Annotated in this window: 110 protein-coding genes and 4 pseudogenes (2 of these 114 only partly in view); 69 read left to right on the top strand and 45 right to left on the bottom strand. The window is 68.9% G+C overall.

Annotation, left to right across the window (positions count from 1 at the left end; all coding sequences use genetic code 11):
* Together IEY95_RS37640 and IEY95_RS37645 are read left to right on the top strand one after the other, a co-directional pair.
* Positions 1-20: the 3' portion of a YdcF family protein gene (locus IEY95_RS37640; protein WP_189190707.1), read on the top strand. The gene continues 670 nt to the left of window position 1, outside the view; only the last 20 of its 690 coding nucleotides appear in the window; its start codon lies off the left edge, out of view; its stop codon occupies positions 18-20.
* A gap of 130 nt (positions 21-150) precedes the next feature.
* Positions 151-705, top strand: coding sequence for a flavoprotein (locus IEY95_RS37645; RefSeq protein WP_189190708.1), 555 nt, complete (start codon positions 151-153; stop codon positions 703-705).
* On the opposite strand, the pseudogene IEY95_RS37650 reads toward IEY95_RS37645, so the two are convergent.
* Positions 706-1,194, bottom strand: a pseudogene (locus IEY95_RS37650) (mobilization protein); the annotation flags it as partial.
* A 124-nt stretch (positions 1,195-1,318) separates the two neighbouring features.
* A complete protein-coding gene (locus IEY95_RS37655; RefSeq protein ID WP_189190709.1) occupies positions 1,319-1,954 on the bottom strand; it encodes a hypothetical protein in 636 nt (211 codons plus the stop codon).
* Between the two features lie 409 nt (positions 1,955-2,363).
* On the opposite strand from IEY95_RS37655, the gene hemL reads away from it, so the two are divergent.
* The 8 genes from hemL to IEY95_RS37695 all read left to right on the top strand — a co-directional run bounded on the left by hemL (position 2,364) and on the right by IEY95_RS37695 (position 10,969).
* Complete coding sequence (gene hemL, locus IEY95_RS37660) at positions 2,364-3,680, top strand: glutamate-1-semialdehyde 2,1-aminomutase (RefSeq protein ID WP_189190710.1); 1,317 nt, start codon at positions 2,364-2,366, stop codon at positions 3,678-3,680.
* Positions 3,677-4,369: a histidine phosphatase family protein gene (locus IEY95_RS37665; protein WP_189190711.1), complete on the top strand. Its 693-nt coding sequence runs from the start codon at positions 3,677-3,679 to the stop codon at positions 4,367-4,369. Before hemL ends, IEY95_RS37665 begins: the two co-directional genes overlap by 4 nt.
* A gap of 211 nt (positions 4,370-4,580) precedes the next feature.
* Entirely contained in the window at positions 4,581-5,828 is a 1,248-nt protein-coding gene (locus IEY95_RS37670) for a polysaccharide deacetylase family protein (RefSeq protein WP_189190712.1), read from the top strand.
* A gap of 202 nt (positions 5,829-6,030) precedes the next feature.
* Positions 6,031-6,654: a TlpA family protein disulfide reductase gene (locus tag IEY95_RS37675; RefSeq protein ID WP_189190713.1), complete on the top strand. Its 624-nt coding sequence runs from the start codon at positions 6,031-6,033 to the stop codon at positions 6,652-6,654.
* A 21-nt stretch (positions 6,655-6,675) separates the two neighbouring features.
* Positions 6,676-7,437 carry a cytochrome c biogenesis CcdA family protein gene (locus IEY95_RS37680; protein WP_189190843.1) on the top strand — a complete coding sequence of 254 codons (762 nt, stop codon included), beginning with the start codon at positions 6,676-6,678 and terminating at the stop codon, positions 7,435-7,437.
* 3 nt (positions 7,438-7,440) lie between these two features.
* Positions 7,441-9,291 carry a cytochrome c biogenesis protein ResB gene (gene resB, locus IEY95_RS37685; protein ID WP_189190714.1) on the top strand — a complete coding sequence of 617 codons (1,851 nt, stop codon included), beginning with the start codon at positions 7,441-7,443 and terminating at the stop codon, positions 9,289-9,291.
* Entirely contained in the window at positions 9,288-10,382 is a 1,095-nt protein-coding gene (gene ccsB / locus IEY95_RS37690) for a c-type cytochrome biogenesis protein CcsB (protein ID WP_189190715.1), read from the top strand. Before resB ends, ccsB begins: the two co-directional genes overlap by 4 nt.
* Before the next feature lie 131 nt (positions 10,383-10,513).
* Entirely contained in the window at positions 10,514-10,969 is a 456-nt protein-coding gene (locus tag IEY95_RS37695; protein ID WP_189190716.1) for an SRPBCC domain-containing protein, read from the top strand.
* Positions 10,970-11,033: 64 nt separating this feature from the next.
* On the opposite strand, the gene IEY95_RS37700 is transcribed toward IEY95_RS37695, so the two are convergent.
* From IEY95_RS37700 to IEY95_RS37720, 5 genes are all read right to left on the bottom strand, one after another.
* The gene (locus IEY95_RS37700; protein WP_189190717.1) at positions 11,034-12,578 is read right to left on the bottom strand and encodes an ABC transporter substrate-binding protein; all 1,545 of its coding nucleotides are present in this window, start codon (positions 12,576-12,578) and stop codon (positions 11,034-11,036) included.
* A gap of 31 nt (positions 12,579-12,609) precedes the next feature.
* Positions 12,610-14,751 carry a hypothetical protein gene (locus IEY95_RS37705; protein WP_189190718.1) on the bottom strand — a complete coding sequence of 714 codons (2,142 nt, stop codon included), beginning with the start codon at positions 14,749-14,751 and terminating at the stop codon, positions 12,610-12,612.
* A gap of 128 nt (positions 14,752-14,879) precedes the next feature.
* Positions 14,880-15,863 carry an isopenicillin N synthase family dioxygenase gene (locus IEY95_RS37710; RefSeq protein ID WP_189190719.1) on the bottom strand — a complete coding sequence of 328 codons (984 nt, stop codon included), beginning with the start codon at positions 15,861-15,863 and terminating at the stop codon, positions 14,880-14,882.
* Positions 15,856-16,326 (bottom strand): nucleoside deaminase, encoded by a 471-nt coding sequence (locus tag IEY95_RS37715; protein WP_189190720.1) that lies wholly within the window; start codon positions 16,324-16,326, stop codon positions 15,856-15,858. Before IEY95_RS37715 ends, IEY95_RS37710 begins: the two co-directional genes overlap by 8 nt.
* A 183-nt stretch (positions 16,327-16,509) precedes the next feature.
* The gene (locus IEY95_RS37720; RefSeq protein WP_189190721.1) at positions 16,510-17,646 is read right to left on the bottom strand and encodes a glycoside hydrolase family 113 protein; all 1,137 of its coding nucleotides are present in this window, start codon (positions 17,644-17,646) and stop codon (positions 16,510-16,512) included.
* Between the two features lie 319 nt (positions 17,647-17,965).
* Here IEY95_RS37720 and IEY95_RS37725 point away from each other — a divergent pair, with 319 nt between their 5' ends.
* Positions 17,966-18,673 (top strand): hypothetical protein, encoded by a 708-nt coding sequence (locus IEY95_RS37725; protein WP_189190722.1) that lies wholly within the window; start codon positions 17,966-17,968, stop codon positions 18,671-18,673.
* 13 nt (positions 18,674-18,686) lie between these two features.
* Here the strand turns inward: IEY95_RS37725 and IEY95_RS37730 are convergent, their stop codons facing one another.
* Positions 18,687-19,661, bottom strand: a complete 975-nt coding sequence (locus IEY95_RS37730) for a quinone oxidoreductase family protein (RefSeq protein ID WP_189190723.1) — start codon at positions 19,659-19,661, stop codon at positions 18,687-18,689.
* 109 nt (positions 19,662-19,770) lie between these two features.
* Here IEY95_RS37730 and IEY95_RS37735 point away from each other — a divergent pair, with 109 nt between their 5' ends.
* Positions 19,771-20,097, top strand: a complete 327-nt coding sequence (locus IEY95_RS37735) for an ArsR/SmtB family transcription factor (RefSeq protein ID WP_229703616.1) — start codon at positions 19,771-19,773, stop codon at positions 20,095-20,097.
* 65 nt (positions 20,098-20,162) lie between these two features.
* Here the strand turns inward: IEY95_RS37735 and IEY95_RS50470 are convergent, their stop codons facing one another.
* Entirely contained in the window at positions 20,163-20,804 is a 642-nt protein-coding gene (locus IEY95_RS50470) for a DUF7848 domain-containing protein (protein ID WP_189190725.1), read from the bottom strand.
* A 110-nt stretch (positions 20,805-20,914) separates the two neighbouring features.
* Between IEY95_RS50470 and IEY95_RS37745 the strand changes: the two genes are divergently transcribed.
* Both IEY95_RS37745 and IEY95_RS49595 read left to right on the top strand, forming a co-directional pair.
* Positions 20,915-21,877: a helix-turn-helix domain-containing protein gene (locus IEY95_RS37745; RefSeq protein ID WP_189190844.1), complete on the top strand. Its 963-nt coding sequence runs from the start codon at positions 20,915-20,917 to the stop codon at positions 21,875-21,877.
* A complete protein-coding gene (locus IEY95_RS49595) occupies positions 21,825-21,938 on the top strand; it encodes a DUF397 domain-containing protein (protein ID WP_229703637.1) in 114 nt (37 codons plus the stop codon). Before IEY95_RS37745 ends, IEY95_RS49595 begins: the two co-directional genes overlap by 53 nt.
* Here the strand turns inward: IEY95_RS49595 and IEY95_RS37750 are convergent.
* A complete protein-coding gene (locus IEY95_RS37750; protein WP_189190726.1) occupies positions 21,919-22,521 on the bottom strand; it encodes a TetR/AcrR family transcriptional regulator in 603 nt (200 codons plus the stop codon). The two genes, IEY95_RS49595 and IEY95_RS37750, sit on opposite strands and share 20 nt — an antisense overlap.
* 173 nt (positions 22,522-22,694) lie before the next feature.
* Between IEY95_RS37750 and IEY95_RS37755 the strand changes: the two genes are divergently transcribed.
* Both IEY95_RS37755 and IEY95_RS37760 read left to right on the top strand, forming a co-directional pair.
* Positions 22,695-24,530, top strand: coding sequence for a serine/threonine-protein kinase (locus IEY95_RS37755; protein ID WP_229703617.1), 1,836 nt, complete (start codon positions 22,695-22,697; stop codon positions 24,528-24,530).
* Between the two features lie 155 nt (positions 24,531-24,685).
* On the top strand, positions 24,686-25,633 hold the full coding sequence (locus tag IEY95_RS37760) for a DMT family transporter (RefSeq protein WP_189190727.1): 948 nt from the start codon (positions 24,686-24,688) through the stop codon (positions 25,631-25,633).
* Here IEY95_RS37760 and IEY95_RS37765 read toward each other — a convergent pair.
* Both IEY95_RS37765 and IEY95_RS37770 read right to left on the bottom strand, forming a co-directional pair.
* Positions 25,530-26,417, bottom strand: coding sequence for a LysR family transcriptional regulator (locus IEY95_RS37765; protein ID WP_189190728.1), 888 nt, complete (start codon positions 26,415-26,417; stop codon positions 25,530-25,532). The genes IEY95_RS37760 and IEY95_RS37765 overlap by 104 nt on opposite strands.
* Positions 26,418-26,471: 54 nt before the next feature.
* Positions 26,472-26,864 (bottom strand): PLD nuclease N-terminal domain-containing protein, encoded by a 393-nt coding sequence (locus tag IEY95_RS37770; RefSeq protein ID WP_189190729.1) that lies wholly within the window; start codon positions 26,862-26,864, stop codon positions 26,472-26,474.
* Between the two features lie 88 nt (positions 26,865-26,952).
* Here IEY95_RS37770 and IEY95_RS37775 point away from each other — a divergent pair, with 88 nt between their 5' ends.
* The 8 genes from IEY95_RS37775 to IEY95_RS37810 all read left to right on the top strand — a co-directional run bounded on the left by IEY95_RS37775 (position 26,953) and on the right by IEY95_RS37810 (position 33,667).
* Complete coding sequence (locus IEY95_RS37775) at positions 26,953-28,404, top strand: menaquinone biosynthesis decarboxylase (RefSeq protein WP_189190730.1); 1,452 nt, start codon at positions 26,953-26,955, stop codon at positions 28,402-28,404.
* Positions 28,401-29,303 carry a menaquinone biosynthesis prenyltransferase MqnP gene (gene mqnP, locus IEY95_RS37780; protein ID WP_189190731.1) on the top strand — a complete coding sequence of 301 codons (903 nt, stop codon included), beginning with the start codon at positions 28,401-28,403 and terminating at the stop codon, positions 29,301-29,303. The genes IEY95_RS37775 and mqnP overlap by 4 nt, the downstream gene beginning before the upstream one ends.
* 31 nt (positions 29,304-29,334) lie before the next feature.
* Positions 29,335-30,024, top strand: coding sequence for a UbiX family flavin prenyltransferase (locus tag IEY95_RS37785; RefSeq protein WP_189190732.1), 690 nt, complete (start codon positions 29,335-29,337; stop codon positions 30,022-30,024).
* A 100-nt stretch (positions 30,025-30,124) separates the two neighbouring features.
* A complete protein-coding gene (locus IEY95_RS37790) occupies positions 30,125-30,580 on the top strand; it encodes an Lrp/AsnC family transcriptional regulator (RefSeq protein ID WP_189190733.1) in 456 nt (151 codons plus the stop codon).
* A gap of 141 nt (positions 30,581-30,721) precedes the next feature.
* Positions 30,722-31,885: an aminofutalosine synthase MqnE gene (gene mqnE, locus IEY95_RS37795; RefSeq protein ID WP_189190734.1), complete on the top strand. Its 1,164-nt coding sequence runs from the start codon at positions 30,722-30,724 to the stop codon at positions 31,883-31,885.
* Between the two features lie 59 nt (positions 31,886-31,944).
* Positions 31,945-32,502 (top strand): GNAT family N-acetyltransferase, encoded by a 558-nt coding sequence (locus IEY95_RS37800; protein WP_189190735.1) that lies wholly within the window; start codon positions 31,945-31,947, stop codon positions 32,500-32,502.
* A gap of 124 nt (positions 32,503-32,626) precedes the next feature.
* A complete protein-coding gene (locus tag IEY95_RS37805) occupies positions 32,627-32,929 on the top strand; it encodes a DUF4229 domain-containing protein (RefSeq protein ID WP_189190736.1) in 303 nt (100 codons plus the stop codon).
* Between the two features lie 78 nt (positions 32,930-33,007).
* Positions 33,008-33,667: a TetR/AcrR family transcriptional regulator gene (locus IEY95_RS37810; protein ID WP_189190737.1), complete on the top strand. Its 660-nt coding sequence runs from the start codon at positions 33,008-33,010 to the stop codon at positions 33,665-33,667.
* Positions 33,668-33,690: 23 nt separating this feature from the next.
* Here IEY95_RS37810 and IEY95_RS37815 read toward each other — a convergent pair whose 3' ends face one another.
* Together IEY95_RS37815 and IEY95_RS37820 are read right to left on the bottom strand one after the other, a co-directional pair.
* Positions 33,691-34,983: a DUF6716 putative glycosyltransferase gene (locus IEY95_RS37815; protein ID WP_189190738.1), complete on the bottom strand. Its 1,293-nt coding sequence runs from the start codon at positions 34,981-34,983 to the stop codon at positions 33,691-33,693.
* A 245-nt stretch (positions 34,984-35,228) separates the two neighbouring features.
* Positions 35,229-36,134, bottom strand: coding sequence for a MaoC/PaaZ C-terminal domain-containing protein (locus tag IEY95_RS37820; protein WP_189190739.1), 906 nt, complete (start codon positions 36,132-36,134; stop codon positions 35,229-35,231).
* A gap of 464 nt (positions 36,135-36,598) precedes the next feature.
* On the opposite strand from IEY95_RS37820, the gene IEY95_RS37825 reads away from it, so the two are divergent.
* Positions 36,599-38,584 carry an AMP-dependent synthetase/ligase gene (locus IEY95_RS37825; RefSeq protein WP_189190740.1) on the top strand — a complete coding sequence of 662 codons (1,986 nt, stop codon included), beginning with the start codon at positions 36,599-36,601 and terminating at the stop codon, positions 38,582-38,584.
* 51 nt (positions 38,585-38,635) lie between these two features.
* On the opposite strand, the gene IEY95_RS37830 is transcribed toward IEY95_RS37825, so the two are convergent.
* The 3 genes from IEY95_RS37830 to IEY95_RS37840 all read right to left on the bottom strand — a co-directional run bounded on the left by IEY95_RS37830 (position 38,636) and on the right by IEY95_RS37840 (position 40,298).
* On the bottom strand, positions 38,636-39,067 hold the full coding sequence (locus IEY95_RS37830; RefSeq protein WP_189190741.1) for a hypothetical protein: 432 nt from the start codon (positions 39,065-39,067) through the stop codon (positions 38,636-38,638).
* A 239-nt stretch (positions 39,068-39,306) separates the two neighbouring features.
* The gene (locus IEY95_RS37835) at positions 39,307-39,621 is read right to left on the bottom strand and encodes an AzlD domain-containing protein (RefSeq protein ID WP_189190742.1); all 315 of its coding nucleotides are present in this window, start codon (positions 39,619-39,621) and stop codon (positions 39,307-39,309) included.
* Positions 39,618-40,298, bottom strand: coding sequence for an AzlC family ABC transporter permease (locus IEY95_RS37840; RefSeq protein ID WP_189190743.1), 681 nt, complete (start codon positions 40,296-40,298; stop codon positions 39,618-39,620). The genes IEY95_RS37835 and IEY95_RS37840 overlap by 4 nt, the downstream gene beginning before the upstream one ends.
* A 68-nt stretch (positions 40,299-40,366) precedes the next feature.
* Here IEY95_RS37840 and IEY95_RS37845 point away from each other — a divergent pair, with 68 nt between their 5' ends.
* Positions 40,367-40,942 (top strand): helix-turn-helix domain-containing protein, encoded by a 576-nt coding sequence (locus tag IEY95_RS37845; protein WP_189190744.1) that lies wholly within the window; start codon positions 40,367-40,369, stop codon positions 40,940-40,942.
* Between the two features lie 96 nt (positions 40,943-41,038).
* On the opposite strand, the gene IEY95_RS37850 is transcribed toward IEY95_RS37845, so the two are convergent.
* Positions 41,039-41,242, bottom strand: coding sequence for a cold-shock protein (locus IEY95_RS37850; protein WP_010986243.1), 204 nt, complete (start codon positions 41,240-41,242; stop codon positions 41,039-41,041).
* Positions 41,243-41,574: 332 nt separating this feature from the next.
* Here IEY95_RS37850 and IEY95_RS37855 point away from each other — a divergent pair, with 332 nt between their 5' ends.
* Together IEY95_RS37855 and IEY95_RS37860 are read left to right on the top strand one after the other, a co-directional pair.
* Positions 41,575-42,423: a menaquinone biosynthetic enzyme MqnA/MqnD family protein gene (locus IEY95_RS37855; RefSeq protein ID WP_189190745.1), complete on the top strand. Its 849-nt coding sequence runs from the start codon at positions 41,575-41,577 to the stop codon at positions 42,421-42,423.
* Positions 42,424-42,530: 107 nt separating this feature from the next.
* The gene (locus tag IEY95_RS37860) at positions 42,531-44,318 is read left to right on the top strand and encodes a serine/threonine-protein kinase (RefSeq protein WP_189190846.1); all 1,788 of its coding nucleotides are present in this window, start codon (positions 42,531-42,533) and stop codon (positions 44,316-44,318) included.
* Here IEY95_RS37860 and IEY95_RS37865 read toward each other — a convergent pair.
* Positions 44,311-45,030: a hypothetical protein gene (locus tag IEY95_RS37865; RefSeq protein WP_189190746.1), complete on the bottom strand. Its 720-nt coding sequence runs from the start codon at positions 45,028-45,030 to the stop codon at positions 44,311-44,313. The two genes, IEY95_RS37860 and IEY95_RS37865, sit on opposite strands and share 8 nt — an antisense overlap.
* Positions 45,031-45,241: 211 nt before the next feature.
* On the opposite strand from IEY95_RS37865, the gene IEY95_RS37870 reads away from it, so the two are divergent.
* Positions 45,242-47,650 carry a serine/threonine-protein kinase gene (locus IEY95_RS37870; protein WP_189190747.1) on the top strand — a complete coding sequence of 803 codons (2,409 nt, stop codon included), beginning with the start codon at positions 45,242-45,244 and terminating at the stop codon, positions 47,648-47,650.
* A gap of 48 nt (positions 47,651-47,698) precedes the next feature.
* Here IEY95_RS37870 and IEY95_RS37875 read toward each other — a convergent pair whose 3' ends face one another.
* Positions 47,699-52,261 (bottom strand): FtsK/SpoIIIE domain-containing protein, encoded by a 4,563-nt coding sequence (locus tag IEY95_RS37875; protein WP_189190748.1) that lies wholly within the window; start codon positions 52,259-52,261, stop codon positions 47,699-47,701.
* Positions 52,262-52,583: 322 nt separating this feature from the next.
* Here IEY95_RS37875 and IEY95_RS37880 point away from each other — a divergent pair, with 322 nt between their 5' ends.
* The 3 genes from IEY95_RS37880 (at position 52,584) to IEY95_RS37890 (ending at position 54,072) form a co-directional block, all read left to right on the top strand.
* Positions 52,584-52,892: a WXG100 family type VII secretion target gene (locus tag IEY95_RS37880; protein WP_189190749.1), complete on the top strand. Its 309-nt coding sequence runs from the start codon at positions 52,584-52,586 to the stop codon at positions 52,890-52,892.
* Between the two features lie 332 nt (positions 52,893-53,224).
* Complete coding sequence (locus IEY95_RS49600) at positions 53,225-53,683, top strand: hypothetical protein (protein ID WP_229703618.1); 459 nt, start codon at positions 53,225-53,227, stop codon at positions 53,681-53,683.
* Entirely contained in the window at positions 53,680-54,072 is a 393-nt protein-coding gene (locus IEY95_RS37890) for a PIN domain-containing protein (protein ID WP_229703619.1), read from the top strand. The genes IEY95_RS49600 and IEY95_RS37890 overlap by 4 nt, the downstream gene beginning before the upstream one ends.
* A 28-nt stretch (positions 54,073-54,100) precedes the next feature.
* Here the strand turns inward: IEY95_RS37890 and IEY95_RS37895 are convergent, their stop codons facing one another.
* The 5 genes from IEY95_RS37895 to IEY95_RS37915 form a co-directional block, all read right to left on the bottom strand.
* On the bottom strand, positions 54,101-54,691 hold the full coding sequence (locus IEY95_RS37895; protein ID WP_189190750.1) for a hypothetical protein: 591 nt from the start codon (positions 54,689-54,691) through the stop codon (positions 54,101-54,103).
* Positions 54,688-55,191: a hypothetical protein gene (locus IEY95_RS37900; protein ID WP_229703620.1), complete on the bottom strand. Its 504-nt coding sequence runs from the start codon at positions 55,189-55,191 to the stop codon at positions 54,688-54,690. Before IEY95_RS37900 ends, IEY95_RS37895 begins: the two co-directional genes overlap by 4 nt.
* Before the next feature lie 121 nt (positions 55,192-55,312).
* Positions 55,313-55,696 carry a hypothetical protein gene (locus IEY95_RS37905; protein WP_189190751.1) on the bottom strand — a complete coding sequence of 128 codons (384 nt, stop codon included), beginning with the start codon at positions 55,694-55,696 and terminating at the stop codon, positions 55,313-55,315.
* Between the two features lie 54 nt (positions 55,697-55,750).
* Positions 55,751-57,109: an AAA family ATPase gene (locus tag IEY95_RS37910; RefSeq protein WP_229703621.1), complete on the bottom strand. Its 1,359-nt coding sequence runs from the start codon at positions 57,107-57,109 to the stop codon at positions 55,751-55,753.
* Positions 57,106-57,405 carry a WXG100 family type VII secretion target gene (locus IEY95_RS37915; RefSeq protein WP_189190752.1) on the bottom strand — a complete coding sequence of 100 codons (300 nt, stop codon included), beginning with the start codon at positions 57,403-57,405 and terminating at the stop codon, positions 57,106-57,108. Before IEY95_RS37915 ends, IEY95_RS37910 begins: the two co-directional genes overlap by 4 nt.
* An 859-nt stretch (positions 57,406-58,264) precedes the next feature.
* On the opposite strand from IEY95_RS37915, the gene IEY95_RS37920 reads away from it, so the two are divergent.
* Genes IEY95_RS37920 through IEY95_RS37940 form a run of 5 tightly spaced genes read left to right on the top strand, consistent with a single transcriptional unit; the run spans position 58,265 to position 62,098 of the window.
* A complete protein-coding gene (locus IEY95_RS37920) occupies positions 58,265-58,561 on the top strand; it encodes a hypothetical protein (RefSeq protein WP_189190753.1) in 297 nt (98 codons plus the stop codon).
* The gene (locus IEY95_RS37925; RefSeq protein WP_189190754.1) at positions 58,558-59,958 is read left to right on the top strand and encodes a hypothetical protein; all 1,401 of its coding nucleotides are present in this window, start codon (positions 58,558-58,560) and stop codon (positions 59,956-59,958) included. Before IEY95_RS37920 ends, IEY95_RS37925 begins: the two co-directional genes overlap by 4 nt.
* Before the next feature lie 59 nt (positions 59,959-60,017).
* Positions 60,018-60,839 (top strand): hypothetical protein, encoded by an 822-nt coding sequence (locus IEY95_RS37930; protein ID WP_189190755.1) that lies wholly within the window; start codon positions 60,018-60,020, stop codon positions 60,837-60,839.
* Positions 60,836-61,501, top strand: coding sequence for a hypothetical protein (locus IEY95_RS37935; protein WP_189190756.1), 666 nt, complete (start codon positions 60,836-60,838; stop codon positions 61,499-61,501). Before IEY95_RS37930 ends, IEY95_RS37935 begins: the two co-directional genes overlap by 4 nt.
* A gap of 6 nt (positions 61,502-61,507) precedes the next feature.
* Positions 61,508-62,098, top strand: a complete 591-nt coding sequence (locus IEY95_RS37940; protein WP_189190757.1) for a hypothetical protein — start codon at positions 61,508-61,510, stop codon at positions 62,096-62,098.
* A gap of 88 nt (positions 62,099-62,186) precedes the next feature.
* Here IEY95_RS37940 and IEY95_RS37945 read toward each other — a convergent pair whose 3' ends face one another.
* The 3 genes from IEY95_RS37945 to IEY95_RS37955 all read right to left on the bottom strand — a co-directional run bounded on the left by IEY95_RS37945 (position 62,187) and on the right by IEY95_RS37955 (position 66,180).
* Positions 62,187-63,437, bottom strand: a complete 1,251-nt coding sequence (locus tag IEY95_RS37945) for a PIN domain-containing protein (protein WP_229703638.1) — start codon at positions 63,435-63,437, stop codon at positions 62,187-62,189.
* A 163-nt stretch (positions 63,438-63,600) separates the two neighbouring features.
* Complete coding sequence (locus IEY95_RS37950) at positions 63,601-65,724, bottom strand: hypothetical protein (protein WP_189190758.1); 2,124 nt, start codon at positions 65,722-65,724, stop codon at positions 63,601-63,603.
* Positions 65,725-65,982: 258 nt separating this feature from the next.
* The gene (locus tag IEY95_RS37955) at positions 65,983-66,180 is read right to left on the bottom strand and encodes a hypothetical protein (protein WP_189190759.1); all 198 of its coding nucleotides are present in this window, start codon (positions 66,178-66,180) and stop codon (positions 65,983-65,985) included.
* A 114-nt stretch (positions 66,181-66,294) separates the two neighbouring features.
* Between IEY95_RS37955 and IEY95_RS37960 the strand changes: the two genes are divergently transcribed.
* The 16 genes from IEY95_RS37960 (at position 66,295) to IEY95_RS38035 (ending at position 81,552) form a co-directional block, all read left to right on the top strand.
* Positions 66,295-66,945 (top strand): hypothetical protein, encoded by a 651-nt coding sequence (locus IEY95_RS37960; protein WP_189190760.1) that lies wholly within the window; start codon positions 66,295-66,297, stop codon positions 66,943-66,945.
* Between the two features lie 94 nt (positions 66,946-67,039).
* Entirely contained in the window at positions 67,040-71,620 is a 4,581-nt protein-coding gene (locus tag IEY95_RS37965; RefSeq protein WP_189190761.1) for a DUF6531 domain-containing protein, read from the top strand.
* 23 nt (positions 71,621-71,643) lie between these two features.
* Positions 71,644-72,075: an SMI1/KNR4 family protein gene (locus IEY95_RS37970; protein ID WP_189190762.1), complete on the top strand. Its 432-nt coding sequence runs from the start codon at positions 71,644-71,646 to the stop codon at positions 72,073-72,075.
* 98 nt (positions 72,076-72,173) lie between these two features.
* Complete coding sequence (locus tag IEY95_RS37975) at positions 72,174-72,800, top strand: hypothetical protein (RefSeq protein ID WP_229703622.1); 627 nt, start codon at positions 72,174-72,176, stop codon at positions 72,798-72,800.
* A 22-nt stretch (positions 72,801-72,822) separates the two neighbouring features.
* Positions 72,823-73,398 (top strand): hypothetical protein, encoded by a 576-nt coding sequence (locus tag IEY95_RS37980; RefSeq protein WP_229703623.1) that lies wholly within the window; start codon positions 72,823-72,825, stop codon positions 73,396-73,398.
* A 146-nt stretch (positions 73,399-73,544) separates the two neighbouring features.
* Positions 73,545-73,772, top strand: a complete 228-nt coding sequence (locus IEY95_RS37985; protein WP_189190763.1) for a hypothetical protein — start codon at positions 73,545-73,547, stop codon at positions 73,770-73,772.
* A gap of 508 nt (positions 73,773-74,280) precedes the next feature.
* Complete coding sequence (locus IEY95_RS37990) at positions 74,281-75,000, top strand: hypothetical protein (RefSeq protein WP_189190764.1); 720 nt, start codon at positions 74,281-74,283, stop codon at positions 74,998-75,000.
* A gap of 20 nt (positions 75,001-75,020) precedes the next feature.
* A complete protein-coding gene (locus tag IEY95_RS37995) occupies positions 75,021-75,875 on the top strand; it encodes a hypothetical protein (RefSeq protein WP_189190765.1) in 855 nt (284 codons plus the stop codon).
* Positions 75,872-77,185, top strand: coding sequence for a TadA family conjugal transfer-associated ATPase (locus tag IEY95_RS38000; RefSeq protein WP_189190766.1), 1,314 nt, complete (start codon positions 75,872-75,874; stop codon positions 77,183-77,185). The genes IEY95_RS37995 and IEY95_RS38000 overlap by 4 nt, the downstream gene beginning before the upstream one ends.
* Before the next feature lie 7 nt (positions 77,186-77,192).
* Positions 77,193-78,173, top strand: a complete 981-nt coding sequence (locus IEY95_RS38005; RefSeq protein ID WP_189190767.1) for a type II secretion system F family protein — start codon at positions 77,193-77,195, stop codon at positions 78,171-78,173.
* On the top strand, positions 78,170-79,093 hold the full coding sequence (locus IEY95_RS38010) for a type II secretion system F family protein (RefSeq protein ID WP_189190768.1): 924 nt from the start codon (positions 78,170-78,172) through the stop codon (positions 79,091-79,093). Before IEY95_RS38005 ends, IEY95_RS38010 begins: the two co-directional genes overlap by 4 nt.
* Before the next feature lie 50 nt (positions 79,094-79,143).
* Complete coding sequence (locus IEY95_RS38015; protein WP_028805786.1) at positions 79,144-79,395, top strand: hypothetical protein; 252 nt, start codon at positions 79,144-79,146, stop codon at positions 79,393-79,395.
* Between the two features lie 107 nt (positions 79,396-79,502).
* Positions 79,503-79,883 (top strand): TadE family protein, encoded by a 381-nt coding sequence (locus IEY95_RS38020; RefSeq protein WP_229703639.1) that lies wholly within the window; start codon positions 79,503-79,505, stop codon positions 79,881-79,883.
* A complete protein-coding gene (locus tag IEY95_RS38025) occupies positions 79,883-80,338 on the top strand; it encodes a TadE/TadG family type IV pilus assembly protein (RefSeq protein WP_189190769.1) in 456 nt (151 codons plus the stop codon). The genes IEY95_RS38020 and IEY95_RS38025 overlap by 1 nt, the downstream gene beginning before the upstream one ends.
* An 8-nt stretch (positions 80,339-80,346) precedes the next feature.
* Complete coding sequence (locus IEY95_RS38030) at positions 80,347-80,820, top strand: TadE/TadG family type IV pilus assembly protein (protein ID WP_189190855.1); 474 nt, start codon at positions 80,347-80,349, stop codon at positions 80,818-80,820.
* Positions 80,821-80,823: 3 nt separating this feature from the next.
* A complete protein-coding gene (locus IEY95_RS38035; RefSeq protein ID WP_189190770.1) occupies positions 80,824-81,552 on the top strand; it encodes a hypothetical protein in 729 nt (242 codons plus the stop codon).
* Positions 81,553-81,566: 14 nt separating this feature from the next.
* On the opposite strand, the gene IEY95_RS38040 is transcribed toward IEY95_RS38035, so the two are convergent.
* The 6 genes from IEY95_RS38040 to IEY95_RS38065 all read right to left on the bottom strand — a co-directional run bounded on the left by IEY95_RS38040 (position 81,567) and on the right by IEY95_RS38065 (position 85,900).
* Positions 81,567-81,905: a hypothetical protein gene (locus IEY95_RS38040; protein WP_189190771.1), complete on the bottom strand. Its 339-nt coding sequence runs from the start codon at positions 81,903-81,905 to the stop codon at positions 81,567-81,569.
* Between the two features lie 26 nt (positions 81,906-81,931).
* Entirely contained in the window at positions 81,932-82,450 is a 519-nt protein-coding gene (locus IEY95_RS38045; RefSeq protein ID WP_373294632.1) for a hypothetical protein, read from the bottom strand.
* A 143-nt stretch (positions 82,451-82,593) separates the two neighbouring features.
* A complete protein-coding gene (locus IEY95_RS38050; protein WP_229703624.1) occupies positions 82,594-82,953 on the bottom strand; it encodes a toxin-antitoxin system YwqK family antitoxin in 360 nt (119 codons plus the stop codon).
* Positions 82,953-84,716, bottom strand: coding sequence for a putative T7SS-secreted protein (locus IEY95_RS38055; RefSeq protein ID WP_189190773.1), 1,764 nt, complete (start codon positions 84,714-84,716; stop codon positions 82,953-82,955). The genes IEY95_RS38050 and IEY95_RS38055 overlap by 1 nt, the downstream gene beginning before the upstream one ends.
* Before the next feature lie 120 nt (positions 84,717-84,836).
* Positions 84,837-85,040, bottom strand: coding sequence for a DUF397 domain-containing protein (locus tag IEY95_RS38060; protein ID WP_189190774.1), 204 nt, complete (start codon positions 85,038-85,040; stop codon positions 84,837-84,839).
* An 8-nt stretch (positions 85,041-85,048) separates the two neighbouring features.
* Positions 85,049-85,900, bottom strand: coding sequence for a helix-turn-helix domain-containing protein (locus IEY95_RS38065; RefSeq protein ID WP_189190775.1), 852 nt, complete (start codon positions 85,898-85,900; stop codon positions 85,049-85,051).
* Positions 85,901-86,137: 237 nt separating this feature from the next.
* Between IEY95_RS38065 and IEY95_RS38070 the strand changes: the two genes are divergently transcribed.
* Genes IEY95_RS38070 through IEY95_RS38080 form a run of 3 tightly spaced genes read left to right on the top strand, consistent with a single transcriptional unit; the run spans position 86,138 to position 87,749 of the window.
* Positions 86,138-86,557 (top strand): ATP-binding protein, encoded by a 420-nt coding sequence (locus IEY95_RS38070; protein ID WP_189190776.1) that lies wholly within the window; start codon positions 86,138-86,140, stop codon positions 86,555-86,557.
* Between the two features lie 33 nt (positions 86,558-86,590).
* On the top strand, positions 86,591-87,460 hold the full coding sequence (locus tag IEY95_RS38075; RefSeq protein ID WP_189190777.1) for a hypothetical protein: 870 nt from the start codon (positions 86,591-86,593) through the stop codon (positions 87,458-87,460).
* Between the two features lie 43 nt (positions 87,461-87,503).
* Entirely contained in the window at positions 87,504-87,749 is a 246-nt protein-coding gene (locus IEY95_RS38080; RefSeq protein WP_229703625.1) for a hypothetical protein, read from the top strand.
* A 216-nt stretch (positions 87,750-87,965) separates the two neighbouring features.
* Here the strand turns inward: IEY95_RS38080 and IEY95_RS38085 are convergent, their stop codons facing one another.
* Both IEY95_RS38085 and IEY95_RS38090 read right to left on the bottom strand, forming a co-directional pair.
* Positions 87,966-89,045 (bottom strand): hypothetical protein, encoded by a 1,080-nt coding sequence (locus tag IEY95_RS38085; protein ID WP_189190779.1) that lies wholly within the window; start codon positions 89,043-89,045, stop codon positions 87,966-87,968.
* Positions 89,045-89,674: a hypothetical protein gene (locus IEY95_RS38090; protein ID WP_229703626.1), complete on the bottom strand. Its 630-nt coding sequence runs from the start codon at positions 89,672-89,674 to the stop codon at positions 89,045-89,047. Before IEY95_RS38090 ends, IEY95_RS38085 begins: the two co-directional genes overlap by 1 nt.
* A 355-nt stretch (positions 89,675-90,029) precedes the next feature.
* Between IEY95_RS38090 and IEY95_RS38095 the strand changes: the two genes are divergently transcribed.
* From IEY95_RS38095 to IEY95_RS38110, 4 genes are all read left to right on the top strand, one after another.
* Complete coding sequence (locus tag IEY95_RS38095) at positions 90,030-93,026, top strand: BTAD domain-containing putative transcriptional regulator (protein WP_189190781.1); 2,997 nt, start codon at positions 90,030-90,032, stop codon at positions 93,024-93,026.
* Between the two features lie 198 nt (positions 93,027-93,224).
* The gene (locus IEY95_RS38100; RefSeq protein ID WP_189190782.1) at positions 93,225-94,064 is read left to right on the top strand and encodes a prepilin peptidase; all 840 of its coding nucleotides are present in this window, start codon (positions 93,225-93,227) and stop codon (positions 94,062-94,064) included.
* A gap of 148 nt (positions 94,065-94,212) precedes the next feature.
* Positions 94,213-95,412 (top strand): cyclic dehypoxanthinyl futalosine synthase, encoded by a 1,200-nt coding sequence (gene mqnC / locus IEY95_RS38105; protein WP_189190783.1) that lies wholly within the window; start codon positions 94,213-94,215, stop codon positions 95,410-95,412.
* Between the two features lie 172 nt (positions 95,413-95,584).
* Positions 95,585-96,226 (top strand): hypothetical protein, encoded by a 642-nt coding sequence (locus IEY95_RS38110; RefSeq protein WP_189190784.1) that lies wholly within the window; start codon positions 95,585-95,587, stop codon positions 96,224-96,226.
* Between the two features lie 8 nt (positions 96,227-96,234).
* Here the strand turns inward: IEY95_RS38110 and IEY95_RS38115 are convergent, their stop codons facing one another.
* Complete coding sequence (locus tag IEY95_RS38115) at positions 96,235-97,266, bottom strand: chitinase (protein ID WP_189190785.1); 1,032 nt, start codon at positions 97,264-97,266, stop codon at positions 96,235-96,237.
* 307 nt (positions 97,267-97,573) lie between these two features.
* Between IEY95_RS38115 and IEY95_RS38120 the strand changes: the two genes are divergently transcribed.
* The 3 genes from IEY95_RS38120 to IEY95_RS38130 are packed head-to-tail and all read left to right on the top strand — an operon-like array spanning position 97,574 to position 101,759.
* Complete coding sequence (locus IEY95_RS38120; RefSeq protein WP_189190786.1) at positions 97,574-98,011, top strand: hypothetical protein; 438 nt, start codon at positions 97,574-97,576, stop codon at positions 98,009-98,011.
* 19 nt (positions 98,012-98,030) lie between these two features.
* Positions 98,031-100,376, top strand: coding sequence for a bifunctional polysaccharide deacetylase/glycosyltransferase family 2 protein (locus tag IEY95_RS38125; protein WP_189190787.1), 2,346 nt, complete (start codon positions 98,031-98,033; stop codon positions 100,374-100,376).
* On the top strand, positions 100,377-101,759 hold the full coding sequence (locus IEY95_RS38130; RefSeq protein WP_189190788.1) for an acyltransferase family protein: 1,383 nt from the start codon (positions 100,377-100,379) through the stop codon (positions 101,757-101,759).
* Between the two features lie 455 nt (positions 101,760-102,214).
* On the opposite strand, the pseudogene IEY95_RS49605 reads toward IEY95_RS38130, so the two are convergent.
* Both IEY95_RS49605 and IEY95_RS51110 read right to left on the bottom strand, forming a co-directional pair.
* A pseudogene (locus tag IEY95_RS49605) lies at positions 102,215-102,454 on the bottom strand (IS110 family transposase); the annotation flags it as partial.
* A gap of 278 nt (positions 102,455-102,732) precedes the next feature.
* Positions 102,733-103,531, bottom strand: a pseudogene (locus tag IEY95_RS51110) (winged helix-turn-helix domain-containing protein); the annotation flags it as partial.
* 211 nt (positions 103,532-103,742) lie between these two features.
* On the opposite strand from IEY95_RS51110, the gene IEY95_RS38150 reads away from it, so the two are divergent.
* On the top strand, positions 103,743-103,940 hold the full coding sequence (locus tag IEY95_RS38150; RefSeq protein ID WP_189190790.1) for a hypothetical protein: 198 nt from the start codon (positions 103,743-103,745) through the stop codon (positions 103,938-103,940).
* A 249-nt stretch (positions 103,941-104,189) separates the two neighbouring features.
* Here IEY95_RS38150 and IEY95_RS49615 read toward each other — a convergent pair.
* A pseudogene (locus IEY95_RS49615) lies at positions 104,190-104,405 on the bottom strand (helix-turn-helix domain-containing protein); the annotation flags it as partial.
* A 284-nt stretch (positions 104,406-104,689) separates the two neighbouring features.
* Here IEY95_RS49615 and IEY95_RS38160 point away from each other — a divergent pair.
* The gene (locus tag IEY95_RS38160) at positions 104,690-105,271 is read left to right on the top strand and encodes a hypothetical protein (protein ID WP_189190791.1); all 582 of its coding nucleotides are present in this window, start codon (positions 104,690-104,692) and stop codon (positions 105,269-105,271) included.
* A gap of 10 nt (positions 105,272-105,281) precedes the next feature.
* Positions 105,282-105,623, top strand: a complete 342-nt coding sequence (locus IEY95_RS38165) for a DUF6233 domain-containing protein (RefSeq protein ID WP_189190792.1) — start codon at positions 105,282-105,284, stop codon at positions 105,621-105,623.
* On the opposite strand, the gene IEY95_RS38170 is transcribed toward IEY95_RS38165, so the two are convergent.
* Positions 105,620-106,006, bottom strand: a complete 387-nt coding sequence (locus IEY95_RS38170) for a Ku family protein (protein WP_229703629.1) — start codon at positions 106,004-106,006, stop codon at positions 105,620-105,622. The two genes, IEY95_RS38165 and IEY95_RS38170, sit on opposite strands and share 4 nt — an antisense overlap.
* 97 nt (positions 106,007-106,103) lie before the next feature.
* Here IEY95_RS38170 and IEY95_RS38175 point away from each other — a divergent pair, with 97 nt between their 5' ends.
* The gene (locus IEY95_RS38175; RefSeq protein WP_229703630.1) at positions 106,104-106,862 is read left to right on the top strand and encodes a tyrosine-type recombinase/integrase; all 759 of its coding nucleotides are present in this window, start codon (positions 106,104-106,106) and stop codon (positions 106,860-106,862) included.
* A 163-nt stretch (positions 106,863-107,025) separates the two neighbouring features.
* On the opposite strand, the gene IEY95_RS38180 is transcribed toward IEY95_RS38175, so the two are convergent.
* Positions 107,026-107,856, bottom strand: coding sequence for a tetratricopeptide repeat protein (locus IEY95_RS38180; protein ID WP_189190795.1), 831 nt, complete (start codon positions 107,854-107,856; stop codon positions 107,026-107,028).
* Between the two features lie 447 nt (positions 107,857-108,303).
* On the opposite strand from IEY95_RS38180, the gene IEY95_RS38185 reads away from it, so the two are divergent.
* Positions 108,304-108,999, top strand: a complete 696-nt coding sequence (locus IEY95_RS38185) for a demethylmenaquinone methyltransferase (RefSeq protein WP_189190796.1) — start codon at positions 108,304-108,306, stop codon at positions 108,997-108,999.
* Positions 109,000-109,035: 36 nt separating this feature from the next.
* Here IEY95_RS38185 and IEY95_RS38190 read toward each other — a convergent pair whose 3' ends face one another.
* Both IEY95_RS38190 and IEY95_RS38195 read right to left on the bottom strand, forming a co-directional pair.
* Positions 109,036-109,377 (bottom strand): PASTA domain-containing protein, encoded by a 342-nt coding sequence (locus IEY95_RS38190; RefSeq protein ID WP_189190797.1) that lies wholly within the window; start codon positions 109,375-109,377, stop codon positions 109,036-109,038.
* 75 nt (positions 109,378-109,452) lie between these two features.
* Complete coding sequence (locus IEY95_RS38195) at positions 109,453-109,959, bottom strand: GNAT family N-acetyltransferase (protein ID WP_189190798.1); 507 nt, start codon at positions 109,957-109,959, stop codon at positions 109,453-109,455.
* A 99-nt stretch (positions 109,960-110,058) separates the two neighbouring features.
* Here IEY95_RS38195 and IEY95_RS38200 point away from each other — a divergent pair, with 99 nt between their 5' ends.
* The gene (locus tag IEY95_RS38200; protein WP_189190799.1) at positions 110,059-111,354 is read left to right on the top strand and encodes a geranylgeranyl reductase family protein; all 1,296 of its coding nucleotides are present in this window, start codon (positions 110,059-110,061) and stop codon (positions 111,352-111,354) included.
* Between the two features lie 65 nt (positions 111,355-111,419).
* Here the strand turns inward: IEY95_RS38200 and def are convergent, their stop codons facing one another.
* Positions 111,420-111,713, bottom strand: partial view of a peptide deformylase gene (gene def / locus IEY95_RS38205; RefSeq protein WP_189190800.1) — the 3' end only. Its footprint extends 333 nt past the window's final position; only the last 294 of its 627 coding nucleotides appear in the window; the start codon falls outside the window, past its right edge; its stop codon occupies positions 111,420-111,422.

Here is a 111,713-nt window from a genome sequence, read left to right on the forward strand (position 1 = left end):
GCCGTCTCATCAGCACCTGAGCCGCGCCCCGCCTCGGGCCGCCGGGCGGGGTGTGGGACTGCCAGCACGGCGCCCGCCTTGCGCTCCTGGACGATCGAAAGCGAATCGACTGGCCGCCTAACGGGAAGCTCACCGCCTTGGAGTTCACGCGTGACCGAGCAGACTCTTTCGGGCAAGAAGCCTTTCCTCTACGTCGTCGTCTGCGCGGCCGGAGTTGCTGGCGACGTCGGCAGGCTGATCACCGCCGCGCAGGAGCGGAACTGGGACGTAGGCGTCGTTGCCACCCCGCAGGGGCTGGGCTTCCTCGACGCCGAGGCGATCGAGGCGCAGACCGGCTACCCGATCCGCTCTGCCTGGCGCACGCCCGGTGAGGCCCGCCCTCTGCCGCCCGCGGACGCCATCGCGGTCGCCCCGGCCACCTTCAACACGGTCAACAAATGGGCTGCCGGCATCTCCGACACCCTCGCCCTGGGCATCCTGTGCGAGGCATACGGCATGGGCATCCCCACCACTGTCCTGCCGTACTTGAACTCGGCCCAGGCCGCCCACCCCGCCTACCGTCGGAGTCTGGACCAGCTGCGCGAGATGGGCGTCCTGATCGGCTCGTACGAGCCCCACAAGCCCAAGGCCGGCGGAGGCGCCGACCGATTCCGATGGGAGGAGGCGCTGGAACTCCTCGCCCCGGCGTTGTCCGCGCGGACGTGATCAGCGCCTCTGCTGCCGCTTGGGCTCCGGTGAGAGCGGGGACACCGACACAGTCGGGCGTTGCGTGGCGTGGCGGGCGTTGGCTGCCTGTGCCTGCGGGCCGGGTGCCTGGCGCTGGCCGAGGCGGCGGATTCGCCAGATCAAGGCGCGGGCGGGGCTGCGGGGGTCGTCCAGCGGGCGTTGGCTGAGCGCCTGGTCGAGGAGGCTGGACGCGTTGTGGCCCGCGGCCTCCGCTTCGGCGAGCACGGTGGCCAGGGCATCCCAGGCTCGGTCGTTGAGGATGCGTTCGGCGTGCTGGGGAACCGCCTGCTGGACGTGGTGGGCATAGCGGCGCTTGGCCTGCGCCCCTGGTGTCCGGATGGCGAGGGCGGCTAGGACCGGTTCCGCGACCTGCGCGTATGCGGCTTGCAGGTGGATCAGGGCCTGCTCGGCTGTCGCCTGCTGTTGGGCGTGCTGGCGGGCGCGGCGCCAGTGCCTGGCGTAGGCGACGGGCGCATCAGTGCCCCCAGCGAAACCAATGTGCCCTCAATGTGCCCTGGCCGCCTGACGGCCCTCCTCCGCACATGACGAGGGCGGAGTCTGAAAAACCACCCAAAACCAACCAAACCCCAGGTCAGGGCCAAACCAAGCAATAAGGCTGATGCCCCGCCTCATGCAAACGATGGCTGAAATCCTGCCACTCGTGCAGCAGCTGGTAGACGTTGAAGGCGTCCCGGGGGCCGCCCCGGTCCGGCACGGTGGACCAGATGAAGGCGGCCGCGCCGACCGCTTCCTCGCCGATGCCGCGCAGGGGGTCCACGACGGTCATGGGGAGCTTGACCACCGCGTAGTCGGGGTGGAGGACGACCAGCTCCAGCGGGGGCACCTTGTGGAGGGGGACGCCCTCGATGCCGGTGAGGACCATCGCGGCCATCGTCTCCGGCTTGATCTTGGTGAACATGCCGTTCATGCCGAGCTCGTCGCCGCCGAGTTCCTCGGGGCGCATCGAGATCGGGACGCGGGCCGCCGTCGCTCCGTCCGGCGCGCCGAAGTATTTGTATGTCACCCCCACCCGGCCACCATTCCCGCTCCCCGCCCGCAGCCGGTCGACCGTGCGGTCGAGCCGCTCGGCGTCACCACTCTGCGATCCTTGTGTCTGTCCGGCCCGGGTCTCGGCCGCTTCCTCCGCCTCGCGCCGGTGCCTGCCACGCCGGGCACGCCGAGGACCGAGGTCATCGGTCCCCTCGCCCAGTCCGCCACCGCGATGCATATCTCCACCCGACTGCTTTTCTAAGGCGCGCGACCCCCGCCACGCAACCCGATCATCGTGACAGTGACCTCCCCCACGGCCGCACGCCGAAACGTGCGCTGAAACACCTGTCCGCAGGATCTTCGCGGGCTCTGAGCACCATGAATCATGTGAGCTGTCCGTACGAAGAACCAGTTTCGCAGATGGCCGGGGGGCCGCGCCCGGTTGTCGTACCGGGCAGCGGCCCACGGCGCCCCGCGATGGCCGGGATCTTCCGTATATGGAGCCGTACGTCGAGCGGCGATCCTACGTTCACCGCTTCCGTGCTCTTCCGGTCACGCCGCCCCGCTCTTCCGCTCACGGCCGCCCGGAGCCGCTGGCCTACCCTGAGGAGGTCACTAGCCCCCCGGAGTCGGAGACGTCGCAGGTCATGACAGAACTGCCTTATCCCTACGAAGCCCCAGCCTCGCAGTCGCTGTTCGACCGTGCGGCGGCCGTCACACCCGGCGGCGTGAACTCTCCCGTGCGCGCCTTCCGTGCCGTGGGCGGTACGCCCCGGTTCATGGTGTCCGGCACCGGTCCGTACCTGACCGACGCCGACGGCCGTGAGTACGTGGACCTCGTGTGCTCGTGGGGGCCGATGATCCTCGGGCACTCCCACCCCGAGGTCATCGCCGCCGTCCAGGAGGCCGTCTCCCGCGGTACGTCCTTCGGTACGCCCAGTGAGGGCGAGGTCGCGCTCGCCGAGGAGATCGTCGCGCGTGTCGAGCCCGTCGAGCAGGTCCGGCTCGTCTCCAGCGGCACCGAGGCGACCATGTCCGCCATCCGCCTCGCCCGCGGGTTCACCCAGCGGTCCAAGGTGATCAAGTTCGCCGGCTGCTATCACGGGCACGTGGACTCGCTGCTCGCCGCGGCGGGCAGCGGCTTGGCGACCTTCGCGCTGCCCGACACCCCCGGCGTCACCGGGGCCCAGGCCGGCGACACCATCGTCCTGCCCTACAACGATCTCGAAGCCGTGAACGCCGCCTTCCACGCGCACCCCGGCGAGATCGCCTGTGTGATCACCGAGGCCTCGCCCGGCAACATGGGTGTGGTGCCTCCCGCGCCCGGCTTCAACCAGGGCCTCAAGGACGCCTGTGCCAAGAACGGCGCCCTGTTCATCTCCGACGAGGTGATGACGGGCTTCCGCACCAGCAAGGCCGGTTGGTACGGGATCGATGGGGTACGTCCGGATCTCATGACCTTCGGCAAGGTCATGGGCGGCGGCTTCCCCGCCGCCGCCTTCGGTGGCCGCGAGGACGTCATGGCGCACCTCGCTCCCGCGGGGCCGGTGTACCAGGCGGGCACGCTGTCGGGTAACCCCGTCGCGACCGCCGCCGGGCTCGCCCAGCTGCGGCTGCTCGACGACGCCGCGTACGACAAGGTCGACGCGGTCTCGGAGCGGATCCGGACGCTGGTGACCGAGGCGCTCACGAAGGAAGGCGTGGCGCACCGGCTGCAGAGCGCCTCCAACATGTTCTCCGTGTTCTTCACCGGGCGTCAGGTGCGCGACTACGAGGACGCCAAGGGGCAGGAGTCCTTCCGGTACACCGCGTTCTTCCACGCGATGCTGGCGCAGGGCGTGTATCTGCCGCCGTCCTCCTTCGAGTCGTGGTTCGTGTCGACGGCCCACGACGAGCAGGCGGTTCAGCGGATCGCCGACGCCCTTCCGGCGGCGGCGCGGGCAGCGGCGGAGGCCACGGCATGAGTGAGCACATCAACAACAGCGACATCACCGTCGTCCACCTGATGCGGCACGGCGAGGTCGCCAACCCGGACGGGGTGCTGTACGGGCGGCTGCCCGGGTACCACCTGTCCGAGCTCGGGCGGCAGATGGCCGACCGGGTCGCCGAGCACCTCGCCTCGCGCGATGTCACGCATGTCGTCGCCTCGCCCCTGGAGCGGGCGCAGGAGACGGCCACCCCGATCGCCAAGGCGCACGGTCTGGACCTGGCGACCGACGGGCGGCTCATCGAGGCCGACAACGTCTTCCAGGGCAAGACGTTCGGGGTGGGGGACGGCGCGCTGCGGCGGCCGGAGAACTGGAAGCACCTCGTCAACCCGTTCAAGCCCTCCTGGGGCGAGCCGTACGTCGAGCAGGTCGTACGGATGATGGGGGCGCTGGATGCCGCCAAGGACGCCGCTCGCGGGCATGAAGCGGTGCTCGTCAGCCACCAGTTGCCGATCTGGATCGTGCGGTCCTTCGTGGAGAAGCGGCGGCTGTGGCACGACCCGCGCAAGCGGCAGTGCACGCTGGCGTCCCTGACGACCTTCACCTACCGGGGCGACAAGATCGTGTCCGTGGGTTACACCGAGCCCGCCCGCGATCTGGTGCCGGCCCATCTCCTCGCGGGCGCCAAGCCGGTGAAGGGGAAGGACAAGGCGTTCGGCGCGTAACGGCCGCGCGGGGGAACGGATGCGGGAGTGCGTACGTCTCTCCTAAGACGTACGCCCCGTCACAAAGCGTATGGGGTCGTGCTATATCAGCGTAACTTCGTAAAATCAGTTAAATATGCGTGAGTTTGACGGAACCTCCGTCTTCATCGCGCCCTCTCACTAGGTGCCGGCTGGGAGCCAGCTGAGAGGGCGCGATGAAATGGGGGACCGCATGCGGGACATCAGCCGGAGGGGAATGATCGGCCTCGGGGCAGGTGCCGCGGCCGCGCTGGGACTTGCCGCGTGCGGTACCGCACAGCTAGACGGCCCGAGCCGGGGCGGCGGTTCCCGGAGCGGGCGGCCCGGTGCCCCCAAGCACCCCGCACGTCCCATCGGTGACGGCTCCACCGCCTACACCGGCAAGCAGCCGAACCAGCCGAAGAGGCCCGAGCCGCTGGAGCCCGGCGAGACCCCTCCGCAGTTCGTGATCTTTTCCTGGGACGGGGCGGGAGAGGTCGGGACCGGCCTTTTCGACCGCTTTCTCCAACTCGCCAAAGACCACGACGCGCACATGACGTTCTTTCTCTCCGGGCTGTATCTGCTGCCCGAGTCGAAAAAGCGCATGTATGTGCCGCCCAATAACCCCCGGGGCGCCTCGGACATCGGCTATCTCACCGACGAGCACGTCAAGGCGACGCTGAAGCTGGTCCGCCGGGCCTGGCTCGAAGGCCATGAGATCGGCACGCACTTCAACGGCCACTTCTGCGCGGGATCCGGCACGGTCGCCAACTGGACGTCCGCGCAGTGGCGCAGCGAGATCGACCAGGCGAAGGCCTTCGTCAAGGAGTGGCGGACCAACACGGGGTGGACCGACCTGCCCGCGCTGCCCTTCGACTACGAGAAGGAACTCATAGGCGGCCGCACCCCGTGTCTGCTCGGGCAGAACAACCTGCTGCCCACCGCCAAGGAACTCGGCTGGCGCTACGACGCCTCCTCGCCCGGCGGCCGTCAGCGCTGGCCGCAGAAGAACCAGGGTCTGTGGGATCTGCCGCTGCAGGCGATGCCCTTCCCGGGGCACACCTTCGAGGTGCTCTCGATGGACTACAACATCCTCGCCAACCAGTCGATCAACTCGACCAAGGCGCCCTCCTACAACTACCCGGCCTGGCGCACCCAGGCGACGAATTCCTACATATCCGGGTTCAAGAGGGCGTACGAGACAAATCGTGCTCCCTTCTTCATCGGCAACCACTTCGAGGAGTGGAACGGCGGTATCTACATGGATGCCGTTGAAGAAGCGTTCAAGCACATCGCGCGCGAGAAGGAGAAGGGTGCGGACGTGCGCCTTGTCTCCTTCCGGCAGTTCGTGGACTGGCTGGACGTGCAGAAGCCCGAGGTGCTGACCAGGCTCCAGTCGCTGGACGTGGGACAGCAGCCGGCCGGCGGCTGGAAGTCCTACCTGGGTGGACAGGCCGCCTGAGATACCGGAGACGCTGGGTGGACAGGCCGCCTGAGATACCGGAGACGCTGGGTGGACAGGCCGCCTGAGATACCGGAGACGCTGAGTGGACAGGCCGCCTGAGACGCCGGAGACGCTGAGTGGACAGGCCGCCTGATATGCGGGTTTCCGCCCGCAAGGGGGGTGCGGAAGATCCCCGAAACGGGCATGCGAAACTTTTCACATGAGTGCCGCCTGCCGTGCCGACCAGCGCCCGAACCGCACCCGTAGCCGCGCCGCCCTGCTCACCGCCGGGGCCGCCGTCGCCGCGCTCGTCCTGACCGCGTGTGGTTCCGGGGGGACCTCCGGGGGAGCGGGCAACACCAACTTCGTCGCCGGCAAGGACGGTGTCGACACCGCCGCCAAGGGGGAGCGGGCGGCCATCCCAGACCTCTCCGGCAAGACCATCGACGGCAAGCAGCTCGACGTCCGCGACTACAAGGGCAAGGTCGTCGTCCTCAACGTCTGGGGATCCTGGTGCGGGCCCTGCCGCGCCGAGGCCAAGAACCTGGAGACGGTGTATCAGGACACCAAGGACCAGGGCGTGCAGTTCGTCGGCATCAACACCCGCGACACCAGCACCGGCCCGGCCGTGGCGTTCGAGAAGGAGTTCGGGGTCACCTACCCGAGTCTGTACGACCCGACGGGCAAGCTGATGCTCCGCTTCAAGAAGGGCACGCTGAACCCGCAGTTGATCCCTTCCACGCTCATCATCGACCGGGACGGGAAGGTGGCGGCCCGGACGCTGCAGGCGCTCGGCGAGGACAATCTGCGCAAGATGCTCGCCCCCGTGCTCGCGGAGAAGTGACCTGACGTGTCCCTTCTCGCCATGACCCTGGCCGAGGCCACCGGCAAGAACGAGACGGTCTACAGCGGCGCTCTGCTGATCGCCTTCCCGATCGCCGTGGTCGGTGGACTCGTCTCCTTCTTCTCGCCGTGCGTGCTGCCGCTGGTGCCCGGCTACCTCTCGTACGTCACGGGTGTCAGCGGCACCGATCTGGCGGAGGCCAGACGGGGGCGAATGGCGGCGGGCGCGGCCCTGTTCGTACTCGGCTTCACCATCGTGTTCGTATCCGGCGGAGCGCTCTTCGGGTACTTCGGCTCGACCCTGCACGAGCACCAGGCGATCCTGTCCAAGGTGCTCGGCGTGCTCATGATCCTCATGGGCGTGTTCTTCATGGGGGGCATGCCCTGGCTCACCCAGCGCGAATTCCGCTTCCACCAGCGGCCGTCGGCCGGTCTGGCGGGCGCTCCGCTGCTCGGCGCGCTCTTCGGGATCGGCTGGACCCCGTGCCTCGGCCCGACCCTCTCCTCCGTGCAGGGTCTCGCCATGAACGAGGCGAGCGCCGGCCGTGGGGCCATACTGACCGTCGCGTACTGCCTCGGTCTCGGCATCCCCTTCGTCCTCGCCGCGGTCGCCTTCCGCAAGGCGCTCGGCGCATTCGGCTGGGTCAAGCGCCACTACACCTGGGTGATGCGGATCGGCGGCGGCATGATGATCGCGACCGGTCTGCTGCTGCTCACCGGTGCGTGGGACAGCATCGTGCAGCAGATGCAAACCTGGTCCGACGGCTTCACGGTAGGGATCTGACCCATGAGCACCACTGACACCGGCAAGACGCCTGACACCGCGAAGGCGCCTGACACCGCGAAGGCGCCGGATCCCGCGGCCGCCAAGCGGCACGTCGGTGTGGCCGCCGACGGCGAACTCGGCGAAGCGGGATCCCAGCTGTCCACCGCACCGGTGGACACGGCGGTGCCCGGCTCCTTCGGCGGGGCGCGGGCACCCGGCGCCAAGGGATGGATCGCCTGGACCGGGCGTGAGGTCATCGGCTGGGCCCGCTGGTTCTGGCGGCAGCTGACGTCCATGCGGGTCGCGCTGATCCTCCTCTTCCTGCTGTCGCTCGGGGCCATTCCGGGGTCACTGATTCCGCAGTCCGGCACCGACGCCCAGAAGGTGGCGGACTTCAAGGACGCGCACAGCGTGCTGGGGGCGGTCTACGACAGGCTCGGGCTGTTCCACGTGTACAGCTCCGTGTGGTTCTCGGCGATCTACATCCTTCTCTTTGTCTCGCTCATCGGCTGCATCGTGCCGCGGACCTGGCAGTTCGTCGGGCAGCTGCGCAGCCGTCCGCCGGGCGCGCCGAAGCGGCTGACCCGGCTGCCCGCCTATGCGACCTGGCGCACCGAGGCCGAGCCGGAGCAGGTCCGCGAGGCCGCGCTCAAGGTGCTCAGGCAGCGGCGGTTCCGGGCCCATGTCGACGGGGACGCGGTCGCCGCCGAGAAGGGCTACCTCCGCGAGACCGGCAACCTGCTCTTCCACATCGCGCTGATCGTGATGCTCGTCGCCTTCGCCTGGGGCCAGCTCTTCAAGTCCGAGGGCAACAAGCTGATCGTCGAGGGTGGCGGCTTCTCCAACACGCTGTCGCAGTACGACGACTTCAAGTCGGGCAACCTCTTCAGCAACGACGACCTCACGCCGTTCAGCTTCAACCTCAAGAAGTTCACCGCCACCTACGAGCGGACCGGGCCCAACAAGGGCACTCCGCGCACCTTCCAGTCGGACATCACGTACAGCGTGGGCGCCTACGGCAAGGAGAAGAAGACCACCGTCAAGGTCAACGAGCCGCTGAAGATCGGCGACTCGAAGGTCTACCTCGTCAGCCACGGCTACGCGCCCGTCGTCACCGTCCGCGACGGCAAGGGCAACGTCGTCTTCCACGAGGCCGTGCCGATGCTGCCGCTCGACGCGAACGTCACCTCGCAGGGCGCGATCAAGGTCATGGACGGCTACAAGAACGGGCAGGGCCGCAGCGAGCAGCTCGGCTTCTCCGCCTTCTTCGTGCCGACCTTCGCGGGCGCCGGCAAGGGCACCATGTTCTCCCAGTTCCCCGCGCTCGACTTCCCCGTGCTCGCGCTGTCCGGCTTCCACGGCAGCCTGGGGGTCAACTCGGGCATTCCGCAGAACGTGTACCAACTCGACACCTCCCGGATGAAGCAGTTCAAGGATGCGAAGGGCGACATCCTCAAGAAGAGGCTGCTGCCCGGCGAGACCATGAAGCTGCCGAACGGCGCCGGCTCGATCACCTTCGAGAAGGACATCAAGGAGTGGGCCGGCTTCCAGGTCACCCAGCAGCCCGGCAGCGACTGGGCGCTGGCCGGAGCCTTCGCCGCGATCTTCGGGCTCGCCGGCTCGCTGTTCATCCAGCGTCGCCGTGTCTGGGTGCGGGCCACCACCGGCGCCGACGGTGTGACCGTCGTCGAGATGGCGGGCCTGGGCCGCAGCGAGTCCGCGAAGCTCCCCGAGGAGCTCGGCGACCTGGCCGCGCTCGTGCACGAACAGGCGCCCAGCGCACCCGACCCCGATCCGGACACCCCCGACCCCGATCCGGACACCCCCGACCGAAACGCCGTACCTTCCGCCGAAGGGGCTGAGAAGCAGTGACTCTCGCCACCGCAACCAACGAACACCTCGCCAATATCAGCAACACGCTGATCTACTCCGCGATGGCCGTCTACACCCTGGCCTTCTTCGCGTACATCGCCGAGTGGCTTTTCGGCAGTCGGAGCAAGGTGGCCCGCACGGCCGCCGCGCTCACCGAGAAGCCCGAGAAGCCCGAGAAGGCAAAGGCCGCGGCCCCTGCGGTCACCGTGAAGAAGGCGGGCGGCACCACGGTCCTGGAGCGGCCGAAGGTCGTCACCCGGTCCGCGATCGGCGCGCGTGACGTGCCCGACGGGCCCGGCGCGCACGGCGGGGACGAGCAGGGCGACCTCTACGGGCGTATCGCCGTGTCCCTCACCGTGCTCGCCTGGGGTGTCGAGGCGGCCGGTGTGATCTCGCGCGCTCTGTCGGTGCGGCGGGCGCCGTGGGGCAACATGTACGAGTTCAACATCACCTTCTCCACCGTGGCCGTCGGTGTGTTCCTCGTGCTCCTCGCGCTGAGGAAGAACGTCCGCTGGCTGGGCCTCCCCCTGGTCACCACGGTCCTCCTCGATCTCGGTCTCGCCGTCACTGTCTTGTACACCGCGAGCGACCAATTGGTTCCCGCGCTGCACTCGTACTGGCTGTACATCCACGTCTCGACCGCGATCATCTGTGGCGCCGTCTTCTACGTGGGCGCCGTCGGCACGCTGCTCTACCTCTTCAAGGACTCGTACGAGAACAAGCTCGCGAGCGGCGGTCAGCCGGGCCGTTTCGCGACCTCGGTCATGGAGCGGCTGCCCGCCTCGGCCTCGCTCGACAAGTTCTCCTACCGCGTGAACGCCGCCGTCTTCCCGCTGTGGACCTTCACGATCATCGCGGGTGCGATCTGGGCCGGCGACGCGTGGGGCCGCTACTGGGGCTGGGACCCCAAGGAGACCTGGGCCTTCATCACCTGGGTCGCCTACGCCTGCTATCTGCACGCCCGCGCGACGGCCGGCTGGAAGGGCCGCAAGGCGGCCTACATCGCCCTGATCGCCTTCGGCTGCTGGCTGTTCAACTACTACGGGGTCAACATCTTCGTGGGCGGCAAGCACTCCTACGCGGGCGTGTAGCCGCCGTATCCCTCTTCGGACCGAGGCCGGTTTCCTGTGACGTGAGTCATCGGAACCGGCCTTCGTCGTTAACGGGCAGGTCAGAGGCCCTAAGGGGTGCAGAACTCGCGCTCACGGGCCACGCTGGTGTCATGACCCAACCCACCCGGTCCATCGAACAGGGCGCCACGGAGATCCGGGGTGACGCGCAGGTCGTGCACTACCTGCTGCGGTTTCCCCAGCCTGTGGAGACGGTCTGGACGGCACTGGCCACCCCCGATGGCCTGCGGGGGTGGCTGACCGTCGCCGAGGTGTTCGAACCGCGGCTCGGCGGTGCGGTCACCCTGCGTGGACTGGGCCCCGGCCGCATCACCGCCTGGGACGTGGAGCGGGTCGCCGAGTACACGGTGGAGGGCCGGGGGCGGGTCCGGTTCCATCTGGAGCCGGGGGCAGCGGACGGCACCGGCACCACGGTCCGCTTCACCCACGAATTCGCCCACGAATTCGAGGGGGAGCGGGAGCAGCCCGACTGGCGCGCCCGCTTCGAGCGCTTGGTCACGGCCCTCGACGCCGGGACGACGGCAGGCACTCCCGACGCCAGCACCTAGGACGGCGGCAGGCACTCCCGGCGACCGCGCCTAGGACGGCGGCAGGCACTCCCGACGGCAGCACTTAGGACGGCGGCAGGCACTCCTGCGCCGGAGGCTTCCCCTCCGGCCAGGCGATCTTCACGAAGCGCGAGCGGCTGTCGGGGGTCAGTTCCACGATCGGTACGGCCTTGTCGTACGGATTGCCGTGGGCGTCCAGGCAGATCCACCCGCTCGCCCCGTTGACCCGCAGCTGCTTGCCCTTCACCTGCGGCCACTGGAGCCCCACGTCCGCGAGGGCCGGGATCTTCCCGGTCGGCGACGCCCCGCGGATGCCGTGCACGGCGAGTCGCATCGCGTCGTACGCGATGATCAGCTGGCCGTCGTCCAGGGCGACCTTGCCGACCGGGCCGACCGGCTCGCGCCCGGCGCTGTCCAGCAGCGCCTGGAGCACCCGCGCGTCGGCCGCGCTGCCGCCGGTCTTCGCGGTGTCGCTCACCCAGGCCTCCGGGTGGGCGAGAGCCGTGTAACGCACGGACAGCAGGGGGTCCTTGAGGGCGCGCGGATCGAGTTCCTTGTCGCCGGCCAGGTACGAGCCCTCGTCGCCGGTGAGCACCGTGAAGCGGCGGTCGACGCAGCCGCGTGCGCCCAACGCGTTGATGAACTGGCGTAGTTGGGTGTGCCGGCCGGCAAAGAGGATGGTGTCCGTGCTCTTCGGTGTGGTGCACAGAATGGTGGTGATCTGCGCGAAGACGTTGGCGGTACTGCCCTCCTTGCTGCGGTCGGCGGGCGGCGTGAACGGCTGGGCCTCGTAGCGGGAGCCCGTGAGCATCTTCTCGAAGGACTTCTGCAGGGTGCGTGTGTACGGGTCGCCCGTGCGGTCGTAGACCAGGAACGCGTTGGCGGCCGACACCTTGGCGAACGAGGCGAGGGCGCGGGCCTCGTCGGTGTTGGTGGGGGAGACGCGGGCGAGCCCGGGAAAGGGGTCCTTGCCGTTCTGGCCGTTGGCGAGGTCGTCGGCGGTGATCGAGCTCCCTATCACCGGGATGCCGCGCCGGGTCAGCTCCTTGACGGCCTTCTTGTTGTTGTCGGTGCTCAGACCGACCCCGGTCACCGCGCGCAGCCGGTCGGGTCCCTTCGTCATCCGCTCCAACCGGTCGACGGTCTGCTGCCAATGTGCGCCGGTGGCACCGGGGTTGGCCAGCACGAGGCGGATCTTCGGCTTCAGGCCGTTGGCGTCGTGGTTGGCCTGGTGCTGGGCCAGATAGGCGCCCTGGAGCTCGTGCAGCACATCGGCCAGGTTGTCGGCGTCGGTCGCGGTGAAGGGTTCGAGCAGCGCGACGGTGACGTAACTGCCGGGCTTCAGCCGGTGGTTCTCACGGTTGATCGCCTGGACCGTCTCGGCGAACTGGGGACGACCGAAGGCGTACGTCGTCCACGAGACGCCCACGCACTCGTCGCTGCCCTTCGGCTGGACGACTCCCGGGGCGCAGGAGCGGTCCTCCTTCGTGGCCGTCATGCCGCCCCAGATGCCGAGGGCCGCGAGGACGGCCGCGAGGCTCAGCGCGACATACCGGCGGAAACGTATCTCCCAGACGTCCTCGCGCAGCCATGTCCACACACGCGCCATCAGTGGCCCCCGTCCTCGCACAGCCGCGCCATCACTGGCCCCCGTTCCCGTTCCCGCTCGCGTTCTCGTCGTCGTCGCCCGGGATGCGGAAGGGCCGGCCGGCCAGGGCGTCCGACGGCCAGTCCCGCGAGGCCCGCCACAGCAGGGCGTTGCCCGCGGGCCGCAGATTCGACAACTGCTCCAGCTCGAAGCGCAGCCGCTCGGTCACCTGCGAGTCGGGCAGCACCAGCGGGTCGGTCAGCTGCCACACGGCGTGCAGCAGCCGGCGTACCCGCAGGTGCAGGACGGCGTCCACGCTGTCCGGCGGCTGCTGGGCCGCGTCCGTGTGCCCGAGCGCGACGGAGGCCCGGTGGTCGTGGCCGTCGAAGTCCCGGCCGTCCGGGTCGTGCGCGTGGTAGTAGGGGGCGGACGCGATGAAGACCAGGGACGACAGCCAGCCGCGGGTGTCGGTGCGCGGGAAGGTGTCGCGCAGGTGCGCGACCGCGAAGTCGGCTTTTCCCAGGGCGAGTTCGTGGTGCAGCCGATAGCGGGCGCTGTCCGGCGGGGCCACCCGGTCCTCGTCCGTGTAGTGGTCGATGAGGGTGCGGTGCACGGCTCGCCAGCGCTCGTGGTCCGCGTCGCCGTGGTGCAGCCGCAGCAGGAGCAGGGCGCGCAGGAACGGGTCGCCGACGAACTGCCCGTCGGCGGTCGCCCAGCCCTCCTCCGCCAGCCGCTCCTCCAGGTCGAGGACGCCCGACGCGCCGAAGTCGTCCGGGAGTTGCGCCTCCGCCAGTGCGCACGCCGAGTCGCGGTCGTGGGCCGCGGCGAGCACCGTCAGCTCGTCCAGGCGACCTCCGGGCACGAGCCGATCGAGGAGTTCCTGGTAGGCGGGACGGCCGCCGTGGTCCTCGTGGACGGCGACGTCCGAAGTGAGTAACTCGCCGAGGGATGCGGCCCCTTGGGGCAGGTTCTGCTTGGCCGACTCGGCGAGCAGGGTGATGCCGAGCGGACTGCCACCCGTCAACCGGTGGGTGGCGTGGGGGAGTTGTGACGGTACGGGGGGATCGCTGGAGCTCAGGGCCGGACCGTCGGAGGCGGTGTCCACGATGTGCAGCGTGTCGTCGGGCGTCAGCGGCGGCAGCGAGACGAGCAGTGCGCGCGAGGACGGCGAGGTGCCCGGTTCCCATCCGGCCTCCCGGGCGACCGCGGGGAGGGTGCGGCGCTCCGCGTTGCGCAGTGCCGCGTGGCCGTATCCGCGCAGGGCCGCGAAGAACACGACCTGGTCGGCGATGCCGTCGGCGCGGTCGCGCAGCACCGGCTCCAGGAGCCCGAGGCCGGCCCGTTCCTGCACGTTGTCGATCAGTACGACCGGGCGGCCCCGCCGGTGGGAGCGCTGCACGACACCCGCGTACGCGTCGTCGAGGTCGGCCAGCAGGGCCCGTACGAGATAGCGCTCGGCATGCCTGCGCGAGTCGCCGCCGGCCCTGAAGTGCCGGGACAGGAGGATCAGCGCGAGCTTGGGGCTGCCGCCCGCGTTCGGATAGTCCCGGTACCAGCCGGCGGCCCTGCGCAGCCGGCGGGGAGCGGGGCCGATGCCCTCGGCGAACGCCTCCAGGGTGGCTTCGATGATCGGCGCGATCACGGGGCCCGTGCCGCTCAGCGAGGCGACGAGCTTGGAGACGATCTTGCCCACCCAGCGGCCCGCGAACCCCGAGATCCATGAGCCGGTCTCGTTCAGCAGCAGGATCCGCTCCGCCTCCTGCCGGATGCGCGGCACGTCACGGTCGCTCCAGCCGCCCGCCGCGACCGCGAGCAGCCCGGCCGCCAGCCGTGGAAAACCGATCCGCCCGGCGCCCGTCACCGGCTCGGCGAGCTGCTCGGCGACGGTGGTGAGTGCCTGCCCCACCGGCGACCAGGCCTCCTCGGGGCGCTCGGCCGGTGGAGCGGCGAACTGCCGCTCCTCACCGTCGATCAGTGCGACGGGCGTGTGCCCGCGATAGGCGTCGCGCAGCTCACGCAGCAGGGCACTCTTCCCCAGCCCCCGCCCGCCCGCGAACACGACGAACGGCACCTCACTCGCATGCTCGTACGGCGTCGCGCGAAGCTGATACGGACGCAGACCGACAAGCCGTGACGCGAGCCCGGGCGGATCGGTGTCGAACAGCGCTCCCCGGCCGTGCAGCCCTCTGTGCACCGCATCTCCCCCTGGCGCGGTCCGGTCCGATGTGCTGCTGTGAGGTGTATCAACACCAGTGTAAAAAGGGGGACTTGGTTCGGGATAGGGCGCCTGGTGTCCGTTGGGTTACGAAAAGTTTCCGCCACTCATCCGACAGTGATCGAGTCCAGCTTCTCGCGTAGATAAACATGGGAGTCGACGGGCTCGTACGCGACGCGGCCCACGGGAGCGGGCACGGACTCCACGACGGTTCCCGGTGTGCACTCGCCGAAGTAGACGAGGGACATGAGCTCCTCGGCGGGGGCGTCGGCCGGGGGCGGCAGGACGCGGTGGCGGCCGGAGCGCCAGCGGTCGCCGGTCCAGCGGGCCATCAGGTCGCCGATGTTGATGGTGAAGGCTTCCGGGTCGTACGGCGCGTCCTCCCAGCCGCCCTCGTCCGTGTAGACCTGCAGGCCACCCTTGCCGGCCTGGCGGTCGAGGATCGTGACCGTGCCGAAGTCGGTGTGGGGGCCGATGCGGAACTGGCCCGGCTGGGGCTCGCCGATGACCTCCGTGCCCGGGTACCAGTTGATGTTGAAGCCGTACGTCGGGTGGTCCATGTGCCGGGTGAAGAAGTCCGGCTCCAGGCCGAGGGCCTCGCCCAGGAGGGCCAGGAGGTGGTTCTCCAGCTCGCCCATCCTTGTCAGGTACTCCTCGCAGAGCTTCTGGAGTTCCGGCGCCTCAGCGGGCCAGACGTTCGGTGCGTACCACTCCGCGTTGATCTCCGGGTCCTCGAAGGGCTCGTGGGTCGCGAAGGTGAGGGACTCCTTGAGGTCCGGTGGGGTCTCCGTACCCTCCGAGTAGGCGTTGGCCTCGGCGCCGGGGCCCAGCCAGCCGCGGCCGCCGACCCGGGCCGCGTACGGCTGCTTCGTCTCGGTGGGGAGGGTGAAGAAGGCGCGGGCCGCCTCGCGGATGCGGGTGCGCAGGGCCGCGTCCACGCCATGGCCGGTCACCAGGAGGAAGCCGGCCGTCCGGAGGGCTTCGTCGACCGTGCGGGCGATGTCCGCGCGGGCCCCGGGGTCTCCCGAGAGCCAGGGACGCAGGTCGATGGTCGGGATGCGGGGGCCGGTCGGGATCTTGGGCTCAGTCACCGATGTCCTCGTTCCACAGTGCCGGGTCGTTCTTGATGAAGTCGCGCATCAGGGACGTGCACTCGGGGTCGTCGAGAAGCACGATCTCCACACCGTGCTCGCCCAGCCAGTCGTGGCCGCCGTGGAAGGTCTCGGCCTCGCCGATCACGACCCGGGAGATGCCGAACTGGCGGACCAGACCGCTGCAGTACCAGCACGGCGAGAGGGTCGTCACCATCGTCGTACCGCGATACGTCCGTTGCCGTCCCGCGGCGCGGAAGGCGGCCGTCTCGGCGTGCATGGAGGGGTCGGCGTCCTGGACGCGGCGGTTGTGGCCGCGGCCGAGGAGGGTGCCGTCCGCGCCGTACAGCGCGGCCCCGATCGGGATGCCGCCCTCGGCGAGCCCGGCGCGGGCCTCCGCGAGGGCGGTGGCGAGCCATGCGCGCGCCTGTGCCTGATCGACTGGTTGATCGATGCGCTCCATGACTCCACTCTCCTGTGGCGGAATCATGAGGGCAACGTGCGGAAACGCATCGAGTCCCTGCTCGGCCTGGAGATCGCCGACCCCGACCTGCTCGGTGACCTGCTCACGGCCCTGTGCGCCCACCGGATCGTGCGCGGGGCGACGGCGGCGACGGGCGGGGGCCTGCGCACGGTGGCCCGACGGTCAGCGGCAGCGGGCCCGCGCGTACTGCCGGGCCAGTGCGTGGAAGGACTCCTTCGGCTCCCAGTGCCAGCCGGAGGCCGGGTCGCCGGGGCGGTCCTTGATGGCCTTGACGATGCTGTAGCTCGCCATGTCGAGGTCGTGGCGCGGGTCGTGGGGGAGGTGCGGGGCGTCCGCGGTGACGAAGGTGTACGCCATCGCCGAGTACAGTCCCATCGACTCGAACACCGAGAGCACGTCCGTCAGGTACGCGGCCTGGGTGCGCTCACTCCGCACCAGGCCGTCCTTGATCTCGGGCGGCTCCTTCGTGTAGTCGACGACGTCCCAGCCCATGCCGCCCCGCTCCGGCGCGCCCTTGAAGGTGCAGCAGCCGAACTCCATGATCGCGACCGGCTTGCCGAAGCGGCGGAACGAGGCGAGATCGCGTACGTAGTCCTCGCGGCGCCGGAAGTAGCCGTAGTAGTCGATGCCCACGAGGTCGAACAGCCCCCAGTCGACGTCCTCGTCCTGCGTGGCGGCGTACGTCAGCCGCCCGTGGAAGACGGACCGGCCGACCGCCGCCGCCTTGGCGGTGAACCGGCGCAGGCGGCGCGCCATCTGGACGGGATCGAAGTTGCCCTTGAGCAGGTTCTCGACGCGCTCCTGGATGTTGGCGCCGGGCACGATGCCGGGGACGTACAGCACGAACTCGCAGCCGACGCTGAGGTGCACGCCCGCGCCCTGCCGGCGCAGCCGCTCGGCGAACCGGCCCGTCTCGGCGAGATGGTCGAGGATCTCCCTCTCCGGCACGTCGCCCAGGGTCGGTTCGAGCCAGACGTTCAGCCCGCGCTCCGCCGCCTCGGCCGCCGTGGCGGTGAGCCGTTCGACGCCGTCGCCGGTGACCTTGACGGAGTCGGCGTGCAGGTCGTGCGCGATGGCGCGCAGGTCGGCGCGCATACGCCGGGCGCTCCACGCCGTGCCGGGCGTCTCCCCTTCGCCGACCTCGTAGACCACGCCGCGATGGGTCAGCCCTCGGGGCCGGCCACCCGTCGCCGCGGCCCGCCCGACGGGCAGCACCGCCGCACCCCCGACCGCCGCGGCCATCCCCAGGAACCGTGCCCGGCTGATTCCCCGCATCGCGTCTCCCAACGCCGTTGTCATGACCCCCAGTCTGGGAAGCGGCCAGGCCTTGCGCAGTCCGCCGATGGTCTACGCACGGGGGACGAAGGGATGACCCCGGGCGCGACTTAGGAGGCGGACGCCGGCGACTTACGAAGACGACGTCAGGCGGGCGTGCGGGGGACCCTCGTCCTCCGTGCCTGATCGGCCTCGGCTCGTACGCGCGCTGACGCCGGCCACCGTGTCGTAGGACGCCCGAGTGGCCTGCAGATGAGTGGTCACGGTCACGAACATAGCCCGGGGGGCTGACACCGCTGTCTAGAGTTGACGTAACCGCAGGCGGACGGGCGAGTGGGGGGACATGGCTTCGTCGACAGGTGACCCGCGCTCAGGTGGTCCTGTCGCGTGGTTCAGACGTCAGGAGCCCGCGATCAAGGCCGCGGTCATCGCGATGATCGGCACCCTGGGTGCTTCCGTGATCGCCGCCACGGTGGCCCTGACGATCGCCCTGCTCAACAGGCCGAGCACGGTCACGGCCACCCCCGAGGGCGAGGCCAAGCCGCCACCCGTCAGCTCATCCGCACCGGATACGACACCCCCCACCCACTCGTCGAGTACCCCCCGGCCCACCACCCCCGAGCCGTCCCGCTCGCACACGCAGAGCCCGCCGCCGAACCCGCTGCCCTCTCCCACGCCCACCTCGGCGGCGCCTCGCCCGCGCTCACGCTGGCAGGGCACGCTGACTCTGGACGGCACCGCCGGCGTCAGAGGCTGGTTCCTGGACGCGAAGCCGCCGAGCCCGGCACCGGCCGGCGATGTCGAAATCCGCGGCTCCGGCGAGATCTACGCGCCCTTCGGCCTCACCGCGTGGGACGGCGCCGCCCCGCCGGAGGCGCAGCAGTGCCTGGCCGCCCTCAACACCCACCTGGGTCAGCACCAGTTGGACGTCCAGCCCGGCGACATGGCCTGCTTCACCACGGAATACGGCCGAGTCGGCAACCTCAAGGTGATCTCCATTCCCGACGCCGATCACATCACCATCGAGGCGACGGTCTGGGAGAAGCAGTGACCCGTGGTGGGGTTCATCCGGCCACTCGCAGCAGCAGCTTCCCCGTGCTGCTCCGAGTCCCCATCAGCCGATGGGCCTCCTCCGCCTCCGCGAGGCCGAACTCCGCGGTCACCGGCAGGGATACGGTTCCGTCGACCACCGTCCGAAACGCGCGCTCGGCGATCTCGCGCAGTGCGGCAGGTGCCGTCTTGGCCAGGCCGAGGATGGAGAACCCGGCGACCGACAGACCCGTCGGGTAGAGCTCCGGCTGTCCCACGGTCCACGGCTCCGCCGAGCTCGCGTTGCCGAAGGAGACCAGGCGGCCGAAGGGGGCCAGCGAGGCGAGGCTGCCGCGCAGGGTCTCGCCGCCGACCGGGTCCAGGGCGAGGTCGACCCCGCGGCCGCCCGTCGCGACCCGTACCTCCTGCGCGAAGGAGCCGACGAAGACCTCGTCGTAGCCGTGGTCCAGCGCGTACTTCGCCTTGGCCTCGGCCGATACGACGCCGTACACCGCCCCGGCCCCCGCGGCCTTCGCCAGCTGCCCCAGCACGGTGCCGACGCCACCCGCCGCGCCCTGCACGAGGACCGTCTCGCCGGGCTGCAGCCGGCCCACGGTGTGCAGGAGGGCGTACGCCGTCGGCACGACGGTGGGGAGCGTGGCGCCAGTGCGCAGGTCCACGCCCTCCGGGAGCGGGAAGACGGTCACCGCGTCGGCCACCGTCACCTCCGCGTACGCGCCGCCCTCCGTCAGGGCGGCGACCTCCTGGCCGACCTCCAGCCCCTCGACGTCCGCTCCGACGGCCCGGATCCGGCCCGAGACCTCAAGTCCCGGACGAAAAGGAAGACTTGGGACGCGATAGCCCTCCGAGCGCGCCTTCAGGTCCGCGAAGTTCACGCCGACGTAGGCCACGTCGATGCTCACCTGCCCCGGGCCGGGCTCCGGAACCTCCGCCTCCACGACCCGCAGAACCTCGGGACCGCCGTACTCCTGGAACTCGACCGCGCGCATGGCACACCCTTCGTAGGTGCTCGACTGTTCAATGGAAAGCGAACACTCGGGAGTGTATGGTTTTCATCGAACACTCTGCAAGCGGACACGAGGACCCAGGGAGGCGGGCGTGGTGGAGCGCACCAGTCATCGGGCGGCACCCGAGCACACCCACCCCGACGACGTCCCCGTACAGACCGCGCTCGCCGCCCTCGCCGATCCCGTACGCATCACGCTCGTAAGGGAGTTGTCGGGTTGCCCCGCCTGGACGCGCAGCTGCGGCAGCTTCGATGTGCCGGTCGGCAAGGCGGCCCTCAGTCACCACTTCACGGTGCTGCGCGGTGCGGGTCTTGTGGAGCAGCGGGACGAAGGGCCCAAGCGGGTCAACCGCCTCCGCCGCGAGGAGTTCGACGCCCGCTTCCCGGGACTGCTCGCGCTTGTGCTCCGCGAGGACTGAGAACGAGGACTGAGGGCGAGGGCTGAGGGCGAGGGCTGGGGGCGAGGGCTGGGGGCGCTGAGCGGTCAGCGCGGGGGCTCCATCACCGCGTAGTCCGCGAAGTTGCGCCGGTAACGTGTGTGCCGGGTCTCCTGGGTGTGCCTGCGCTGCCACTCCTCGACCTCCGCCGGATCGTGCCGCGGACCTGACCCCGCGCCGCAGTCGGCCTCGTCCCCCGAGACGCAGCACGCCTCGTACTCCGGCTCCGCCGTCGCGTCCTGCACGATCGAGTACGGCACATACCGGAAGATCCGGCGGCGGGCCGGTGCGCCGGCGTGTTCCCGGCGCCGGTGCTGGCGCAGCAGCACGTTCGCGTCGGTCTCCGCGCTGCCGTCGAAGGCGGCGCGCGCCTCGTCGCGCCGGGCGGCGAGTTCCGCGCACGTCACGCAGCCGGGCACGGCGGCGGGCGGGCGGTCCGTGTCGTCCGGCCGGTGCGGCGTCAACGCCCCTTCCCGGGAGCGGGCGTTGGCGGCCTTCACCTCGGCACTCAGTCGTTCCTCCCGCGTCACCGCGCGGATCAGCGCCGGGTCGGCCTCCCACTCCCGGCCGCCGCCGACGGGGCGCAGCATCGCGTACGGGCCTGTGCTGTCCCGGTACTCGCCCACCTTGCGCGCCTGTGGGTCGTAGACGAGCGCTCCCGGTTCCCACCGCTCCGCCTGTTCGGCCATGTTCGCTCCGCACTGTTCCGTAACTCTGGGTGTGTCAAGCGTTGCGGAGGGGAACGGTCGGTATCAACGCCGGACGCGTGACAGTGGCTCACTGTCACAGAGGGGATGTCATGAGCCGACGTAATGCCGAAGGAGGGGCGGCCGCCAGTACCGCCGCCGTCTTCGGTGAGGTGCTGAAACACTTCCGCGAGGCGGCGCTCCTGACCCAGGAGGGCCTCGCCCGCGAGCTCCCGTGCGACCGCTCCCACGTGGCCCGCGTCGAGGCGGGCACGCGGGTGCCGCAGGACACGTTCGCAAAGAGGTGCGACGAACTGCTCGGTACGGGTGGGGTGTTGGCGCGGCTGTGGGGGCGGATCGACTGGTATCCGCAGGTGGAGCATCCGGACTGGTTCGACCGCAGGGCTCGGATGGACGCCGAGGCGGCTGCTGTGCGTGCGTATCAGACGCAGGTGATGCCGGGGTTGTTGCAGACAGCCGATTACGCGACCGCCCTGTTCGCTCGCCGACTCGCGAAATCCGATGACGTGGCAGAGCGGGTCAGGGCACGTCTGAGCCGGCAACAGCGCTTCTACGCCGATGGCGGCCCGTTCTACCTCGTGGTGCTGGATGAGATCTGTCTGCGCCACGTGGTGGGGAGCCCGACGGTCATGCGGAACCAGTGTGCGCGCCTGTTGCACGTCGGTCGACTCCCCAACATCCGTATCCAGATCGTCCCGTTGGACCGCCCTGACATCGACCGCCCCGACACCTCGCTGTCGCTGATCGAGCTGCCCGACGGGCACCGGTGGGTGTACTCGGAGTCGTTGGACCGTGGCCATTTCAACGACGATCCGGCCATCTTCGAGCGGCATAGCCGGACTTATGATGTGCTCCGGGCGGACGCTCTGTCGGCCCCCGAGTCCTCCGCTCTGATCAGCGACGTGATGGAGAGGTACGAGCGCCATGGACGGGCACGAGCTGAGCGCGGCTACCTGGATCAAGAGCAGCTACAGCGGAGCGAACGGCGGCGACTGCATCGAGATAGCCCCCGGTATCCCCGGCATCGTCCCCGTCCGAGACAGCAAGAACCCTGACGGGCCCGTGCTGTTGATCCCCCGCTCCGCCTGGTCGGCGTTCACCTCGGCTCTGCGCTGACCGAGCGCCAGATCCGGTCCGGCAGGACGCGCGCGGCCTCGTCGAGGTCGACGTCGTCGATGCCGGAGAGCCAGCGGCGGGCGACGGCGACGACGGGGCCCAGGACCAGGGACTCGATCAGGGCCGGGGGGAGCGGAGCGACCTCGCCGGACTCGATGTGCGTGGTCATCCACACGGCGAACGGGGACAGCCTGGCCTCCTGGGCGTCACGCAACTCCTTGCCCTGAGCCATGGCGGAGCGGTCGGCCATGGGCGAGTGCAGCAGCAGGGCCGCGTCCCGGTGCTCCCGGACGAAGGCCAGATACGCCCGCACTACGGCGCGGATGCCTGTGCGGGCGGTGCGGGAACCCTGCAGAGCCGTGACCATGTCGCCCAGCAGCCGGCTGAGCCAGCGCTGCGCGAGCGCGGCGAAGAGGCCGTCCAGGCTGCCGAAGTGGTGGTACAGGCTGCCGAGGCTGACGCCGCTCTCCTTGGTGATCGCGCTGACCGTGAAGCCCTGCTCGCCCGAGGCGGCGTACACGCGCAGAGCGGCATCCAGGAGCAGGTCGGCGGTCACCTCGCCGCGATGCTGCTTGGGGCTCATCGGCAGATGTCCTCGTACTGTGTGGTATCCGTTCATTTCTAGAGCAAGTTTCTAGAAACTGCTTCCAATTCTACTGGCCGCTGGATCAAACTTGCTCCTGTCGACGGCGCGTCCGCCCGTCTGTGGGGGGAATGGGCGGGCCGCCGCCGGTCTGTCACGATGGCAGCCGACGCATGACGAGCAACGCGGGAAAACGGGGCGACGTGTTAGATCTGGGCGGAAGCGGAGCCGAGCCTCTGGAGGCCGAGGATCCGCGGCGGATCGGTGCGATCCCGCTGGTGGGCCGGCTCGGGTCCGGCGGCATGGGGCGGGTGTACCTCGGCGTGCACGAGGGGCGGTACGCAGCCGTCAAGCAGGTACTGCCCTCCGTCGTCGCCGAGGACAAGGACTTCCTGCGGCGCTTCGGACATGAGCTGGACAACCTCTCGCGGCTGCCCGAGGAGGCCACCGCGCCGCTGCTCGCCAGTGACCGCGAGGCACGGCCACCGTGGTTCGCCACCGCGTACGTTCCCGGGCTCACCCTGAGAGAGGCCGTCGAACTGCACGGGCATCCGCTGCCCGCCGACGCGCTGTGGCTGCTGCTGCGGGAGGCGGCCTCGGGGCTGGCCGCGGTGCACGCGCTGGACATGGTGCACCGGGACCTCAAGCCGTCCAACGTCATGCTGACCCTCGACGGGCTCACCCTGATCGACTTCGGTGTCGCCCGTGCCGCGGAACAGAGCCAGCTGACCAGGACCGGCATCGTCGTGGGCACGCCCGCCTACATGTCGCCCGAACAGGCCTCGGGAACACGGCGGTTGAGCGGCGCCGTCGACATGTTCGCGCTGGGGTCGATGGCCGCGTACGCGGTGTGTGGCCGACCGCCCTTCGGTGACGACTCCGGGCACGCCGTGCTGTACCGCATCGTCCACGAGGAGCCCGACCTGGCTCCGCTGCGCGCGCTGGATCCTGAACTTGCCGAGGTCGTCGCGGCCTGCCTCGACAAGGATCCCGAGGGCCGCCCCACCGCTGCCGAGCTCGCCGAACTCGCCGCGCGGCACGGTCCGTTCGCCGATCCGCCGTGGCCGGGGACCATCACCGAGCCGCTGTCCGAGCGGGCCGCCTTCGCCGCGACGGTCCCGGAGGTGGACGAGCTGCCCGCCCCCGTCCCGACCCTGCCCTCCGCCGAGCCGGAGCCGAAGGGGGAGGAGAAGGCGGGATCGGAGCCGGGTCCGGACCCGAAGCGGCGCGAACGCCGCCGGACCCGCGTCCTGTTCGCCGTCGTTCCCGTCGTGGTCGTGGCGACCGGCACGACCCTCGCGATCCGGCTGCTGCCGTTCACGTCCTCGCCGGACGACGAGGCACGGTCCACCCCCTCCGCCTCGGTCTCGGCGTCGCTCGACCCCACGCAGTCCTCCTCGGGCGCGAGCCCCTCGGGCACGGCGAAGTCGCCGTCCTCGTCGGCGGATCAGGGCAAGGGCAAGGGCACGGGCAAGGGGACAGGCGGAACGCAGGCGGACGCCGGGGGCACGAGCACGGGCGCGGGCTCGCAGGACGGCTCCGGCGGCTCCGATACCTCGGACAGCTCGGACAGCTCGGACAGCTCGGACGGAAGCAGTAGCAACTCGGGCAGCTCAAGTGGTTCCGGCGGCACCTCGACGCAAGCCCCCGCGGGCGGCTACTACCAGCTCACGAACGCCGCCGACGGCCAGTGCCTGGTGATGAGTGCCTACAGTGGCCCGGTCCTCGGGGAGTGTTCGGACAGCCCGGCGGCCTCATGGGCTTACAAGAGCGTGTCGGGCGGCTCATTCCACGTGGTCAACGAGCACACCGGTACGTGTCTGAGCGTGAGCGCCTACAACATCGTGTCGGCCGATTGCGACCAGAGCACCCAGCTGTCCTGGCGCACGGGCTCCGGCGGCACCCTGCAGAACATGTCCAACAGCCGGTGCCTCGACGAGTCCGCAGGCTGGCCGGTCACCTCGACCTGCGTGTCCGGGACGGCATCGCAGCGCTGGACGAGGAAGTAGACCCGGGGCCCTCATGCCCAAGCGGCTCAACGGGCTGCGCCGGCCACGAGCGACCTGTAGGGACCAGGCGTCATCGGCCCCGCCGATGACCCCATCGGCAGGACGCCCCACTGGCGCGTGGACCGCCCGCACCGCCCGCTCGTAGCTTCGTCGGCATGACCTCAGAGAACAAGGGCACGGCCCAGCTGACGACCGCGATGGTGCTCTCCGGCACCCTCGGAGTCTTCGTCGTCGAGTCGGGCGCCTCGCCCTTCAACGTCGTCTTCTTCCGTGTCCTGTTCGGCGCCCTGGCGCTGGGCTCGTACGTCGTCGCCCGCGGCTGGCTGCGCGGTCACGGCTTCACCCCGCGCACCCTGGGCCTGGCCGTCCTCGGCGGCGTGTTCATCGTCTTCAACTGGGTCTTCCTCTTCCAGGCCTACGAGAACACGTCGATCTCCGTCGCGACGGTCGTCTACCACACCCAGCCGTTCTACGTGGTCCTGCTGGGCGCCCTGCTCTTCCGCGAGCGGCTCAGCGCGGCGAAGGTCGGCTGGGTCGTGGTCGCCTTCGCGGGCCTGATCCTTGTCTCGGGCGTCACCCCGGGCGATTTCACGAGCGGCGGCTCGTACCTCACCGGCGTCGGCCAGGCCCTCCTCGCCGCGCTCCTCTACGGCCTGTCCACCCTGGTCACCAAGCGCATCACCGGCGTGCGCCCGCACCTCATCGCCCTCGTCCAAGTCCTCGTCGGCATCCCGCTGTTGCTCCCCTTCGCCGACTTCGGCGCGATGAGCGGCACGGGCGCCGACTGGGGCTGGCTGGCCGGCCTCGGCGTCATCCACACGGGCCTGATGTACGTCCTGATGTACGCCGCGTACGCCAAGCTCCCGACCTCGAAGATCGCCGTCCTCGCCTTCACCTACCCGGCCGTCGCGATGGTCATGGACTGGGCGGTGTACGGGCACCACATCGGGCTGGTCCAGGCGCTCGGCGTCCCGCTGATCGTGACGGCAAGCCTGAAGGTCACCCTTGCTCGGAAACCAGCTTCCGCGCCTGCTCCACGAACAGCCGCACATGCCCCGGAAGCCGCTTCCCGGCCCGCCACGCCAGCTGCGTCCGAAGCGTGAACGGCGGCTCCCACCGCAGTCGTACGAGAGAGCCCTCCGCGAGTTCGGCGGCGACCGTCACCTCGGGCAGCAGCGAGATCCCGAGGCCGGCCGCCGCCGCGCGTTTGGTGGCCTCGATGGTGCCGAACTCCATGAAGGAAACCGGGTCCGCGGCAAGGGAGTTGAGCTCCCGCTCGAACAAGTCCCGGTAGGCGCAGCCGGGTTCGGTCGCCAGCAGCGGCTGTCGTACGAGATCGGCCGTCCCGACCGGGTTCCCGGCCAGCGGGTGCCCGGGCGCCGCCACCAGCGCCAGCGGCTCCACCGCCAGCACCTCGGACTCCAGCCCGACGTGCTCGGTCTCCTCCTCCATCAGGAAGCCGACGTCGTACGTGCCCTGGCGCAGCGCCTGCCGGGTCTCGTCGCCGAGGGTCGTGCGCAGCGAGAGGCGTACCCCCGGGTAGCGGTGGTGGAAGAACTCGAGGAGCGGCGGCAGACGGTAGGACGTCAGCGACTCCATCGTGCCGACGGCCAGCGTGCCGGCCGGCTCCTGCGCGCCGACGACCGCCGCCCGCGCCTCCTCGCTCAGCTCGATGATCTGCCGGGCGTAGGGGAGGAGCCGTTCACCCGCCTCCGTCAGCCGGATGCGGCTGCCGAGCCGGTCGAAGAGCTCCGTGCCGAGCGAGGACTCCAGGGCGCGGATCTGGCTGGTCACGCTGGACTGCGCGTACTTGAGCTCGGCCGCGGCCTGCGTGAAGCTCAGCACGGTCGCGACCTTCTCGAAGGTGACCAGCAGCCGCAGTTCCATCAGCGCACGCCACCCATCAGCGACTCCATCGGCGTACGTCCATCAGCAGCTCCATCAGCCCTCGGACTCCTCGCCCCGCTCCCGGCGCCGCAGCTCCTCCTCGCGGCGGCGCAGGTCGGCCTCCCAGTCCTTCAGAAGGGCCTCGTCCTTGCGGTTCTCGGCCTTGAGGGATGTGAGGAACTCGGGGTTGTCGTCGGGTGCGACGTACTGCGTGCGGTGGTTGCGGTGCCACTCGGAGGGAGTGGAGCCGCCCACCGGGGCTCGCCGGTTGCGGCCCGCGACCAGCCAGGCGATCGGGCCGACCAGCACCTCGCCGAAGAGCAGGATGATGATGACCCAGACCACCTTGGGCAGGCCCCGGACCTCTTCCTCCGGCGTGTTCAGGCAGTCGATGAAGGCGTAGATCCACAGCGCCAGGACCAGCAGAAAGGGCAGATACCTGAGCATGGCCGAACATTCCCCCAGTGAGCTACGGCGGGGCGGCACAGGGCCCCGGTGACGGGCACAGGGTAGCCGGTGGCAGATACTTGGACACATGGCTTACGACGATCTTCGCTCGCTGCTCCGGGCACTGGAGCGCGAGGGCGACCTCAAGCGCATCAAGGCCGAGGTGGACCCGTATCTGGAGGTCGGGGAGATCGTCGACCGGGTGCAGAAGGCCGGTGGGCCCGCGCTGCTCTTCGAGAACGTGCGCGGCTCCGCGATGCCACTGGCCATGAACGTCTTCGGAACCGACCGGCGGCTGCTGAAGGCCCTCGGGCTGAAGTCGTACGGCGAGATCTCCGAGAAGATCGGCGGGCTGCTCAAGCCCGAGCTGCCGCACGGGTTCGTCGGGGTGCGCGAGGCCTTCGGGAAGCTCGGCGCGATGACCCACGTACCGCCGAAGAAGGTGAAGGAGGCGCCGGTCCAGGAGGTGGTGCTGCGCGGCGACGACGTCGACCTCGACACCCTCCCCGCGCTCTTCACCTGGCCGCAGGACGGCGGCTCCTTCTTCAACCTCGGGCTCACCCACACCAAGGACCCGGAGAGCGGCATCCGCAATCTCGGGCTCTACCGCCTCCAGCGCCACGACCAGCGCACCATCGGCATGCACTGGCAGATCCACAAGGACAGCCGGAACCACTACCAGGTGGCGGCGAGGCGGGGAGAGCGACTGCCCGTCGCGATCGCCTTCGGCTGCCCCCCTGCCGTGACGTACGCCTCGACCGCCCCGCTGCCCGGCGACATCGACGAGTACCTCTTCGCCGGGTTCATCCAGGGCAAGCGGATCGAGATGGTGGACTGCAAGACGGTGCCGCTCCAGGTCCCGGCGCAGGCCGAGGTCGTGCTGGAGGGGTGGCTGGAGCCGGGCGAGATGCTGCCCGAGGGGCCGTTCGGCGACCACACCGGGTTCTACACGCCGCAGGAGCCGTTCCCGGCCCTCAAGATCGACTGCGTCACCATGCGGAAGCGGCCCTTGCTCCAGTCGATCGTCGTGGGCCGGCCCCCGACGGAGGACGGACCTCTCGGTCGGGCGACGGAGCGGTTCTTCCTCCCCCTCCTCAAGATCATCGTGCCGGACATCGTGGACTACCACCTCCCCGAGGCGGGCGGTTTCCACAACTGCGCGATCGTCGCGATCGACAAGAAATACCCCAAGCACGCTCAAAAGGTGATGCATGCCATCTGGGGCGCCCACATGATGTCCCTGACGAAACTCATCGTGGTCGTCGACTCGGACTGCGATGTGCACGATCTGCACGAGGTCGCGTGGCGCGCACTGGGGAACACCGACTACGGCCGTGACCTCACGGTCGTCGAAGGGCCGGTCGACCACCTCGACCACGCCTCCTACCAGCAGTTCTGGGGCGGCAAGGCAGGCATCGACGCAACGAAGAAGTGGCCCGAGGAGGGCTACACCCGGGACGGCGGCTGGCCCGAGATGGTGCTGTCCGACCCGGAGACGGCGGCGAAGGTCGACCGCCGTTGGAAGGAGTACGGCCTGTGAGTTCAGCTTCCGCGGCGCTCCCTCAACCGGGCCGCACCAAGGCGTTCCTGCGCCTCGTCATGATCGAGCACTCGGTGTTCGCGCTGCCGTTCGCGTACATCGCCGCGCTCACCGCGATGTTCCAGTCGGACAAGAACATCCACTGGGGCCGGCTGCTGCTCGTCACCATCGCGATGGTCGGGCTGCGCACGTTCGCGATGGCGGCGAACCGGATCATCGACCGCGAGATCGACGCCCGCAACCCCCGCACGGCCCATCGCGAACTGGTCACCGGCGCGATGTCGGTGAAGCACGCGTGGACGGGCGCACTGGTCGCCCTGGTCTTCTTCCTCGGCGCGGCCGCGCTGCTGAACCCCCTGTGTCTCGCGCTGGCCCCCATCGCGGTCATCCCGATGGTCGTCTACCCGTACGGCAAGCGGTTCACGAACTTCCCGCAGGCCATCCTCGGTCTCGCCCAGGCGATGGGCCCGGTCGGCGGCTGGCTGGCGATCTCCGGCGAATGGTCCTGGGACGCCGTCGTCCTCGGCCTCGCGGTGGGCGTCTGGATCGGTGGCTTCGACCTGATCTACGCCTGCCAGGACGTCGAGACGGACCGCGAGATCGGCGTGCTGTCGGTGCCGGCGCGCTTCGGCATCCCGGCCGCGATCTGGGGCGCCCGCGGCTGTCACGCCGTCACCACGGCCCTCTTCGTCTGGTACGCGGTGACCACCGGCGCCGGTGCCTTCTTCTGGCTCGGCCTGGTGATCGTCGCGGGTGCCTTCCTCTACGAACACTCCATCGTCAAACCGCACGACCTGTCCCGCCTGAACCGCGCGTTCTTCAGCGTCAACGGTTTCATCGGCATCGCCCTGTTCGTCTGCGCCCTGCTCGATCTGCTGGTGCGCGGGCTCACGGTCTGAATCTCGGCGGTGGCCGGATAGGCTCGACATCATGAAGCCAGGAGAGACGCAGCGCCGGCCTTGGATCGTGGGGGTGTCGGGTGCCTCCGGTACGCCGTACGCCGCCGCTGTGCTGCGTGCGCTTCTTCAGGCGGGGGAGAGCGTCGACCTGGTGGTCTCGCGCGCTTCCCGGCTCACCCTGCTCGACGAGACCGGCCTGCCCTTCCGCGATGCCCACTGGCGCGACGACCTGCGGGAGTGGCTGGCCCGCGGCGCCGACGGCAAGCCCGGCACCTTCGACGCCTTCGAGGGACGTATGGACGCCGTACGGCACTGGAGCGCGGGCGACTTGGCGGCGGGACCGTCCTCGGGCTCGTACCCCGCGAAGGGCATGCTCATCGTGCCCGCCTCGACGGCCTGTGTGGCCGGGGTCGCCCTCGGACTCTCGAAGGACCTGCTGCAGCGCGCCGCGAGCGTCACGCTCAAGGAGGGGCGCAAGCTCGTCGTCGCAGTCCGCGAGACCCCGCTGAACGGGCAGACGCTGCGGCACCTGGTCTCCCTGGACGACGCGGGCGCGATCGTGCTGCCCGCCTCGCCGGCGTTCTACGCGGGAGCCACGCACATCCAGGACCTGGTGGACTTCGTCGCCGGGCGGGTCCTCGACGCGGCTGGTGTCGAGCACGGCCTGTACCGCCGGTGGGAGGGCGAGCTGGGCGGCGGTTCGCGCGGCAGCACCACCTGAGCACCGAGCAGTACCCGGTCACTGAGCAGTACCCAGTCACTCAGCACTTTCAGGCACTTCAGGAACTCTTCAGACCTTTTCAGTGGAAGGCTTCGATCGCATGGACGCGGTGGACAGGCAGCTCATCCAGGCCCTGAGGGAGAACGGCCGGGCCTCCTACGCGGAGCTGGGGCGCCTCGTCGGTCTGTCGGGACCCAGCGTCACCGACCGCATCAACCGGCTGGAGGCCGCGGGCGTCATCACCGGCTACCGCGCGACGGTCGACTCGGCCTCGCTCGGCCTCGGCGTCACCGCCCTGATCGGCATCTCGCTCTCCGACGCCGCCGACCACGAGGACGTGGCGCACCGGCTGCGGGACCTCAGCGAGATCGAGGACTGCTGGTTCATCGCGGGCGACGACTCGTTCATGCTCAAGGTGCGGGTGGGCGACGTGGACGGCCTGGAGAAGACCATCCGACGCCTCTCCGGGACCAAGGGTGTCTCCCGGACCCGTACGACGATCGTGCTCTCCACGAAGTGGGAGAACCGGGTGGGTGAGCTGCCCGAGGAAGGCTAGGGGCTGTCGTCACATTCCCGTCGCGGGGCAGACGGGAATGTGACGACAGGCCCCAGGGCACGAAGTGCCTGATGGGGGCCCCTCCCGCCCGAAGGGTGGGGAGTACGGTTGGGATCGTTCGTCACGAGGAGAGGTAAAGGCATGGATGTCGGGCTCAAGCGCGAGCTGGAGGACAAGGTCCGGGCCGGTGAGCGGCTGACCCGCGAGGACGGCATCGCGCTGTACGAGTCGGACGACCTGGCCTGGCTCGGCGGGCTCGCGCACGAGGTGCGCACCCGTAAGAACGGTGACGTGGTCCACTTCAACGTCAACCGTCACCTCAATATGACGAACGTGTGCACCGCGTCCTGCGCGTACTGCTCGTTCCAGCGCAAGCCGGGCGAGAAGGACGCGTACACGATGCGCATCGAGGAGGCCGTCCGCCTCGCCAAGGCGATGGAGAACGAGAACCTCACCGAGCTGCACATCGTGAACGGGCTGCATCCCAATCTGCCGTGGCGTTACTACCCCCGGTCGCTTTCCGAATTGAAGAAGGCGCTCCCGAATGTGTCCCTCAAGGCCTTCACCGCCACGGAGATCCACCACTTCGAGACGATCTCGGGGCTGTCCGCGTCCGAGATCCTCGACGAGCTGATCGACGCGGGTCTGGAGTCGCTGACCGGCGGTGGCGCCGAGATCTTCGACTGGGAGATCCGGCAGCACATCGTCGACCACCGCACCCACTGGGAGGACTGGTCGCGCATCCACCGCCTCGCGCACGAGAAGGGTCTGAAGACCCCGTGCACGATGCTGTACGGCCACATCGAGGAGCCCCGCCACCGCGTCGACCACGTCCTCAGGCTCCGTGAGCTCCAGGACGAGACCGGCGGCTTCCAGGTCTTCATCCCGCTGCGCTACCAGCACGACTTCGTGGACATGAAGGACGGCAAGGTCCGCAACCGGCTGCAGGCGCGCACGCAGATGGCGACAGGCGCGGAGGCCCTCAAGACCTTCGCGGTGTCCCGTCTCCTCTTCGACAACGTCCCGCACGTCAAGGTCTTCTGGGTCATGCACGGCGTGCAGACCGCGCAGCTCGCGCTTCAGCACGGCGCCGACGACATGGACGGCTCGGTCGTCGAGTACAAGATCACGCACGACGCGGACAACTACGGCACGCCGAACAAGCTGACCCGCGAGGACCTGCTCGACCTGATCCGCGACGCGGGCTTCCGGCCGGTGGAGCGGAACACCCGGTACGAGATCATCCGCGAGTACGACGGTCCCGACCCGGCGCGCCGGGAGTCGCCGCAGCCGATGCGGGTCTGAGTCCCAGGGAGGCCGGCGCCCCGGTCTCGGCGGGATCGCGGAGCTTAGGCTCGGTGACCATGGAGTTGTGCACGAAGCCGCGCCCGGAGCCGACCACGGCTGTGGACTTCCGGCTCGACCCCGAGCTCACGGCCGGCCTCCTCGACGAGCTGACCCGGCTGTGGACCGATGTCAGCAACACGGGCGGCGCGGTCGGCTTCCCCGGACGGGTCACGTACGACGAGGTACGCCCCGAGACCGATCGCTACGCGCGGACCGTGGCCGAGGGCCGGCACCGGCTGCTCGCCGGGTTCGACGGCGCCGGACGGCTGCGCGCCACGGCCTTCCTCGGCTTCAACACGCACCGGCTCCAGGACCACTTCGCCTGGGTGACCACGGTCATGGTGGATCCCGCGCTGCAGGGCGGCGGCCACGGCAGGGCGCTGCTCGCCGCCGTCGAGGAGCACGCCCGGGCGCTGGGCCTGGAGGCCCTGAAGCTGACGTGCCGGGGCGGGACGGGCCTGGAGCACTTCTACGCCTCCTGCGGTTACCAGGAGGTGGGCCGGGTGCCCGGGGGACTGCGGGTCTCGGCGGACGATTACCGCGACGACATCATGATGTGGCTTCCACTGCACTGAGTGGCTTCCACCGCGCGGATACGGCCCCGTGCTGTACGTCGAGCCCGCCTGCAAGATCGTCGTCCGGGCGTGCTTCACTGGACGGTGCCCTTTGGGAACATTCGATACGGAAGAGTGGATTGACATGGGCCGCTACACACTGATGCGCCTTGGTATCTTCGCGGGCTGCCTCGTGGTCGTCTGGGGCCTCGTCTACTCCGGTATCGCCCCGCGTGGACTCGGCGACTCCAACTACATGTGGGTCGTCCTGCTCTCCCTGGTGATCTCCGCGCCCATCAGCTTCGTCGTGCTGCGCAAGGAGCGCGACCGCGCCTCGGCCCAGGTCGTCGCGCGCGTGGACCGCATGAAGGCCAACCTGGAGGGCAACCGCAGCCAGGAGGACATCGCGGACGACACGACGCGTGGGGCGCAGGGCCAGACCTCGTAACACTCCGTACCGCTCCAGACGGCTCCATCCCGCTCTCACCGTCCCGGCCCGGGGGCGCGCGATCGTACGCTTGCCCGCATGGGTGCTGTGAAGAACAAGCGGATGCCGCGTGCGGTGCGTGAACGGCAGATGCTGGACGCCGCCGTGTCGACCTTCGGGCAGCGCGGGTACCGCGCCGCCTCGATGGACGAGATCGCCGAACTGGCGGGCGTGTCCAAGCCGTTGGTGTACCTGTACCTCAACTCGAAGGAAGACCTCTTCACCGCATGCATCCGGCGTGAGGCCAAGGCGCTCACCGAAGCCGTCCGCGCGGGCGTGCGGCCCGGTCTGCCCGCCGACCGCCAACTCTGGGAAGGGCTGCGGGCGTTCTTTACGCACACCGCCGAGAACCCCGACGGCTGGGCGGTTCTGCATCTGCAGGCGCGTACGCACGGCGAGCCGTTCGCGGCCGAGGTCACCGCGATGCGCGAGGAACTCGTCGTGTTCGTCACGCAGTTGATCGTCGTGGCCGCCCGTGAGGCCCACCGCGACCCGTCCCTCCCCGAACGCGAGGTCGCCGGCCTCGCCGAGGCCCTGGTCGGCGCCGCCGAGTCCCTGGCCGCCTGGGCCAACGCCACCCCGGGCGTCTCCGCCAAGCAGGCCGCCGCGACCCTGATGAACTTCGCCTGGGCGGGCCTGGGCGACCTCATGGAGGGACGGCCCTGGTCGCCGCCCGTCGCGGAAGGCCAGACCGAGTAGCCCTGACGAGCGGTGCCGCCCGGTCATGGCTGTCCCCAGCGGCGGAGGGTGGGCGCGACCTTCTCGCGGCCCACGCGGTAGAGGGACTTGGCGCCGCTGCGGGCGGCCCGGCGGACGACCGCCCTGAGGGGACCCGCGCCGCCTCCGCCCAGGGGAACCGGCAACGGCCTGCCCTTCTCGTCGAAACCGTTGCGCTCCAGGATGCCGCCCAGATAGGCCCCGGCCCGCTGTGGCGAGTAGTACGGCCGCAGCGGCGGCAACGATCCGCAGGCGCGCAGCGCGGCGAGCCGCGCACGGGCGGCGGCGTACGGGTCGCTCTTGCCCATGCCCTGCCGGGCCGCCCACACCGGATCGACGCGAGGCAGTGCTCCCGCGTCCAGGTCGTCCCAGGAGGCGAGGCAGCCGGAGTGCACGAAGTAGTGGTTGCCGTGCGCCTCACGGACCCCGAAGTCGGTGAGGATCGCGGTCGGTATGTCCCGGTGCATCGACTCCAGCGCGGCCGTGGAGCTCACCGTCACCAACAGGTCGGTACGGTCGAGGACTTCGCCCATGTTGCCGTAGACGAGCTGGAGGTTGGCGGGCGCGGGCTCGGCCAGCTCCTCGATGAGCACCTGGTACGGGTCGGCCTCGACGTGCGTCGTGTGCTCCCCGGGGAGACTGCGCAGCTTCATCAGGACGAGCCGGTCGGGATGGCACCGGGCATGCGCGGCCGCGCGCTCCAGCAGCTGCAGCCGGGACTCCCGGCCCTTGGGCACGGAGGGCTGCACCGCGAAGGTGAGGGTGAAGGGGCGGTCGGCGGAAGGCGCGTACGGGGCGCCGCCGAGGAACGGCAGCGCGCACTCCACGACGGAGTCCGGATCCACCCCGACACTGGCGAAGGCGCCGCGGAACCGGTCCGCGTCGTACGCGCTGTTGGCGAGGACGACATCGGTGCCGGCGCGGGTGAGGAGCCCGTCGACCATCTTCTCGTAGACGACTCCGACGTATCCGGTGACGGTGACCGGCCGCCGCTCCCGCGCCTCCCACGCGATCCCCAGGCTGTGGGTGAGCGCCAGCGTCGTACCGCCGGCGGTCGCCAGGACGACGACATCGGCCCCGGCCAGCTCCTCGTCGTCCACCAGCTCGGCCGCCGAGACCTCGCGCCGGGTGTCGGGCACGATCCCGATCTCCGCCAGCTGGCGCTCCGTCGGGGTGGCCCGGGTGCGCAGGAAGACGGCGTCGAGCGCGTGCTCGGGGGCGATCTGCCGGGCGACCGAGGCGCCCCACTTCCAGCGGGTGTCCGAGTCGGCGAGTACGGCGATACGTCTGGGCGGCATGGCTCAGGAGCCTTCCTGGCGTGGTTCAGCGGGGTGCGCCGAGGCTAGGAACGACTCCTGAGGACTGGATGAGGGATGCCTTCAAAGGACCTTGGGGGCGCTGGGCATTCCCTGTGAAGGGTTGCTCGGAGACCCCCGTTCACCCCCGTTCTCCTGGGGTTTCGTGGCGGGAGCGGACCGGCGTGCCGGACCGGAGCACCCAGGAGTTCGTGAGTTGTTCACCTTGCTTCGCGGAACCCGTGCGCTCATGCGGAGTTCTCGGGAACACGCGCCGCTCGGTCGGGCAACGCGCGCGTCTCGCCCCTGAGGTGGACCCGCTCCCCGCCCCGCAACTCGAAACGGCCGCCGTCGGCCGCGTACGTCACCGTGCCCGGGAGCAGTACGGGCGTCTTGAACTCCGCCCGCACGCATACGGATTCGCCGAGCTGCTGGGCGGCCAGACAGCGGGCCACGGTCCACATGCCGTGGGCGATGGCGCGGGGGAAGCCGAAGAGGCGGGCGGTGAGGGGGTACAGGTGGATGGGGTTGCGGTCCCCGGAAGCGACCCCGTAACGCCGTCCGACGTCCCCGGCGAGACGCCATTCGGCGAGGGCGGGGAGGGCGGGCAGGTGTTCGGCGTCCGGGGGCCGGTGCGGGGCGTCGGGCGTGTCGGTCGTGTGGTCCCGGTTCCGGTTCTTCCGGCCGTGCCGCGCGAGGTACGTACTCCGTGACTCCCATACGAGGCCGCCCTCGGTCCGCGCCTCGGTCACGACGGTCGCCTCGGTGCCCCGCCGGTGCGGCGCCAAGCCCGCTACGTGCACGGCGAGTTCGTACGCCGCCGTGGCCGCGAGCTCTCTTCGCCGGGTGATCTCGATCGAGGTGTGCACCAGTCCGAGCAGCGGCAGCGGGAAGGTGCGGCCCGCCATGATCCGCATGGCCAGCGGGAAACCGAGGACGTGCGGGTAGGTGAGGGGCAGTGCGTCCGCCCCCGTCGCGAAGCCGCACACCCGCTCGTAGGCGGCGAGCCGCGCGAGGTCGACGCGCACACCGGGCAGCACGAGCCGGGTGGCGGGCACGGCGGCGTCGGGGCGGGGACGCTTGAGCGGGGAGAGAAGAGCACCCCGGGCGAGGAGCGGCCCGAGCGCGGGGGAACTGGTGAGGATGTCGGACACTTACGCCCCCAGCAGAGCCGTCGGCTGCGGCAGCCCGAGCCGCCGCGTCAGGAACCGGCCGGGCGCGGTGCCGGTGAAGCTCAGATAGCGGTCGGCCATGTCCGGCTCCCTGCCCCTCGAATGCTTACCCTGGAGTAAGGTTACCGTAGGTAAGCCCATGTGCCGTCTCTGGACCGAGTCGGCGATCGCGGGTGGGCAGGGTGTGACGGTAGCCCTTGAAGGCCCGTGAGGCAGGGGGCGGTTGTGGCCGGGGCGGGCCGCGCCCTGTGTGGCCGCTGAGGTTGCACAGCCCCGGCTCCGAACCATCCCCGAACCCGCACGAACTCCACACGCGCGCGCCGTACGATCTCCGACCTAACCAGCGGTAACAGCCCGGCCGCGCACCGCTGGTGAACATCTCAGTACGCACGGCGCGTACCTCATGCAGCAGAGCAGTCCGTAGCTGCACGCCCCAGGAGCTGCCCATGTCCGTCCCACACGCGTCCTCGTCCCCGTCGCCGTTCTCGTCCGGCTTCGACTCGGCACCCGCTCCGGTCCCCGTCCCGGTCCCCGACTTCGACCTCGACTACGACGGCCGGCCCGTACTCGTGGAGCCGGACATACGACGGCTGGACGGGGTGGCGCGGGAGGCGTCCGTGCCGCCGCTCGTCGCACCGGTGACCCACGGTTCGCTCGCCGACCTGCCCTTCGACAACGCGGACGCGGCCCCGGGTCAGGTGGTCCTCAGCCGCAAGGGGCCGGACGGCCGGTGGACCGAGGTGACCGCGGCCGAGTTCGCGGCGCAGGTGCTGGCGGTGGCGAAGGGACTGATCGCCGAGGGGCTGGTGCCGGGCGACCGGATCGCCATCATGGCGCGTACGACATACGAGTGGACGCTCCTGGACTTTGCCGCGTGGGCGGCGGGCCTGGTGACGGTCCCCGTCTATCCCACCTCCTCCGTCTTCCAAGTCCGCTGGATCCTCCAGGACTCGGGCGCGGTGGCCCTGTTCACCGAGAGCGTGGCCCAGGCGTCGGCCCTCGGCCCCGAGCGCGAACGCCTGCCCGACCTCAGGCACATGTGGGTCATGGAAAAGGACCACGTGGAGCGCCTGGCGGAGCTGGGCGAGTCGGTCCCGGACCAGGAAGTGGCCGTACGCCGGGGGATGTTGATCCCGGACACCCTGGCCACCCTCATCTACACCTCGGGCACGACGGGCCGCCCCAAGGGCTGCGCGCTCTCGCACGGCAATTTCTTCGCCGAGGTCGACAACGCGATCGAACTCCTCTACCCGATCTTCAAGGCGAAGTCGGGCGAAGACGTGTCCGTCCTCCTCTTCCTCCCCATGTCCCATGTCTTCGGCCGCATGGTCGCCATCGCCTGCGTCCGCGCGCGGGTACGGCTCGGCCACGCGCCGAGCCTCAAGGCGGAGGACCTGCTCCCGGACATGGCGAGCTTCAGGCCGACGTGCCTGCTGGCCATCCCGTACATGCTGGAGAAGGTCTTCAACGGCGCCCGCGCCCGCGCCGAGGCGGGCGGCCGGGTCTCGTCCTTCGAACGCGCGGTGAGGGTGGCCATCAGGTACGGCGAGGCCATGGAGGCCAAGCAGACCGGCACCGGCCCCGGCCCCAGCCGCGCCCTCAAGACCGCCCGGGCCTTCTACGACCCCCTCGTCTACCGCCGCATCCGCAACGCCATGGGCGGCCGTGTTCGCAACGCGATCTGCGGCGGCTCCCCGCTGGGCCGACGCCTCGCCGCCTTCTACGCGGGCGCGGGCATCGAGATCTACGAGGGCTACGGCCTCACGGAGACGACCGCCGCGGCCACGGTCACACCCCCGCTCAAACCCCGCCTCGGCACGGTCGGTTGGCCGCTCCCCGGCACGAAGGTCCGTATCGCGGCGGACGGTGAGATCCTGCTGGCCGGCGACCAGGTCCTGCGCGGCTACTGGGATCCCCAGGCGGGAGGCGTGGTCCCGGCCGCCCCCGACGGCTGGCTGGCCACCGGTGACCTCGGCGCCCTGGACGACGACGGCTACTTGACCATCACAGGGCGCAAGAAGGAACTCCTCATCACGGCAGGCGGCAAGAGTGTGGCCCCGGCCCCCATGGAGAACTGGCTCCGCTCCCACCCCCTGATCTCTCAGTGCATCGTCCTGGGCGACGGTCGCCCCTACGTCTCCGCCCTGTTCACCCTCGACCTCGACGGCATCACCCACTGGCGCCAGATGAACGGCAAGCACCCGGTTCCGGCCGAATTCCTCGTGAACGACGCGGAGTTGCACCAGATCCTGCAGCGAGCGGTGGACGAAGCGAACAAACTCGTCTCCCGCCCGGAGTCCATCCGTCGCTTCGCCGTCCTGCCGGTGGACTTCACGGAGGAGGCCGGCCATCTGACCCCGTCGATGAAGCTGCGCCGGGAGGCGGTCATGAAGGACTTCGGGCGGGAGGTGGAGGGGCTGTACGAGCGGTGAGCCGCGTGAAGCCGGTGAGCCGCGTGAAGCCGGTGAGCCGCTGATTCGCCGTCAGCTGCAGTGGACGTTGTCCCACTGGTCGCCCACAGCTCTGCCGTTGTTGGGAGCCGTCACCCAGCCGCTGACCGTGACGCAGTGCCCGTCCATGCTGGTCAGGCTGACCGGGCCGGCGTACTCGTAGAAGTAGTCCTCCTGCTTCTTGAACCGGTCGCCCTGCCGGATGGTGACCTTGAGCAGGTGTTTCTGCCCGTAGTACTTCCGCGCGACGTTGACCACACAGTTGGTGCCGCCGTTGGCGCTCGAGTAGTACAGGTGGAGCGTGCCCCAGACGGACCCGTCGGTGTCCTTGATGTTGTACGTGTCGATCTCGGACCCGGCGCATCCATAGGCGCCTTGCGCAGCGGCCGAAGCGGTGGGCGCGGCAACCAGGCCCAGCCCCGCGGTCGCGGCGAGCGAAACCAGGCCGATCAGCAATTTCCGCACGGTGCGTCCTTTCGATGGGGGGTAACGCAAGCGAGCGCGCCAAATGAATCATGGGGCGCGCGACGCGTGCGCCGGATCCCCGAGAACTGGCGTCATCGCGCCACGCCGCTGTCGTCTCGTCCCACCCGCGCCACGCCGCTGTCGTCTCGTCCCACCCGCGCCGCGCCGGTGTCGCTTCTCGTGCCACCCGCGCCGCGCCGGTGTCGCCTCTCGTGCCACCCACGCGCGCCGATTTCGCCTCACGCCATCCCAGCCGCCCGCAGCAGAGCCGTCACCGCCGCGGCTCCCAGCACCACCATCACGAACGGGGCCCTCCGCCACGCCAGCACCCCACCCACCAGCACCCCGAGGGGCCGCGCCCACCCGGCGAACCCGTGTGCCTGGGTGAGTGCCCCCGTGGCGAGCAGCGCCACGAGCAGGACCACCGCGGCGGTGGACAACAACTCCTGGACCCGTGCGGGAAGTTCGACTCGTCCGTGCAGCAAGGGCCCCACCAGCCGGAAGGCGTATGTGCCGACGGCCAGGACCAGGACGGCGGCCACGGTCGGCGTCATGCCGGCCTCCTCGCGACCAGGAGCCCCGCCAGTGCCAGCAACACCGGCACCCCGGCGGGGACGACGGACGTCACCGCCAGTGCCACCGCGGCTCCGGCGAGCGCGGCCCGTCGTACGCCCGCGTCCCCGCGCAGCGCGGGCAGCACCAGTGCCGCGAGCACCGCGGGGAACGCCGCGTCGAGCCCGTACGTCCCGGTGTCGCCCAGCGCGCTTCCGGCCAGGGCGCCCCCGAGCACACAGAGGTTCCACGACACGAACAGGCCGACGCCGGAGATCCAGAAGGCGGCCCGGCGCCGGCGTGGATCGGGCTGAGCCAGGGCGAAGGCGACCGTCTCGTCGGTGACGAGGTGGGCGCCGATGAGACGGGTGGCGCGTCGGCGTCCGATGATGTCGGCGACGGCGAGGCTGTAGGCCGCCGTACGTGTGTTGAGCAGCAGCCCCGTCGCCGCCGCCGCGAACGGCCCGCCCCCGGCCAGCAGAATCCCCACCGCGCTGAACTGCGCCGAGCCCGCGTACACCACCAGCGACATCACCACCGGCACCCATACGGGCAGTCCGCCGGCGACGGCGATGGCCCCGAACGACACGCCGACGACCCCGCCGGCGAGGCAGACGAGGGCGACGTCCCTGAGAAGTCCCCGGTCAGCGGTCATGGTTGTTCGGAGAAGCGAACGCATGTTTTCTACAATGAACAGTGAGCGATCTGTTCGTCAAGGAGAACGATCGTACCGATGGAGCGAACGAAGTGACTGACGCAGACGGTGGGCCCCCGTCCCGCCTCCCCCTCGACTGGATCGCCGCCTCGCTGCGCCGCGAGCGCACCCGCGCCGGACTCTCCCTCTCCGAACTGGCCAAACGTGCCGGCATCGCGAAGTCCACGCTGTCCCAACTGGAGGCGGCGAGCGGCAATCCGAGCATGGAGACGATCTGGGCGCTGGGCGTGGCGCTGGGGATACCGTTCAGCGCGCTGGTCGAGCCGCCGGCTCCGTCGGTCCAGGTGATTCGCGCCGGTCGGGGGCCTACTGTCGCCTCGGAGCAGGCCAACTACGTCGCGACCCTGCTGTCGGCCAGCCCGCCCGGCGCCCGCCGGGACATCTACCACCTGCGGGCGGAACCGGGTGCGGCCCGGGAATCGGAGCCGCACATCCCGGGCACGGTGGAGCACCTGATCGTGAGCACGGGGAGAGTGAAGGCGGGGCCCCTCGGGGACGCCGTGGAGCTGGGGCCCGGCGACTACATGGCGTACCGCGGCGACGTACCGCACGCGTACCAGGCGCTGGAGTCCGGGACGACCTTCGTGCTCGTGATGCAGCACGTGTGAACACAAAGGCAGGAGCCCCACGACCGGCTGGCGCGGGGCTCCTTGGGTACTGCTATCCGTTCCGGATCAAAGCATTGGGCTCATGGAGCCGAAGGCTTAGAGCGGGGTGACGTTCTCCGCCTGCGGACCCTTCGGGCCCTGCGTGACGTCGAAGGAAACCGACTGGTTCTCTTCGAGAGAGCGGAAACCGCTCGCGTTGATCGCGGAGTAGTGGACGAAGACGTCCGGGCCGCCGCCTTCCTGGGCGATGAAACCAAAGCCCTTTTCGGCGTTGAACCACTTCACGGTTCCGGTAGCCATAAGCCCTCCTTGGGCCCAAAGGGTTGCCCTGCTCCAGAACCTGCGATTGTGTAAACAACTGCATACGTCTGAAAACGACGAGAGCCCGCGGTCACATGCTCCGCAGGCTCTGTACTGCAAGGGAAACCAAACTGCAACTTGCGGCGAGCCTAGCACGCAGGCAGCCGAAAGCAATAGAGGGCAAGATCACGTCACCCGAATGTTTGACCCCGGTCGGGGATGGGTTGACGTCGCAGTGCCACAAGGGTTGACACAAGGGGTCGAGATGGTTTCCAGAACCACGCCGGGACCCTGAAGCCTGCACCGTATCTCATGGGGTCTAGCCTCGCGATGTGGACAATTCTCGCACCCGGCCGCGCGTCGGCCACATCCAGTTCCTGAACTGCCTGCCCCTGTACTGGGGGCTCGCGAGAACAGGTACGCTCCTCGATTTCGAGCTCACGAAGGACACCCCGGAGAAGCTCAGCGAGAAGCTGGTGCAGGGCGACCTCGACATCGGGCCGATCACGCTCGTCGAGTTCCTCAAGCACGCCGATGAACTGGTCGCCTTCCCGGACATCGCCGTCGGCTGCGACGGGCCGGTGATGTCCTGCGTGATCGTCTCGCAGGTCCCGCTGGACCGGCTGGACGGCGCCCGGGTCGCGCTCGGCTCGACCTCGCGGACGTCCGTTCGGCTCGCGCAGCTGCTGCTGGCCGAGAAGATCGGCGTCCAGCCGTCGTACTACACGTGCCCGCCCGATCTCAGCCTGATGATGCAGGAGGCCGACGCCGCCGTACTCATCGGTGACGCGGCGCTGCGGGCCAATCTGCTCGACGGGCCGAAGTACGGCCTGCAGGTACACGACCTCGGCGCCCTGTGGAAGGAGTGGACGGGTCTTCCGTTCGTCTTCGCCGTGTGGGCCGCCCGGCGCGACTACCTGGAGCGCGAGCCGGCCCTCACCCGCAAGGTGCACGAGGCGTTCCTGGCGTCCCGGGACCTCTCCCTCGACGAGGTCGGCAAGGTCGCCGAGCAGGCGGCGCGCTGGGAGGCCTTCGACGAGCAGGTCCTGGAGCAGTACTTCACGACGCTCGACTTCCGCTTCGGCCGCCCGCAGCTCGAAGCGGTGCGGGAGTTCGCGCGCCGGATCGGCGCGACGACGGGGTTCCCGACGGACGTGAACGTACGGCTGCTGGAGTCCTGAGGGTCCGTCGGGTCCTGGGGCTCGGGGCGCTTGCGGCGGCGCATACGGCACTACGCTGCTGGGCAGTGCGTCCGGTGCGTACGGGGGAGGGATGAGCTGTGAGCACCATGCAGCCGCTCGGAGTCGACGAACCCACGGTCGTGGGACCCTACCGGCTGCTCGGCCGGCTGGGCTCCGGCGGCATGGGGCGCGTCTATCTGGGCCGCAGCGCGGGCGGCCGCACGGTCGCCGTCAAGATCGTGCACCCGCACTTCGCGCTCGACGAGGAGTTCCGCGCCCGCTTCCGCCGTGAGGTCGAGGCCGCGCGGCGGGTCGGCGGCGCGTGGACGGCCCCGGTCCTGGACGCGGACCCGGAGGCGTCGGTCCCCTGGGTCGCCACGGGGTACGCGGCCGGTCCGTCGCTCGCCGCCGCCGTCGCGGACGGCGGTCCCCTTCCGGTGCATTCGGTACGCGTGCTCGGCGCGGGCCTCGCCGAGGCGCTCTCGGCGGTCCACGCGCTGGGCCTCGTCCACCGCGACGTCAAGCCGTCGAATGTGCTGCTCACCCTCGACGGTCCCTTGCTGATCGACTTCGGCATCGCACGCGCCACGGACGGCACGGCGTCGCTGACCTCGACAGGCGTCTCGGTCGGCTCCCCCGGCTACATGTCGCCCGAGCAGATCCTCGGCAAGGGAGTCGCGGGCGCGGCGGACGTCTTCTCCCTCGGCGCGGTCCTGGTGTACGCGGCGACGGGAGCGTCGCCCTTTCCCGGGGACTCCTCCGCCGCACTCCTCTACAAGGTGGTGCACGAGGAGCCCCGACTGGGGTCCGTGGAAGGGGAGTTGCGCGAGCTGGTGTCGGCCTGCCTGGCGAAGGACCCGGGGGCACGTCCGACCCCCGACGAGGTGGCGGTCAGCCTGGCCCCGCAGGGCGCGGCCAGGCTGGTGACGGCGGGATGGCTGCCGGGATCCCTGGTGGAACAGGTGAGCCGAAGTGCCGTACAGCTGCTGAACCTTGAGGCGTCCGAGACGGCGCCTTCCGGGCCGGTGGACTTCAGCAGCCCTTCGGTGGAGGCGGGTTCAGGGGCGGGAGTCGGGGCAGGGGGAGGTACCGGGGCCCGGGCCGGAGCGGGGACCGGAGCCGGAGCCGGTACGGGAGCCGGAGCCGGTACGGGAGCCGCAGCCGGTACGGGAGCCGGGACCGGGGTGCCGGTGTCCGGCGGGGTGTTCGGGCCGCCGCCCGTGATGCCCGCGCAGGCAACGGGCGTACCGGACCAGCGGCAGCCGCAGGACGCGGTGCCGCCGCCCCCCAGTCACCCGGGCAAGGTCTCCGTCAGCGTGGCCGCGACCTCCGTGCCCGGTGCGAACGGCCGTGGCCGCAGGCTGAGTTGCACGGTCGCCCTCGCCGTCGCCGGAGCGCTGGCGGCGGCGACGGTGGGCTCGGCGTTCCTGTTCGACCTGCTGCCGGGCGGCGGTGGGTCGAACGACGCGGGCAACTCGGCGGGCGACGCGCACCCCTCGGCCACGGCGAGCGCGAGCGCGCCCGGCGACGGGGAGTATGCGTCCCCGATTCCGGCCTCCTACCTGGGCACCTGGGAGGGCGACGGCCTGGCACTCGGCGGCACCCTCCCCATGGGCACCTTCCGTGTCACCCTCCACCAGGCAGCCGTGGGCAAGGAGTTGGGCAGCTTCCGCCAGACCGACCAGATCGGCGGCATCTGCGACGACGTACTCATCCTCAAGAAGGTCACGAAGAAGCAGCTCGTCGTCACGAGCGTGGCCAAGGAGTCCAACCGCGACGTCTGCACCAAGGGCGAGCACGAGGTGCGGCTGACTCCCGTCGGGAGCGACCTGAAGTTCGAGCAGGACAACGCGGATGCGGGGGATCCGGTGGCGCGGATGGCGAAGGTCACGTAGGGGGCTTCTGATGGATCTCCGCGGCGTCGCGACGCCCGGCACGCACTCTCGCCGCACCGGACAAAAGCCCTAGTAGCTCCTCCCCCACGCTCGGCTTCGCTCGCGCGGGGGGACCCCCATCGAGGACTTCCGCCCGGCACGCCGCGAGCACGCACCGAACGCCGCTCCTTCTTCCACGGAGATCCATCAGAAACCCCCTAGCCGCCGGTTCCGTTGCTCGGCGCCGCTTGCCGTACAAGCCGTAGCCCGCGATCAGCAGCATCGCGCCAACGACGGTCGCGGCCAGGCCCACGAGGGAGACGTACGGGTAGCGGTGGCTGATCCAGCAGTACTCGCCCGCCGACGAGCAAAAGCCGTACCTGTTACTGCGCTTGGGATGCCAGGTCTGCATGGCGACGGCCGAGATGATGACGGCCAGGGCCGCGCCGGGCAGTGACAACGCGATCCATGGCAGCGAACGAGCCTTCTCCGTCCTCCACTTCACCCGCGTCAGCGGTGCCCCGAAGAGGAGCAGCGAGAAGGGAAACAGGAGCCCGGCCGAGACGGCGAAGCCGTAACCACCGCCCGGCCAGTGCGGGGTGACCTCGCGCCAGAGTTCACCCGCCCACGCGAGCGGGCCCACGACCAGCGCGGTCACGACACCCACGGCGATCAGGAGGACCAGGCAGGCGAAGCCGAAGGCTCGCGCCCGCTTCCCACGTCGTTCGGGCACCGTGGCCTTCCGGCCGGGCACATGGGCGTACCGAAGAGAGGCCCCCGCCGCTCGCTGTCGCCTCGGCTTCGCCGAACCACTCACCGGGCCTGCCCTCCTCGTCCGCCCCACCCGTCACTACTGTGTCTGCGATAGCGAACACCATCACGCACACAGCACGGACCGCAATCCGTGCGGGCGACGTACAGGCGATAACGGGGAAGGCTCGACCATGGAGACACTGCAGCCGGACGATCCGCGGGAGTTGGGCAGCTACCGGTTGCTGCGAAGACTGGGTGCGGGTGGCATGGGCCGGGTGTATCTGGCCCGTTCGCCCGGCGGACGCACGGTCGCGGTGAAGGTCGTACGCCAAGACCTGGCCACGGACGGCGACTTCCGCCGCCGTTTCGAGCACGAGGTCGAGATAGCCCGCGCGGTCTCGGGCCGCTACACCGCCCCGGTCGTCGACGCCGACCCGAGTGCGGCGCTGCCGTGGCTGGCCACGTCGTACGTGCTCGGCCCCGACCTCACGGACGTGGTGGAAGCCCACGGCGCCCTCCCCGAACACACGGTCCGCGCCTTGGGTGCGGGGCTGTCCGCCGCCCTCCAGGAGATCCACGCGGCGGGCCTGATCCACCGCGACCTCAAGCCGTCGAACGTCCTGCTGGCCGCCGACGGCCCCCGTGTCATCGACTTCGGCATCGCGCGCGCGGTGGACGGAAACCGTGTGACCCAGACGGGAGTTGTGGTCGGTTCGCCCGGCTACATGCCCCCCGAGCAGGCCCTGGGCCGGGACGTCGGCACGCCGGGCGACGTCTTCTCCCTGGGCGCCGTTCTGACCTTCGCGGTCACCGGCCACGACGCCTTCGGCGACGACGCGGCCTCCCATGCGGCCATGCTCTACCAGATCGTCCACGGCGAGCCCGACCTCACCGGCGTACCCCAGTCCTTGCTCGGCCTGATCCGCGCGTGCCTCCTGAAGGACCCCGCTCAGCGGCCCGCCCCGGGCGAACTCGTGGCGGCTCTGGCCCCGGGCGGCGTCGAGACCGTACTGACGAACTGGCTGCCGTCGGCGGTGGCTTCGACGATCGCCACGCATGCGGCGGGGATCCTGGACCTGGAGGCGCCGGAGGCGCCGGCACCGGCCTCGGCAGCCGCCTCGGCTGCGGCTCCCGCTCCGGCCGCGGGTTTCGGTCCGCCGCCCGCGATGGCGGAAGGGACACCGGCTCCGGGAACAGTCACGCCGGTGCCGGGGTATGGCACTCCGCCCGGCGGCGCGGCCAACGGTACGCCTGGGTACGGCTACCCGCCTGCCGGTACGCCTGGGTACCGAACTCCGTCCACCGGCACGCCTGAATACGGTTCGCCCCTCCCGGGCGCAGTCCGTCTCGGCACGTCGGAGCCCACTACGGCCCCGGCACCGTCCCGCCGCCGCTTCCTGGGACTGACCGCGGCCGGCGTCGTAGGCGTCGCGGCGTTCGGCGGCGGCACGGCTTGGTGGCTCTCCCGGGACGACGACTCCTCCGATACGGCGACGGGCGCGAAGGGCGACGCGGCCGGCTCGACCGAGCCCGTCACGGAGAACTTCACGACACCTCCGGCGGGGACGGCGCCGCAGCCGCTGTGGCACAGGTCGGTGGGGGAGGAAGCCACGAGCGACAACCTGCCGCTGCTCGTTCAGGACGGAATGTTGCTCATCAGCGGAGACCCGTTGGTGGCGTACGACGCGAAGACGGGCAAGGCGCGCTGGTCCCGCAAGGAAGCCTGCCAGCCCGGCGCCCAACTGCTCTATGCCGATGGGAAGGTGTTCCTCGCCGACACCGAATACGAGGGGGTGCTCGTCGCTCGGGACGTGACCACCGGCGAGGAGTCCTGGCGTAGCCGCCTCGGCAAGGAGTTGACGGTCGAGAACACCATCGACATCGATGCCAAGAACGTCTACGTCACGGTGACGGACTACAGCGATGCGCGGAGCGCCACCAAATACCGCACAGCCGTCGCCGCGATCAGCCACAGCACGGGCAAGAAGGTCTGGCTGCAGAAGCGCGACTGGGGCACCAAGGACTACGACGTCGAGGGCACCGTCTCCGGGAAGTACCTCGTCTATGCCGATTCCAACTACAACCTCACCGTGCGCGACACCGCCACCGGTGAACAGTTGTGGAGCAGGAAGATCGGCGACGACTGGAGCTGGAAGCCCGCCGTCGCGGCGGGTCTCGTCTTCCTCCCGGGCGAGAAGCTGACGGCGGTCGACGTGGAGACCGGGAAGGCCGGCTGGTCCCTCGACCCCAACGGCCGCCGCGGTTTCCACAACCCCACGGTCATCGAAGGTGTCGTCTACGTCAGCGACTATGACCACGGTATATGGGCCCTCCATGCGAAGACCGGCAAGAAGATCTGGCTCTGCGATGACAGTGAGCTGGACGAGGCCGCGACGACGTTCCTCAGGGCCGGGCAGAATCTGTACGCGGCCACGGACATGGACGGCGGCGGCATCTACGCCCTGGAGGCGGGCACCGGCAAGCTGCGCTGGGTCTACAACGACAACAAGGATCCCGGTGAGCCCTGGCGGGTAGCCATCTCCGGCAACCGCCTGCTGACGACCCACGGGTACGAGATCTACGCCTTGCCCGCGGTATGAACACATGCCTCGGCCCCCGGAGTTACCGGGGGTCGAGGCACAAGTGCACTACATCGGTGTCGTGACCGTGAGCGGCTCCCCGTCCCCGAGGTGCAGCAGACCCTTGCCCGGTGCGACCGGTCCGCCGACCATGCTCCGGTTCGTACGGATGCCGATCAGCTCGCCCGCGGAGGAGTCCTGCGGGCAGAGCAGGATGCCCCGGCGGCCCTTCTTCATCTCGACCTGCCAGCCGGAGAAGCCGCTGCACACGTCCTCCTCGTCACCGGCGATGACCAGGGCGAGACCGCGCTCGCCGCCACGCTGGACGATCCGCTTGAAGACGGTCTCGGCGTCGCAGTCCTCCAGGACCTCGCCGTCGTCGACCAGGACCACGATCGGCTCCTCGGGCGTGGCCGAGTCGATGGCCTCGCGCAGATCGTCGCTCTCGATGTCGTCCTCGTCGAAGACCTTCAACACGCCGTCCTGCCCGTCCAGTTCACGCAGCGGTGAGGGGCGCGGGGCGGCGACGACGAGACGTACACCCTGCGCCAGATAGGAACGCGCCAGGTTCATCAGCGTCGTACTGCGGCCCGACTTGGCCGGACCCGCGATGACGAACGTCGGCACGCCCTGCGAGAGGTCGGGGCCGAAGCCCATGATGTCGTCGCCGCCGATGCCCACCAGGCCCCACAGCTTGGAGCGCGAGGCATCGGGATCGCGCATCTCCCAGGCGTCGTTGAAGCCGATCCGGGTGGGCAGCACATCGACGCGGAACGGGCGGCGGCCGCGTGGAAGGTGAGCGTCCCGCGCGGTCGCGGCCTCGCCGATCGCGGTGATCGCGGCGGCCTGTCCCTGACCCGTGGCGTCCTCGGTGAGCAGGGCGAACTGGGTCTCGGTGCCGTGCTCGTTGCGGTAGCCGCGGCCCGGCGGGATCTCCTCGGGAATCTTGCGTGCGTTGATGCCGATCAGCGAGAAGTCCGAGCGGTCGGCGAGCCGCAGACCGTACTTGTCCTCGGTGAGCGAGCCGATACGGGTCGAGAGGATCTGACGGTCACCGGTCATCACCATGTGCAGGCCGACGCTCGCGCCCTCCCGCATCATCGCGGTCAGCTGGTCCGTCAGATCACCGTGGTCGTACTCGCCGAGCGTGGGCAGCCAGCCCTCCCAGCGGTCTAGCAGCACGACGATGTGCGGGAGCCGCTCCTCTTCCGGCGCGGCGGCCCGCTGCTCGCCGATGTCGGCGAAGCCCTTGTCCGCCAACAGGTCCTGTCGGCGGGTGAGTTCACCCTTCAGACGGGAGATGAGGCGCACCACGCGCTCGGTCTGGTTGCGGCTGACGACGGCGCCGCAGTGCGGCAGCCGGGTCAGCGCGTTGAGCGCGCCGTTGCCGCAGTCGATGCCGTAGAGGTGGACGTCCGCCGCGGAGTGCGTACGCGCCAGCGAGCCCGCGAGGGTCCGCAGGATCTGCGAGCGGCCACTGCGCGGCGCACCGCCGATGAGAAGGTGGCCGAAAGAGGCGAAGTCCACGACGACCGGGCGGCGGGCCTGGTCGGCGGGCAGGTCCTCGACGCCGTACGGCGCCGGCGGCAGCTTGCCCGGTCCGCCCGCGAAGGCGGGGAGCTGGATCTCGTCGAGCAGCAGTGTCTCGGAGAGCGCGGGCAGCCAGGGGCTGTGCTGGGCCGGGATACCGAGGAGCTGGTTGGCGTCGCGTACCGCGTCCACCAGCACCTTGAGGTCGGTGATCTCCTCCTCCTCGCGCGCCTCGGCCTTCGGCTTCACCAGCGCGGCACGGCCCAGGTCCTCCCAGCCGAGCGGGCCGGCCCAGGGCGCGAGCAGCGTCGGATCGGCGGCACCGGGGCGGCGGCCGCCCACCCGCCCCGACTGGAACGGCACCAGCGAGGCGTGCCCGAGTCGGACGTACGCGCGACCCGGGGTGCTCTTGGAGATGTGTCCGGCCTCCGGGGAGTCGATGACATCGCTCGACTCGCTGCCGTCGGTCACGCGCAGGGCGATACGGAGGTTGGTGTTGGCGCGGATCTCGGGCGACACGACACCGCTCGGCCGCTGGGTGGCAAGGAGCAGATGGATGCCGAGCGAACGGCCTCGCTGGGCGATGTTGACCAGACCCGTCACGAAGTCGGGCAGATCGCGCACCATCGAGGCGAACTCGTCGATGACGATGAGGAGTCGGGGCACGGGCGCGTGCGACGGATCACGGCGTACGAGGTCCTGGTAGTCCTCGATGTCCTTGGCGTCGGCGGCGGCGAGGATGTGCTCGCGCCGCTTCAGTTCGGCGCCGAGCGACTCCAGGGCGCGCTCGACGAGATGGGCGTCGAGGTCGGTGACCATACCCACGGTGTGCGGGAGCTTCACACAGTCCTTGAACGCCGAGCCACCCTTGTAGTCGACGAGCACGAACGTCATGTTCTCCGGCGTGTTGGCCACGGCCAGCGACGCCACGATGGTCTGCAGCAGCTCCGACTTACCCGAACCCGTCGTACCGGCGATCAGACCGTGCGGCCCGTCCCGACGCATGTCGATGCCGAACGGCCCGTCGTACGACTCACCGACGACCGCCATCGTCGACTGCCCGCCCATCCGCCAGCGCGCGGTGATCGCGTCGCTGGTCGGCGGCTCCAACTGCAGTACGTCCAGCAGCCGACTGGCACCCGGCAGGGCCGAGTCCTCGGTCTCGCCGCTGATGTCGCGAAGGGGGGACAGAGCGCGCGACAGCCGCGCGCACCAGGCCGCGGAGACGAAGTCCGGCCGTACGTTCCGTACGCGGGCGACACCCGTCTGCTGGACGCGCAGCCTCAGTTCGAGCGCCTTCTGCGCGCCGGACCGGGAGTCGTCGGCCTCGGCGGCGTGCCAGGCGTGGAAGGAGGGGAAGCCGCCGGGGGCTGCGGGCGCGGTCCGGGCGACCTGCTGCGGAGTCGCGTGCTCCTCGGGCTTCGGCTCCGCGATGACGATGGCCTGGCACTCGCCGGGCAGGAACCGCTCCTCGGCGTCCAGGCAGATCGCGTACATGGACATGGCCGGACCCTCACGCAGCAGCCGTACCACACCCGGCATGGAGCGCAGCCGCCGCGAACCGTCCCAGACGACGATGATGTCGGGATCGCCGAAGGAGGCCTTGTTGCCGTTCTGCTTGGCGGCCTTCTGGCGGGCGTCGAGCAGTTGGGTCAGCTCGCCGATGCGGGCGCCGACGGTCTCGGCGTCCGTGCCGATGAGGACGTTCGCGTCCTGGGCGCCGGCGGGCCGGCTGTGCGGCAGCCACCGCACCCAGTCCCAGCCCTCCCGGCCGCTGTTCTCGGTCAGCACATAGAACTGGACGTCGAGCGGGCTGTGCAGCACCGCGGTCTGGGCGACGACCCAACGCCCCAGCGCCTGCGCCGAGTCGCCGGGTCCGGCGATGCCGATGACCCCACGCTCCTGCAACGGAAGGGCGACCGGCGCGTCCTCGATGGTCCAGGTGACCTCGCGCTTGTGGTCGTCCTGCTCCGGGTCGTCGAGCACGACGTCGGAGGGCAGTTGTCCGGTACCGACCCGCAGCAGCAGATGGTCCGCGTCGGTCCGCCGCCGCTCCCACAGCCGCGTACGCGGCCCGGTGCTCAGCGACAGTACGGTGGCGGGGTCGGGAACGGCCTGCCGCCGGTCGAGCCGCTCGGCGACGAGGGCGTCCTGGGCGTCCTTCTCGATCCGCTCCTTGTGCTCGTTGTACTCCTTGACCTGCTTCGCATGGGACTTGCGCCCCTGCTTCTTGTCCATGAAGAAGTTGCCGAACATGATGAGCGGGCTCAGCAGCGCCATGATCAGGTAGTACCAGCGCCCGAAGATCATCACCGATACGACGGCACCGACCAACGGCGTCACGGCCATCAGCCAGGGCAGCGGCCGCGCTTCGTAGTCGCGGATCGGACTGGGCAGCCGGAACTTCGTCTCGCGCTCCGGCGGATGGAGCCGCGGCGGCCGGTTGTAGTCGAGCGCGGCGCCGTCTTCGGACCACTTGAGCGCGGCGTTGGGGGGCGAGTACCGGTCGAGCTCGAGGAGGGTGTTGCCGACGGCGATCTGACTGCCGAGGGGCCACTCGTCGTCGTCGCGTTCGTCGATGGCCTCGCCGTCGAGGGTGACGCCTTTCTTCTCCCCGTGTACGGCGACGCGACAGGTTCCGTCCGTTGCAACTGACAACGTCAGGGCCCTTTGCGGGAGCTCGGGGTCGTCGATGCGTATGTAGGAGGAGGCGCCGGCGCCGATGTCGTACCGACCGATCCCGAGCCGGTGAACGGCTCCGGCGGCAGGACCGCCCGCGATCCTGAGCTCGACGAGCCCGGTCGGCTCACCCGGCAGACACCCGGCGGGGTCGTGCAGGCTGACGACGGCGCCTTCGCGCAGCGGCGAGGTGCCGATGGTGGCGGAGGGATCGACGGGATACCCGTCGACGTAAGCGACGGGCGCCCCGCTACTGGCGGCCTGGTGCTGCCCAATGGGAATGATCTGGGCACCACCGCTGTACCCGACGTGCGACGCCAGTTCCTTGGCGATGTCCCCCACCAAGGACTCAGGATCCGCATCAAGAACCACGTCGGCGGTGGCGCCGCCAAGCGGGTCGACGACGGTCAGAGTCAGGCGCACGTTCGTCCTCCCCAGGCACCTGAGGCCGCTTCCGGAACGCCGGCCACAGTGACCTCGACGATAGCCGCTTCCCGCTTCCCGCAGGCAACGGCCTGTGTGAGAGGTCTCTGGAGGCCTCCGGCGGGATATGGGGTCCTGAGGCCCGCGCGGGCGGGCGCACTTGGTCGTCCCCGGACACAACCGGGGTCCTCTCGTGACAGAACCGGGGTGTGCTCCTGCAAGCGCCGTAAGTAAGCTGCTGCCTCAAGCGGACGATCGCATCATCCGCATCAGGAGCCACGGGGGTTGGCCCTGCGGCGAGTTGAAGTACGGAGGACGCCACATGGCCGGCGGCAAAGACGCAGACATCACATACGAGAAGATGCGGCACGCTGCTAAGCGACTGGGCCACGAGAAGGAGAAGATGGAGGACAAGCTCCACGGCCTCGACAGCTACATCGACGACCTCGTCGCGCACGGCTACACGACCACGAAGGGTTCGGGGGCCTTCGACGACTCCTTCAAGGAGTTCACCAAGGGCATGAAGGACACCCTTGAGGGCCTCAAGGGCATGGCCAAGTTCCTCGAGGACGCCGCGAAGGCGTACGAGGACCTGGACGACCAGCTGGCCAAGGGCGTCAAGGGGAAGTAAAGTCCGCGCTCACTGCGCGACTTGGGTGCGACGGGACACATGCGGTGTCCCGTCGCATCGTGGCACAGCCCGTCCCGAAGCGGGCACCATTCCCGGCCTCGGTGCGCTGAAGCATCTCGGCGGCAGCCAAGGAGTCGCGGCTGCTCGTTGCGGAGAGGGCCAACTGGGGAGGAGGGGGCCGCCCACGACATGGTCCCCTCGTCGGTCATTGCCGCCATTCCGGCCGCCAGGGCCGCGGCCGAACGCTACGGGCGAGAGGTCCGCTTCGCCATCCGCAGGCAGGTTCCCGACACGACGTCGACTGATGGCGTGGGCTGTCGCGCCAGGTGTACGTGGAGTTGGCCGCGGGTTCGTCGCAGATGACCGTCATCCATGATCCGTCGGTGAAACTGATGCGCGGCCTGTCGCCGGGGGTGTGGGCTTCGTCGTCGGCCAGTGCCCTCGTTCGGGTTCGCCGTGACGACCGGGAGGCGAAGACGTGCGACGTATACGTCATGTATACTCTCCGCATGTCCGACGTCATGATCCGCGTGCCCGCCGAAGTTCGAGACCAGCTCGCTGCCGTGGCCGAGGCGCGTGGTACCAGCCTTCGCGCCCTCATGCAGGACATAGCCGCTCAGACGCTGACCCCCGACCAGATCAAGGAACGGGGCGATCGCACTCGTGCCCTGCTCGCCGAACGCTTCGGGCACTACGTGACGGATGAGGAGTCCGCTGAGATGCGGAGCAAGATGCGCGAAGCCGCCGCGGCTCACCGTGCTGCTCTGGCAGAGGCGGAGTCGTCCCGTTGATCGAGACCGAGCATTACGTCCTGGACGCTCCGACTCTCATGGCGATGGGGGGCAACAAGCAGGTATCCGGTCTCATTCACGCTGCGGCTGCCAGTGGTGAAGTCCGCCTGTGGGTGCCCGTCATGTGCCTCGTTGAAGCGGAGCGCGAGCGTGCGGGGATTGTCGGTCATGTCGGCATGCTGGTGGACGTGCTGCACATGATCGACGATGACTACGCGATGGCCGTGACCATCGCTGAACTGTGCCGTGACGGTGTCCCGTTCGGTGTCGGCGCTGCCGTGCACGCCGCGAGGCCGAACCACATGCTCCCCGAGGGGGCGCTCGTCGCCACCGTGGCGCCGGAGTCCTACGAAGGGCTCGGGGTCGGGGTCATGGACCTGAACCGCTGAGGCATTGCTTCCACGCCGACTCGGGTCGTCACGCCTCATCTCTGATCCAGAGACTTCTGGCGAAGTCGTCGATGGCGTCGAAGGAGGTTTCGAGGAGGGCGGGGTCGTCGTAATGGCCTTTGAGGACCAGATCGATGTCGTGGGCCGAGTCGTTCCAGGCGTAGGTGACGGAGAGCATCAGCCCACCGTCGGGACCGGTCCAACTGCGCAGGCTGCGCAGACCCTCGCCCAGATGGGGCGAGACGAAGGGGACGGTCTCCACCCGCTGGCTGGCCTCGGCGGCCGTGGGATCGGGTTCGGCCAGCATGCTCAGGTGCAGGGGACTGTGCTCCTCGTCGCAGGCGAACTGCTTGGTGAAGAAGACCAGCGGTGCGGCCTGTGGCGGCATCGGACCGAAGAGGTACGCCTGGTCGGCCTCGACTCGGTCGCGCAGCATGGCGGCCGAGCCCTCCAGAAACTTCTTCATCTGCCGCTTCTCGCGCCACGTGAGCTTGCGCCGGTGGAGCAGGGCACTCGCGTCGAGTTGCAGGTCCAGCCACTGTGCGAACTCCGACTTGCTGCCGCCCAGCGGCATGCGGAACCACAGGGCCGGATCGGAATCGGTCTCGACGGTCGTCATGCGTAGCTCCAGCGGAAAGTGGTCATCACGGCATCGAAGAGTTCGACCAGGGTCTCGGTGAACTCGATGTCCATGTCGGGGGTGGTCAGCGTGCTGAAGGAGAACGTCAGCCACTGGGCGGGGACGCTGTGCGTGATCGGCACGGTGTACTGCACCCGCCAGGACGGCACCTCGACTCCCTTGTCCGGATCGGCGGGCAGCTTCTGCAGGATGCGCACGGCCGCCGTTCCGTCGAGTTCCCGGGCCGAGGCCTCCTCGGCATCACGGGCGAGATCAATGAGTACGGCCTCGGGCTCGATGTTCCCTGCCGGTGCCCCCAGCGGCTCGGAGGCAACAAAAGAGGCCGGGATGAGCATTCCGTGCATGCGCTCGACGGGCAGATAGAGCGTCAGGCCGTCCGAATTGCGAGCCTGTCGAACGGTCTGCTTCAGTTCTTTCGTGAGCTGCAGCCGGGCCTTCGGAATGTCGTCCTTCGGGAATCCGGCGGGGAGTTGAGACACGGATTTCCGTACGATTCGCTGGATTGCCTCTCTTGTGCCGCTCCGGAGCGGAATGGTGTCCCATCCGGGTGGCGGGACGAGATTGAATCCGACCGGGACACGGACGGATTCCAGGAAGTTCTCAGGATGTGACACTGCGGTTCCGCATCTTCTCCGCGACCCAGGTCGCGCCAACCAGCACGGTGAACAACGGGGCTCCGACGATTCCCGGCCAGAAGGAGCTGATGAGGCTGGGCAGCAGTAGGGCCCAGCCCATGGCGAGATCACGCGTCAGTAGCGGAGGTCGCTTGCTGGGCGTGGGATTCTTGATCAGGATCCACAGGAGATGGAGCAGACAGCCCGCCAGCATGGCCCAGTAGATCCAGAACAGGACATCACGACCGGCATCGGGGATCAGGAGCGAGATTCCGATCAACGGGACGATGGACAACAGCGCGCCGATGATGGTCACCCGCACTCTGAAATTCGTACCCGAGCCCAGCTGTTCCCTGAGAGAATCAGCCATTATCCCTGCTTTCCTTGCCGCGTTCACCGGTGTTCCGGGCGCGCCATCGAGTGTTCACCAGTGAGTGTCCGCGGCCGGCATCCAGCCGCTCTCCTTCCAGGTGTTGTAGCCCTCGTTGTACGGCTTGTCCCCGGGGAGCAGCCCCTGCTGGTCCAGCCAGCTGATGGAGTCGCTCTTGCTCAGCGACTTGTCCATGACGTCGACACCCATGCCGACGTACGCGGCGCCCATGGACACTCCGTAACCCACGTGTCCGAGCTTGGATGCCCCGCCCGACACGGCGTCGGAGAAGACTCCCTTGTTCGAACGGAGTTGTCCGAACAGCCCGGCTGCCTCGTCGTCGCCCAGATGCAGCCACTTGGAGACCGTGGACACCTGGGTCGGTCCCTTGGCGACCAGACCGGTGTCCCGGGAAATCTTTTTCAGGGTGAATCGACGCAAGTCCGAGAAGAACTTCCGGGAGACGTCGTCCTGAGCGCCCGCCATGGCCTTGCTGAGATCGTTCAGCATTCCCTTGTGTGACCTGAGGCCGGCTTTGAGCCCGGCGGTTCGGCTCGTCTGGGCGGCAGCGGTGGTGACCTTGTTCGCGCCCTTGAGCATGTTGATGCCACCGCGGCCGATACCCATCAGGAGCAGCCCGCCGACGTCGAAGGCCAGATCGGTCCATGATGCGTCGCCGGAGGCGACCAGCATGGATCTGGCCAGGATGGTCAGCACGGCGATTCCGAGGACCAGAAGGTTCAGGCCGGGAATCCAGATGGCGATGATTCCGGCGATGGTGGCGATCCAGCCGAGTGCGTCGAGGACGGTCTTGATCCAGTCCGCGTTGTCGTGGAACCAGCCCTTGACGTTGTCCCACCACGAGTCCTCGATGACGTCGTCGATCTCGTCCCTGATCTTGCCCGCGTGGTGGTTGGCGCGGGTGTCGCGATCGCCGGTGATGGTGTCCAGCTGATTCCGGTACGTCTGCAGGGGGTCGTGGTCGGCTTCGCCGGCGGATGCCTTCGGAGTGTTCTTGTCGCCGGAGCCGGACTCCTTGACCTTCTCCGCCTCGATCTCGTCCTGCTTCTCCTTGGCCTGGCGCAGGACATGGTCGGCGTCGGACTGGAAGTCCTCCAACTCGCTGGCCCACGTGGTGAGATGGCCGTGCACCCGCTCGTAGCGACTGGCCACCTCTCGCATGTGCTTCTCCAGGGTGGAGGAGTCCTCGCGCAGGCGCTTGACGTATTTGCCCTTGAGTTTGTCTTCCTTGCTCAGAGCCTGGAGATTCTTGGCCTGGTCCCGGAGCTTCTTGGCGACCGACACCATGTGGCGGACCTCGGCGCGGATCTCCTCCGGGTCCCCGGGTACCGGGTCGGAGTCGCGGAGCGGCTGCCAGTCGACCGGGCGGCGCTTGGATGTCGCTGTCGTCACTTCTTCGGCTTCTTTTCGTCGCGCTTGCTCAGCTCGTCGTCGAGTTCCTCGAAGGCCTTCTTGGTGCCGGCCACGAGCTTGCCGACCGACTCGATACCCTCGATGAGTTTGGTGCGGTAGTCGTCCCAGTTGTCGACGAAATCACCCATCGCGTCCGCGATCGAACCGGAGCCCCAGTGTCCGCGCATGTCGTCGCGACGGTTCTCGATGTCCTTGAACGTCCTCTGGAGCTGGCTCAGTTTCCGCTCCGACTCCGCGAGGAATTCGTAGTCGACCGTCAGATCCGGCTCTGCCATCGAGGCCCCCTCTCCCGCGTGTCATTTGCTTCATCGATGCCGCGGGCTGTCTGCGGCAGGGCTGCGGTCGCCAGGAGCGCGGCAGCAACCGGCAAAGAGCGGCGCGTCAAGATGGACTCCCCGTATGACAAAGGTTTGGTCAAGCGTAATGACCATATCGGTGGGGCTGGCGGTTTCGCCAGGCTGAATTTCCACCCAAAAACGGCTTCAATTAGGGATCTAACGGTGTAAATCGGCCGTACTCTCTGCCCTGATCGCGTCCGTCTTCGGTCCGTCTGACTCCGGAACTTCGCGGGTGGTGTTCGAGGCCGGAGACATGTGTGCGTGTTCGCGGGAGCTATCAAGGGGTCCCGCGTCTTGCGGAAATGAACTAGCTCATGACTCGGCCCAGGTTGCCGACCTCGTCCGTTGCTCCGAGCCTGCAAGAGGATCGGATCTTCGCGAATCCTGGTATGCCGGTGAGGGGCCAGGGCGGCGGCCGCGGAGGTGACTCCGTGCCGAACTGCCGCTGTCGACGGGGTGACCGGGTCGGTCCGGGCATGTCACTGACGACCGCCTTGGGGCCCGCCGTTCGCGATGATGGAGTTGCCGATCGCGAATCCCAGGACGTGAGGGCGAGGCCCCCTGCGCCGTGCCGCACGGCCGGCTGTCGCCGGTGCCACACAGGGTGTGGACCGAACCCGGCTGCCTACCTGGCTACTTGTTCTGGACACTCCCTTTGCTTTCCGTTGGTTGCTGGGCAGAAAGCCCTGCAGAACAGTGGGCGTGGCCGCGCCGCGGCAGATGAGCCGGAAGAGGCAGACGCGGCGGCCGGAGGGACAGCACTCGTACGGGGGTCGTAGTGGCGGATCACATTGCCGTGTCCACATCGGAACTGCGTGAGATAAGCCGGTCGGTGGCGAAGCTGAAGACGCACTTCGAGCAGGCCAAGGACCTCGTCGACTCCTACGACTCCGAGATCGGCTCCGGCGATGTCGCGGACGCGCTCGACGACTTCGCGGACGACTGGAAGAAGAAGCGCAAGCAGCTCTGCGACGGTCTGGAGTTCCTCGGCAAGACGGCTGGCGAGGCGGCGAAGGCGTACGACGGCCTCGATCAGCATCTCGCCCAGGCCCTGCTGAAGTCTCAGTCGGAGAAGGGCGGCAACGGCAAGTGAGCGACGACTTCTCCGGCGTCGACTGGCAGACCGCCCGCTGCACCGACAAGGAATTCACCCCGGGCGACCCCTACGAGGTGGCCCGGCTCGGCAAGCGCATCGCCGACACCGCCGCCCTGATCCAGGAGCAGGCCACCAAGCTGCACAACCTGGTCGACGGCAACGGCTGGGACTCCGACGCCGGCCGTGAGTTCCAGAAGAAGACCGAGGACACGGTCGGGCTGCTCACCAAGTCGCACCAGCGGTACGCGGCCGCCGCGGATGCCCTCGGCTCCTCGGTGGGGCTCGAACCTGTCTCCGACGAGGCGCGGGAGAACTGGGCCACCGCCCTCAACCACGCCCAGAACCTGGTCCGTACGGCACTCGGGAAGGCCAAGGCCGCCGACGCGGACGGCAGCCACTACCAGAACCAGATCGACCAGCATCCGGGCAAGGACGACCACCCCGACAAGCAGAAGCTGAAGAAGCAGAAGGAGTCCGCCGACGCGGACCTCGAGGGCGCCAAGAAGGACCTCCGGCACGCCCTGTCCTACCGGGACACTCAGGCCGGTTACGCCAAGTCCGCCATCCACGACGCCGTCGACCACGACGGACTGAAGGATCCCGAGCACCACTGGTGGGACAACTGGAAGGACTGGGTCGCGGACATCGGGCACTGGGCCGGCGCGATCGCCGGCGTGCTCTGTCTGCTGGCCCTCGTGCTGAGCTGGGTCCCCGTCCTCGGTGAGGTGCTCGCCGCGCTGGCCCTGGTGGCGTCCGTCGTCGCTCTCGTCTGCGACACCATTTCGGCCCTGGACGGCAAGGGCACCTGGCTGGACGTCGCCATCGACGTGGTCGGCGTGCTGTCCTTCGGTGCCGGACGCGTGCTCGGCACCGCGGCGAAGGAGGCATCCGTGGCCGCACGCGGCGCCTCCGCCCTCAAGGACTTCCAGCTGGCGCGGGAGATAGGGCTGAACCCGACGGCGGCCCGCGAACTCGCCGAGACGCTCAACGGGGTCAAGTCCGGGCAGATCGGGAAGGCGCTGGCCGAGGGGCCCGCCGAGCTCCTGCCTCGGATGCGATCGGTGGTCAAAGAGTCGCTGAACTTCAAGGCGTACGTGAACGACATCCGGATCGCGGCGGGGAAACTCCCCGGCGCGGAAAGCCTCCTCGCCGACGGTGCGCCGAAGTTGTCGCAGATTGCGGACTCGACGTTCAAGGGGATGGCGCACTCGGCCAACCGGCTCTACTGGGCGAGTCAGGCTCTGCCCTTGGCGGCGGGTATCGGGAACTTGGCGCCCCTGCAGGACTGGGAACCGGAGAGTCTCGAACGCAATGTGTTCCGCGATCTGAAGACGATTCCCGGTGTCGGCGCGGGTGGGATTCCCTTCTACAACTGGCACTGGACCACGTCCTGAGGTGGCTGCTGAACCCGTCGGCCACCGGGCACCCCCGGAACTAGGAAAGCAAGGATTACGTGGCGAGCAAGGACGAGGGCTCTGTCGACGAGTTGTTCGCCCAGTTGCCCAAGGAAGGGCAACTGGCGCTGGAACAAGTCGGTATGGGGCTGCTGGAACTGCGCCGTATCGCGGCCGGCGAGGGCGGCATACGGCAGGTGCGTGGCATCCTCTCGGAGTTCACCACCAACTCCCATCCGCGGCGGCTCGGTGACGACGAAGGGCCGACCGAACGGTCCGAGGTGTGGCCGTGGATGCGACTGCTCCTGGTGGCCGTCGCCGGTGTGGTGATCTGCCTGCTGTCCACGTATCTCATCAACTCCACCGCACTGTTCGTGGGTTGGGCCTGCGCGGTGCCGGTGGCCTGGGCGCTGTTCAAGACCCGCCTGTCCCGCGGAGGGCTTGCCGCGCGCTGCCTCGTCGGGGCTGCCTATATCGTCCTGATCTGGATGGGTTCCTACTCCGCCGACGAGTGGTATCTACAGGTGCGCGGACAGGAGACGACCGTGACCTACGCCAAGCCCCACTACTCGGAATCGCACGGAGCTCGCGTCACTTACTGCCGCGTCAAGCTCCCGGACGGCTCGTTCCGTGAGGTGTTCCGGAACGATAAGTGGTGCACAGACCTGGTGGGCTCGAAAACCACCGCCGTGGTCGATCCGGCCGGTCACTACCGACCGGTCCTCGGTCACAAGTCCGACGTCGGCGGCACCGTTGACGGCTACGTCTGTCTGGGCGCCGCCGCGGTTCTCGTCCTCGCCCCGCTGACCGCCGCGGCCTTGGGCCGGGCGAATGAGGCGCGCAGCGATCGAGGCGGTCGGCTGAACGGAACGGCGGCATGACCGACAAGACGGATACGGAAGCCACGGCGACCGGCGATCCCGAGGCGCCGCCCGCACCGCCCGCACCCCCCTCCGACTACCGCATCGCCGTACCGGAGGGCTGGGAGCGAGTGGTCCTCGACCCCGACCGCTGGCCCCACCGCATCGACAAGCTGGTCAACCGCGGCCTGCGCCGGACGAAGGCCACCCCGCAGCTGAAGGCCGCGCTCGCCGACCGGCTCCGGGAGCAGGCCGAGGCCGCGCACACGAAGGGCGGGGTGGAGATGTACCTCGTCAACCAGGTCATCGGCCAGGTACCGGTGACCGCGGGCCTGGTCGTCACCGTCCTGCAGCCCCCGCCAGGCTCCGCGGGGGGAGACCTGGCCGACATAGCCCTGTCCCTGGGGACAGGCGGCGCCGACGCGGACGCCGACGTCACCATGGCCGACCTGCCCGCGGGCCCGGCCGTACGTCACCTCTACCGACTCCGTCCCGCGCCCGACGACCCGGACGGCAACACAGTGCCCCTCACGCACCTGGACGTCTACCTCGCGGTGCCGCGGAGCGACCAGCGCCTGCTGCTCTCCTTCTCGACCCCGACGCCCTCGTCGATGGAGCCGCTGGCGGAAGCGCTGGTCACCCTCTTCGACTCGATCGCCCGCACTCTGCAATGGATGGCCTGATCGCTGATGCCCGAGTTCTCCGCGTCCACGGTCCGCATACAGGCGCCGGACGACGCCGTCTCCCTGCCGGTGCGAGAACTGGTCGACCTGGATGCGTGGGCCGCCGACGCGGCACGGCAGCGCGCGGGCGCCGACGGGGACCAGCGGCTGATCGAGGCGCTCGCCGACGAACTGCGCGAGGCCGCCGAGGACGCGCGTGGCCGCGGCCCGGTCACCGCGCTCTCGTACGTCCCCGAGCCGCGTCTCGGCGAGCTGGCCCGCATCGAGTTGTCGGCGCTGGTGGCCGACGAGACGTACCCCACAGTGACCGTCGACCTCCTCCGGCGCTACCTGACCACTCCGACGGAGATCTCCTACCGCCCGCCGGTGGCTGAACTGCGGACCCTGCCCGCCGGCCCAGCGGTCCGGGTGCGGCACGCCTACGTCCAGGACGCCGACCGGGACGGCACGGGCACGGTCCTGGAGACCTGCGCGTACGGCATCTGCCCGGACGAGAAGTGGGCCCTCGTGCTGCTCACCTCCTGGCGCGCCCTCGCGCACACCGACGCGCTGTGCACGCTGACGGACGATCTGGCGCGGACGGTCTCGGTGAACTGACAGACGTCACGGTGAACTGACGCACGTCACGGTGAACTGACAGACATCACGGTGAACTGACGGGCAATCATGAAGAGCTGACGGAGGGTCACGGTGAGTTCAGGGAACGTGTGAAGTCACCCCGGGCCACCCGCCCCGCCAGCCCGTCCTCCCTGTTCCGCACCAGCGCCCCGTACCCGGTCGCAGCCCACACGCTCCGCTCGCCCGGGATCTCGAAGTACGGGACCTCGCGGCCGTCCTCCGTCGTGTCGGTGAGGACCTCCGGGGCCCGGCGGGCGCGCAGGGCGTCGGTGCACGGTTGGCAGGTGGCCACCTTCAGGCGTTCGCGGCGGCCCAGCGGACGCCAGGTGGTGCGCTGGGCGGCACGGCCGTGGAGGGGGTTGAAGAAGCAGAGGGGGAGGGGAGACGGGGTGCCGGTGAGGGCGTCCTGCCCCTCCGCCACCAGGGCCAGTACACCCGCCAGGTCCGGGATGCCGCGGGCGGCGTCGAGGACGGTGCCGGCGGCGGCGTAGGCGTCGAGGGCGTGCTGCAGACCGGGGGTCCCGTCCGCGTCGGCTGCTTGTGTCGCCTCGCCCAGGGCCAGGACTTCGTCCTCCGCCCGGCGGCGCAGCTCCGCCTCGTTGGCAGCGCGGGCCGTCGCGAACACGACCTGGGGGAAGGCGACGGGGTCCGTACGAGAGCGGGATCGGCGCGAGCGCACGAGAGAGCGGCCGACGAGGGTGATCAGCGCGAGTGCCGGTACGGCGACGAGGGGCCAGAGCCACCAAGTGGCCCCGCCCGAGCCCGACGTGGCGGCAGGGGGCGTGGAGCTGGAGTCCCGCAGGCCCTTCGTCGCCTCCTTGTACACCTTCGTCCCGTCGCCCTCCGCCACCAGCTCCACGGCCTTGGCCGTCCGGTCCGCCAGGCCGGCGTCCCGCATCTCGTCCAGGAATTCCACGGAGGCCACGGCATCGCTGCTCTGGTGGGCGTCGGTCGGCCACTCGTAGCCGTTCAGCGAGTCGGTGAAGTCGCTGTCCGTCGTGATGAGGATGAGGTTGTGCTGGGGGAGACGGTCGTGGACGACCCGGGCGAGGACGTCCGAGTCCCCGTCGAAGCCGTCGCCCTTGGTCAACGGCACCAGGACCACCTTGATCGGCAGGCCCGTCTTCTTGATCTGCGCCACCAGTTGCTTCTGGCGGGCGGGTGGTACGGCGTCGCTGTACGCGCCGTCGACGTAGACGGGCGATGTGCGCAGGGCGCCGGCGATGCGCTCGCCGGGGCTGGTGGAACCCGCGGCTCGGGCCGAGGCGGTGGGGCCGACGGCGAGCAGAACCGCCGACAGAACCGCCGACAGCACCATCGGGAGAACCGCCGACGGGACCGCCGGGAGAACCGTCGGCAGAGCGGCGATCACACGCTTCCGGTCACGCCGGATACTCCGCTTACTCCGCTTACTCCGCTTACTCCACTTACTCCGGTCACTCCAGTCACTCCCATGACTGCGATCACTGCGATCACTGCGATCACTCAACACCGGCCAACTCCCTTACCGCGTCGATGAGTCGGGGAATGCCGTCGGGTGCGGCGGAGAGCGGACTCTCGAGTACGTCGTAGGGAACGCGTCCCCGGCCATCAGCGGAAGCGTCCTGTGCGGGCAACGTCATCAACAGTGTGTGGACGGCGCCGGGCTCGCGAATCGCCGTGGCACGGCAGGCGTCGCACACGGGGAGCCGACGGCGGCGCCGGTCCTCGGCCGACACCCGTACGGGGTGGCGGGTGACGGCGGGCCCGTGCAGCGGATTGAGGGCGCAGCACAGGTCGTACGCCTCGTTCCTGAGCGCGGCGCGCCCCGCGCGGGCGAGGACGATGACCGTGACCAGCGTCACGGGATCGATGTCCGGGGCGTCCGCGCCGTCCGCATCGTCCGCATCGTCCGCGTGGCTCGTTTCGGTGAGCCGGTCGCGGTCGCCGTCGACGAGGAGCATCGCGGCGTCGAAGCTGTCCCAGACGCGGACACGGCTGGTGAGGTTGCCGGCGTCCGCGTCGTCGGAGTCCAGGAACTCCTCGGACAGAGCGCCGAGTTCGTCGTACGCGGTGGTCCGCAGATACGACACCGATGGATCAGTCGGCTCCTGGAGATACGCCGACTTTGAGCCGGACGGTACCGGATGGCGCCGCCGCAGCACCGAGCCGACGATCCCCAGGACGCCCGTCACGAGGCCGAGGACCAGCAGCGCCCCCAGGCCGCCGACGAGCAGCCCCGGCCAGAAGTCTCCGGAGAAGAGCGGCGGGAGTGCGTTGTCCTCGATGGGCTCGGCTTTGGTGCTCAGGTCGGAAGTCGTACTCGGCTCGTCCGTACGTGGGGACTTGTCCAGGAACGTCATGAGGTCGTCGAGCCGTTCGCCGAGGAGGTGGTCGTCCGCCTCTCGTGCCGTCTCGTCACCGAAGCCGATGGATTCCGGCAGGTCGAAGGAGAGTCGACCGCTGTCCAGCCGCAGACCGTAGTTGAGGACGTTGATGTCCCCGCGGAGCGTGTCGGCGACCACGTACAGCCCCTCCTCGCGGTCGTTGCTGCCTTCTCCGTCCTTGCCGAGTTCGGCGTGCACGGCGTCCGCGAACGCCTCGGGGCGGCCGGCGGATTCGTCGACGGACAACTGCGGGACGAGCAGGACGTAGACCGGACCTCTGCCGTCGGTACGAGCGAACTCCCGCATCCGCTGGTGCAGACGGGAGAGCTGAGGGGAGTCCAGCACTCGCGGACTCTCCGGATCCATGTACACGGAGTCCTGCTTCAGCCCCGCCGCGACCCGCTCGACGCGGGAGGACAGATCGGCCGCGGTGGGCGGCGCGGCCGCGCTCGACTCGGCTTGGTCGAAGGCGAACGCGGTGGTCAGGACGATCGCGGCGGCGGTGACGAGGGCGAGGACGGAGGCGAGCCACTCCGGCGCGCGGCGCCTGTCCGGTTTCGCCTGTCCGGTTGCTTTGAGGAGTACGTGCCGCCAGCGCCGTACGTATGTGACCAGCAGCAGAATCAACAGAGGTAGGCCGACGAGCAACACCCCCGTGAGGAACGACTGGTTCTTACGGTCGGTGCGGTCGATGTACATCCGGTCGGGCTCGGCGTTGCCCTCCCCGTACTTCTCACGCGCCGCCTCCGCTCGTTCGGCGGCCTTCTCGCTGCCCTGCGCGACGACATCCACGAAGCGCTCGAAGCTGCGCAAGGGGCCCGCGTCGTAGGGGAGTTCGTAGAGCGCGACGGTCGCCGCGTCGTCGGCGGGCGCGCGCACTCCGTACGCCACGGCGTCCGTGACCCCCGACGTGTCGACCAGCACATAGAGCCCGTCCCGCCCGAGCCGGTCGTGCACCGCACCGAGCAGTCCCTTGCCGCCCGGGTCCTGTTCGGGGAGGACGAGGACGTACGTCGGGATGCCGGTGCGCTTGGCCAGCTCGGCGAAAGCGGGGGCTTGGGAGCGGGGGATCTCGCGGGGGAGTTGGTCGGTTACGTAGACGGGGTTGGTGCGGAGGTGGGCGGCGAAGTAGGCGGCTTGGGTGGAGGGGGTGGGGGAGCCGGCGGCGTTGGCCGGGGTGGCGGTTGCGAACAGGGCGCTGAGCGCGAAGAGGGCAAGGAGTGCGCGCGTGACACCCACCCACGGAACCCGCCAAGCCCGCCTGCCTGCCCGGTCCGTGCCCTGCCTCACGACCGCTTTCATCGATGGATCCCCCGCCACCCGATTGCTGTCACCTGCGGCACTGTACTTGGGCGCTTCACTAGTGCGAAACGGCGTTCTCCGATGGGGGGTTGGCTGCGGAGTCAGTGCACTTGGCTGTCCGTGGTGCCTTGGGCTCGTCCTGCGGGTGGTCCAGCAGGGGGTTGCGAGGGCCGCTGACGGCGCGCGAGATGATTGCTACGAGGGCGGTGCGTCGGGTTCTTCGGCCTCACGAAGCGCATGAACTCCGTGGGCGACGACGTCCTGATCCGTCTCGCCCGACTCGTAGACCGCCGCGATGGTGAGGGAGCAGTGTGTCACCCCGCCGCCGTCCTCGATGCCGTACAGGCCGATGCCGAAGAAGCCGACTCCGCCCGAGAGCATTTCGTCGGCCATTGCGCCGTCGGTACGTCGCCCAGGCGGGTGACGGCCGGGCCCTGGGGTGACGGCGCGCGTCACCTCGTAGGCTGACCCGAGCCGAACAGAGGGACGAACAACGGGGGACACACCATGGCCCGCTACATGGAAACGCTCACTATCGAGCGCGGCGGCTTTCGGATCAAGGTGCCCGAGTCGTGGTGGGAGTTCGACGTACGGCCCGAATCCCGTGACGACTCCATCCGGCGGATGGTGGACGAACGGGTGCGACAGCGCCCCGAGTTGGCGAAGTACCGCGACACGTACGCCGCCTTCCTCCAGAAGTCGGCCGCCGACGCCTGGAAGTCCGGCGCCCTCTACTGCGGCTGCATGGCGGAGAGTTTCGGCGGCGACACCCCGATCACGGGTTCGGTCACCGTCTCGATCGTCGGCGGCCGTTCGCAGCAGACCGGCGAGCCCCTCTCCACCGACCCGGCGACGATCGCGAGCCAACTCGCCGTGCGCGAGGCGAAGAAGGAGGGCGACGCCTGGCGCAAGGTGACCACCGTCGACATCCCGGGTGTCGGCCCGGCCGCGCGCACGTACGGCATCGAGGACATCGCCGTGCCCGACGACACCCTCAACCGCACCATTCGTGCCGTACTCATGCAAACGTTCATCCCCGTGCCGGGCCAGGAGGGCAAGGTCGCCCTCGTGGCCGGGAGCAGCCAGGTCCTCGACCTCGCGGACTCCTTCTTCGACATCTTCGACGCGATCACGTCGACGTTCCGCTTTGCGAACTAGATCGAACAAACGGCCTTCCCGTCGCCCGTACATCTCTAGTAACTTCGAGCATTCGTACGGTTGTTGGTGATGCGGGCGTGACGGGGGTTGCGACGTGGCGGGGAATCGGCCGGGGGACTGGCATGTCCTGGACCTGGACAAGGACCCGACGCCGGGGGATCCGGACCGGGTGCGGCATCTGGCGAAGAACCTGCACGACTTCGCGGACGACGTCTCCGATGCCCTCCGCCTGATCAAGGGGATGGCCGACGATGACGCCGTCCTGAAATGGGCTGGTAAATCCGCCAAGGCGTTCCAGGACGAGTTCTCGGGCGTGCCGAAGCAGCTGAAGAAGCTGAAGAAGTCCTACGAGATGGCGGGCGATGCGCTGGCGGCGTACTGGCCGAAGCTGGAGCGCGCCCAGGCGCTGGCGGACAAGGCGCTCGCGAAGGGCCGTGAGGCGCAGTCGGATCTCTCTTCCGCCAAGTCCCGTCTGTCGTCGGCCGATTCGTGGGTGACGAAGGCCAATAAGGAAGCGGACAAGTACAAGGACGACCCGACCGGCAGCAAGGACACCGAGAAGCCGGACGAGGCGAAGGTCCGTGCGGCGACGAGGGATGCGCAGCATGCCAAGTCGGCGCAGACCTCTGCTCAGTCGGACGTGACGTCCGCGAACAGTGCGCTGGACGCGGCGAAGAAGATGGCCGAGGACGCCCGCAAGATGCGGGAGGAGGCGGCGAAGACCGCCAAGGACAAGATCGACGAGGCCTCGGACGCGGGGATCCACAACCGCAAGTGGTGGGAGGAGGTCGGGGACTGGTTCTCCGACAACTGGGACACCATCGTCGCGGTCTGCAAGGTCGTCGTCGCGGTGGTCGGGATCATTGCGATGATCATCGGTGGGCCGATCCTCGGCGCGATCGTGCTGGTCGCCGCGCTCGTGGTGCTCGCGGACACTCTCAATAAGTACGCAAAGGGTCAAGCATCCCTGTGGGATGTGGCGTTCGCGGCACTGGACTGCATACCCGGTGGCAAGGGCCTCACCAGCCTCGGAAAACTCGCCAAGGGCATGAAGGGCCTGGGCAAGATGGGCCTGAAGGGCATGGCCATGGGCGTCAAGGGACTGGGCAAGAACGCGAAGGGCATGCTGGCGGATGGAGCCAAAGGCGCTTACAACCGGCTCAAGACCAAGGTTTTCGGATGTGGTGACCCGGTCGACATCGCCACCGGCGCAATGTACATGCAGCAGACTGACGTTGAACTCCCCGGAGTGCTGCCCCTCATCTTCACGCGCCGAGTGGCCTCGAATTATCGCAATGGTTGGTGGTTCGGGCCCTCTTGGTCCTCCACGCTCGACCAACGGCTGGAGGTCGACCAGGACGAGGTCGTCTTCGTCACCGAGGACGGCATGCTGCTCGCCTATCGGCGCCCTGGGGCGCCGGACAGCCCTTCGTACCCGGAGCAAGGCCCCTGCTGGCCGCTTACGTTGATGAATGACGGCGGCTTTCAGATCCACCACCCCGACTCAGGACATTTTCGACGATTCGCACCGCCTGTTGGTGGAGTCGCGCTACTGCAGCGCATCACCGATCGGAACGGCAACGCGATCAACTTCGAGTACGAGCCTGATGGGACGCCGTCCCGAATACAGCACTCCGCCGGGTACTGCCTCACGTTCACAACCGACGACGGCCGCATCACCGCACTTGGCCTCGCCGGCGCGGCGAACGACGGGACCGATGCCATCCTCAAACGGTTCACCTACACGGATGGGCACCTCACGGGTGTTGTGGATTCATGCGAGGTGCCTCTGCGTCTTGCGTACGATGAACGACTGCGTGTCACCTCCTGGACCGATACCAACGCCAGCACGTACTGCTATGCATACGACGAACAGGACCGTTGTACAGCCCAGAGCGGCGAGGCGGGGCACGTCGCATTCACCTTCGCCTACGACGGCGCCGATGCCGATTGGCCAGATCATCGCGTCACTACGGTGACCAGCGCCGCGGGTGCAGTGAGCCGCTATGTCATCAATGGCGAGTGTCAGGTTGTGGCCGAGGTGGATCCGCTCGGAGGCCTGACCAGGATCGTGTATGACACCAACCATCGGCTCCTGTCCCATACCGACGCCCTCGGACACACCACGCATGTGGTGAACGACGAGTGGGGGCGACCTGTAGAGGTCTTGCGCCCTGACGGCGCACGTACCGAGTACGCGTACAACGGGCTGGGCCTGCCCGTCACCATCACATTGCCCGACCGGACCTCAGTGCACTGCTCCTACGACGAGCGGGGCAATCGCACCGCCATCACAGAAGCCGACGGAGCCACCTTTCGCTACGCCTATACCGACGCGGGGCACGTGTGCAATCTGAAGGACCCACTCGGAAACACCACAACGATCCGCACCGACCCCGCGGGATTGCCTCTGGAGATCACAGATCCTCTTGGAGCTGTCATACGGCATGAGCGGGACGCGTTTGGTCGAACGATCCGGCTGACCGATCAGCTGGGAGCGGTCACTCACCTCGAGTGGACCATGGAGGGCAGGCTCGCACGGCAAACCGATGCCGACGGCACCGAGACCTGGGAGTACGACGGAGAAGGCAACTGCCGGCGCCATGAAGACCCGGCCGGCAACATCAGCATGTACGAATACACCCACTTCGATCTACTGTCGGTCCGGACGGACCCCACCGGAGCCCGCACCACCTACACGTACGACGGCGACCTGCGCCTAGTCCTAGTCACTGCTGCCACGGGCGATGACTGGCAGTTCACCTACGACGCCGCAGGACGCCTGCTGTCCGAGACGGACTTCGGCGGTCTCACCACCACTTACGCCTACGACCTGGCCGGTCAACTAGTCACCCGCACCAATGCCTTGGGGCAGGCAGTCCACAGCGACCACGACGTGCTCGGCCGTGTGGTCCGGAAAAGGTCGGAAGGGGCGACCACAGAATTCCGCTACGACCTGTGCGGACGTCTCGTGGAGGCGGTCGGTCCGAACGCGACGATCAGCATGACCCGGGACAGGGCAGGCCGACTCCTGACGGAAACGACCAACGGCCGACGTCTCGCCCACAGCTACGACCTGGTGGGACGCCGCCGCACCCGCACAACTCCCGGTGGCGGCACGAGCAGTTGGACCTACGACGTGGCGGGCAGTGCCCTTGAACTCGTCAGCTCCGGCCACAGTATCCGCTTCGACCGCGACCGAGCGGGACAAGAAATCGCCCGCTACGTCGGCGGGAGCACCGTCCTCGCCCATACATACGACCAGCTGGGCCGCGTCAGTTCTCAATCACTCACCGCCGACGGACGCACACGGAGCAGACGCCACTACAGCTACCGGCCCGACGGACACCTCACCAAGGTCGAGGACCTCGACGGCACCCTGTCCCGCTACGAACTGGATACGGCCGGACGCATCACTGCGGCTCACGGACCACAAGGTGTCGAGCACTACGGCTACGACCCCCTTGGCAGCCAGACGCAGGCATCATGGCCCACGGCATTTCCGGGGCAGGAAGCCATCGGAGAACGAAGTCGCCACAGCCTGCGCCTGAACCGTGCGGGAGCGGTGCGCTACGAACACGATGCGCAGGGCCGCATCACCGTCCGGCAGAAGACGCGTCTGTCACGCAAACCGGACACATGGCGCTACGAATGGGATGCGGAAGACCGACTGACGGCGGTCAGCACACCGGACGGAATCCGATGGTCCTATCTCTACGACCCGCTCGGGCGCCGCATTGCCAAGCTACGACACGGCGCGGAAGGCTCGGTCGTCGAGCGCACAGAGTTCGTCTGGGACGGCACCGCTCTGTGCGAACAGACGACGACCGCCGTCGATCTGCCGCACCCTGTGACGCTCACCTGGGAACACCAGGGGCTGCACCCCATCGCGCAGATCGAGCGCATCACTGCTGCCCATGCGCCGCAGGAGGAGATTGATCAGCGCTTCTTCGGCATCGTCACTGATCTCATCGGGGCGCCCAGCGAACTCGTTGACGAGGAAGGAGAGATCGCCTGGCGTACGCGATCGACGGTGTGGGGCACCACGATCTGGAATCGATCTGCGACGGCCTACACCCCACTACGTTTCCCCGGCCAGTACTTCGACTCGGAAACGGGCCTGCACTACAACCTATTTCGGCACTACGATCCTGAAACAGCCCAATACCTCACCCGTGACCCGATGGGCCTCGCGGCAGGCCTCAACTCTGTCGCCTACGTGCACAACCCGCTCACTTGGGTTGACCCCCTGGGACTGACGCCGTGTGAAGACGCCGCCAAACAGGCGGCGGCCCGAAAGGAGACGGTGCTGGGGCCGAGCGTCCCGACGCGCGCCGAAGCCTCCGTCGGAAGCACCACGAGTCACAGCTACAAGAAGACGTTCTTCGCGGCGAATCCAAAACTCAAGGGGAAGGTCGTAGTTCATCACGCCATTGAACAACAGGTGCTCAAGCGTTACCCTGGCCTGTTTTCCGCAGATGAAATCCACTCTCTGGAGAATCTGCGCGGCATCCCCAAGGGTGACATCAACAGTAGGATCCATCTCAGTCATATTCGCGTGGAGTGGAACAGGTTTTACGACAGCCATCCGAATCCAACGAGGCAGGAAGTTCTTGATCACGTAACCCGTGTCGATGATATGCTCGGCAACTGGTTCAGTCCACGTATCCGGTAGACGAGTCAAGGCGGGATCAAACGATGTGGCGCGAGATTCTCGAAGAGTTCGCAACGGCAGAGCTGCATCATTCGGTGGAGCCTGGCGTGCTCGACCGAGTCGAGGCGGCACTCGGGCAATCACTGCCTCAAGATCTCCGGTCCTTTCTTCTGGAGAGTGACGGGCTGGAGGATGAATACGGCACCGACGTCATCTGGCCCGCTGAGCGCATTCTGAGTGACAACCTCTCTTTCCGTGGAGATGACCAGTTTCGGTCGCTGTACATGCCGTTCGACTCGATCGTATTCTTCGGTGACAACGGTGGGGGAGACCAATTCGCCTTCGTGCGCTCACCGGAGCGCAACGAAGTGTTCGTATGGGACCACGAGACAGACAGTCGTAATCTTGTTTCTCCGAACCTGGAGAGCTATGTACGCAGTGCGATGGAAAGTGACGGAGAGGACTGGTACCGCTAGGCATTCCAGCGTCGCGTACGGTCTCGACGGCATGCCGGTGTTCGCCCTGATCCATCGAGGGGGCGCCCGGGACAGCACGCCGTGCGTGCACTCCTCGAATGAAGGAAGAAGTGACGGGGCAGATCCTCGTTTCCAGGAGCAGGGAGCATGAAGAGCCCCTTTCCATCTACCGCCTACTGCCGAGCATGAGGGAGTACCGGACGCTCCATTTCGATAATTCGCCGGTGGATGTGATGCGTTGGCAGCTGGATGGTTCGACGGGGACGTACCCCACGAATTTCACCGCGGAGTGGGGAGGCCATCCACGGTGGACGAAGAGCGAGTTTCCCAACGGGGACCCCAGTTCCCCGGTACTGAGCCGCCGTGGCGCAGACCTTCTGCTGAGCGACCTGGAAAGGGCGGGGCGCCTGCTGCCTGTGCACATCGAGAACGCCGAGGCGGACGAGTACCTGCTGTACCTCGTGGAGAGGGTGGCCGACTGCCTGGACATGGGGAAGTCGTCGCCGCCGGACCAGCTCGGCAGGGTTCGGAAGTCGGTCTTCAGGGCGGACGCACTGCCCGCCGACGTACCGGCGTTCCGGTCGACGGGGTTCCCCACTGCCGTCTGCTGGAACGGCTGGGCGGCGGAGCGTCTGAGTGTCCTCCTGGGAGATCAACTCGAGGTCCGGCTGGTGTGGTCGGAGGATCCAGGTCTGGTTCCGCACCCTAATCCGTGGGGGTTCTGACGTGACCGATGGTGCGACGGGAGTGACCTTCCGAGACCATGTGCGGCGGGGAGCCGTGGGCATCCTGGATGGTTTCCCTGACGCGCTCAGACCCGAGATCTACGTCGTCTCATTCCGCATCTGGCGCGTGGGCCAGGACCCCCGCTATCCGTACCTGGCCATCGGCTACAACACCGAGAGTGAGGTCCGTAGGGTCCTGGAGCACGAGTGCTCGTACGAGGGGACGGCCCGGTGGGAGTACGCGTACTGGCTGCTGGAGGGGTTCGAGATGGTCGGCCATGTGCCCGAGGACCCGGTTGGCAGCGCCCTGCATGTGGCCGAGGCGAAGGCGGAGGGGCTCTGGTACGAGGATGAGGGCACGCTCTCCGAGGACGAGCGGGACGCCCTCGACGACGAACTCGTGCTGCGCTTCGACGACATCTGCATCGACACCGCCCGCCGTCTGCGGGCCGAGGGCCACCTCGACCGGATGCTTGGGCGACCGGTACCGATCGTGCTGTTCGACATGGACCGTCCCGGCTGGGAGGTGGAGGCCACCGAGGCGGCCAATCCTCCTGAGGTGATCGCCGACTTCACCGAGCATCAAGCGGTGCTGTGAAAGGCTCTCACCTCGACCGAAGGGGACACGCTGATTCGGGCGTTGGGGTCCGACTCGGTCCTGGAGGACGCGCTGTCGACGCCGGGAAGCTTCAGGCCCCGTTCTTCACGATGAACTGGGCATGGCACAGCGGGTACTTCCGAACGATGGCTCATGAGGAGCTTGAAACAGCACACCTGTTGAGACAGCACTGTTTCTACGACGCCAGTACGGAGGGCTACGTCGACGAAAACGACAACATCATCCCCGAACGAGTAGAACCGTGTGGTTGGTTCGCGCTGACCAATTTCGAGCACTTCCAGTATGAGTTGGACGAAGCCCTTGCGGGGCGCCCCGTGTACGGGCCGTACGCAACAAATCCGGAGGACTTCTGAGTGGATCCGGCGGCTGTCATAGCGGGTTTCCCCCTCCCGGAGCGTCCAGGGCGCGGCCACGCCGTCACCGCACCCCGCTCGGCGCGCCCCCCGTCCGGCTGAAAGATCACTCCACCACCCCCCACCCACCCCTCAGCCCCGTGAACACCTCGTGCAGACCTCGCGCACCCCCCGTAACGCCCCCCTCTCCACCCCACCCCCGATTCGCGCCTGCACAGCGGCATCCGCGTCCGGAGGCCCTCGAATCCCCGTATCCAGGCGGGAGCAACGGGGAACCGCAGGGCCCCCGTTGCGCGTGGATAACGTCGAGTGCCGCGAGGTCGGGGTTGCTTGACGCGCCTTGAGGGGCTTATGTGCGGCTGATACGGTGCCATGGCTTGACACTCGCTTCAGCGTTGGCTATTTGGCCAGGTCGGGCGGTACGTCCGACAAGGGCGCACCGGAGTGAAGTGTCCCAATTGGCATGTAAATTGGCAGAAATCTTCTTGGGTGTACGGGGAGCGGTTGCGTGAAGATCCAAGAGCGTCCGGGGGCGGGCAACCACCGTTCCGCCGCGCCGGCTCAGCCGGCGATGGGTGAGCGTCTTCCCACGCCGCCTCGCGAGCGCAAACCCGCGCTCGCCGCTCTCGCCGTGCTCCTCATCCTCGTCGGTGCGCTGGGCGCCACGATGCTCGTGCTGCGCGCGGGCGACCGTGTCGAGGTCGTGCAGGTGACGAGCGACATCCAGGCCGGGGAATCCGTGGGCAACCACGTGACCTCTGTGCTGGTCGCCGATGACGCGAGCATCAACTACGTCAAGTGGACCCAGCGCGCGGCCCTCCAGAAGCTGAAGGCCAAGTCCACGATCTACAAGGGAACGGTCGTCATCGGCGACATGTTCGCCAGCAAGAGCACCCTCCCCACCGGCAAGGCCTCCGTGGGCCTCGCCCTCAAGGAGGGGCAGTACCCGTCGACCCTGAAGGCCGGAGACCTCGTCGCCGCCTACCGCGTCGGCAGTGACAGCAGCGGCTCCAGTTCCGACAAGGGCACGTCGTCCGGCGGCACGTCGAGCAGCAACTCCCTCATCGTCGACAGCGCTCGCGTCGACACGGTGAGCAGCAACGACGACTCCACGATCAGCACGGGCAATCTCGCCATCACCGTCCTCGTCGACCAGAGCGACGCCCCCGCCCTCGCCCAGGCCGCCGCCGCCGGCGAGGTCGCCGTCGTTCTCGTTCCCGGCAACTAGAGGCGAGTGAGTAAAGAAACATGGCGCTCATCGCTCTCGCCGCGGACAAGGGTTCGCCCGGCGTCACCACCGCTGCCGTAGCCCTGTCGGCGGTCTGGCCCCGCAGGGTCCTGCTGGCCGAGACCGACCCGGCCGGCGGAGACCTCGTCTACCGCAGCGCCGCGGCGCACGGCGGTCCGCTCAACCCCAACACCGGCATGCTGTCGATAGCGGCGACCGCCCGCCGCGGTCTCGTACCGGACCAACTCTGGGACCATGTACAGCCGTTGAGCGGCGGGCTCGAAGTCCTCGTCGGGCTCGGTATCGCCGAGCAGGCCGCCGGGCTCGCCGGGCTGTGGCCGACCCTCGGGCGTGCCTTCGCCCAGCTCGGGGACTCCCCGCACGCGCCCGCCGACGTCATCGCCGACTGCGGGCGGATCAGCGGCGACACCCCGGCCGTGGAGATGTTCTCCCAGGCCGCCCTGGTACTGCTGCTCTCCCGCACCGAACCCGAAGCCATCGCCCGCGTACGCGACCGGGCAGCCGCGCTGAGCGCCAAGCTGCACGGCGGTCCGCGCGGTGCGGCCACGCTGGCCACGCCCCTCATCGGTGTCACCCTCATCGCCGACCCGAGCGACTCCGCCAAGCTCGTCCACCAGGTCAACGACATGCTGGTGGCGGCCCAGACCGGCGCCCGTGTCGTCGGCACGCTCGCCGACGACCCCGCCGGCGCGGACCAGTTGGCCGGCCGCAAGCGCGGGCGCCTGGACAAGTCGCTGCTCATCCGCTCGGCCCGCAAGGTCACCGCGGACCTGTACCAGCAGTACGGCGCCGCCTGGGCCGTACCCGCGCAGGCGCAGGGTCCCCAGACTCCTCATGCAGGGGCCGGCCGGTGACCGCCGTCGACCACCAGCTGGTCAAGCGGTTCCGGCAGGACGCCGGTGACCGTATCGCCGAGCAGCGCCGCGAGGACCAGGTCCGCGGTGTCACGCCGATGTCCAGCGAGGACGAGCGGCAGTACGCGCGGGCCGTCATCGCGCAGATACTCGAGGAGCACGCGCGCACCGAGATCAACCTCGGCCGCACGCCCCTGGACGCCGAGACCGAGGAGCAGTACGCGGCCGCCGTGCACGCCGCCCTCTTCGGCGTCGGCCGGCTGCAGCCGCTGCTCGACAACCCGGAAGTCGAGAACATCGACATCAACGGGTACGACCAGGTCTTCATCGGGTACGCCGATGGGCGGGAAGTGAAGGGCGATCCCGTCGCCGAGAACGACGAGGAGCTGATCGAGCTCATCCAGGTCCTCGGTGCCTACTCCGGTCTGTCCTCCCGGCCCTTCGACTCCGCCAACCCGCAGCTCGACCTGCGCCTTCCGGACGGGTCCCGGCTCTCCGCCGTCATGGACGTGACCCGTCGGCCCGCCCTCTCCATCCGTCGTGCGCGGATGGGCAAGGTCTTCGTGTCGGACCTGGTCGGGAACGGGACGATCACGCCCGAGGTCGCGCACTTCCTCGCCTGTGCCGTACGGGCCCGCAAGAACATCATGATCGCGGGCGCGACGAACGCCGGTAAGACGACCCTCCTTCGCGCCCTCGCCAACGAGATCCCGCCGCAGGAGCGCCTCATCACCGTGGAGCGCGCTCTGGAGCTCGGGCTCGACTCCTTCAGCGACCTCCACCCGAATGTCGTCGCATTCGAGGAGCGCCTTCCCAACTCGGAAGGCCAAGGGTCCATCCCGATGGCCGAGTTGGTCCGACGGTCCCTCCGTATGAACCCCTCCCGCGTCATCGTCGGTGAGGTCCTCGGCGACGAGATCGTGACCATGCTCAACGCGATGTCGCAGGGCAACGACGGCTCGCTGTCCACGATCCACGCGAACAGCTCCAGCGAGGTCTTCAACCGTATTTCCACGTACGCGCTCCAGGCGTCCGAGCGGCTGCCCATCGAGGCCAGCCAGATGCTCATCGCGGGCGCCGTGAACTTCGTCGTGTTCATCCAGCGACGCAACAACTACGAGTCGGGCGGCCGCCTCCAGCGCATGGTCACCTCCGTGCGCGAGGTCAACGGCGTGGACGGACGGGTGCTGTCCAGCGAGGTGTTCGCCGAGGCTCCCGACGGCCGGATCGTGCCGCACGCACCCATAGCCTGCCTCGACGAACTCGTCGCGCACGGCTACCGGTTGCCCGGTGGCGGAAGCTGGGGGTGACCACCGTATGACATCCACGTCCGTTACTTCTCTCGCGGCTCTCGACTCGCTCGGGTCGATGGGCGGGCTCTTCTCCACGACCGTCCTGTATGCGCTCGCGTCCGGTGTCGCCGTAGGCGGCGGCCTCTCGCTGTTCGCCGTCGCGGTGCGGGGACTGCCCGCCAAGCCCGAGCACGAGAAGCAGAAGGCGAGCGAACGCGCCGGCGAGCTGGTGCGGTTCGCCGGGCAGCGCGGCTCGATCGCCGCCGGCGCGGGTCTGGTCGTCCTGCTGCTGACGCGTTGGGCCGTGGCCGGTATCGCGGCCGGTGTCCTCGTCTTCTTCTGGGACAAGCTCTTCGGGGGCGCCTCCGAGGAGCGGGCCGCCATGCGCCGCGTGGAGGCCCTGGCCTCCTGGACCGAATCGCTGCGCGACACGATCGCGGGCGCGGTCGGCCTGGAACAGGCGATTCCCGCGTCGGCGCGCGCGTCGGCCCCCGTATTGAGGCCTCATCTCGACGCGCTCGTCGACCGGCTCCGCTCGCGCACTCCGCTTCCCGAGGCCCTCCAGCACCTCGCCGACGAGATCAACGACGCCTCCGCCGACATCATCGTCGCCGCGCTCATCCTCAACGCGCGGCTGCGCGGCCCGGGTCTGCGCCAAGTGCTCGGCGCCCTGGCCAAGTCGGCGCGCGAGGAGGTCGACATGCGCCAGCGGGTCATGGCGCAGCGCGCCTCCACCCGCCGCTCGGTCCAGATCGTCGTCGCTGTCTCCATCGCCTTCGTCCTCGGCCTGTCGATCTTCAACCGCGAGTTCGTCAAGCCGTACGGCACACCGGTCGGTCAGCTCGTACTCGCCTGTGTCTGCGGCTTGTTCGCGCTCGGCTTCTGGTGGCTGCGCAAGCTGTCGACGATCGAGACGCCGGAGCGCTTCCTGGTACGGGACGAGTCGTCGGTCCAGTTCGTACGTCCTCGGATGCCGTCCCAGCAGGAAGAGGGGGTACGGCGGTGAACCTCACCATGCCGGTCCTGATCGGCGCCATCACGGGCCTGGGCATCTACGCCCTCGTGCGCGCCCTCATGCCCTCGAAGCGGAGCGCGGTCGCCCAGGTCGCGCGCATCGACGCGATGCGGGCGCGGGGAGCGGCGTACGAGTCCGCGCACCGCGGCGAGACGGACACGGGAAGGCTCGGAACCGTACGGTCCCAAGTGGGCCGGCGGGTCGCTGAGTTCTATATGCAGCAGGGCTGGGAGCAGCGCTCGCTGCGGGCCGACCTGGCGGTCCTGGACCGGAGTTGGGAGAGGTTCCTCGCGACGAAGGTGCTGCTGTCGGCGGCGGGTCTGTTCTTCGGCCCGTTCCTCTTCGCCATCGTGTGGACCCTCGGCTTCGGCAGCAGCCCGATCATCCCGGTCTGGCTGGCACTGCTCTTCGCGGGAATCTTCTTCATCCTCCCGGACGTGGAAGTACGGCGGGACGCGGCCGAGAAGCGCCGTGACCTGCGGCGCGTGATCGGCGCGTATCTGGACCTGGTGTCCATGAGCCTGGCCGGTGGCCGTGGTCTTCCCGAGGCGCTGATGGCGGCCGCGGAGGTCTCCGACGGATGGGCGACGCAGCGCATCCGCAACGCGCTCGCCGACGCCCGGATCACCGGCATCAGCCAGTGGCAGGCCCTCGGTTCGCTCGGCGAGGAGCTGGGCGTCGAGGAGCTGAAGGACCTGTCGGCCTCGTTGGCGCTGGTCGCGGACGACGGCGCGAAGGTGCGCGAGTCGCTCGCCTCGCGCGCGGAGACGATGCGCCACCGCGAGCTCGCCGAGATCGAGGGCAGTGCGGGCGAGAAGTCGCAGTCGATGCTCGTGGCCCAGCTGCTGCTGTGCGCGGGCTTCCTGGTGTTCCTGATCTTTCCGGCGGCGATGCGCGTGTTCCAGGTCTGATTCCGAACCGGCCGAAGACGACGATTTTCTTTTCGAGAGGACAACTCACCATGAACGGACGGAACTTCAGCACAGGGATCCCGGGGGTGGACTTCCTCATCACCTTCCTCCAGGGCCGGGTGCAGCGTGCCCGCTCCGGGGAGCTCGATCGCGGCGCGTCCGCGGTGGAGTGGGTCATCATCTCGGCGGTCGTGGTCGCGATCGTCGGAGTGGTCGCCGCGATCATCAACGCCGCGCTGAGCGACGGCGCCAACAAGGTGGGCGACTGCATCAAGGGCGCGGACGCGGGCAAGACCTGCTGAGCTCTTCGTCCACTTCTCATACGGGGATACGGGTGCGCGCACGTCGAGGGGTACGTCGTTGGGTGCGCCGCAGGGTGGAGGCCGCCTCCACCCGCGGCGACTCCGGCATGACCGCGATCGAGTTCGTGCTGCTCACGCCGGTGCTCTTCTTCATGATCTTCGCGACGGTGCAGTTCGCGCTGTACTTCTTCGCGGACCACGTGGCCCAGGCCGCGGCCCAGGCGGGCGCACGCAAGGCCCGCGCGACGGCCGACGAACAGCCCGGCGCGTGGCGCGGCGAGGCCCAGGACGTGGTCGACAGCTACATCCAGCAGCTCGGCCCGCAGCTGGTTCTCGGCCCGAACGTGAAGATGCTCCAGCCCGAGCAGAACAAGGTCGGGGTGGAGATCACGGCCAGGGTCCCCACGGTCTTCCCCGGGCTGAACCTGACGGTGCACGCGCAGTCGGTGGGGCCGGTGGAGAGGTTCGTGAAGGAGGGGGAGAACTGATGACGGCTCTCGTCTCCTTCGTATCCTTCGTGCGGGCCAGGGCCAGGACCAGGGCCGGCGCCGGGCGCGACCGTGGGCTCTCCACGATCGAGGTGGTGATCCTCGCCCCCGTGATGATCCTCTTCATCCTGGTGCTGGTGGCCTTCGGGCAACTGGTCGACGGACGGGGGGCGATCGACGGGGCGGCGCGGGACGCCGCGCGTGCCGGTTCCCTCCAGCGGGAGGAACGCACGGCCATGTCGGAAGCGCGGAAGGCGGCCGACGCCGATCTGTCGGACATCTGCTCCGGTCCGGTGACCGTGACCAAGACCAGCGCCGGTTTCGCGAACGCCGACCTCTTCACCGTCGAGGTGAGCTGCGAGGTGCGGGGCCTGGCCATGCTGGGCCTGGACGTGCCGACGCGCCTGACGGGCACGTTCACGTCGCCGCTCGACCCCTTCAAGAGGAAGGCGTGATGGCGCACATGAGGCCGTGGTCCTCTCGGATCCGCACCTGGGTCGAGGCACGCCGCGCCCGTCTGGACGACCGTGGTTCGGGCGCCGGCGCGGTCATCATCTTCGCGATCGTCTTCCTCTCGCTCTCCGCCTTCGTCATCGACGGCGGCATGTCCATCTCCAAGCGGGAGCGGGCCGCCGACATAGCGGAACAGGCCGCCCGCTACGCGGCCCAGGACGTGGACAAGGAAGCCCTGTACCAGAACCAGGGCAAGGGCGGCGCCCCCATCCGCTACGAGAACTGCGGCGCCCGCGTCAAGGCCTTCGCCCGCGAGATGGGCATGTCCGGCGCCGACATCGCGGCAACCCACTGCGTGGCGGCGAACGCCGACGAGGTCGAGGTCGAGGTCCAGCTCACCTACTCCCCGGTCTTCACGGGCATGTTCTACGGCGGCGATGTCGTGGTCCATGGCCAGGCCGTCGCGGAGAACGAGGTCGGCTGAGCCATGGGGATCCTCGGTCGCAAGAAGGACGAGCCGACGATCGAGCCGGTGCCGTGGGACGGGTCCGGCGGACCCGACTGGTTCACGGTCGGCGACGTACTGCGCCCCGCGACGTTCCGCCGCAAGGCGCTGACGGGGGAGCGGGCGGTGCGGGTGCCGACGATGGTCGAGGGGGTGCGGTACTTCGCCCCGGCGGCGCTGATCTCGCGAAGCGAGCAGACCGACTCGGAGCCCCCTTCGTACGAGCTGCACGAGGCGGCACAGCCGCGCAACCTGCTGTGCGCACTCGCCCCGGTGAAGGGCGGCGCACGCTACCGCGTCACCGACGCGCGAGGCGAGGAACTCGGCCTCGTCCACCGCACTCCCGCCGCCAAACGTACGATCCAGCACAGCTGGTGGCTCCAACAGCCCGGGCACCCGGACATAGTGGCCCGCTACCACTGGGCCAAGGGCACCCCGAAGGAGATCGCGACCCGCGGCAAGGAGAAGGCGGTCCGCGGCGCGGGCCAACTCGTCGGCAGCGTGGTCGACTCCGTCCTCAGCCTCGGCGCCGAGGGCGGCGACCAGGCAAGCTCCCACACCCCCAAGCCGGTGACCTGGCGAGCGGAGGGCGACGAGGAGGCCGTAGTCCTGACCCTCGGCCACCTGGAAGGCGTCAGGGTGTACCAGCCCCACACAGGCTGGTTGAACCGCCGGCTGGCGTTCGCGTTGGCGGTGCTGCGGGAGGCGTGAGGACGCGGCACGCCCTACTTGTCGCCACCCTTGCCCCCGCCCTTCTTCTCCGTCTTCGTGCCCTCCTTGACCTGCTTGGCGAGATCGTCGTCGAGCTTCTTGAACTCGCGGACGACGGCGTCGGACATGTCGGCGAGGGCGTCGAGGGCCTGGGTGATGTCCTCGCGGCCGTCTTCCCAGCCGGACTCGAAGTCGTCGAGGGCGTCGTAGACGGTGTGGTCGCCGAGGTCGTCCTTGTAGGACTCGAAGAGCTTCTTGGTGTGGTTCAGGCGGGTCTTGATGTCGCGCAGCCGCCCGCCGTAGTCCTCCAGCTCGCTGAGCGGGAGTGCGAGGTCGCTCTTGCCGTTGCCCATGGGTCAAGTCCCCCTAGCTCGTTGCGTCAGACGAAGCGGAAGGTGCCGGTCACCGCGTCGAAGATGTCGTGGAACGCCTCGGCCAGGTCCAGTACCGGGCTGGCTCCGGAGACGAGGACGACCTGGTCGGTGGTTCCCGGGACGGGAATGTACGTCTGGGTCAGCACCATACGAAGGGTACGCGTGTCGCCCTGCGCGACGGGCACGTCCTCGACACCGAACGTGCGGGCGGCGACCCCGACTTCGGGAATGTCGACGGTCGTCACCGTGCGCCAGGCGTCGCCCTCGCGGCGGGGCGTGATCGTGCGCAGGCTCTCGGCGATCGCGCGCGGGTCGGTGGACAGGGCCACGCCCTGCTTGTCCTTCGCCCCGAGCACGGACACCGTGACGGTCGCGGACAGCGGCACGCCCTCGAAGTTCTCCGCCATGCAGCCCATGTAGACGGCACCGGAGTCGTGGGCGTCCTTGGCCATCTTGCGGAGCATGTTGGTCAAGTCGGCACGGTAAGGCGCGAGTTCGGGGATAACGCGGGTGCGCTCGTCGATGAGAGCACGGATGGTCGCGTCCCGGCCCTCGGGGCGGATGTCGAACTCCCACCAGGACTCTGGCACCGAGAGGGAGATACCCGCAGTCGATCTCTCGCTGCTCACGTGAATCTCCGGTTCCTTTCAAGAAAATATGTATGAGGTCACGCGTCGAAGGTTCGATCGTCAATAAGTTCGCCACTCTCCGCCCACTTCTTGATCGACTTCACCATTCCGCGAGCCCCGTATTCCTTCTCCAGGGCAAGTTGACCGTTCGGGTGCCAGTCCCGCCACAGCCCAATCGGAATTCCTCGTCGACACTGCCCCTCTGCTCTGGCGGTGCCGTCCGAGTACCATTCGAGCAGTGGGCCGTCCTCTAGACCCTCCACATAGGTCGTCAGGGCGACCACTTGTCCAGTTCGGGGATTTTTTTCGATGGTTTCGCCGGTGAAGAGCTGCCCTTGGTAAGTCAGTGACTGGTCGAGCCCCATATCCAGTTCCGGGTCATCAACATCGATGCGCATCAGTAGGTAACTCCAGGTATGAGAATTTCGTCGTTCGGCGGCCAGCCGGGAAACCTGCCAGCGACGCTGTCCACGCCACCAAGGACATTGTGACAGTTGGCGCAGAAGGGGGCGGGCTTCCCGCCTCCCATGTATGGGAAGTGTGTGTTCATGGTTATCTCTTGCATCGCGGCCGGACCGTCGGGGAGCCCTGCTGCGGCCCGGTCGTGCAGGGCCATGTTCGTCGCCTTTACCTCGGCGTGCCGAAGGGGAACATCTGGGTGGGGGTAGTCGAAGGTCAGGTCGCCGCTGCGGTCGGGGTAAGGGCCGTTGTTCGCCACGTTGTCGACACTGTCGCGGATGGTGGGGTGGACATCGTTGGGGTCTATCTCGTTTCCCTTGCGCCCGTTGATGCCCTCGTAGACCTTTCCGGTCCTGCGGTCCACGCCCACTCCGAGGCAGTCGCCGAGATCCTTCTTTCTGAAGGCGTCGGTCCCCTCGGAAACCAGATCCTTGTAGCTCTGGCTGCGCATTTCGGTGACGTGCTTGAGGTAGTCGGACACCGGTTGGCCGTCGATCTTCGATATCAGGCCGTCGCTTCCTCGAGTGATCCGACTCTCGGAGATTGTTTCGAGGAGTTTCGTGCCGTGGCCCGCAGGTGGCAGCTTGGGCGTCTTGAAACCTTGGCGAGCTCTCCAGGCATCTCGCAGGGCGACGCTCAGCTGCTTGATGCCCTTTCCGCCGTTGCGGATGCTGTTGGCCAGGTTCTTCAGGCCGCCGCCTATGCCGCCCATGAAGCCCGCACCGAGGGCGCGCAGACCACCTGCCTTCCACAGCTTGCCGATCTTGGCGAGGCTGGTGAAGCCTTTGGTGGCAGGGATGCAGTCGAGGAGCGCCCATACGAGGTCGCCCCAGCCTGCTTGGCCGTTGAGCATTTTTCTTACGGTGTCGGCCAACACCACCAAGGCCGCCGCGAAGACCAGCCACCCCAGCGGCCCGCCCACGATCATCACGATGATGCCGACGATGGTCACGACCCACTTGCAGACCGTGACGATCTCGTCCCAGTGGTCGGAGACCCAGTCGACGGCCTCTTCCCACCAATGGCGGTTGTGGATGCCGGCGTCCGAGGCCTCGTGGAGCTTCTTGACCGTGCGGCGGGCGGCGTCCTCGCGCAGGCCCTTCGCATGGGCGGCCAGTTTCTTCGCCGCGTCCAGGGCGTGTTGGGCGGTGTCGACGTCGTTCTGGGCGGCGGTCTGCTTCTCCTTGGCGTGCTGGGCGTTGCGGGTGGCGCGGCGGACCTCGGCTTCGTCCGGCTTGGGGACGTCCTTACGGCCGCCGTTCTTGTCGGGGTCGTAGGAGTCGGCCTTCGCGGTGGCCGTGTGTACCCAGTCGTTCGCGCCGGTCAACGCCGTCTGCGCGGTGGAGAGTTCCGCGTGGGCCTTGAGGCCGTCGCGCAGCGCCTTGTCCGCCTTGCCCTGGGCCTCCTCCAGGTCCGGCCAGTACGAGGCCAGCGCGTCGCCCGCGATGTCGTAGGACTTCTTGAGCTTCTTCAGCTTGCCGGGGACGTCCTCGAACTCCGCCGTGAACGAATCCGCCGTCTTGCCCGCCCACTTCAGCACCGCGCCCTCGTTCGCCATGCCCTTGATGTCCCGCAGGACGTGGGAGACGTCGTCGGCGAAGTCGTGGAGGGAGCCCGCGAGCTTCTTCACCCGCTGTGGGTCGCCGGGGGTCGGATCGTGGTCCAGGTCGAGTATGTGCCAGTCCGTCGGCCTGTGCGACACGTGTTCCCCCGTAACACCTGCAACGTACGCGATATCAGTAACAGAACGTGCTTGCGAACTTACCGCATGCCTGCTGCTGTTGAGACGTCAGTTGCGGTGTGGGCGGTTCCGTCGCAGTAGCTATGCGAGGGGTGTGGTGAGGGCTCCCGCGCGTATGCCGTGCAGGAGGTGGGCGAGGGGAGTGGGGGTGGTGATGAGGACGGTGGTGGGGTCGTCGGATTCGCGGAGGTGGAGGGTGGTGGAGATGGCGGCGAGCTCGATGCAGGCGTTGCCTTCGCCGCCGCCTGAAAAGGAGGACTTCTGCCAGGTGCCAGGGGTGGTCATGCCTCGCCTCACAGTTCCTTGGCCAAGCGGTGGATGAAGTCCCGCGACCGCTCGGGCTCGAATGACACGCCCTCCACCTTACGGAAGAGCGTTCGAAGACGGTCGAGTTGAGCGTCTGAATCGATGAACGCTGTGCCATAAGGTGCGTCACGGACGACTGTGTCCAGGCGGGGTACGGTGCCGCCCATGTACACCATGGCGCTTCCGGCGCCGGCGAACCCGTCCAGGTCGTAGGGGATGACGCGCACTCTCACATGGTCGGCTTCGGATAGTTCCAGGATTCTGGTGAGCTGAACCCGCGTCGCGGCGCGGTCGCCAACCCTGATCCGCAGTGCCGATTCGTGGATAACCGTTTCGTACGGGATCGGCTGGGGTCCTTCGAGGACCGCGCGACGCCGCATCCTGTGGTCCACCCACGCATCCAGCTCGCCATCGGAGAGTTCGGGGGTTGTGAACGAGAAGAGGGCACGGGCATAGTCGTGCGTCTGGAGGAGCCCGGGTACGTGAAGGAAGTCCACGTCGCGTCGGAATGTCGCGTGGTACTCCAACTCCGAGAGGTCCAGGAAGAGGGAAGGCAGGACCCCGCGAAACTCCTCCCACCAGCCGCGTGTTCTGTCGGCGGCCATCTTCACCAAGCCGTCGATCAGAGCTTCGTTGAGGCAGGTGTAATGGGCTGCCAGGCGGCGCAGGCGCACTTCACTCACGCCTGACAGACCTGACTCGATATGGGTCATCTGGGAGGAGTTCACTCCGAGGAGCGCGGCTGTCTCCCGTGCCGTCATGCCTGCCGCCTCGCGCATTCTGCGCAGCTCGGCGCCCAGCCGCAGCTGTCGAGCGGTGGGGTGACTCCGCAACGCCATTCACGGCTCCTTCTGTGCAACTCGCCTGTCCGAGAGCCTCGTTCGGGTGTCAGGTTACGGCAACGGCTTGCGGGACCTCAATTTAGAGGTCTACCGTCAGTGACGCGACGCACACGTTGCGGAACCCCGGGATCCCGGAAGTGCACCACTCCGTCATGCCATGACGGCTGCGGCAGAGTCACCGCCCGTCACCCGCCGCGTCTCTCCAACTCCCCGCACATCAACTGGAGTTCGCGCATGCCCCATTCCAAGGGCGAAACCAGGGCCGAGCCCTGGGAGTACTCGCTCCACATCCCCCACGACCCCCGCTCGGTCACCGTCTGTCGCCGCACCCTGCGTCTGATCCTCACCCTTCACGGGCTGATCCGCCTTGCCGACGTCGCCGAGCTGCTGGCGGCCGAGCTGATCTCCAACGCCGTACGGCATACGAAGGGGCCGGCGACCCTGCGCCTGTGCTGGCGGGACGGAATCCTGCGCATCGGCGCGTGGGACGCGAGTCCCGAGCCGCCACCGTACGAGCTGGCGGTGGCCCCCGACTCGGAGGCGGGCCGCGGCCTTGTGCTCGTACGGGCCTGTGCCGACGACTGGGGCTGGCACCCGCAGCGGCAGGGCGGCGACTTCGGCAAGTACGTGTGGTGTGACCTGGGCGCCGCGTAGCTCGTTGATCAAGTCGTACAGAAAGGAGGGCCGATGGTCAGCTCGTCGCACGAGGCCCTGCACCGGATCTTCCAGAAGGACCCGGCGCTGCTGACGCGCACTCTTCAGCGCGTGCTGCACATCCCGTTTCCCGAGCCCCGCGAGTTCGCGGTCCTGAACGCCGACTTGACGGAGATCGAGCCGGTCGAGCGGCGTGTGGACACGCTGATGCGGGTGGAGACGGACGACGGTACGTATCTCCTGGTTGTCGAGGCGCAGGGGAAGAAGGACGAGGACAAGCGCGGAAGCTGGGCGTACTACCTCTCGTACTTGTACGCGAAGTACCGCTGCGAGCCAGTCCTGATCGTGCTCACCCAGAGCAGTTCCACGGCCCGCTGGGCGTCCGAGCCCATCCGGCTGGGACTGCCCGGCTGGCATTCGCTCACGGTAAAGCCGCTCGTTCTGGGGCCGGACAACGTGCCGCTCATCGCGGACGAACGGGAGGCCGCGCGGGACGTCTCCCTCGCGGCCTTCTCAGCGATGACGCATGGCAGAGGGCCGGACGCTGCCGCCATACTGGAATCCCTGACCGCAGCCATGGAGACCATCGACTCCGAAAGCGCGGCGGTGCTCGCGCAGCTCATCGAGTCGTGCCTGGACGAACCCCGGGCCAAGCAGATCTGGAAGGACCTGATGATGCCAGTGAACTACTTCTTCCGGAATCCGGTGGCCATGAAGTTGCGGGCCCAGGAGCGCGCCGAGATGACCCTGCACATTCTTGAGTGGCGCGGCATCACGGTGCCGGAGGCCGTCCGTGAGCGGGTGCTCGCCTGCGAGGATCTGGACCAGCTGGATGTATGGGGGCAACGGGCCGTCCATGTCACTGATCCCGCAGACCTGTTCGACGATGACGAGGGAGCCTGACACGACGCCGGGGATCCTTCCGGACAACGTATCCCCGTGGAAGTTGCCTTCGTACGTCTGGACCGACAACGCGCGACGGGCGTGGCTGGAGGCCGCGGAGCGCGCCTGGTGCGAGGGCTACGAGCAGGGGCGCGCCCAGGGCGTCGTCCTACGGCTCCTCTTCTGGCGGGGGATCGAAATCCCGGCCCACGTCCACCGGCGAGTGCGCTCGACGACCGACCTGGATCAGCTACGGACATGGCGGGACCGCGCCTATGACGTGACTGATGCCGCAGAACTCTTCGACTAGCTGCCGGCGGCCGGGAGCGTCTCAGCGGTTGATCGACTGGATCTCCTGGACGTCGATGCCCTGGGTGGTGTCGAAGGTGCCGTCCGAGAGGTTGCCCTCTGAGTGAGAGGAGACCCCTTCTTCATCGCATCAGACGGGCATTGCGCGCGCGGGGGAGAATGAGGAAGGCCGGGCCGTTCGCATCGTGCGGGACGGGCCGGCCTTCGGCGGAGCGTGTTACCGGTTGATCGACTGGATTTCCTGGACGTTCATGTCCTGGGTGGTCTCGAAGGTGCCGTTCGGAAGGTCGCCGCCGGTGCCGTCGCTGCCCTGCCAGGTGATCTGCCAGGTTACGGACGCCTTCAGTTGGTACGGCTTGCCGTTCGTGGCGCGGAGGTACTCGATGCCGCACGGCGGGGTCTTGTCGGCATCGCCCGTCTTGTACGGGGTGCCGATGGAGTCGTCGGCGTTGAACTTGCAGTCGCCCGAGGCCGGGTAGGTCTCGGCGTCGTCGGTGCCCGGCTCCAGGTGGAGGGCGATCGGCTTGGCGGTGGTCTCCGCCCACAGGCCCGTGTTCGGAAGTTCCGCGCGGACCTTGACCTCTTGGAACGTGCCCTTGTCCAGCCACACCCAAGTCGGCAGGTTCACCGTCGATTTACCCTCGGGCTTCAGCTCGATCTCGGTGTCCGGAACCTTGATCTTGTCGTAGGCGTATTCGGCGAGGGTCTTGGCCGTGGGGGCGTGCGGGACCTTGGGGATCTGGCCGGCGTCCTGCCAGAACATGATGAGGCCGCAGTTCCAGGAGTCGGGGTCGGTGTCGTCGGGCGCGACACTCCGCCAGAAGTAGCCGTCCTTGCCTATGTTGTAGTTCTTGTAGCCCTCGGCGGACGTCCACCTCTCGTCCATGTTGTCCTCGGGCTTCTCGTCCTTGTAGTGGTCGGTCCACAGCTTCTTGCCGAACCACGACTGGTGAATGCCGACGTCGCCGTTGCCGTCCGACTCGTCGACGAAGTTCTTGAGCCCCTCGGGCGTGAAGACGGGCTCGTACCAGCAGGCGGGCGGCTTCCAGTTCGGGTCGACCGTCCCGAGGTTGCCCTTCTTGCCGCCGGTGTTGCCCTTTGTGTAGGTGATTTTGATCTGGGAGTGGGTGGCGGAGGCGTAGATGTTCTGGTTGTGGGCGCCACCGTGCGGCTTGTCCGCGGGCGGTTTCGTGGTGCCGCCCGGGACGTCATCGGCGTACGCGGAGCCCGTCGACCACAGGACGGCTGCCGCGGTCAGAGCGGTGACGCAGCGTCGGGTGTGGCGTATGGACGTCATCACTGGCACTCCTTTACCCGTCCCTGCACCTCGATCTGCTGGGCCTTCCACGCGTGCCCGGAGTCGGCGGCGGGCCGCATCAGGATGCTGAACTTCTGGTAGCTGTCCAGGGATTCCTTCGTGTAGTGGATCTTCTGCGTCTTGATCTTCTTGCTGAACGACTTGGCCTGGTTCCTGCAGAAGGTGACGAGGACGCCCGTGGAGCCGACCTTCGCCGTCTCGGCTTTGTAGTACTTGTCCGTGCCGGTGGGGGTCCAGCCGCCGTCCACCCATGCCTGGATCTGCGTCTTGGCGTACTTGGCGGCTCCGCCGACCGAGTAGTACTGGTACGCCGGGTCGTCCGGGTTCTGCTTCACGATCCCGTGCTTCAGCGCCCGGATGTAGTTCGTGGCGGTGTCGACGGCCGCGGCGTGCTGCGCATCGGAGGGCTTGTCGAAGTCGAAGACGAGGTGCAGGTCGCCCGGCAGCGAGAGGTCGGGGGCGTCCGCTGCGGCCTTCGAGGCCGACGCCGATGGCGTACTCGACCCCGTATCCGCCCCCTTGATGCCACCGGACGAATCGTCACCCCCGCCGCAGGCGGTGAGCAGCAGTGCCGCTGTCGCGGTGAGTGCGGCGGCGGTGGTGGTCATGGCGCGACGGGACACGGGCCTTCTCCCCCTGTGTGCGGCTTTTGGTGCGTGCGCAGTTGTGTGCAGCAGAGAACGAAGCTACCAGGGGCCGGTAGAGGGCATTGGGGCGGCAAAAGGGGATTGTGTGGGGACCGTGAGAACTGTGACGTGACGGTTGCGAATGCCGTGGAAGCTGGACACCGCAAGGGAGTTGGCGCACGGGGGCAACTCGGGCTTAGGGGGCTGGTGGTGATGAATCGGATGGGCCGTCGAACCTTGCCCCCTGTCTGGTCTTCGACACCCTCCTTAAGATCTCAGTAGGCTCGTCTCACCCCCCTTTACCACTCCCTCCACACACGACCCCAGGACACCCGCCATGGCGCGACGCACCACTTCCAGCTCGACGGGCAGCTCGCCGGGTCCGAGGAATCGGACGCCGCAGCCCCTGCCCCGGCGTCGTCGGACGTTCGGGGACTTTCTGAAGGCCTTCCTGGCCTTCGTGGCGCTCGTCGTGCTCGTCGTCGGGGTGCCGGGGGCGCTCGCCGTCAAGATCGGGTGGCCGTTGCCGCACGGGGTGCCGTCGCTCGACTGGTTGCAGCAGGAGATCACCGTCGGCACGTTCATTCACGTGCTGACCGTGGTCGTCTGGCTCGCCTGGGCGCAGTTCACGGCCTGTGTGCTTGTCGAGGTGAAGGCCGCGCTGTCCGGCGTGGGGATGCCGGGGCACGTACCGGGCGCGGGGCCCAGCCAGTTGCTGGCGCGGCAGCTCGTCGCCGCGCTGCTGCTCGTCGGCGCCACCGCGGCCAGCCTCACGCCGGGACTGTCGCAGCTCGGGCACAGCATCGAGGGGAACCAGAAGGGGACCGTCGCCGCGGCGCAGCAGACCCCGGGCGGGCTGTTCGGGCAGCAGCAGGAGCAGGCCGCCGCCGACACGGCCGCCGCGATCGCCGAGCAGGCCGCCCACGCGGCCTCGCATGCCGACAGCGGCAGTACGGCCAAGCAAGGCGACACCAAGTACTACCGGATCCAGCCGCCCGAGGGACGCCACCACGACTCGCTCTGGGAGATCGCCCAGCGGCATCTCGGCGACGGGCGCCGGTACAAGGAGATCTACCAGCTCAACAAGGACCGTACGCAGCCCGACGGGTCCAAGCTCTCCGAGGCCAGCCTGATCCGGCCCGGCTGGATCCTCGAAATGCCCGGCGACGCCCACGGCGGCGAACTCGTCGAGATGCCCGATGCGGCGCCCAAGGTCTCCGAGCAGGTCCAGCAGCAGATCCACGACTACGCCAAGACCGGGGACCACCAGCAGGGCGGGGGCAGCCAGCAGGGCGGCAGCGGAACTCAACAGGGCGGCGACCGCGACACCGCGCACATCCATGTGCCCCAGCAGCGGCCCAGCAGTGACGAGGGCGGCGGCAGCGACACCGGCAGCGGTAACCAGCAGCAGGAGCACGCCACTTCCGGCGCCGAGGCCGACGGTTCCTCCTTCGGGCTTCCCGAAGCCCTCGTCGGCGCGCCCCTCCTCGCCGCCGGTCTCCTCGGCGCTCTCGGCCGCCGGCGCCGCCAGGCGCTGTGGCAGTCCGCGCTCGGTGCGGTCGGCGGGCGGCGCGGCATGGAGCCGCCGGTCCCGACCGGGTCCGCCGCGGACGCCCAGGACGCGCTGCTCGTGGGCGCCGACCCCGAGGGCGTACGCCTGCTCGACCTGTCGCTGCGCGGACTCGCGGCGGCGCTCGCCGCCGAGTCGCGCCCGCTGCCGACCGTCTACGCGGCCTGGCTCAGCGGCAACGGCGATCTGCATCTGCAGCTCGCCCAGCCGGCCGGGAAGCCGCCCACGCCGTGGCAGCTCGGTCAGGACCAGACGTTCTGGATGCTGGCGCGGACGGACGCCGAGCGGTACGAGGACGTCGACACCGCCGCGCCGTACCCCGGGCTGGTCAGCCTGGGCACCATGGACGACTCCCGGCTGCTCCTCAACCTCGAGGCCGTCCCCGGCATCGTGTCGCTCAGCGGCAGTGTGGGCGACCGCGCGGGCGTCTTCGCGTCCGTCGCCGCCGAGTTGGCCACCAATGGGTGGTCGGACCGCATGACGATCACGCTCGTCGGCTTCGGCGAGGACCTGACGCCCCTCGCGCCCAACCGGCTGCGCCACCTAGACGACGTCGAGGCGCTGGTGGAGACCATGGAGGCGGAGACGCGGCAGCGGCGCGGTGCGCTGGGGGCGGCCGGACACGACTCCGTGCTCACCGGCCGCACCGGACCCGCCCAGCACACCCGTTGGGCCCCGCACCTCGTCCTGCTCGCCGCCGAGCCGTCCGCCGACGACGCCGTCAAGCTCGCCGAACTCGCCTCCGACGCCGGCCGGTTGGGCATCGGCTACCTCGTCGGCACCGAGAGCGGAGATCTGCCGGGCGCCGCCTGGGAGATGGAGATCACCAGCCAGGGCAAGCTGCTCGCGCCGCTGCTCGGGCTCGAACTCGACGCGCAGTTGCTGCCGGTGGCGCAGCAGCGGGCGGTCGTCGAGCTGTTCGTCGAGGCGGATCCCGAGCGGGAGAACACCAACGCTGCCGCGCCGCCCTTCCTCGTCGACATCAGCGAGCAGGGGCGTCCGGCGGTGTACGCGCGCCTCGTGGGCCCGTACGAGATCATCGGTCTGGAGACGCCCGACGGCGAGCGCAGCCCGCTGCTGCACGAGGCGCTGGCGTTGCTGCTGCTGCACCGTGAGGGTGTGCACCCGCGAGTGCTGTCCTCCGCGCTGTGGCCGCGCGGTGTCACCGAAGACGTACGCGACGCGCTCGTCGAGCGGCTGCGCGGCTGGCTCGGCAACGACCCCGACGGCACACCCCGCCTCGGCACCGACGAGGCCGGGCGGCTCACGCTCGCCAAGTCGGTCGTGTCCGACCTGGATGTGCTGCGCTCGCTCTACCACGAGGCGACGCAGGGCAAGGGTGTCAACAGCCGTGCGGTGCGCGGGCGGTTGCTCACGGACGCGCTCGTGCTCGTGCGCGGACCGCTGCTGGCCGATCGTCCGCAGGGGCGGTACGGGTGGCTCACGCACGAGATCATCGACGCCCAGCTTCCGCTGCTCGTCGCGGACATCGGGCTCGCGCTCTCCGCGTTCCATCTGGAGAAGGACCGGGCGGAGAAGGCCATCGAGGCGCTGAACGCCTCCCGGAACTCCGCGCCCGCCGACGAGCGGCTCTGGAACGAGCTGCTGCGCGCGACCCACGCCACCGGTGACAACGACCGGCTCAAGCGGCTCGCCGCCGACCTCGTCGCCCGGAGCGGGGCACGCGGGTTGCCTCCGCGGACGGAGGCGCTGCTGGATGAACTGTTGCCCACGTGGCGGAGTGGCGTGGCCGCTGTCGGGTGACGTGCCCCGGCCCTGGGGCTGGACCTCTTTTGTTCCGGCGCCCGGCGCCCGGCGCCCGGCGCCCGGCGCTCCAGGCTGTGCCCACCCTCCCCCACTCTCGGCTTCGCTCGAGCGGGGGACCCCCATCGCCCTGCGGAACGACTGCCCACAGCGGTAGCGACAACGGTGGCGACAGGGCTCGAATGGGCTACGTAGGGTGTGCGCGTGGATCTCGATGTCTGGTTGACCGGTGGTGCCGCCCTGTGGGGCGCGGCGGCGGGGTCGCTGGTGCCACGAGCCGCGTACCGGTTTTCCGTCCAGCCGGATGAGGCGTGGCGGGACCGGTGTCCCGAGGGGCACGCGATCGTTGGGGTCGCGGGCGGCTGGCTCGGGCTTGCCCGGTGCGGCCGGTGTGCCGGCTCCGTTTCTGCGTCGCCCGCGTCGCCCACAACTCGTACGGCGGAGGCCGTGCGCGGCGACGCGGGACAGGTGGCCGCCGGTCGCGCGCCCGCCTCGTACGGACCCCGTGCCCTCTTCCTCTCCCTCGCCACCGCGTTCGTCTGCGCCGGGCTCGCCCTGGCCACCGGTACGCGGCCGGAGCTGGCGGTCTGGCTGGTGCTCGCGCCGCTCGGTGTGCTGCTCGCCGTCGTGGACTTCGGGGTGCAGCGGCTGCCGGATGTGCTCACCCTGCCGCTCGCGGGCGCCGCGCTCGCGCTGCTCGGGGTGGTCGCGGTCGTGCCCGAGCACGCGGGGGAGTGGCTGACGGCGCTGTTCGGGGCGCTCGCGCTCGGGGGCGGGTACTTCGTCCTCTTCCTCGTCAATCCGAACGGCATGGGGTTCGGGGATGTGAAGCTCGCGCTGGGGCTCGGGGCCCTGCTCGGCTGGTACGGGTGGAGCGTGGTGTTCCTGGGGACCTTCGCCGGGTTCCTGTTCGGCGGGCTGTACGGGATGGGGCTCGTTATGGTGCGGCGCGCCGGGCGGAAGACGTCGATCCCGTTCGGGCCGTTCCTGATCGCGGGGGCGTACGTCGGGCTTCTGATCGGGGCGTACGCCGCCTGATCGGCGGACCCCGCCAGGTCTGCCTGATCGGCGGACCCCGCCAGGTCTGCCTGACCGGCGGACCCCCACCAGGCCCGACGTCGGGCGCCGAAGCCGCTGGCGTAGGCTGGTTCGGTCTGTCCACAACCCTTACGAAAGGGACGCCCCGGTGACCGAGAAGGCCGACCTTCAGTCCGTCCTCGACCGTGCCGCCGAGGGTGGGCGGATCACCCCGGATGAGGCGCTCGTCCTCTACCGCGACGCCCCGCTGCACGCGCTGGGCGCCGCCGCCGACGCCGTACGCCGCCGCAGGTACGCCGGTACCGAGCACATCGCCACGTACATCATCGAGCGCAACATCAACTACACGAACGTGTGCGTCACGGCGTGCAAGTTCTGCGCCTTCTACGCGGCCCCCAAGGACACGGACAAGGGCTGGACGCGCGACCTCGACGACATCCTGCGGCGGTGTGCCGAGACCGTCGAGCTCGGCGGTACGCAGATCATGTTCCAGGGCGGTCACCACCCGGACTACGGCGTCGAGTACTACGAGAAGCACTTCGCCGCGATCAAGGAAGCCTTCCCCCAGCTGGTCATTCACTCCCTCGGTGCCTCCGAGGTCGAGCACATGGCCCGGATCTCCAAGGTGAGCGTGGAGGAGGCCATCCAGCGGATTCACGCGGCCGGTCTCGACTCCTTCGCCGGCGCGGGCGCGGAGCTGCTCCCCGAGCGGCCGCGCAAGGCGATCGCCCCGCTGAAGGAGAGCGGCGAGCGCTGGCTGGAGATCATGGAGGCCGCGCACCGGCTGGGCGTGGAGTCCACGTCCACCATGCTCATGGGCACCGGCGAGACCAACGCCGAGCGCATCGAGCACCTGCGGATGATCCGTGACGTACAGGACCGGACGGGCGGCTTCCGCGCCTTCATCCCGTACACCTACCAGCCGGAGAACAACCACCTGAAGGGCCGGACGCAGGCCACGCTCTTCGAGTACCTGCGGATGATCGCCATCGCGCGGCTGTTCATGGACAACATCGCCCACATCCAGGGCTCCTGGCTCACCACCGGCAAGGAGGTCGGCCAGCTCTCCCTGCACTACGGGGCGGACGACCTCGGCTCGATCATGCTGGAGGAGAACGTCGTCTCCTCGGCCGGCGCCAAGCACCGCTCCAACCGCATGGAGATCATCGACCTGATCCGCAAGGCCGGTCGCGTGCCCGCCCAGCGGACGACGACGTACGAGCACATCGTCGTCCACGACGACCCGGCGAACGACCCGGTCGACGAGCGGGTCATGTCCCACATCTCCTCGACCGCGATCGAGGGCGGCACGGCTCACCCCGAGCTGAAGCTGCTGGCGTCCAACTAGTGCCGCGACAGGCAACGTTCGCCCCGTCGCGACGCCCGGCACGCACTCTCGCCGCACCGGGCACAAGCCCAAGTACATCCAGTACGAGGGCTTGCACCCGGCACGCCGAGAGCACGCACCGGACGCCGCTCCTTGACGGGCAAACGTTGCCTGCCGCGGCACTAGCGTCGCCGTGCTGACGATTCACGCCGCCGACCTCGTGATCACGGGGGACTCGCGGCCGTCCGTCCTCGGCGGGGCGGTGCTCGTGCGGGGGCGTGAGCTGGCGGCTCTCGGACCGTACGAGGAGCTGGCGGCGGCCTGTCCGACGGCTCGGGTCAGGCGATGGCCCGGGCTGCTGGCCCCGGGGCTGTGCAACCCGTACGGGCCCGAACTGCTGGAGCAGGCCTACCACCCGGACCCGCGTGAGGCGGACGAGCTGGGCACGGAACCGGTCACGGGCGGCGCACTCGCCGCGCTCGCGATGACCGACGCCCGATGGGGCGCGAGCGCGCGGCGAGGTGTGCAGCGGATGCTGGCACACGGCACGGTCGCCGTCGCGGGCGCCCTGCGGCGGACCGCGGTGGCGGATGCCGTGGCCCGCGCGGGGCTGACCGAGGAGCAGCGGTTCGAGCCGCCCGAGGGCACACCGTCGCTCGATCCGCTCGCGGGGCGGACCCTGGCGGAGGTCACCCTGATGCCGCTCCCACTGGAGGGCATGGACGCGACGTTCGCCGTGTTCGACGTGCCGGACGAGGCCGCGCTCGCGGAACGCGGAGCCGCGACCTGTGTGGCGACGGTCCTCGCCGGACGACTGGTGTACCGGCGTCGGTAGCCGTCCGCTCAGCCCGCCAAAGCTTCCGCGAACGCCCCCGAACTCTGCGTCACCCCACTGCAGTTGGTCGCCGCATTGTCGGACGCGGAGTGGTCGTCCGCGCACTGCTGGTCCCGGAACGTCGACCACATCGACACCCAGGCCACCCCCTTCTCCTCCGCGAACGCCCGCACCTGCGCCGCGTCCGCGAGGGTGAACGTCTCGCCCGAGACGTCCTGTTCGCCGATCATCGAGGTGAGGGCGAGCCCCTGCCAGGCGCCCGCGCTCGACAGCCCGAAGACGTCCCGCAGTTGACCGTGGGCCGCCTTGGCGGACGTCTCGGCGTAGTCGCCCATGTCGCCGGTGTACGAACTGCCGTAGTTCATCGTCATGATGTTGACGGTCGAGACCTTCACGGCGTTGTCGTTGGCGGACTCCAGGAGCGCCAGGCTGTCGTCGTCGAGGCCGGACGGCATCACCGGCAGTGTGAAGGAGACCTTCAGGTCGGTGCGCTCCTTCTGGAGCAGCGCGATCGCCTTGGAACGCAGCGCGACCGAGTCGGAGTCGGTCAGCGCGTCGCCCTCGATGTCGAAGTCCGCCTGGGTCGAGCCGGCGGCGTCCAGCGCCGCACCGTACGCCGCCGCGAGCGCGGTCGCGCTGTCGCAGACCTCGGCCAGCTCCTTGCCGGACGCGCCGCCGAAGGAGACGCGCACGCTCGCGCCGGACTCCTTGAGCGCCGAGATCCGGGTCTGCACGGCCGAGTTGCCGATGGCGTACGTCCCGTTCCACTTCGGCGTGCAGTCGCTGCCGTCGGAGATCACGAAGGCCAGGTTGTACGTCGTCGGCGAGCCGGTGGAGTCGGTGTCGGACGCGGTGGTGGCGCTCACATACGGGGCGTACGAGGTGGTGGACGAGGACTCACTCTCCGAGGGCGCCGCACTGGTCCGCGGGGTCTGCGCGGGTGCCGCGTCCGATGCCTCGTCACCGCCCGAGGAGCACCCCGCACAGGCCAGAGCCACCAGGTAGACGAGCCCGGCGGCCGGCTTCAGGAAACTCCTCATTGCGTATGCACCCGCTCTCGTGATTTCTGTCTCAGGACGGAAACAAAGTGCGATTCCGGATTTCAAAGGTGGCACATCCGGTGCTGATTCATGAATACAGGAAGCGCATGGGAAGGACACAGGAAAAGGGGTGTGAATCGGGTGAATCGGGCGCAACAATGGGGCATAAGGGTCACATCTACCTGGTCTGAGCTGCGCAGATGTTCTTGGATTCTCTTGGGGAATGGACAGGTTGGGCCCACTCTCATGGTTCTCTCACATGAGAACCAGAGAATTGGCCACATAAAGGCTGCCTAATGTCCGGGGAATGCAATCCGAGTCAGCCATCGAAAACCGCGCCCAAGTGCGCGGCCGCCGCCGCAAACGCGGCAACGGGTCCGTGGACGGTCCCGTGTTCGTTGACAACTCCGGGCGCCGGGCCCGCCTGCTGCGCAGAATCGGCATGCTCGTCGGCGTCGTCTGTCTCGGCTACGCGGTCGTGCTCGGTATGGCCTTCATGGGCTGGGGCACCTCGCTGACGCCGTCCTCACTGTTCCCCTTCGGCGGCGGCCAGGCCGGCTCCGCTCCCGGGGGCGGGGGCAACCTGCAGCCGCAGGGCGGCATCGCCCCGACCGGCCGTCCCACCGGCATCGCCCCGACCGGCCGTCCCACCGGCACCGCGCCGTCGGGCGTCCCCACCGGGGCCGCGCCCTCCTCCGCCCCCACGACCACTGCCGCGGCGTCTGCCTCCACCGGCACCAACTGACCGGGACGCACCCACCCTCATGACTTCGACCACGCCCTCGCGCGGCCGTCGGCGCGCCCCCTCCACGATGGAGCGGGCGGCCGGCAAGGCCGCGGCGCTGCAGAAACCGCGCGTCATCCTCGCCCTGCTGCTCCTGCTGGCGCTCGTCAGCGTGATGCTGCTCGACGGCTACCTGCGTTCCGAGATCGGCAACGACTCGCGCGTACGCGACGGCGCGGCCTACGACAAGGTCCCCCAGAAGATCCTTGACGGCGGCCCCCTCCTGACGTTCGACAACGGCACCGCGAAGACCGAGTCCGTGCCGAACAAGACCATCGTGCTCACCTTCGACGACGGGCCGACGGCGACCTGGACACCCCAGGTCCTCAAGGTCCTAGAGGACAACGACGTCGAGGGCACCTTCTTCCTGGTCGGCTCGATGGTCTCGCGCTACCCGAGCGTGGTGAAGGACCTGGTGGACCAGGGCAACGAGGTCGGCATCCACACCTTCACGCACGTCGACCTCTCCTACCAGAGCACCGCGCGGCTCCAGCGCGAGCTCAAGCAGACGCAGCTCGCGCTCGCGGGCGCCGCGGGGATCCAGACCACGCTGTTCCGCGCCCCGTACTCGTCGGAGATCAACGCCGTCGACAACTACAGCTGGCCGGTCTACCAGCAGATCGGCAACCTGGGCTACACCAGCGTCTTCGTCGACACCGACAGCGACGACTGGAAGAAGCCCGGCGTCTCGAAGATCGTCCAGTGGGCGACGCCGAAGAAGAACAAGGGCGCCATCGTCCTCATGCACGACGCGGGCGGTGACCGCTCGGAGACGGTCAAGGCGCTCGGCACGTACATCAAGAAGATGAAGGCGAAGGGCTACACCTTCACCACGGTCAGCGGCGCGATGGCCAAGGTCAACAACCAGAACCGGCAGCAGAACGTCCAGCAGCCGGGTGCCGCCGGACAGTCCAGCGGGCAGGCCGCCGGTTCCGGACAGCAGTCTGGCGGTGCGCAGCCGACCGGTCGGCCCCAGCAGGGGCAGGGTACGGGCGCGGCCGGCGCGCTCCGCGTCGAGCAGGCCGCCCACAGCAAGGCCACCGGCGCCACCCTCTACGAGGGCAAGGCCCTCATCTGGGCGGTCGCGGTCGCGGAGTGGGTCGTACCGGCGCTGTCCTACTTCCTCATCGTCGTGGGCGTCGCCGTGATGGGCCGGTTCGGAATGATGCTGATCCTCGCCCGACGCCACTACAGACAGCGCAACAGAAAGCGCGGCAGGGGCGGGAAGTTCAGCTGGGGGCCGACGGTCACCCGGCCGGTGACCGTGATCGTGCCCGCGTACAACGAGAAGGAGTGCATCGCCAACACCCTGAAGTCGCTGGCGAAGAGCACCCATCCGATCGAGATCGTCGTCGTCGACGACGGTTCCGAGGACAACACGTCCGAGATCGCCGAGTCGCTCGGTATGCCGAATGTCCGCGTCATCCGGCAGGAGAACGCGGGCAAGCCCGCCGCGCTCAACAACGGTGTGCGCAACGCGAGTTACGACATCGTCGTGATGATGGACGGCGACACCGTCTTCGAGCCCGACGCCGTGCACCAGCTCGTTCAGCCCTTCGCGGACCCGGAGATCGGCGCGGTCGCGGGCAACGCCAAGGTCGGCAACCGCAACACCATGATCGGCGCCTGGCAGCACATCGAGTACGTGATGGGCTTCAACCTCGACCGCCGCATGTACGACCTGCTGCGCTGCATGCCCACCATTCCGGGCGCGATCGGCGCGTTCCGCCGGGACGCGGTGCTGGAGGTCGGCGGCATGAGCGAGGACACGCTCGCCGAGGACACGGACATCACCATCGCCATGCACCGCGCCGGCCGGCGGGTCGTCTACCAGGAGCACGCCAAGGCCTGGACGGAGGCGCCCGGTTCGCTCAAGCAGCTGTGGTCGCAGCGCTACCGCTGGTCCTACGGCACGATGCAGGCGCTCTGGAAGCACCGCAAGTCCCTGACGGACACGGGTCCTTCGGGCCGCTTCGGCCGCGTGGGCATGCCCCTGGTCGTGCTCTTCCAGATCGTCACGCCGGTCTTCGCGCCGCTCATCGACGTGTTCACCGTCTACTCGATGATCTTCGTGGACTTCAAGGCGGCACTGCTCGCCTGGCTGGCCGTCCTCGCCGTCCAACTCGTCTGCGCGGCCTACGCGTTCCGACTCGACCGGGAGAAGTACCGATACCTCGCGATGCTGCCGCTGCAGCAACTCGCGTACCGCCAGATGATGTACCTGGTTCTGATCCACTCCTGCGTCACGGCCCTGACCGGCGGTCGCCTCCGCTGGCAGAAGCTCAAGCGCACGGGTGAGGTCGGGACTCCGGCAGGAGTGAGCTAGATGAGCTGGGGTTCGGAACAACCGGGGCAGCAGGGGCAGCAGGGGCAACAGGGCTACGGCTATGCGCACGGGCAACAGCCCGACCCGTACGGCTACGGGCAGCAACCCCAGCCGTACGCCCAGCCGTACGCCCAGCCGTACGCCCAGCCGTACGCCCAGGGATACGCCCAGGGACACCTCCAGCACGGGCAGCAGACATACGCCGACTACGGGCAGGGGTACGCGAGCGACACGGCGCCCTTGCCGATGGTGGAGCCGGAGCCTCCGGGTGCCTTGGAACCGGAGTCCGCCCCTGACACCGGGGAGCAGCCGGTCTCCCCTCCGGAGGAGCCCGCGCCGAAGGCGAAGCCGGCCGGCCGCGACCGCTACTTCGACGCCCTGCGCGCCATCGCACTGGTCCGCGTCGTGGCCTACCACACCTTCGGCTGGGCCTGGGCCGGCCTGGTCTTCCCCTCCATGGGCGTGATGTTCGCGCTCGCCGGCTCGCTGATGGCCAAGTCCCTGGAGCGCCCCGCGCTCAAGGTGGTCAGGAGCCGGATGCGGCGACTGCTGCCGCCCTTCTGGTTCTGGGGATTCTTCGTCGTGCTGGCCATGCTGATCCACGACTGGATGCCGGGCTGGCAGATCGTCTTCTGGATCGTGCCGGTCGGCGATCCGCCGGGCAACCAGTGGGGCGTCCAGGCCTGGGAGATCCTCTGGTACCTGCGGACGTACCTCTGGTTCGTCCTGCTGTCCCCGCTGCTCCTGAAGGTCTTCCGCAAGGCCCCGATTCCGGTCCTGCTCCTCTCCCTCGTCCCGATCGTGGTCTTCCAGTACGGCTGGCAGCCGCCGTACAACCGCTTCGGCAGCGGTCTCACGGACCTCGCCACCTTCCTGTTCTGCTGGCTGGTCGGCTTCGCGCACCGCGAGGGCGTGCTCCAGCGGCTGAAGCCGGCCCTGGTGATCCTGGTGTCGGGGGCCCTGCTGGCGTACGGCGGCTGGTACGCCTTCGGGCACCAGGCGGAGTTCGGCACCTACGACCTGGACGAGATACCGATCGCCCAGACCTTCTGGTCGGCCGGCTTCGTGACGCTGCTGATGTACTTCAAGGCGTACTACGACGTCGACTTCGCCTGGCTCGCCCGCTTCAAGCGGCTCGACCGGATCGTGACGATCTTCAACGGGCGGGCGGTGACGATCTACCTCTGGCACGAGATCGCGCTGGTGCTCGCGGTCCCGCTGATCGACCAGTTCTGGAAGGTGCCCGCCTTCGAGAAGTGGCTGCCGCTGGAGAGCCAGTGGTTCATGTTCGGCATCGGCTGGGTGCTGATCTGGGTCGCGATCCCGCTCGTCGGATGGGTCGAGGACCTGGCCGCGAAGAAGAAGCCGAAGCTGCTGCCGTAAGACGTCCGCATGAAGACCGGCGTACGGTCCGGGCGCCGGAGAGAGACGCGGACGATCACGACACGTTGGGGATCTGACCTGCAAGTTTCCTGTCTGCCTGGCCCCTGTGGCATCCAACGTCGCCGCGTATTTTCCGGAAGGGGCCGTTCCGGGCACGTCTAGCGCCCAACGCGAGAGCAGCATGTCGAGAGGGCTGCAACACCCATCCATGAGTGTTGCAGCCCTCTGGACCGGACACACCGGACACTGTCCCTCTAGAGGTGTCCGGTGCGTTTACACAGGTCAGGACTCTGTGACCACTGGTTGTCGCCATCGGTCGCTGCCGAGCGGCCCCGCGCGGCCCAGAGAGCGATTACTCAGGCCGGTCCCACTCGTCCAGTTTGATCTTCACCTGATGGTTGCAATCTGCGTGCCAGACGATCCCAACGTGTCGAACTGTGCCAGTCGAGCTGACCCACATCGACCACCTCGATGCCTTCACCCACGAGGTGGCGTGACAGACCAGCGCCGTATGACCCCGTGCCTTCGACCCCGATCCGGGCGACCGGGCCGAACGTGCGGGCCCAGGCCAGTAATGCGCCGTACCCGGCCTCGGTCGCCGGGAAGGACACCGTGCCGAGCAGCGCCCCCAGGAGGTTGACCACAGCGGCGACGTGGATGTCCTTGTGGGTGTCTACTCCCGCGACGACGGACATCGCGGGAGATGGCTGCGGGGTGTCGGCCGTGTGCGGCATGCTGAGCATGGTCATGTGGGTTCCCTCGACCAGGACGGGAGCTGATGGCCACCGCTGGCCCGGACGGGCGGTCAGGACTGTGAAGGTGCCTGTCGCGAGGCCCCTATCGGGACACGCCTGCCGGATCGGCGGCAGCAAGTACCGCACGGGCCGGGGCCGACAGATCAATCTTCGAGACACCAACGTCAGTCACAGACCGGGTCAGGCCACGTCCCGTGCGGAACCCCACCATTGTCACAGTCCCAGACCAGGACGACCGGGCCGCCGAGCTGCTGGTGGGCGGCATCCGGCAGGCGGGCGTAGTCGGTCCCGGTGAAGCCCTTGCGGCGGCCCTTGGCAGGGCCGCGGTCGAGGTGGATGCGGTAGATCAGCCGGGGCCGCCGGCCGGGCTTGGTGCAGATCAGCGCCGCCATGGAGACGCGTTTGGTGCCCTGGGCGGTGACCCGCACGACCGGTGTGTGGCCCCGGTGGCCCCAGGTGCGGCCTTTGGGCGGCCTCAGGCCCTGGCCGGCGTCGTCCTCGAAGCAGAGCCAGGCGCCCAGGTCCGCCACCCTCTTTTTATGACGGGCCACTGCTCATCCTTCCAGGCGGCGATCTTCGCCTCGTTGCGCTCGGTGGCCTTGCGGGAGGGGACCTGCACGCTCCGGCCGATGCGGTGCAGCAGCAGGTCCATCCCGGCCAGGGTGTACTCGACGCCGAACCGGCGGCGCACGATCTCGGCGATCCGGGCCAGCGTCCAGCACTGGTCACTCCAGCCGGAGGCGGCAGGACCGGCGTCCAGCACCGCCTCCAGCACCCGGAGTTGTCCCGTGTCCAGCTTGCAGCGGGCCCCGCCGGGACCCTTGGAGGCCAAAGCCTGCCGACCGCCCGAAGCCAACGCACGCCGCCACCGGTTCGCCGACATCCGGGTCACCCTGACCGCCGGGCCACCTCCCGGTCACTGGCCCCGGCCTCGATCAGATCAGCGGCCGCCAACCGGACCCGCTCACGCCGAGCCCGCTCCTCGGCCGTCAGCTCACCGCCATCGGGATACCTCACTTCCCGGCATAGCGCATCCCACGGGAGCCGTCACGACCCGACGTAACCCGCACCGTTAAGGATCTCCTAGGGCCTGTCTGACGGGTCGCGTCACCGACCCCGCACCCGCCAGCAATGTCACCCGAATGGCGCAACGTGGCGTGCCACCCATATGGGTGAAGGTCAAGCTGACTAGTGCCCCAATTGAGGCAATCCGTGAAAGGGGAACCAAATGCGCATTCGACGAATCCTCGCCGCCGTCATCGCCACGGCAGCCCTCGCCGGACTCGGCCTCACGAGCGCCGCCACCGCCACCGCCGGCACCGTCGCCAGCCTCACCCCGGGTGAGTGCGAGCAGGGCGGCGGAACAGTCAATTGGGCGAACAACACCTGCAAGGGCGGTACGGGCGACGGGCAGATGGTCGACTAAACCCACTAGGCGTCCCGCAGCCACGCGCTGCGGGGCGCTCCCGCGCGAGCGTAGCCAGGAGAGTCGCAGGGACCGTGCCGACCCGTCGGGCACGCTGGGTCCGAGTCGGCCCGGAAGCACGTGGCGGGTGGGAACTCCTCATCTCGGCTGCCAGCTCGCGGCTCGTCATGATGAGCGAAGGGGCGGACTGGCGCTCGCCTTCGAGGGCGCGCTCGCCCATGACGAGCGCCTGTTCCAAGTCGCCCTCCCGCGCGCCCCGCCGGGACCCTTGGAGGCCAAAGCCTGCCGACCGCCCGAAGCCAACGCACGCCGCCACCGGTTCGCCGACATCCGGGTCACCCAGAACCGCCGGGCCACCTCCCGGTCACTGGCCCCGGCCTCGATCAGATCAGCGGCTTCGAACCGCACTTGCTCACGCCGAGCCCGCTCCTCGGCCGTCAGCCCACCGCCATCGGGATACCTCACTTCCCGGCATAGCGCATCCCACGGGAGCCGTCACGACCCGACGTAACCCGCACCGTTAAAGATCTCTAGGTGGCTGACCGCTGTGGGCGCGGCACGGGCGCTGGCCCGGCTGGAGCGGGGCAGGGACAGGAGCGCAGGCCTGGCCGAGGGGCGGGCCTGCGCGGTGAGCGGAGCGAGCCGGCTTGATCAAGTAGGGAAAGTTTCGCGCCCAGCGATTCACCCCCTCGTGCCATCACTCGTATGGGGTCTCGTGCCGTCTCACGCGTCCCGCTACATTCGAACGCATGCGCGAATGGCGTGATGCGGAAGAGGTCGCCCTCCCGGTGCCGGATCAGATGCCGGACTGGCGAGACATCGAATTCGCCCGCTCGGGGCTCACGCTCACGCTCCAGCGGGCAGGCCGACGGCAGAAGACCCAGGTGCTGGAGTACTGCGCCCGACCGGACGGCAGTCGCGTCCTGCTCGTCATCGTCGACTGGCCCCGGCCCACGATCCGCATGGCCTGGGTCGTATGGGACCCCGACCGCATGAGCCTGCACTACACCGAACGACACGTTCCCGCGACCGTCGAGGCCACGGCGCAGGACGGCGACGCGGTGATCGCGGGCGACGACATGCTCGACTGCTTCCACGGCCGGCCGGTCTCCTACTGGCCGCACCGCGCGGTCGAGGTGCGCGTGGGTGGCTGCTGGCACGAGGGTGGGCTGCGGGCCCACTTCAACGGGCCGGGCGGCCGGTCCGTCGCGTGGGTGCAGCCGCGGTTCTATGAGCCGGAATGGCGGGCCATGGTCGCTTTCAGTCGGCACTACGTGTGGGATCCGGCGACGATCAGACCCCGTGGCGGTGACCTGGCCGAACAGGCCTAGACTCGAACATGTGAACGATCCGCGCCGGCGTACCCGCCTCGATCTGCTGCGCTTCCTGGAGCGCGTCCAGGAGCAGGATCTGGCGCGCACGCGGCGATGGATCGAGGCCGAAAGGCAGTGCGAGGACGAGCGGCAGCGCGGGATCGCGGCCCGGCCGCCGGCGCCGGACTGGCTGATCGAGCAGGGCCTCTCAGGGCGCGAGCCCGTGTACGTCCACGTCGGCGGCTGCTGGAATGCCGGGAAGCGGAGCCGCGGAGTGGAGCGGGACCAGGCGGTGCGGGCACTCACGGAGGGTGGGGTGCCGGCCTGCCCGCACTGCCGACCGGACACCGAGCTAGGCATCCTCGACTAGGCACTGCCCCGCGGCTTGCGAGCCGCCGTCTTCTTGCTCGTCTTCTTCGCCGCGGTCTCCCTCGCGGGCGTCTTCTTCGCTGCCTTCTTGGCCGCAGCCTTCTTCTTCGGCATCTCGTGGACGGTGGCGTCCTCGCCGCGCGACTCCTGCGCCTTGCGCACGGACTCCTTGAGGGCTGCCATCAGGTCGACGACCTGGCTCGGGACTTCTGGTTCCTCGGCCCGGGGCGGTTCCTTGTGCTCCCGCTTCGCCTCAATGAGCTGCTCCACCGCCTCCGTGTACCGGTCGGTGAACTCCTCGCCCTGCAGGTCGTCTTGGGTCAGTCGGTCGATCAGGAGCTCCGCCTCCGCGATGTCTATGGCTGCTTGGGAGGACCCGGGCAAGCTCGATGAAGTCCTGCGCACCTTGGGCGCCAAACTGGACGGCACGCGGGCCGCGGCCAGTTCTGTCAAGCGCAACCGGCGGATTCTGAACGTGGCCATGGAGTACGCGGTGAAGCACCGGGCTCTGCGTACGAACCCTCTGCCGAAGGGCAGAGGGGCGGTGCCCAAGACGTCGTCTGCGGTGGACAAGCGTGCTCTCCTCAACCCGGAGCAGGCGGCCCACCTTCTGGGCTGGATCCGGCGCCGCCCCCGCGGCGGCAAGCGGCTGCACGCGTTCTTCGCCACGATGTACTACGCCGGTCCGCGCCCGGAAGAAGTCGTGGCGATGCGCGTCGCGGACGTCCGTCTGCCCGACGAAGACGCCACGGATCAGTGGTGCGAGCTGTTGTTCCACACAGCGCGGCCGGAGGTCGGGAAGAACTGGACCGACGATGGGAAGATTCACGAAAAGCGTGGGTTGAAGGGGCGTGCGGCGGATGACAGCCGTGGCGTGCCGGGGCACCCCTCGCTGACGCGGATCCTCCACCGGCACATCGAGGCGGAGAACCTTAAGCCGGGCGACGTCCTGTTCCAGGGCGAGAAGGGGGACATACTCGCGAGCCGCGTCATCCGCCGAGCGTGGCGGAGCGCCCGTCAAGCAGTGCTCGCCCCGCACGAGTTCGAGTCCCCAACCGGAAGGCGTGTGTACGACCTGCGCCACACCCGTCTGACCAAGTGGCTCAACGACGGGATCCCGGCTGCGCAGGTCGCTGAGTGGGCAGGCAACAGCGTGCCGATCCTCCTGGCAACCTACGCCCGCTGTGTCTCTGGCCAACTACCCGATCTCAAGAGGCGGATGGAGGCAGGGGAAGTGTGAGTGAGCACTCTAGTCGGCCCGACTGGCCGACTAGAGCGCTGAGCCCGCCGAACGAGAGTTTCGGTGGGACGTGCGCGGCCTTCGCCCCGGCTCGTCGCGGTAGCCGGACGAACCGCCCACGATGTGGCGTGCCACCAGGTAGATGGTGGCGTTGCGCGTCCAGTCAAGCGCGATCGATGCGGTCGAGCAGCGCCCGGGCCTCGGCGGTGCGGTGGTGGTCCGGACCGAAGGCGGCCAGGCAGGCGTCGTGGGCGACCGCGGCCCGGGTGCGAGCCTCGGCATCGCGGCCCAGGCCCAGGAGGGCGGAGGCCACGGCAAGCTCGACAGCGCCAGTCTCCGGTCGGCGCCGCTCCTCGGACAGGCTGCGGCTCAGCTCGTCGGCGCACTCCGCCTCGGCGAGAGCCTCCTTGTAGCGGGCCTGGCCGTTGAGGCTACGAGCCAGACCGATCCGCAGGACCAGGGCGAACCGGTCCGATACACGATGGGCAGCGAGGGCTTCGCGGGCGAGCGCTTCGGCCTCCGGGTGGCGGCCCTGCGCGTTGAGGGCATAGATCAGTCCGTTGCTCGCGGCCGCCGCTATGAGCGGCATATCCGGCCCTGTGCCGCGGGTTGCGGCCCGGGCGACGGCCGCGCACTCTGCCTCGCATTCGGCGTGCCGGGTGAGCGCGCTCAGCGTCTGGGCGCGGTCCGAGCGCAGCTTCAGGGTCTGTGGGTGTTCGGCGCCGAAGATCCTGCCGAAGACCGGCAGCAGTGCGTCGTATCCGGCGAGGGCCTCGGCATGGCGGCCCTGGGCGGCCGTCGCGAGCGCGGCCATGCTCAACGCCAGCGGTGCATACGGGTCGTCGCGCGACCGGGACCGGGCCGCGGCCACGGCGCGGGCCTCGGCCTCCGCCTCGGCATAGCGCCCGGCCTGGAACAGGACCGTCGCCTGGGCCAACGGGGATCTCGACATCTGCCCGGCATCGTTTCGGCCGCGCGACCGGAAGAGCTTCATGCCCGGAGCATACGGATGCTGCGCACACCCGTTCGGGTAAGGGGCGAGGGTCGGTCGGCGGGCCGCGCCGTCCCGGGCCACTTCGAGGCGAGGCGTTGAACAACAAGCTGAGCGCCGGAGTGGCCAACTGAGATGCACAGGGGCCGACTAGCGCGCTCAGTCGCAGGAAGACCTCCCCCAGCTGCCTGAGGCAGGCTGAGCGGCTCCGGAAACTTCGCCACGTATTTGCCGCAGCCACCCGCAGAAACCCGGTGACAGCCGGACGGCGCCGGACCCCCCACGGTCTACGGGGGAGGGGCCGGCGCCTTTCTACACACCCAGAAAAATGGCCCTGACCAGTACAAAGGTGTGCATGAAGGTGGGGCTCTAGATGAGTGCCCTCGATAGTGCCCGAAGCTGCGGCCGGGTGCTGGAGAGTCGCCCGGTCCGTACTGCCACAATGGGTTCGTGACCCGCGCATCCCTGGACAAGCAGCCGCACGAAGTCGCCTCGATGTTCGACAACGTGGCGGAACGGTACGACCTCACGAACGACGTGCTGTCCCTCGGCCAGGACCGGCGATGGCGCAAGGAGGTCGCGAAGGCGGTCGACGCGCGGCCCGCGCAGAAGATCCTGGATCTGGCGGCCGGTACCGCGACCTCGTCCCTGCCCTTCGCCCGCACGGGCGCGTACGTCGTGCCCTGCGACTTCTCCCTCGGCATGCTGCGGGTCGGCAAGAAGAACCACCCCTGGCTGCCCCTGACCGCGGGGGACGCGACGAAGCTGCCCTTCAAGGACGACACCTTCGACGCGGTCACGATCTCCTTCGGACTGCGCAACGTGCAGGACACCGACGCCGCGCTGAGCGAGCTGTACCGGGTGACCAAGCCCGGCGGCCGCGTCGTGATCTGCGAGTTCTCGCACCCCACCTGGGCGCCGTTCCGCACGGTGTACACCGAGTACTTGATGCGCGCGCTGCCGCCGGTCGCCCGCGCGGTCTCCTCCAACCCCGAGGCGTACGTCTATCTCGCCGAGTCCATCCGCGCCTGGCCGAACCAGCCCGAACTCGCCGAGCGGCTGCGCAAGGCCGGCTGGTCGAAGGTGGCCTGGCGGAACCTGACGGGCGGGGTCGTGGCGCTGCACCGGGGCTTCAAGGCCGCGTAATCGCTTCACCGCCGCCGACGCCGACCCGCCGGCAACTCACCTGAGGACCTCGAACGGGTCGCCCGGCTCGTCGAGCTCGCGGCGCATCCCGCCCGACGGCGGCCGCGGCAGCCGCGGCTCGCGCACCCCCGCGCCACCGCCCTCGGAGTCACCGAGGTCGAACCACACGGTGACCACGGCGCCGCGCGGGACCTCGACGCCGGGCGGGGGATATTGGCGTACGACGTAGTCGACGACCGTGAGATGGAAGTCGGGCCGGTCGGGCGCGGCGAGCATGACACCTCGCGCCTCGGCCGTCTCACGCGCGTCCACGGCCATCAGGCCCACGAGCCGCGGTACGCGCACTTCGGGTGTCTTGGGTGTTATGCGCACAGACATCACCCCCAGCGGTACCGGAAGGGTAAGCCGCGCCCAGGCCATTCCGGAAGCCGTCGGGTGGCGTGCCGGGAGCCGTCAGAGGGCCAGTCGGTAGCAGTGCGCGGGCTGCCCCAGCGTCGGGTGGGGGAAACGTTCGGCCAGTTCCATGCCCAGGCGCCGGGTCACGGCGATGGACCGCTCGTTGTCGGCTCTGACCATGGCGACGATCTGGGAGACGCCCGCCGCGCGCACCCTGTCCAGGGTGGCGAGCCCGGCCGCCGTCGCGTACCCCTTGCCCCAGTGCGCCCGCCCGAGCCGCCAGCCGATCTCGATCTCGCCCGTGGGGCCCCAATCCTTCGGCCACGGCTGCGCCCCTGTGAAACCGAGCACCTCACCGTCGGAGCCGACCATCGTCCACAGACAGAATCCGAGCTCCGCGTCGTGCCGCCGCTGCCGCGCGGTGAGCTCCTCGTACACGGACAGCTCGGCCGCCCGGCCGCCGTGGAATTCCATGACCTCCGGGTCGGCGAAGACCCGGTGCCAGGCGAAGGCGTCCTCGTCGATGGGGACGCGGAGCTGTACGTCGGGGAGAGCTCGGTTCACGGGGGCAGCCCTTCATCCAGGTGATCAGTACCGCTGCATAGACTGCCCATGTCCAGTGCCCGTCGGCACGTTGATTTCGCATCTTGGGGAGAACCCGCCGTGACCGAGCCCCAGCCCCTCTCCGAAAACACCGCCGATGTCATCGTCGTCGGGGCCGGGCCAGCCGGTTCCACCACCGCGTACTACCTGGCGAAGGCGGGACTGGACGTCCTGCTCCTCGAGAAGACCGCGTTCCCGCGCGAGAAGGTCTGCGGTGACGGGCTGACCCCGCGTGCCACCAAGCAGCTTGTCTCGATGGGCATCGACATCTCGGAGGAGGCCGGCTGGCTGCGGAACAAGGGCCTGCGCATCATCGGCGGCGGCGTCCGCCTCCAGCTGGACTGGCCCGATCTCGCCTCCTTCCCCGACTACGGCCTCGTACGCAAGCGGGACGACTTCGACGAGCAGTTGGCGCGGCAGGCGCAGAAGGCGGGCGCGCGGCTGTACGAGCGCTGCAACGTCGGCGCACCGATCATCGACGACCGCACCGGCCGCATCACCGGCGTCCACGCCAAGCTCGGTGACACCGGCGAGAAGCGCGAGGTCACCTTCCACGCACCGCTGGTCGTCGCCGCGGACGGCAACTCCACCCGGCTCTCCCTGGCAATGGGCCTGCACCGCCGCGAGGACCGCCCGATGGGCGTCGCGGTCCGTACGTACTTCACCTCCCCGCGTCACGAGGACGACTACCTGGAGTCCTGGCTGGAGCTGTGGGACCGGCGCGGTCCCGAGGACCGTCTGCTGCCCGGCTACGGCTGGATCTTCGGCATGGGCGACGGCACGTCGAACGTCGGCCTCGGTGTGCTCAACACCTCCGACTCCTTCAAGGAGCTGGACTGGCGGGAGGTCCTGAAGGCGTGGTGCGCGTCCATGCCGGAGGACTGGGGCTACACCCCCGAGAACATGACCGGCCCGATCCGCGGCGCCGCCCTCCCCATGGCCTTCAACCGCCAGCCGCACTACACGAAGGGGCTGTTGCTGGTCGGCGACGCCGGCGGTCTGGTGAACCCCTTCAACGGCGAGGGCATCGCCTACGCCATGGAGTCCGGCCAGATCGCCGCCGACGTCATCGTCCAGGCCCATGCGCGCGCCACTCCGGGCCAGCGTGAACTGGCCCTGCAGCGCTACCCGCGCGTCCTCAAGGACACCTACGGCGGCTACTACACCCTCGGCCGCGCCTTCGTGAAGCTCATCGGCAACCCGAAGGTCATGAAGATCGCCACCCAGCGCGGCCTGACCCACCCCCTGCTGATGAAGTTCACGCTGAAGATGCTCGCGAACCTGACGGACCCGACGGGCGGCGACGCGATGGACCGCATCATCAACGGCCTGTCGAAGGTGGCCCCGAAAGCCTGATCATTCAAGGCGACCACCTCTCACCGGGTCTTACCAAGGTGGCTCCGAAGGCGTAGCTCCCCGCACTACCGGCTGAGTTCGGTCTCCTTGACGGCGCGGCGGGCGAGCACCCGCTCGCGCCCCTCGGCGACCTGCCGCAAGGCGTCCTTCCGCTCCCGCTTGGAGAGCCGGTCCAGATAGACGCGACCGTTGACATGGTCGGTCTCGTGCTGGAGACAGCGGGCGAAATACCCCGTGCCCTCGATGACCAGGGCGTTCCCGTCCCGGTCGACGCCGCGTACGACAGCGCGATCGGGACGGGGTACGTCCATCACGGCGCCCGGTACGGACAGACATCCCTCGCCCTCGTCGAGGAGGCG

The organism is Streptomyces albiflavescens (assembly GCF_014645835.1).
GTDB lineage: Bacteria > Actinomycetota > Actinomycetes > Streptomycetales > Streptomycetaceae > Streptomyces > Streptomyces albiflavescens.

What these genes read in the sequence shown, in the direction of transcription:
- IEY95_RS37655 (WP_189190709.1), bottom strand. Translation starts at nt 1,954, where the DNA reads ATGCATCGCGGTGGCGGACTGGGCGAGGGGACCGATGACCTCGGTCCT.
- hemL (WP_189190710.1), top strand. Translation starts at nt 2,364, where the DNA reads ATGACAGAACTGCCTTATCCCTACGAAGCCCCAGCCTCGCAGTCGCTG.
- IEY95_RS37665 (WP_189190711.1), top strand. Translation starts at nt 3,677, where the DNA reads ATGAGTGAGCACATCAACAACAGCGACATCACCGTCGTCCACCTGATG.
- IEY95_RS37670 (WP_189190712.1), top strand. Translation starts at nt 4,581, where the DNA reads ATGCGGGACATCAGCCGGAGGGGAATGATCGGCCTCGGGGCAGGTGCC.
- IEY95_RS37675 (WP_189190713.1), top strand. Translation starts at nt 6,031, where the DNA reads ATGAGTGCCGCCTGCCGTGCCGACCAGCGCCCGAACCGCACCCGTAGC.
- IEY95_RS37680 (WP_189190843.1), top strand. Translation starts at nt 6,676, where the DNA reads ATGACCCTGGCCGAGGCCACCGGCAAGAACGAGACGGTCTACAGCGGC.
- resB (WP_189190714.1), top strand. Translation starts at nt 7,441, where the DNA reads ATGAGCACCACTGACACCGGCAAGACGCCTGACACCGCGAAGGCGCCT.
- IEY95_RS37695 (WP_189190716.1), top strand. Translation starts at nt 10,514, where the DNA reads ATGACCCAACCCACCCGGTCCATCGAACAGGGCGCCACGGAGATCCGG.
- IEY95_RS37700 (WP_189190717.1), bottom strand. Translation starts at nt 12,578, where the DNA reads ATGGCGCGTGTGTGGACATGGCTGCGCGAGGACGTCTGGGAGATACGT.
- IEY95_RS37715 (WP_189190720.1), bottom strand. Translation starts at nt 16,326, where the DNA reads ATGGAGCGCATCGATCAACCAGTCGATCAGGCACAGGCGCGCGCATGG.
- IEY95_RS37720 (WP_189190721.1), bottom strand. Translation starts at nt 17,646, where the DNA reads ATGACAACGGCGTTGGGAGACGCGATGCGGGGAATCAGCCGGGCACGG.
- IEY95_RS37725 (WP_189190722.1), top strand. Translation starts at nt 17,966, where the DNA reads ATGGCTTCGTCGACAGGTGACCCGCGCTCAGGTGGTCCTGTCGCGTGG.
- IEY95_RS37730 (WP_189190723.1), bottom strand. Translation starts at nt 19,661, where the DNA reads ATGCGCGCGGTCGAGTTCCAGGAGTACGGCGGTCCCGAGGTTCTGCGG.
- IEY95_RS50470 (WP_189190725.1), bottom strand. Translation starts at nt 20,804, where the DNA reads ATGGCCGAACAGGCGGAGCGGTGGGAACCGGGAGCGCTCGTCTACGAC.
- IEY95_RS37745 (WP_189190844.1), top strand. Translation starts at nt 20,915, where the DNA reads ATGAGCCGACGTAATGCCGAAGGAGGGGCGGCCGCCAGTACCGCCGCC.
- IEY95_RS37750 (WP_189190726.1), bottom strand. Translation starts at nt 22,521, where the DNA reads ATGAGCCCCAAGCAGCATCGCGGCGAGGTGACCGCCGACCTGCTCCTG.
- IEY95_RS37755 (WP_229703617.1), top strand. Translation starts at nt 22,695, where the DNA reads ATGACGAGCAACGCGGGAAAACGGGGCGACGTGTTAGATCTGGGCGGA.
- IEY95_RS37760 (WP_189190727.1), top strand. Translation starts at nt 24,686, where the DNA reads ATGACCTCAGAGAACAAGGGCACGGCCCAGCTGACGACCGCGATGGTG.
- IEY95_RS37765 (WP_189190728.1), bottom strand. Translation starts at nt 26,417, where the DNA reads ATGGAACTGCGGCTGCTGGTCACCTTCGAGAAGGTCGCGACCGTGCTG.
- IEY95_RS37770 (WP_189190729.1), bottom strand. Translation starts at nt 26,864, where the DNA reads ATGCTCAGGTATCTGCCCTTTCTGCTGGTCCTGGCGCTGTGGATCTAC.
- IEY95_RS37775 (WP_189190730.1), top strand. Translation starts at nt 26,953, where the DNA reads ATGGCTTACGACGATCTTCGCTCGCTGCTCCGGGCACTGGAGCGCGAG.
- IEY95_RS37785 (WP_189190732.1), top strand. Translation starts at nt 29,335, where the DNA reads ATGAAGCCAGGAGAGACGCAGCGCCGGCCTTGGATCGTGGGGGTGTCG.
- IEY95_RS37790 (WP_189190733.1), top strand. Translation starts at nt 30,125, where the DNA reads ATGGACGCGGTGGACAGGCAGCTCATCCAGGCCCTGAGGGAGAACGGC.
- mqnE (WP_189190734.1), top strand. Translation starts at nt 30,722, where the DNA reads ATGGATGTCGGGCTCAAGCGCGAGCTGGAGGACAAGGTCCGGGCCGGT.
- IEY95_RS37800 (WP_189190735.1), top strand. Translation starts at nt 31,945, where the DNA reads ATGGAGTTGTGCACGAAGCCGCGCCCGGAGCCGACCACGGCTGTGGAC.
- IEY95_RS37805 (WP_189190736.1), top strand. Translation starts at nt 32,627, where the DNA reads ATGGGCCGCTACACACTGATGCGCCTTGGTATCTTCGCGGGCTGCCTC.
- IEY95_RS37810 (WP_189190737.1), top strand. Translation starts at nt 33,008, where the DNA reads ATGGGTGCTGTGAAGAACAAGCGGATGCCGCGTGCGGTGCGTGAACGG.
- IEY95_RS37815 (WP_189190738.1), bottom strand. Translation starts at nt 34,983, where the DNA reads ATGCCGCCCAGACGTATCGCCGTACTCGCCGACTCGGACACCCGCTGG.
- IEY95_RS37825 (WP_189190740.1), top strand. Translation starts at nt 36,599, where the DNA reads ATGTCCGTCCCACACGCGTCCTCGTCCCCGTCGCCGTTCTCGTCCGGC.
- IEY95_RS37835 (WP_189190742.1), bottom strand. Translation starts at nt 39,621, where the DNA reads ATGACGCCGACCGTGGCCGCCGTCCTGGTCCTGGCCGTCGGCACATAC.
- IEY95_RS37840 (WP_189190743.1), bottom strand. Translation starts at nt 40,298, where the DNA reads ATGCGTTCGCTTCTCCGAACAACCATGACCGCTGACCGGGGACTTCTC.
- IEY95_RS37850 (WP_010986243.1), bottom strand. Translation starts at nt 41,242, where the DNA reads ATGGCTACCGGAACCGTGAAGTGGTTCAACGCCGAAAAGGGCTTTGGT.
- IEY95_RS37860 (WP_189190846.1), top strand. Translation starts at nt 42,531, where the DNA reads ATGCAGCCGCTCGGAGTCGACGAACCCACGGTCGTGGGACCCTACCGG.
- IEY95_RS37870 (WP_189190747.1), top strand. Translation starts at nt 45,242, where the DNA reads ATGGAGACACTGCAGCCGGACGATCCGCGGGAGTTGGGCAGCTACCGG.
- IEY95_RS37880 (WP_189190749.1), top strand. Translation starts at nt 52,584, where the DNA reads ATGGCCGGCGGCAAAGACGCAGACATCACATACGAGAAGATGCGGCAC.
- IEY95_RS37895 (WP_189190750.1), bottom strand. Translation starts at nt 54,691, where the DNA reads ATGACGACCGTCGAGACCGATTCCGATCCGGCCCTGTGGTTCCGCATG.
- IEY95_RS37905 (WP_189190751.1), bottom strand. Translation starts at nt 55,696, where the DNA reads ATGGCTGATTCTCTCAGGGAACAGCTGGGCTCGGGTACGAATTTCAGA.
- IEY95_RS37915 (WP_189190752.1), bottom strand. Translation starts at nt 57,405, where the DNA reads ATGGCAGAGCCGGATCTGACGGTCGACTACGAATTCCTCGCGGAGTCG.
- IEY95_RS37935 (WP_189190756.1), top strand. Translation starts at nt 60,836, where the DNA reads ATGACCGACAAGACGGATACGGAAGCCACGGCGACCGGCGATCCCGAG.
- IEY95_RS37940 (WP_189190757.1), top strand. Translation starts at nt 61,508, where the DNA reads ATGCCCGAGTTCTCCGCGTCCACGGTCCGCATACAGGCGCCGGACGAC.
- IEY95_RS37945 (WP_229703638.1), bottom strand. Translation starts at nt 63,437, where the DNA reads ATGGTGCTGTCGGCGGTTCTGTCGGCGGTTCTGCTCGCCGTCGGCCCC.
- IEY95_RS37955 (WP_189190759.1), bottom strand. Translation starts at nt 66,180, where the DNA reads ATGGCCGACGAAATGCTCTCGGGCGGAGTCGGCTTCTTCGGCATCGGC.
- IEY95_RS37960 (WP_189190760.1), top strand. Translation starts at nt 66,295, where the DNA reads ATGGCCCGCTACATGGAAACGCTCACTATCGAGCGCGGCGGCTTTCGG.
- IEY95_RS37970 (WP_189190762.1), top strand. Translation starts at nt 71,644, where the DNA reads ATGTGGCGCGAGATTCTCGAAGAGTTCGCAACGGCAGAGCTGCATCAT.
- IEY95_RS37975 (WP_229703622.1), top strand. Translation starts at nt 72,174, where the DNA reads ATGAAGGAAGAAGTGACGGGGCAGATCCTCGTTTCCAGGAGCAGGGAG.
- IEY95_RS37985 (WP_189190763.1), top strand. Translation starts at nt 73,545, where the DNA reads ATGGCTCATGAGGAGCTTGAAACAGCACACCTGTTGAGACAGCACTGT.
- IEY95_RS37995 (WP_189190765.1), top strand. Translation starts at nt 75,021, where the DNA reads ATGGCGCTCATCGCTCTCGCCGCGGACAAGGGTTCGCCCGGCGTCACC.
- IEY95_RS38005 (WP_189190767.1), top strand. Translation starts at nt 77,193, where the DNA reads ATGACATCCACGTCCGTTACTTCTCTCGCGGCTCTCGACTCGCTCGGG.
- IEY95_RS38015 (WP_028805786.1), top strand. Translation starts at nt 79,144, where the DNA reads ATGAACGGACGGAACTTCAGCACAGGGATCCCGGGGGTGGACTTCCTC.
- IEY95_RS38020 (WP_229703639.1), top strand. Translation starts at nt 79,503, where the DNA reads ATGACCGCGATCGAGTTCGTGCTGCTCACGCCGGTGCTCTTCTTCATG.
- IEY95_RS38025 (WP_189190769.1), top strand. Translation starts at nt 79,883, where the DNA reads ATGACGGCTCTCGTCTCCTTCGTATCCTTCGTGCGGGCCAGGGCCAGG.
- IEY95_RS38030 (WP_189190855.1), top strand. Translation starts at nt 80,347, where the DNA reads ATGAGGCCGTGGTCCTCTCGGATCCGCACCTGGGTCGAGGCACGCCGC.
- IEY95_RS38035 (WP_189190770.1), top strand. Translation starts at nt 80,824, where the DNA reads ATGGGGATCCTCGGTCGCAAGAAGGACGAGCCGACGATCGAGCCGGTG.
- IEY95_RS38040 (WP_189190771.1), bottom strand. Translation starts at nt 81,905, where the DNA reads ATGGGCAACGGCAAGAGCGACCTCGCACTCCCGCTCAGCGAGCTGGAG.
- IEY95_RS38050 (WP_229703624.1), bottom strand. Translation starts at nt 82,953, where the DNA reads ATGCGCATCGATGTTGATGACCCGGAACTGGATATGGGGCTCGACCAG.
- IEY95_RS38060 (WP_189190774.1), bottom strand. Translation starts at nt 85,040, where the DNA reads ATGACCACCCCTGGCACCTGGCAGAAGTCCTCCTTTTCAGGCGGCGGC.
- IEY95_RS38065 (WP_189190775.1), bottom strand. Translation starts at nt 85,900, where the DNA reads ATGGCGTTGCGGAGTCACCCCACCGCTCGACAGCTGCGGCTGGGCGCC.
- IEY95_RS38070 (WP_189190776.1), top strand. Translation starts at nt 86,138, where the DNA reads ATGCCCCATTCCAAGGGCGAAACCAGGGCCGAGCCCTGGGAGTACTCG.
- IEY95_RS38075 (WP_189190777.1), top strand. Translation starts at nt 86,591, where the DNA reads ATGGTCAGCTCGTCGCACGAGGCCCTGCACCGGATCTTCCAGAAGGAC.
- IEY95_RS38085 (WP_189190779.1), bottom strand. Translation starts at nt 89,045, where the DNA reads ATGACGTCCATACGCCACACCCGACGCTGCGTCACCGCTCTGACCGCG.
- IEY95_RS38090 (WP_229703626.1), bottom strand. Translation starts at nt 89,674, where the DNA reads ATGACCACCACCGCCGCCGCACTCACCGCGACAGCGGCACTGCTGCTC.
- IEY95_RS38095 (WP_189190781.1), top strand. Translation starts at nt 90,030, where the DNA reads ATGGCGCGACGCACCACTTCCAGCTCGACGGGCAGCTCGCCGGGTCCG.
- IEY95_RS38115 (WP_189190785.1), bottom strand. Translation starts at nt 97,266, where the DNA reads ATGAGGAGTTTCCTGAAGCCGGCCGCCGGGCTCGTCTACCTGGTGGCT.
- IEY95_RS38120 (WP_189190786.1), top strand. Translation starts at nt 97,574, where the DNA reads ATGCAATCCGAGTCAGCCATCGAAAACCGCGCCCAAGTGCGCGGCCGC.
- IEY95_RS38125 (WP_189190787.1), top strand. Translation starts at nt 98,031, where the DNA reads ATGACTTCGACCACGCCCTCGCGCGGCCGTCGGCGCGCCCCCTCCACG.
- IEY95_RS38130 (WP_189190788.1), top strand. Translation starts at nt 100,377, where the DNA reads ATGAGCTGGGGTTCGGAACAACCGGGGCAGCAGGGGCAGCAGGGGCAA.
- IEY95_RS38150 (WP_189190790.1), top strand. Translation starts at nt 103,743, where the DNA reads ATGCGCATTCGACGAATCCTCGCCGCCGTCATCGCCACGGCAGCCCTC.
- IEY95_RS38160 (WP_189190791.1), top strand. Translation starts at nt 104,690, where the DNA reads ATGCGCGAATGGCGTGATGCGGAAGAGGTCGCCCTCCCGGTGCCGGAT.
- IEY95_RS38175 (WP_229703630.1), top strand. Translation starts at nt 106,104, where the DNA reads ATGGAGTACGCGGTGAAGCACCGGGCTCTGCGTACGAACCCTCTGCCG.
- IEY95_RS38180 (WP_189190795.1), bottom strand. Translation starts at nt 107,856, where the DNA reads ATGAAGCTCTTCCGGTCGCGCGGCCGAAACGATGCCGGGCAGATGTCG.
- IEY95_RS38190 (WP_189190797.1), bottom strand. Translation starts at nt 109,377, where the DNA reads ATGTCTGTGCGCATAACACCCAAGACACCCGAAGTGCGCGTACCGCGG.